We start from the raw sequence: 114,855 nt of genomic DNA, 5'->3' as shown, positions 1-114,855 counted from the left end.
GCGAGCAGTGCTGCCGGAACGACGACGCACGCCCCGAGCCGAAAACTCCACACAGAGGTCACGGCGTACTCCGTTCTGCGGTGCCCGCGACGACACCGGCGATGTGGTGGGAACTCGACGTTCCGGGGGTGAGATACGAGCTGTGGCCGGTGATGCCCGCGAGCGGGACTCCGGCGGTGGTGGTGCCCGGACCGGCGGGAAGATGCGTCAGGCCGTCGAGGAAGCTCGGGTCGCCGCCGAAGGTTCCGACGTCGGCGACGATGTCGCGCTCGGCTTCGACGAGATAGGCGGAGCCGGGCGGGATCCGTAGGTCGGTCACGTCGCCGGTCCCGATCCCCGGAGCCCCGACGAACACCGCGGCATCGACCGCACCGGTCTCCCTCAGCGCCAGACCAGAGACGACGGCCCCGTAGGAATGCCCGACCGTGGTGATACGCGGGTCGTCGGGACGCGAGGCCGCGATGCCGTCGAGGAAGTCGACCAGGCGAGGCGCGGCGATCCGGGCGGCGAGGTCGGAGACCGGACTGCGCTCGGTGAACGCGAGACCCCATCCCCATTGGGGCGCCTGGTAATTCAGCCAGGTGACCGCCGCGACGGAGGGATCGCCGCCGGTGAGGTGGAGCCGAGCGGCGTCGCGCAGCGCCGCGACCTGCGTGTCGTAGCCCTGCAGATTGCCCTGCACGGTCGAGCCGGCGCCGGGGACGAAGACGGCCAGGTGCTCGGCGGTGTCGACGTCCCCGACGGCCACCGCCGCCATCGCTTCGCGTCCGGACAGGTCGAGGGCGAGCAATTGCCGGTCGCCGTGGGCGAGGGTCGCGTCGATCGCGGCGAGGGCCTCGATCTTCCGCACCGTCTGTTCGAGCCCGGCATCGGCGTCGGTGAACAGTCCGGTGACGCCGAGACTGTCGATCACGGTGCCACCGAGGAACATCGCGTCGAGTTCGGCCCGCAGTTGTGTCGCGACGGATTCGAGGCGGCGACGTTCGTCGTCGAGCAGGGCACGATTGGCGAGATCGCGAACCGCAGCGGGTAGTCCGTCGAGGGCGCCGATCCGTTCGGGATGTTCGGCGACCAGCGCGGTGCGTGCCGTGTCGTCGAGACCGTTCCACCACTGCGCGACCTGCACGGGATCGGTGGCCGGATCCGGCAGGACCGGCAGCGTCGTCGATCCGGACCGCGCGATCGCGGTATGTAGTCGACCCTGTTCGCCGAGAACCGTTCCCGGCGGCTCGGATTCGACACTCAGGCGAGCGGCGGCCTCGCGGTCGAGCCCATCGGCACGGACGAGCAGCGATCGCAGCGACGCCGCGAGCAATTCGTCGGCGTCGAGAGGGAAACCCCGCGCAGCGGCCCTGGTCTGCAGCTCGCCCAGTTCGGAGTGCAGTGCCCGCAGTCGCGGCACGACGAACCGCGCACATGCGGACACGCGCCGATACGACTCGGCCTGTGCCGCGAGATCCCGCCCGTACGAGGCGAATGCGGACGTCGCTCCGTCATGCGCCGCACCGCTCCAGGCGTCGCCGAAGGACGCCGACCGCGCGACGTCGCCGGCCACGGCGTCGACGGCATCGGCACATGCCGCGAGCTCGGTCGCCGTGCGCTCGAGCGCATCCGGATCCCACCCCGCCAGATCGTCCACCTGCACACCACCACCCCCTGCCGCGGAAGCATAAGGGGCACCGACGACGGCCGGCCCGCGGAATGCTCCGCGGGCCGGCCGCTGTGGACAACTCCACTGCCTGTGGACAACTCGTGTCCACCTGCACTTTCTGCCTACATGTCGCTGATCGCTTCGAGCGGCGGCGTCTTCGCCGCACGCTGGCCGGGCCACAGCGCCGCGAGGACACCGATGATGCCGGACGCGACGAGCATGCCGACGACCTGCGACCACGGCACCGAGATGATGTCGAGTCCCTGATCGGCGAGGGTGCGTACGAACGCCCAGCCGAACGCGAGACCGAGCACGACACCCACGACCGCGCCGAAGACCGCGATGAGCAGCGACTCCAGGTAGATCGTGCGACGCACCTGGGCGCGTTGCATACCGACGGCGCGGAGCATGCCGATTTCCCGCCGCCGTTCCACCACCGACAGCGCGAGGGTGTTGACGATGCCGAGGATGGCGATGACTACGGCGAGGGCGAGCAGGCCGTAGAGGATCGCGAGGAGCATGTCGATCTGCTGCGCCTGCTGACCCTTGAACTGCTCACGGTCGAGGACCTGCACGATCACGTAGTCCTTGACGGCCTCCTCGATCGACGCGCGCACGGTCTCCGGATCGGCCCCGTCGACGGTGTTCATGAGGACGACGAGCGCCGACCGGTTGTTCGGCGGCGTGAACTGCTCGAACAGCTCCTGCGAGACGACCCACGGACCGATCAGCTGGTTGTCGGCGAAGATGCCGGCGACCGTGGTGTCGACGGTGTCGCCGTCGCGACTGGTGAGCGGAACGGTGGAGCCCACTTCCCAGCCGTGGTCGTCCGCCGAGGCCTGCGAGACGAGAATCTCGTTCCCGGTCACCTCGAAGGCTCCCGCGACCATGTCCAGGTCGAGAACGTCCTGGAGGGGCCCGCCCGCTCCGGTGCCGAACTCGAAGTCCTCGTCGATCTTGGCCTGCACGCCGTAGGCGGGCACGACCTCCTCGATGCCGTCCACTCCGCGGACCGCCTCGGCGGCGGGGGCCGGGACACCGAACATCTGCGGCCCGGTGAGCATGAAGTCCGCCTCGACCCCGTTGTCGACGAGCGCGTCGACACTGGCCTTCGCCGACGACCCGAACACCCCGATGACGGAGACGAGCATCAGCCCCAGGGTGAGGGCGAACGCGGTCGCGGCGGTGCGACGCGGATTGCGGGTCGCATTGGTGCGCGCGAGCCGGCCGATCGCCCCGAACGGCCGAGCGAAGACCGCACCGAGCGCGTTCACGACGGGCCGGGACAACGCCGGCGCCGCGAACAGCACCGACAGGATCAGCAGGAAGGCGCCGATACCGACGGTCGCGGCCGCGCCGCCACCGACCTGCTGTGCGCCCACCACGACGAGTGCCGCACCGACGATCGCGCAGAGCACACCGATGATCGTGCGGATGCGCAGCGACTCGACGGTCGCTGTGGATTCCTCGCGCATCGCGGCGACGGGCGGAACGTGGGTCGCGCGCCGCGCCGGGGCGTAGGCGCTGACCATCGTCACGACCACGCCGACGAGCAGCGCGACGATCACGGTGCGCGGGGACAACTGCAGCGGGCCCGACGGCAGTCCGAGATCCGCGGCGTTCAGTGCCGCGCGCAGACCGTAGGCGAGCGCGACGCCCGCGGCGATACCGATGATGCTGCCGATCAGACCGACGACGAAGGCCTCGAGGGTGACCGACCGGCCGACCTGCTTGCGGCTCGCGCCGATCGCGCGGAGCAGGGCGAGTTCGCGTAGTCGCTGGGCGACGATCATCGAGAAGGTGTTGTAGATGATGAACGTGCCGACGAGCAGTGCGATCGCGCCGAACGCGAGCAGGAAGTAGTTGAGGAAGTTCAGGGCCTCGGCGACCTGCGACTTGGTCTCCTCGGTGACCTCGGCTCCGGTCTGCACCTTCAGCTCGGGCAGCGCTGCCGCAATCTCGTCGCGCAGCTGCTCGGGCGAGAGCGAACCGTCGCCTGCGACGTCGAGGAAGCCGATGTGCCGGCCGTCGGTGAACAGCTGGGATGCCTGTTCCTCGGTGAACAACGCACCGATGTAGCCGCCGGTGTCGGTCTCGAGTTCGTAGATGCCGCTGACGGTCACCGGCACCATGCCCTGCGAGATGGTGAGCACGGTCGTGCTGTCGCCGATCGAGAGATCACCGCGTTCGGCCGCGCTCTCGTTGAGCGCGATCTGCCCGCTCTCCGCGGGTGGTCCACCGGCCACGAAGGTCTCCGGTTCGCCGACGAGACGGTCGGGCGGGATGTAGGCGTAACCCTCGGCGGGTGCGCCGCCGGTCTGGATCGCGGCGCCTTCGGAGTCGAGGACGATGATGCCGCCACCGATCGACGGGGACGTGCGCTCGACGCCGGGGAGGGCGACGACCTGGTCGACGGCCTCGATCGGGACACCGCTGGTGCCGTACTGCTCGGTGCTGACGCGGACGTCGACGCCCTGGGCGACGTCGCCGAAGATGCCGTCGAAGGTGCGCTGCAGTGTGTCGGTGAAGACGAACGAACCGGTGATGAAGGCCGTGCCGAGCACCACGGAGAGCACGGTCAGGGCGAGCCGCACCTTGTGTGCGGCGAGGTTGCGCAGGGCAACCCTGCGGATGGGATTCCCACTCATCGCGGTGTCTCCTATTCCGCCACGGGAGCCGCGGAGGCGGGATCGAACTGTTTCATCCTGTCGAGCACTCGTTCGGCCGTCGGTTCGCGCATCTCGTCGACGATGCGTCCGTCGGCGAGGAACACCACGCGGTCGGCGTAGCCGGCGGCGCGCGGGTCGTGGGTGACGATCACGACGGTCTGGTCGAACTCGTCGACGGCCGCCCGCAGGATGGACAGCACCTCACCGGACGAGCGGGAGTCGAGGTTGCCGGTCGGCTCGTCGCCGAAGATGATCTCCGGCCGGCCCGCGAGGGCACGCGCGCACGCGACACGCTGCTGCTGGCCACCGGACAGTTCGCCGGGGCGGTGTCCGAGACGGTCGGTGAGACCGAGACGGGTGACGACGGTGTCGAGCCATTCCTGATCGATCTTGCGGCCCGCGATGTCCACCGGCAGGGTGATGTTCTCGAGCGCGGTGAGGGTGGGGACGAGGTTGAACGCCTGGAAGACGAAGCCGATGCGGTCGCGCCGCAGCTGGGTCATCCCCTTGTCGGACAGGGTCGTCAGATCGGTGTCGCCGATGAAGACCGCTCCGGAGGTCGCGCTGTCGAGACCTGCGAGGCAGTGCATGAGGGTCGACTTGCCCGATCCGGAGGGGCCCATGATCGCGGTGAACTCACCGGCGGCGAAATCCGCGGTCACACCGTCGAGGGCGTGTACCGCGGTTTCTCCGGTTCCGTAGATCTTCTTCAGGTCCTGGGCGCGGGCTGCTGGGGCCGAGTGCAGTGGCATGCACCCATCTTCCCGGTGCCGGGACCACCGCACCATCGGGGATGACCCCGATCTTCGATTCGGGGATACGGGTGTATGCCGGGGCGGTGGCTCAGGCCCAGCGTGCCTGACCCCCGTCCAGCGGGATCGTCGCGCCGGTGAGATAGCGTGCGTCGTCGCTCACAATCCACGCCACGGCGCGCCCGATGTCCTCTTCGGGGTCGCCGATGCGGCGGAGCGGGATGGTTTGCACGAACTCGGCGGCCTCCTCCGGGTTCTTCTCCGTCCACCATTTCAGGCCCGGCGAAAGGGCGTGCGGGGCGATGGCATTGACTCGGATGCCGTCGACTCCCCATTCGGATGCCGCGGTGCGGGTCAGCGACCGCAGTGCCTCCTTGGTCGAGGCGTAGCCGCCGTAACCACTCGCGTCCCAGCGCACCGCGGCGGAGGTGACCATGTTGACGATCGACCCGCCACCGCGTTCCTTCATGATCGGGTGGACGAGTTGCATGGCGTGCAGCGCGGCGAGCGGACCCGAGCGGTACGCCTTCTCCAGCACGGCCGGCTTCAGGTCGAGCAGCGGCCCGAGCGGATTGAAGCTCGCGTTGTTGACGAGGATGTCGACACCTCCGAAGGCTCTGACCGTGCGGTCCACCGCGGCGGCGATCGCATCCGGATCGGCGATGTCGCACACGACCGGCTCGGCGGTGCCACCGAAGGCGCGGATCTGCTCGGCGGTGTCGATCAGCTTCGACTCGGTCCGGCCGGCGACCGCGATGGCCACACCTTGGCGGGCCAGCGCGAACGCAACCCCCTGACCGACCCCCTGACCTGCGCCGGTGATCAGCGCGACCCTGCCGTCGAGTTTGCCGCCTTCGAGTGTGCCCATGCGAGGAGTCGAGCAGATTCCGGGCACGTCCGGGTATTGCGGTCCCGGTCGGCGGGACACTGCCCTAACCTGTGGCACATGCGGATAGGTGCGCACGTCCGGCAGGACGACGATCCCATCGGTCAGGGCGAACATCTCGGTGCCGATCTGGTGCAGGTGTTCCTGTCGGACCCGCAGAAATGGACGAAGCCCGGTGAGCATCCGCGCACCGAGGAGATCCTCGCATCGGACGTCGACGTGGTGGTGCACTCGCCGTACGTCATCAACGTAGCGAGCCTGAACAACAGGGTGCGGATGCCGTCGCGCAAGGCCGTCGCCGACCACGCCGAGGCGGCCGCGCGTATCGGTGCGCTCGGGCTGGTGGTCCACGGCGGGCACGTGCGCGCGGGTGAGGACGTCGCCGCCGGGGTGGAGAACTGGCGCAAGCTGTTCGAACGGCAGGAGGACAAGGGCGGGTTCGGGGTGCCGATCCTCGTCGAGAACACGGCGGGCGGCGACTTCGCGATGGCCCGCTACATCGACGCGATCGGACGTCTGTGGGACGCCATCGGCGACTACGGTCCCGGCTTCTGCCTCGACACCTGCCACGCCTGGGCGGGCGGTGAGGATCTCGTCGGTGTCGTCGAACGGGTGCGTGCGGTCACCGGCCGGATCGATCTGGTGCACCTGAACAATTCGCGTGACGAGTTCGATTCGGCCCGCGACCGGCACGCCAATCTCGCCGACGGGCAGATCGATCCGCAGTTGCTCGCGGAGATCGCGGTGCAGGCCGACGCACCGATCGTGCTCGAGACCCCGGCGGAGGGACTCGCCGAGGACATCGCCTTCCTGCGGGAGCACTCGACCTGACGACACACTCCGTTCTACGTTTGCGTCGTGCGCGGACCGATGCACCGTGTCGACGGCGCGCCTCTGTCTCCGACCGAAGCGCACGCCTCCGAAGCTGCGGTCACATGCCGGGCAGGTCGCCGGTCAGATAGCGCTGCACAGTGGGGGCGACGATCTCGACGAGCTGCTCCGACGACATCGACGCGAGCGGTTCGAGTCCGATGATGTAGCGCACCAGCATGATCCCGGTCATCTGGGTGGCCACCAGTTCGGCCCGCAGCCGGCCGGTGCCGACGGGACGGTCGATACGCTCGAACAGCGGTGCGAGCGCGACTTCCAGCAGGAACGAGCGGATCAGACCACTGTCGCCCCCGGCGATCTGCGCACGGAACATCGCCACGGCCGCGTCGCGGTGCGGGGAGTCCCACACACCGAGAAGGGCGGTCGTGAGGGCACGGCCGAGATCCTCGGGTTCGGCCGCGTAGACGGGGGCGAGGACGTCGCGCGGATCGACCGGCAGCGCGATGGACGCGGTGAACAGCTGCAGCTTGGTGCCGAAGTAGTGGTGCACGAGCGCCGGGTCCACCCCTGCACGGGCCGCTACCGCACGCACCGTCGTCTTGTCGAAACCGTTGGCGGCAAACAGTTCCCGGGCGCTCGCGAGGATGTCACCGCGCGCGCCCGAGTTCCCGGGACGGCGGCCGGGGCGCCGCGTCCCGGCCTCGCTCGTCACGGGGTGCGACGGCGCAGCGTCGCCGCACCGAGTGTGAGGGCCGCGGCGGCGAACGCCGCGACGACGATCAGATCCCGCACCATGACGGCGGTGACCCCCGGATTCACGGTGATCTCCTGCAGCGCCTCCACCGCGTAGCTCAACGGCAGTGCGTTGCTGATCCAGCGCAGCCAGTCGGGCAGATCGTCCCGGGCGACGAGCAACCCGCACAGCAGGAACTGCGGAATGACGATCACCGGCATGAACTGCACGGCCTGGAACTCGGTGCGGGCGAAGGCGCTGCACAGCAGCCCCAGGGAGACCCCGAGGACGGCGACGAGAACCGCGACGACCAGCACCCACAGCACGGATCCGGCGCTGGTGACGTCGAGCAGCCAGAAGGCCACCACGCATGCGAGACCGGCTTGGACGGCCGCCGCGAGAGAGAAGGCGCTGCCGTAACCGGCGAGCAGGTCGAGTTTCGTCAGCGGTGTGGTGAGAAGCCGTTCGAGGGTGCCCGAACTGCGTTCGCGTTGCATCGCGATGGAGGTGACCAGGAACATCACGACGAACGGGAGGATCCCGAGCATCGTGACGGCGATCCGGTCGAACAGCGAGACTCCGCCCGGGCCGGTGGGCGCGTTCTGGTACATGAAGTACAGCAGCGTCATCAACAGGCTCGGGACGAGCACGATCATCGCGACGGTGCGATGGTCGGCTCGCAACTGACGCAGGATGCGGGTGGTCGTGGTGGCATAGATGACGGCGCTCACGGTCGTGCTCCCGTCCGGTTCCGGATGAGTCGGAGGAAGGCGTTCTCGAGGCCCGTTTCCCCTGTCTGTTCGCGCAGCTCGGCCGGGGTCAGTTGGGCCACCAGCCGGCCTTCGCGCAGGAGGACGAGCTCGTCGCAGTGGCCGGCCTCGTCCATGACGTGGCTCGACACGAGCAGGGTGGTGCCGCGGTCGGCGAGTGCGCGGAAGTGTTCCCACAGTTCGGCGCGCAGCAGTGGATCGAGTCCGACGGTGGGTTCGTCGAGCACGAGCAGTTCGGGATCGCCCACCAGCGCACACGCGAGCGACACCCGGCCCATTTGACCGCCGGAGAGGGCCGCCGTCCGGTTGCCGGCGTGGTCGGTGAGCCCGACCGCCGCGAGGGTGTCGGCGACCGCGGCGCCCTTCCGCCCGTAGAGGGAGGCGAAATAGGAGACGTTCTCGGTGACGGTCAGGTCGGGGTAGACGCTCGGCGACTGGGTGACGTAACCGATGCGGCTGCGCAGTTCGGCGCTGCCCGCGCGCAGGCCCAGCACCGTGACCGTGCCGGATTCGACGATCTGGGTGCCGACGATCGTGCGCATCAGGGTGGTCTTCCCGCAGCCCGAGGGGCCGAGCAGTCCGGTGATCGCCCCGCGCGGGACGCGCACGCTCACGTCCTCGAGAGCTCGATGGGTGCCACGCCGAACGTGCAGATCGCGGATGTCGACAGCGTCGGAGATGTGGTCGATGGCCATGATCCACTCAATTCATCGAGTGTTGAAATCATCCTCGGATGAATTGTGCGCCTCACGTCTCGATCCGGTCAACCCCCGCGAGCGTCGCCAGTGGCCGACGGGAGCTCCGACGTACCATGAGTCCCATGAAGCACACGCGTCTCGCCCTGGCCGTCACCGCAACAGCACTGGTCCTGGCGGGATGCTCCGCCGGTGCCGACGAGCCCGCACCCTCCCCCGCCGTCTCGGTCGACACGCCGACGTCCTCGGCTCCCGAGACCACCACCTCCGACGAGGTCCCGCGCGACGCGCGCGAGAAGGTCTCCCCGGCCGGACAGGGCGCAAAACTCACGGTCGTCGACATCCGCACCGGACGTCACGAGGGCTTCGACCGCGTGGTCTACGAACTCGGCGGCGAGGGCACACCGGGGTGGCGGGTCGGCTACGTCGACGAGGCACTCCAGCAGGGCAGCGGCAACGAGGTCCCCGTCGCCGGCGACGCCGTGCTGCAGGTGCTCATCGACGGCTCGGCCTATCCGTTCGACAGCGGTGTCGAGCAGTACGACGGCCCGGATCCCGTGCTCGCCGATGCCGGCGGATCCGTGGTGGAGGTCAGCGGGTCCGGTGTCTTCGAAGGTGTCACCCAGTCGTTTATCGGCGTCGCCGCGCACGGCACGCCGTTCTCGGTGTACTCCCTCACCGGACCGACCCGCGTGGTGATCGACGTGGCCCGCTGACGTCTCGTCCTGTCGTGGTGCGAGCCTAGGCTTGACCTCGAGCGCACTCGAGGTCCTAGCCTCGGCTGCGACCCGAGGAGGCCGACACCATGAGCATGGAAGTCACCGCGTGGAACGCGATGTACAACGCGATGCACGCCGAGAGCGACCGCAGGCCATTCTCCCGAGCGAGCCTGCGGCGGATCGCCGAGTTCGCCCGGCCGCACCGCCGTAACATCACCTTCTATCTCGTCCTGAGCGTGACCATCGCGGCGCTCGGCGTCGCGACACCGGTACTCGCGGGGCGGGTGATCGACGCGATCGTCGACGGCGCTGCGGTCTCGGTCGTGGTGCTGCTCGCGGTGATCATCGCCGCGATCGCACTGATCGAGGCCGGCCTCGGGATCGCGAACCGCTGGTTGTCGGCGAGCATCGGCGAGGATCTCATCCTCGATCTGCGCACCACGGTCTTCGACCACGTGCAGCGCATGCCGGTCGCCTTCTTCACGAGAACCCGTACGGGCGCGCTCGTCTCGCGCCTGAACAACGACGTCATCGGTGCGCAGCGTGCCTTCAGCGACACCCTGTCCGGCGTGGTCGGCAACATCGTCACCCTCGCGATCACCCTGGTGGTGATGATCGGGATATCCTGGCAGATCACCCTTCTCGCACTGCTGCTGCTCCCGATCTTCGTGATTCCCGCCCGGCACATGGGCGCCCGGCTCGCGCAGCTCAGCCGGGAGGCCGCCAACCACAACTCGGTGATGAACACGCAGATGACCGAACGGTTCTCGGCTCCGGGCGCCACCCTGGTCAAGCTGTTCGGCCGTCCGGCGCAGGAGTCGAGGGAGTTCGCCGTCCGGGCGAAGCGGGTCCGCGACATCGGCGTGCGCACCGCGATGCTGCAGAGCGTGTTCGTCACGGCCCTGACGCTGGTGTCCGCACTCGCGCTCGCACTCGTCTACGGCCTCGGCGGTTTCTATGCCCTGCGCGATCAGCTCGATCCCGGTTCGGTGGTCGCGATGGCGATGCTCCTCACGCGCCTGTACTCGCCGCTGACGGCGCTGGCCAGTGCTCGCATGGACGTCATGAGTGCGATGGTGAGCTTCGAGCGGGTCTTCGAGATCCTCGATCTGAAGCCGCTGATCGAGCAGTCGCCCGACGCCCGGCCGGTGCCCGACGGTCCGGTCTCGGTGGAACTCCGGGATGTCACCTTCGCGTATCCGTCCGCCGACAAGGTCTCGCTCGCCTCCCTCGAGGAGGTGGCGGTGCTCGATTCGCGGGGCGGCGAAGAGGTGCTGCGCGACGTGTCGTTCCGCGTGGAACCGGGCCGGATGGTCGCACTGGTCGGATCGTCCGGCGCGGGCAAATCGACCATCGCACAACTGATCCCGCGATTGTACGATGTCGATTCCGGCGCCGTGCTGCTCGGCGGAGCGGACGTCCGCGAACTGACCGCCGACTCGATCCGCGCGACAGTCGGGCTGGTCACCCAGGACGGTCACCTGTTCCACGACACGGTCCGCAACAACCTGCTGCTCGCCCGCCCCGAAGCCGGCGAGGACGAACTGTGGGACGCCCTACGTCGCGCACGCCTCGAGCCCCTGATCGCGTCGTTACCGAACGGACTCGACACGGTCGTCGGCGAACGCGGCTACCGGCTCTCGGGTGGTGAGCGTCAGCGGTTGACGATCGCGCGACTGCTGCTCGCCCATCCGCGGGTGGTGATCCTGGACGAGGCCACCGCCCATCTCGATTCGACCTCGGAGGCCGCTGTGCAGGAGGCGTTGACCGAGGCGCTCGAGGGTCGCACGTCGGTGGTCATCGCGCACCGCCTGTCGACCATCCGCGCCGCCGACGAGATCCTGGTCGTCGAGGCCGGGCGCATCGTCGAACGCGGCAACCACGACGATCTCCTGGCGGCGGGCGGCCGCTACGCGGAGCTGTACCGCACGCAGTTCGCCGATTCGGGACCGAAGGTATCGGTGGGAGCCCCCATACTCGACGCATGAGCGCCGGGACGTCGACGGTGCCACCGCCGACGTCCCGGCCGAGTGGATCGGCCGGCGGTCTCAGTCGCGGTATCCGCCGCGACCACCACGATCGTTGCGGTCGCTGCGGTGCGTGAAGTCGCCGGAGCGGCCGCCACGGCTGTCGCCGTACTCGCGCTTGCCGCCACGATCGCGCTTGCCGTGATCGCGACGGTCTCCCCCGCGTCGATCGTCGCCGCGACGGTCGTCGCGTCCGCGATACGAGCTGGGACGTCCGGACGGTGCGCCGGAGTCGGGCTGCAGCTGGATGAGCACGCCCGAGATGCGGGTGGAGCGCAGCGCGTCGAGGGTCTGCGGCGACAGATCCTTCGGCAGCTCGACGAGGCTGTGATCGGCACGGATGCTGATGTGCCCGAAATCGCCGCGGCGCAGTCCGCCCTCGTTGGCGATGGCACCGACGATCGCACCGGGCTGCACGCGGTGACGCTTGCCTACGGCGATGCGGTAGGTGGTCATCTCCTGGCCGTCGCGACCGACCTTCGGCCCGTCGTCGAAGCGACGCGGCGGACGCTCGCGCGGTTCGCGCTCGCGGCGCGGCGGTGCGACCGGCTCGGGTTCGGCCTCCATGAGGAACGACTCGCCGTCGCGAGACAGCACCGCCAGCGCGGCCGCGATGTCGGCGAGCGGCACGTCGTGCTCACGCTCGTAGTCCTCGATGAAGGTGCGGAACAGCTGCAGGTGATCGGAGGCGAGCGCCTCGGTGATCGAGTCGTTGAACTTCGATACGCGCTGGGCGTTGACGTCCTCGACGGTGGGCAGCTGCATCTCGGCGAGCGGCTGGCGGGTGGCCCGCTCGATCGCCTTGAGCAGGTGACGCTCGCGCGGAGCGACGAACAGCAGCGCGTCGCCGGTGCGGCCGGCGCGGCCTGTGCGGCCGATGCGGTGCACGTACGACTCGGTGTCGTGAGGGATGTCGTAGTTGACGACATGGCTGATGCGCTCGACGTCGAGACCACGCGCGGCGACGTCGGTGGCGACGAGGATGTCGAGCGTGCCGTTCTTGAGCTGGTTGATCGTGCGCTCGCGCTGGGCCTGCACGATGTCGCCGTTGATGGCGGCGGCGGAGAAACCGCGGGCGCGCAGGCGCTCGGCCAGGTCCTCGGTGGCCTGCTTCGTGCGCACGAAGATGATCATGGCCTCGAAGGTCTCGACCTCGAGGATTCGGGTCAGCGCGTCGAGCTTGCGCTGATGGGAGACGAGAACCCAGCGCTGGGAGATGTTCGCCGACGTCGTCGTCTTCGACTTGACGGTGATCTCCTGCGGATCCTTCAGGTACTGCTTCGACAGCCGGCGGATCGCGCCCGGCATGGTCGCGGAGAACAGCGCGACCTGCTTGGTGTCGGGGGTGTCGGCGAGGATGCGCTCGACGTCCTCCTGGAAGCCCATGGTGAGCATCTCGTCGGCCTCGTCGAGGACGAGGAACTCGAGTTCGGAGATGTCGAGGGTGCCCTTGGCGAGGTGATCGATCACACGTCCGGGGGTGCCGACGATGACCTGGGCGCCGCGGCGGAGACCGGACAGCTGTACACCGTATGCCTGACCGCCGTAGATGGGCAGGACGGACAGGCCCGGGATATGGACGGAATACTTACCGAAAGCCTCCGCGACCTGCAGCGCGAGCTCGCGGGTGGGCGCCAGCACCAGCGCCTGGGGCCGCTTCACGGAGGTGTCGATACGCGAGAGGATCGGCACCGCGAAGGCGGCGGTCTTGCCGGTGCCGGTCTGAGCGAGACCGACGACGTCCCGTCCCTCCAGCAGCGGTGGGATGGTCGCCGCCTGGATCGGCGACGGGGACTCGTAACCCACATCCGAAAGAGCTTGCAGCACACGTGCATCGATGTCGAGATCGGCAAACGTGAGAGCTGCGGTCTCCTGGTCGGGGGCGTCTTGAATATCACTCATTTGACCAGCAGTTTATCGGATGAACCCACCTCTTCGCGCCCGGACCCGGCCGCGACCTGGGCTCGAGCGCGCGAACAATGACCCACCCCACCCCGTCGCCGGCACCCGGGGCGCGTCACACTGGGCAGGTTCACCGTCCCCGACCGAAGGATTCCACAGTGACGGCTTCCCCCTCCGCGCACGCGTCCGCGACACCCCCGTCCGTCGCCGATTCGGGTATTCCGACGCACTGGTACAACATCGTCGGCGACCTCGCGGTGGCCCCGCCGCCGCACCTGCACCCCGGCACCCGCGAACCGATCACCGCCGACGATCTCGCACCTCTGTTCGCCTCGGGACTGATCGAGCAGGAACTGTCGACCGAGACCGACATCGAGATCCCGGAGGCCGTGCGCGAGGTCTACGCCGGTTACCGCTCCACGCCCCTTTTCCGCGCCCGCTCGTTCGAGAAGGCACTCGGCACCCCGGCCCGCATCTACGTCAAGTACGAGGGCGTGAGCCCGGTGGGCAGCCACAAGGTGAACTCGGCGGTCGCACAGGCCTACTACAACTCGCTCGACGGCGTCACCCGGCTCACGACGGAGACCGGTGCCGGACAGTGGGGTTCGGCCCTGTCGTTCGCGTGCGCGAAGTTCGGTATCGATCTCGAGGTGTGGCAGGTCCGCGCCTCCTACGACTCGAAGCCCTACCGCCGCTTCCTCATCGAGACCTACGGCGGCACAGTACATCCCAGCCCGTCCGACCTGACGGAGGCCGGTCGCGCCGTCCTTGCCGAGCACCCGGACACACCCGGCTCGCTCGGCATCGCGGTCTCGGAGGCCGTGGAGGTCGCAGTGAAGGACGCCGCCGCCCGCTACACCCTCGGCAGCGTGCTCAACCACGTGGTGCTGCACCAGACCGTCATCGGCCTCGAGGCCGTGGAGCAACTGCGGGCCGCGGGTGAGGACCAGGCCGACGTCGTCTTCGGTTGCGCGGGCGGCGGTTCGAACCTCGCCGGCCTGTCGTTCCCGTTCCTGCGCGAGGTCATCCACGAGCGGGCGACCACGCGTGTCGTCGCCGTCGAGCCCGCGGCGTGCCCGTCGATCACCCGCGGCGAGTACCGCTACGACCACGGTGACATCGCGGGTCTGACCCCGCTGCTGAAGATGCACACCCTCGGCCAGGACTTCATCCCGGATCCGATCCACGCCGGCGGGCTGCGATATCACGGCATGGCGCCGTTGCTCAGCCACACCGTCGAGCTCGGCTACGTGCAGGGACAGTCCGTGGCACAGACCGATGCCTTCTCCGCGGCGGTGCTCTTCGCCCGGAACGAGGGCATCGTGCCGGCGCCGGAGTCGTCGCACGCGATCGCCGCGGCCGCGGAGTACGCGCGGGGCCTCACCGAACCCGAGGTCATCGTGATCGGCCTGTCCGGCCACGGCCAGCTCGATCTGCCCGCCTACCACTCGTACCTGTCGGGCGAGCTCGACCGAGATCCCCTCGGTCCGTCCGGGCGGTGAATGCTCGCCCGCCCGGGCGGACCGTCCCATACTGGAGGTGTGGGGTACGCCACACGCGAGGAGGCAGGCCGGCGACTCGCTCGGTCGGCCGGGCACCTGCGCGACGCCGACCCGGTGGTCCTCGCACTACCTCGCGGCGGCATTCCCGTCGCCCGTGAACTCGCCGCAGCCCTCGATGCGCCCCTGGACGTCCTCGTGGTGCGCAAACTGGGCGTGCCCTGGCATCCCGAACTCGCGATGGGCGCGATCGCCGAAGGACCGGGTCCCGGAACCGCCGGGGAATCGACCACGCAGGACGCCGTCTTCCGGGTCCTCAACGACGACGTGATCCGGCGCGGGCGGATCGCCCCCGAATCCGTGGCGGCCGTCGAGCGACGCGAGCTGGCCGAACTGGCTCGACGTGCCGATTGCCTGCGTGCCGGTCGCACCCGGGTGCCGCTGGAGGGCCGCACGGCGATCGTCGTCGACGACGGCATCGCCACAGGTGCGACGGCCGCGGTGGCATGCCTCGCCGCGCGCGCCTCCGGAGCGACCCGGGTCGTCCTCGCGGTGCCGGTGGCCTCCCCCGACGCACTGCGCCGGGCCGGCCGGACGGCCGACGAGGTGATCTGCCCGTGGACGCCGGTGGACACCGACAGCGTCGGCGCCGCCTACGACGACTTTCATCAGCTCGGCGACGACGAAGCGATTCTCCTTCTCCGAAATACTGGTACTTCCGGTACCGGGAAATCCGACGAGACGATCCGATAGTGGCAATCCTCGTTACCGGCGGGTAGCATTGTTACCTGGATCACTGCCTATCGGACTGTAAAAAGGGGGCAAAGCGGTCCGAGGGTAATGCATTTCCCAACGACGTGTGATGCAATGCACACCGACAGCACCTAACGATGGAGGGGTCACAGTGAGTGAGATTGCCGTACCACAGTCGTTCTCGATTCCCGAGAACACGTCGATGGCCGACAGCGTCTTCCGGCACGAGAAGGAGTCGCCGGAGTTCGTGCCGTTCGAGCGACTGGTCGACGGCAAGTGGGTTCCCGTCACCGCCCGCCAGTTCGCATCCGAGGTGCGCGCCGTGGCGAAGGGCCTGATCGCGTCGGGTATCGAGCTCGGCGACCGCGTCGCGGTCCTGTCGGCGACGCGCTACGAATGGGTCCTGCTCGACTATGCCATCTGGGCCGCGGGCGGTGCCACCGTGGCGATCTACGAGACGTCGTCGGCCGACCAGGCCCAGTGGATCCTCGAGGACTCCGGGACCAAGCTGCTCATCGTCGAGAACTCCGGTCACGTCGACACCGTCCGCGAGGTCGCCGAGAACGCCCCGACCGTGCGCGAGGTCCTGCAGATCGAGCCGGCGCCGGGCGGCAAGAGCGCGGTCGACGAGCTCATCGCACGCGGCGCAGCGGTCACCGACGAGCAGGTCGAGGAACGGCGCAACTCGGTCACGGCCGAATCCGCGGCGACCCTCATCTACACCTCCGGCACCACGGGCCGGCCGAAGGGCGTCCAGCTCAAGCACCGCCACTTCGCCTCGGAGTCCGCGGCCTGCGGCCTGGCCCTGCCCGACTCGATGCACGAGGGCCAGCGCACCCTGCTGTTCATCCCGATGGCACACGTCTTCGCGCGCCTGATCTCGTTCGCGGCATTCGACAGCAAGGTCACCGTCGGTCATACCTCCGACCTGACGACGCTGCTCGACCAGTTCGCGGTCTTCAAGCCGAACTTCATCCTCTCGGTGCCCCGCGTGTTCGAGAAGGTCTACAACTCGGCGAAACAGAAGGCCTACGACGGCGGCAAGGGCAAGATCTTCGAGAAGGCCTCGGAGGTCGCGATCGAGTACAGCAAGGCCCTCGAGAACGGCGGCCCCGGCCTCGGCCTGAAGATCCAGCACTTCGTCTTCGACAAGCTGGTCTACGGCAAGCTCAAGGCCGCGCTCGGCGGCAACGTCACCCGGGCCGTCTCGGGCGGCGCCGCACTCGGCGCACGTCTCGGCCACTTCTTCCGCGGTGTCGGCGTCACCATCTACGAGGGTTACGGCCTGACGGAGACCACCGGCGGCATCATCATGAACACCCCGGCCGCCCAGAAGATCGGCACCGTCGGCACGCCGTTCAACGGCTGCGCCGCGAAGATCGCCGAGGACGGCGAGCTCCTCCTCAAGGGCCCCCAGGTGTTCGACGGCTACTGGCAGAACGACAAGGCCACCGACGAAGCCATCCGCGACGGCTGGTTCCACACCGGCGACATCGGTGCGATCGACGAGGACGGCTTCATCTCGATCACCGGCCGCAAGAAGGAACTCATCGTCACCGCGGGCGGCAAGAACGTCGCCCCGGCCGTCCTCGAGGATTCGCTGCGCGCCCACCCGCTGATCAGCCAGGTCATCGTGGTCGGTGATTCCAAGCCATTCGTCGGCGCGCTGATCACCCTCGATCCGGAGGCGCTGCCGGGCTGGCTCGAGCGACACGGTCTGCCGGCGGAAACCACGGTCGCCGATCTGATCAAGAACCCCGACCTGATCGCCGAGATCGACGAGGCGGTTGCCGAGACCAACAAGAAGGTCTCGAAGGCCGAGGCGATCCGCAAGTACCGCCTCCTCGAGACCGATTTCAGCGTCGAGAGCGGCGAGCTGACCCCGACGCTCAAGCTCAAGAGGAACATCATCCACGACAAGCACGGCGCCGAGATCGCAGCGATCTACAACTGAGGTTCCACACCGTCGACCGGGCCCCTCGTCACCGCGAGGGGCCCGGTCGTTTCTCGGGGAATCTGGGAATCCGGCCGGCCACGTCGCCCACGAACGCGGCAATATCCGAAGTCACCCTGCGATGTACGGGTTCGTGCAACAGGTCGTGCCCGGCATCGGAATACTCGCACCACTGTGCCCCGGGCAGCGACGACGCCCACTCGCGTACCGGGTCGATGGGGGCCAGTCGGTCGTCGACGCCGTGGACCAGCAGGACCGGCAGGTCGCTCGCGCCGAGCGCTTCGGCCGTCTCCGGCAGGGCCGCGGTGCGCGGCGTACCGCACAGCACGACGCCCGCGAGGCGGCTACCACCGGAGGGATCGGCATCCAGCGCCGTCAGGACCGTCGCCGCCCCCAGCGAATGGCCCATCACCACCAGCGGCAGACCGGACTCGGCGGCGAGGCCGGTGAGCACGCCGAAGTCCTCGGCGTGGAACTCGACGTTGCCCGGTGAGCCGGGTTCTCCTTCGGAGAGCCCGTGTCCGGCGAGGTCGAGTCCCCACCACGCGATGCCGTGGGCGGCGAGGCCGGAGGCGAAACGGTGGTAGTGCCCGGTGTGCTGCCCGAAACCGTGCGCGAACACCACACCGGCTCTCGCGTCGTCGACGGTCCGGCACCGCCAGTGGACCCGGCCGACCGACCCGGGGAAGAACGTCAACGGCATGGCCTCATTGTGGCCGGAGCCGGAAGGTCACCAGCAGCCGCCCTCACCGCGATAGGTGGGAACCTCGGTGCGTCCGTTCTCGTCGACGAGGTACACCCGGTCGAACCTCTCGCACAGTTCGCCGGCCTTCGCGTGGCGGAACCACACCCGTCCCCCGACGGGGATCGACGCGGCAGCGCGACCGCGCACCGGGGTCTGCACCTCGCCGGCACCTTCCGTCCCCAGCAACTTCAATCCCGCAGGACGGACCGGGCGCGGCACCCGCGAGGCGCCGGTCGGGCCGGACGCGATGTACCCGCCGCCGAACAACGTCGTGACCGACGGTGACGGTTTGCGTACGGCAGGCAGCGCGAAGAACATCGACGGGTTCGGGGTGAACGCCCGGTAGCCGTCGAACAGGGTGGGCACGTACAGCCCCGATCCCGCGGTGGCCTCGGTGACGACACGATCGGCGGTGGTCACCTCGAGCGAGCCGGTTCCGCCACCGTTGACCAGTTCGAGGTCACCCACGACCGCACGCACGGCCTCCACCACGGCGCGGCGGCGCGAGGAGAGATCCCGCGCCGACAGTCCCTTGACGAGCCGTACCGGCAGCGACGAGTCGGGCAGGCCCGCGATCTGGGCCTCGTAGAACATCACTCCGACGACGTCGAATCCGGCGGCGTCGGCGCGACGGGCCAGGCCGGAGGCTGCCTCCGGGTCGCGCAGCGGAGAACGGCGCACACCGAGATGGAGCGGACCCACCCGCAACGACGCATCGATGTCCAGGCAGACCTTCGTCCGGAAAGTGTTCTTCCCCAAAGCCGTACGGATGATGTCGAGGTGCTCGGCCGAATCGACCATGAGCGTGATCGCCTGCACCGCGTCCGGCGACACCGCGAGCTTCCCGAGCGCCGCCCGGTCGACCGTGGGGTAGCCCATCAGGATGTCGCGCGCTCCGTGCTCGACGAGCCACAGCGCCTCCCGTAGCGAGTACGCCATGATGCCGCGAAAACCGCCGCGGGTGGTCAGTTCCGGGCCGAGGACCTCGGCGAGGACGGCACGACAGCGCACCGATTTGCTCGCGACCCGCACGGGCACACCGTTCGCGCGGCGGATCAGGTCGTCGGCGTTGCGCCGCAGGGTGGGCAGATCGACGGCGGCGAACGGCGGGTCGAGGTCGGCCGTCGCCGCGTGCACCCGGTCGAGGGCGTCGTCGTGAACGGAAGCAGCACGGAGCACGGGCGATCCCTTCGAAAAGGTCGGGTCGGGTCAGGAACGTTCTACGGCACGGGTCGCGATGATGTCGGCGACGACTCCCAGTTCGGCCGTGGCCGCCTCGCCGTCGCGATCGACGAGCCACCGGAGCACGACGCCGTCGAGCACGGACAACGACAGTCGTGCGAGCGTCGAAGTGGGCAGCGACCATTCGACGTCGCACCGCTCGGCGCAGGTGTCGAGGAACAACTGGGCCTGCTTGTCCATCAGGCGGTACTGCTCCACGGCGATGTCGCCGCCGGCGGGACTGCCATCGGTGCGCTGCCGGAGCGAGTAGGCGGTGATCTCGTAGGTGAGGGTCTGCAGCCCCGGCGTGGATTCGATCGTCGACCACATGGAGCGAAGGCCGGTGTGGAGCATCGAGCGGAGACAGTCGACGCCGCCGGTCTGCTGCGCGTCCTCGGGCACATCGAAGGCCGCGTGCATGGCTCCGGCGAGTTCGCCGACGACGGCGTTCGCCATGGCGACGACGAGGGCTTCCTTGCTGTCGAAACAGTAGTGGACAACGCCCAGTGACACTCCGGCCTTCTCGGCGACGGCGCGGACCGTGACGGCTCCGACTCCCCCGCCCTCCGCCAGTTCCAGTGCTGCTGCCACGAGTTGGGCGCGGCGCTCGTCAGCAGGCAACCGATTCGGCATGACCCTGATGGTAGAGGTCGGGAAAGGTTCACGAGCAGGTGTTGACTTGGACGCTTGTCCAGGTCGAAGATGAGGCATGGCCACCTGGCACAATTGGGCTCGCACCGAGAGTGCGGCACCTCGCCGTTTCGAGACCCCCGGCAGCACCGACGACCTCGCGCGCGTCGTCGTCCGCGCCTCCGAGCAGGGCGAACATGTCAAGGCCGTGGGCGCCGGGCACTCGTTCACCGGCGCGGCCGTCACCGACGGCACGCTCATCTCGCTCGACCGGATGTCAGGTCTCGTCGCGGTGGAACCGTCGGCCACCGGCGCGCGCGTCACCGTGCGGGCGGGGACGCGACTGCGCGATCTGAGCGACCTGCTGTGGGCACAGGGCCTCGCCGTACCGAATCTCGGCGACATCGACGTGCAGTCCGTCGCCGGCGCGATCTCGACCGGCACCCACGGCACCGGCGCGACATTCCGCGGATTGGCGGCAGCCGTGTGCGGCGCGACGATCGTGCTCGCCGACGGCCGGATCGTCGACTGCTCCCCCGAGCACGAGCCCGACCTGTTCGAGGCCGCCCGGCTCGGCCTCGGCGCCCTCGGCGTGCTCGCGACCGTGACGCTCGATTGTGTCCCCGCATTCCGCCTGCGCGCGGAGGAAGCCCCCTCGTCGCTCCGCACGACACTCGATGCCCTCGACGAACTGCGAAGCGGTGGCGACCATTTCGAGTTCTACTGGTTCCCGCACACCGACGGCGTGCTCGTCAAACGCAACACCCGCCTCCCCGGTGAGGCACCGGTGCAGCCGGTCGGGCGGGTGCGCACCCTCCTCGACGACGAACTGCTCTCCAACGGCGCCTTCGCACTCCTCCAGCAGGTCGGGACGCGGGTTCCCGCCACCATCCCGGCGCTGAACCGGGTCGCGTCACGGGCGTTGTCTCCGCGCACCTTCGTCGACCGCAGTTACCGGGTGTTCGCCTCCACCCGCCGGGTGCGGTTCCGGGAGATGGAGTACGCGCTCCCCGCCGAGCACCTTCCAGCGGTTCTGCGCGAGATCGATGCGTGGCTGCAGCGCACGGACGTTCGTGTCGGTTTTCCGGTGGAGGTGCGGTTCGCGCAGGGCGACGATGTCTGGTTGTCCACGGCGCAGGGCCGCGATACCGCCTATGTGGCCGTGCACCAGTACCATCGGCGCGACCACACGACCTACTTCGACGGTGTCGAGCCGATCCTGCGCGCCGCGCAGGGACGCCCGCACTGGGGCAAGCTCCATTCCCTGACCGCGGACGCTCTACGCGAGCTCTACCCTCGGTTCGACGACTTCCTCGCCGTGCGCGACCGCGTGGATCCGCACCGCACCTTCACGAACCCGTATCTGCGCCGCGTCCTGGGCGAATGACGCCCGAGCCGACTCACCCGGACGGACTCAGAGGAAGGCGGCGTCCCACGAATTGCGCCGGAGCACATCCCGTTCGGCATCGGTCAGACCGAGCTGATCCTTCAGCCCTGCAAGGTTGTCGTCGACGTAACCACCGAAATAGGCGGGATCGTCCGAGTGCACGCTCACCGACAGGCCCGCCTCGAGCATGCGGCGCAGCGGATGGTCGGCGAGCGTATCCACCACGCGGAGGCGGACATTCGAGAACGGGCAGACGGTGAGGGGAATGCTCTCGTCGACCAGGCGCGCGACGAGTTCGGGATCCTCGAGCGAGCGGATGCCGTGGTCGATGCGCTCGGCGCCGAGCAGATCGAGCGCCTGCCAAACATATTCCGGAGGTCCCTCCTCCCCCGCGTGCGCGGTGATGTGCAGCCCTTCGGCCCACGCCCGCGCGAAGACGTCCTCGAACAGTGACGGCGGGTGACCGACCTCCGCCGAGTCCAGGCCGAGAGCGATGATCGGCGCACCGAGGCGCAGCAGTTCGCCGAACACCTCATGCGCTTCGGGCACGGGGCGATCGCGCACGATCGACGCGATCATCGCCGCATCGACCCCGAACTCCCGGTGTGCCCCGGCGACCGCGTCGGAGAGCCCGGCTACGACCTCTGGCAGCGGGACACCGCGCGAGGTGTGGGCCTGCGGATCGAAGAAGAACTCCGCGTGGGTGACACCCGCCCGCGCCGCACGAGCGAAATAGGCGCGGGCGAGGTCGGCGAAGTCCTGCGCGGTGCGCAGGACCTCCATGTTCGCGTAGTACAGGTCGAGGAACGACTGCAGATCGGTGAACTCGTAGCGGCTGCGCAGATCGTCGAGATCGCGATAGGGCAACTCGATGCGGTTCCGCTCGGCGAGGGCGAGGATCAGCTCGGGTTCGAGCGTGCCCTCGATGTGCACGTGCAGTTCTGCGAATCCGTCGGTCACCTGATCCTCGCCATCTCTCGTTCGGTCTTTCAGCGACCCTTCCACACCGGAGCTCAGCGACCTTTCCACACCGGAGCTCAGCGACCTTTCCACACCGGAGCTCAGCGACCCTTCCACACAGGGGGTCGCTTCTCGGCGAAGGCGGTGGCGCCTTCACGCGCGTCCTCCGAGGTGAACACGGGCGCCATGATCTCCATCTGCTTCGCGAATGCTTCGTCGCTCGACCAATCGGCCGAGCGGACGATGATCTCCTTGGTCGCCGCCACGGCGAGCGGTCCGTTCGCTGTGATGCGCTCGGCCAGTTCGAATGCACCCCCGAGTGCCCCACCGGGTTCGGTGAGACGATTGACGAAACCGTATCCGTAGCCTTCCTCGGCGGTGAACGCGTCCCCGGTGAGGGCGAGTTCGAGGGCCTTCTGGTAGGGGATGCGCGACGGCAGGCGCAGCAGGCCACCGCCACCGGCGACGAGGCCGCGCTTGACCTCCGGGATGCCGAACTTCGCGTCCTTCGCGGCGACGACGAGGTCGGTGGCCAGGACGAGTTCGGTTCCGCCGGCGAGGGCGAATCCTTCGACGGCGGAGATGAGCGGCTTGCGCGGCGGCGCCTCCGTGAAGCCGAGACCCTTACCGGGCACGACCACGTTCTCGCCGGCGACGAACGCCTTGAGGTCCATGCCCGCGCAGAAGTTGCCGCCGGCGCCGGTGAGCACACCGACCGACAGGGAGTCGTCGCTGTCGAGCTGGTCGACCGCCTCGGCGAGCGCGTGGCTCACGGCGGCGTTGACGGCGTTGCGCGCCTCGGGCCGGTTGATGGTGATGACGAGAACGCGATCGCGTCGTTCGAGCAGGACTACGTCGGACATGGACACACCTCTCCACTACGGAAAATGCCGGTTCATCCGGTTACAGGCTGTATACCCGACGAGAACCTGTTGCAGGGTTCACGACACCCGGACGGCGATCTGATCGACGAAGCCCTCGTCGTCGATGCGCACCTGATCGCCCGTGCGGAACCAGCCGTCGTCCGTGAACGTCTCGTCCGTGGCGCACGGATCGCGCCAGTAGCGGCGGGCCACGCTCGGTCCGCGACAGAGCAGTTCGCCGACACCGTGTTCGGCATCGGGCCCGAGCAGCGCGATCTCGATCCCTCCGAACGGCACTCCGACACTGCGGGGATGGCGGGAGCGGTGTTCCGAGGGCAGCAGCAGACCGATCCCTCCCGTCTCGGCGACTCCCCAGCCCCGCACACACCGCGAGGTGGGGAAGGCTGCGCGGAGGTGCCGCCACGGTGCGCGGATCACGCGGGATCCCGAGACCACGACGGTTCCCCCGGAGGCGAGGGTGGGCAGCAACTGGACGCTGCATCCGACCGCCGTGGACAGCGGCGCCGTCAGCACGGTCCGTACGCCGTCGCCGACGAGATCCATTGCGTGGGCGACGGCCTCGATCGTCGACAGCACGTTGGTGTTGGTCAGTTCGACGCCGCGCAGTCCACCACCGGCGACGCGCACGTAGTAGAGCACCGCGAGCTCGTCCGGTGACGCACCTCCGTCGAGGAAGGCGACACCGTCGGGCAGATCGGAGTCCAGGGTGAGGACCGCACCGCTGTGGACCTCGATCTCCGACGTTTCCTCGGGGCTGCAGCTCGGGTCGGGGAGCACCGGAACACCTCCGGCAAGGACCACGCCCAGGAACCCGATCAGCCAACGGACCCCGTTCGGCTGACAGACGACCACCCGGTCGGTGGGGCCGACCCCCTGATCGAGGAGACCACCGGCGACGCGGGCGGCGGCGGCCCACAGTTCGCGGTAGGTGAGTGCGCGGCCGCATCGGTCGACCACCGCGACGCGGTTCGCGAAACGCAACGCACTCCGATCGAGCAGCTCGGCGATGCACGGCTCCAGGCAGTCGTACTGGAGGATGCCGCTGTCGCGGCGAGTGACCCGATCGTCCCGGAGCCAACGACTCCCTGCAGGAATTTCCACTACGGCCACCGACATGCCACCTCCCACCCGGCGTGCGTGCCTGCACTATATGGCGCGGATCACAGCCATGTGAGGAAACGGCGGGTCACGGAAAACCGGGGAAGGTGCCGCAGGGTGGTCGCTGGAACGTCCGTCAGGCGCTCGCTGCCGCCGAACGCTCCTCGGCGGCACGCTGTTCCTTCTGGCTCGCGGGACGGTCGAAGGCGAGCGCGGCCACGAGCCCGATGAGCAGGATGCCGGCGGGAAGCCACAACGATTCGGCCATCGCCGCGGCGAACGGTTCGTGCAGGGGCTCCGGCAGGACGGAGCCGGACGTCTCCATCTCCGGCGCCCCTCCTCCCCCGCCGACACCGTTGGCGCTCAACCGCGCCGCCATGATCGCACCGAGAGCGGCACTCCCCATCACCGCGCCCACCTGACGCGTCGTGTTGTACACACCGGAACCCGCCCCGGCCCGGCTCGGTGCGAGTCCGTTCGTCGCGGTGGCCGAGAGCGGCGACCAGATGCCCGCGTTCGCCACCCCGATCAGGGCGATCGGCAGCAGCAACTGCCAGATCTCCGCGTCGGGGGTCATCACCAGCGCGAGCCAACCCAGCCCGATCGTGAGCAGCGAGAAGCCGGTACCGGCGATCAGCCGCGGATGGACCCGGTCGACGAGCCTGCCCACGAGCGGCGCGAGCACACCACTGAAGACCGCCATCGGCACCATGAGCATCGCGGCGCCGGTCGGGCTCAGACCGCGCACCGACTGGGCGTAGAACATGATCGGCAGCATGACGCCGGTGATGGCGAAACCCATCGTCGCGATACCGATGTTCGCCAACCCGAAGTTGCGGTCCCGGAACAGCGACAGCGGTACGAGCGGTTCACCGCGGTTGCGAGACTGCTGGACGACGAACACGACGAGCAACACGATGCCCAGCCCGATCAGCACCCACACGCGGGCGGTCCACTCGAACGAGTTGCCCTCCTGGATCCCGAACACGAGGCAGAACAGGCCGGCGCCGCTGAGCAGCATGCCGAGCACGTCGAACCGGTGCGGGCTCGTGGGCAGCACCGGCACGTACCGCACTGCGAGCGCGAACCCGACGATCCCGACGGGCACGTTCACGAAGAAGATCCATTCCCAGCCCAGCCCGTCGACCAGGACACCGCCGGCCAGCGGCCCGACGAGCGTCGCGACCCCGGCCACGGCGCCCCACAGGCCCATCGCGGTCCCGCGCCGCTCACGCGGGAAGATCCGGGTCACCACGGCCATGGTCTGCGGCGACATGAGCGCCGCGCCGAATCCCTGGAACACGCGGGCGACGATGAGCATCTCGATCGTCGACGAGAAACCGCACCACAACGACGCAATCGTGAACAGCACCAGCCCGCAGAGGTAGACCCGGCGCTGACCGAAGCGGTCGCCGAGGCGGCCCGTCACGAGCAGCGGCACCGCGTAGGCGAGCAGATAGGCGCTCGTGACCCACACGACGGCGGCGATGTCGGCCCCGAAGGTCCGCATGATCGCCGGGTTGGCGACGGCGACGATCGTGCTGTCCACCAGGATCATGAAGAAGCCCAGGCACAGAGCGCCCAACGCCGCCCAGCGGGCACCGTCGGACATCTCCACCGCCACATCGGACCCGCGTTCGCGCGTGTCCACCCCGCTGTCGTCGCTCACCGGACCTCTCCCCTCGTCGGCGGTCTACGGTAGCGGGGTGGACCCGCACATCTCGAGCATCGCCGCCCTCGCGTGGTGTCGTGCACTGGGCCTACCCGACGGCGCCCTCGTCGAACCCGGGTGCGTGACGCGTGTCGACGACTCGTTCCGCGACGTCCGGCTGCTCGCCGTGGGGCGCGCCACCGCGATCGTCGGACCCGACGCCGCGGTCTCCCGCCTCGCGGCCGAACCCGACCCGGCCGAGATCGATGCCCCGAACGCCGAGCTCGTCGTCGCAGGCCACGCGGGTCGCACGGAGATCCTCGCCCTGTGCACCGACTGGATCGACGCGACACGCGTCGAGAACCCGCTCATCTCCGACGACCCCGAGGACCTCGCCGAACTGCTGCGGTGCTGCCCGCCCGACGACGTCACCGAGGCCGAACTGTCGCCGACCGGGCCGTCGCGCGTGTTCGTATTGCTCGACGACGATCACCGTCCCCTCGCCGGCGCGGCCTACAGCGAACTCGGGTCGTTGCTGGCCGATGTGCGGGTGCTGACGACACCGCCGGCGCGCCGGCTCGGGCTCGCCTCGACGGTCGCGACGCTGGCGACCCACGACGCGCTCGACGCCGGACTCGTCCCGCTGGCCCGCATGCGCCGCGACAACCGCGGTGCCCGGACGGTCGCGGCGGTGTCGGGATACGACATCTGGGGAACCCTCGTGACGGTTCGGGTTCCACCCGGGAAGTGACGAGTGTGCACGGAAGGATGCGTAGGTGACCGAGAACAAGTACGTCGAGCCGGGTGCGGAGTTCGCCCGCGACACCAACTACATCCGAACCCGCATCACCGCGGACGGGCGCGACGGCTATCCCGTCGAGTCGGGGCGGTACCGGCTCGTCGCCGCCCGGGCGTGCCCGTGGGCCAACCGCACCCTCATCGTGCGGCGGCTGCTCGGTCTCGAGGACGCTCTGTCGCTGGGACTGTGCGGCCCGACGCACGACGAGCGCAGCTGGACGTTCGATCTCGACCCGGGCGGGGTCGACCCCGTCCTCGGCATCCCGCGACTGCAGGACGCGTACTTCGCGCGATTCCCCGGATACGACCGCGGCATCACCGTCCCGGCCGTCGTCGACGTGCCCACCGGGCAGGTCGTGACGAACGACTATCCGCAGATCACCCTCGACTTCTCCACCGAGTGGACGCAGTTCCACCGCGAGGGCGCCCCGGATCTGTATCCCGAGGAGCTACGAGGCGAGATCGACGAGGTGGCCGAGCTCGTCTACCAGGACGTCAACAACGGCGTGTACCGGTGCGGTTTCGCCGGTTCGCAGGAGTCCTACGACAAGGCCTTCGACCGTCTCTTCGCCCGCCTCGACTGGCTCGAGGAACGCCTCGGGGCGCAGCGCTATCTCGTGGGCGAGACCATCACCGAGGCCGACGTGCGCCTGTTCACCACGCTCGTCCGGTTCGATCCCGTCTACCACGGGCACTTCAAGTGCAACCGGAACCGGCTGGCGGACTTTCCGGCGCTGTGGGCCTACGCGCGCGATCTGTTCCAGACACCCGGCTTCGGCGACACCATCGACTTCGTTCAGATCAAGCAGCACTACTACCTCGTGCACACCGACGTCAATCCCACGGGCATCGTGCCGAAGGGACCGGACCTGTCGAACTGGCTCGATCCGCACGGCCGTGAGGCGCTCGGCGGGCGGCCGTTCGGGGACGGCACACCGCCGCCCCCGCCGCGTCCGAGCGAGGTGGTCCCCGAAGGGCACGGCACGGTCGCCCGCTGATCCCCTGCGACGCTGACCCCCCTGCGACGGTTCCTACGGCCGGCGGGGCCGGTAGGTGCCGATCGTCCAGTACACACCGTGCGGGTCCCGGCAGGTGAACCCGTGCGATCCGTAGTCCTCGTCGCGGAGTTCGACGGTCACGGTCGCGCGGACCGCCGGGTCCTCCGCCTGCGCCGAGGCGAGCACCCTCTCGTACAGGGCATCGACGGTGACGTCGTCGGGAAGCACGAGATAGGCGGCGCCCCTGTCGGCGTGCTGGTCGAGCGGCGACCCGCGACCGGTCGAGCCGAGCATGACCCCTCCGCCGTGCGGCCAGAGCAGGGCTGCGTGGTCGACGCGATCCCCTTCCCCGTAGACCTCCGCTTCGGCGAACCCGAGGGTGTCCACGAGGAAACGGATCGCGCCCCGGGCGTCGGTGTAGGCGAAGCACGGCCACACCGTGTCGACGGTGGGTGTGAGGGTGGTCGACTGCTGCGTGGAATTCGTTGTGTTCGTCATGTCTCCGAGTGTCGGCCCGGAACCTCCCGGTCGTCTTGGACGAATGGGAACACCTCGTCCTCGAGCCACCGCGACGGCGGGACGCCCGCCAGATCGCGCCAGTCGCGGGCGAGATGCGCCTGGTCGTAGAAGCCGCACTCGGCGGCGACATCGGCGAGGCGGCGGCCGGGGTCGGCCCGCAGCATCCGTCGCGACCGGTCGAAGCGCGCCACCCGGGCCACGTCCTTCGGGGACAGTCCGAACTCGGCGGCGCACCGGTTCGCGAGGTGTCGCCTGCTCCATCCGAGTTCGTCCGCAACAGCGCGGACCGGGCGAGCCGGGTCCGTCACGAGCAGGTGCCAGGCGTGGACGAGGTGCCCGTCCGGACTCGTCGACCGTGCGGCGACCAGGCGGCGGGTGAGAATCCGGTCGAGGACGGCGAACCGCTCGTCCCACGATTCGACCGCGGAGATCCGGTCGAACAACTCCCGGCCGTCGGCGCCGATGACGTCCTCGAGATCGACGGCCCACGGCCCGAGCGCGGCGGCGGGCACACCCAGCAGGGCGCGCGCACCCGCGGGGGTGAGCGCGAGTTGGATCCCGTGCTGCCGGCCGTGGTGGACGATGGGCACCGGTTGCGTCGACAACCCTCCGGCGAGCGCGTCGAAACGTTCCGGGCACCGTCCGTCGCCCCGCGAGAGTTCGACGGGTTCGGAGATCGTGAGGATTACGGTGACCTCCGGAGAGGGCATACCCAGATGGGTCCCCGACGGGAAACCGTCGAGCCGATACCCCTCGTACGACCGTACGTAGGGTGTCAGCAGGGGTGTCGGACGCCGCCTGGCGCCGTCAGACTCACCGACTGCGGACCCGGTCATGGCACCAGCGTAGTGAGAGCAGTCCGGAAGACAAGAGCACCGGAGAACAGGGGCACGATGAGCAACAAGGCAGGCGTCGCAGAGGCCTTTATCGTCAAGATGCTGGACAACGGCGCGAGGCTGCAGGGCCCTGCGGTGGCCAAGTACGTCGATCTCATGCGGCGCTCGCACCCCGACGAGTCCCCGGCGCAGATCATCGAGCGGCTCGAGAACCAGTTCCTGCTGACCGTCACCGGCAGCGGGTCCGCGGCGGGCGCAACCGCAGCCTTCCCCGGCATCGGGACACTCGCGGCCATCGGCGCGGTCGGCGCCGAGACGGCCTTCTTCTTCGAGGCGTCCGCGCTGCTCACCCTGGCCATCGCATCGGTGCACGGGATCGAACCCCACAACCACGAGCAGCGCCGCGCGCTGGTGCTCGCCGTCTCCCTCGGTGACGCCGGCCGGGAGATCGTCGCGACCGCGACCGGCGCGTCGCTGCGCAACTGGCCCAAGGCGCTGACCACCGGCGCGGGCGGCACCCAGCTGAAGACGCTGAACAATTCCCTGGTCAAGAAATTCATCCGCCGGTACTTCGCCAAGCGCAGTCCGCTGCTGATCGGCAAGCTCGTCCCCGCTGGTATCGGCGCCGCGATCGGTGGCGTCGGCAACCGTGCGCTGGGCAAGCGCACGATCCAGAACGCCCGCGACGCCTTCGGTCCACCGCCGGCCGCGTGGCCCGTCGCACGTCCCGTCCTCCCGGCGAGCGGAGAGGCACCGGCGCTCGACACCGGTGTTCCGGTCCCGAAGGACTGACCGTGCCGGCCGACGGGAAGGTGTTCGTACGGGAGTCCGGTGCGGGACCACGCACCGTCGTTCTGCTGCACGGCTTCTCCGATCACGGCGGTACGTGGTGCAAGGTCGCGCCGGCGATCGCCGAACGGCACCGGGTGCTCGCGGTCGACCTGCCCGGTTTCGGACGTAGCGCGCAGCACTGGGAGACCCCCGTGCTCGACCACTATGTCGACGTCCTGGCCGACCTCGTCGACGACGTTCCCGAACCGGTGTCGCTGGTCGGGAACTCGCTCGGTGCGGTCACCGCACTGGTGTTCGCGTCGGTCCACCCGTCCCGGGTCGACCGCGTGGTGCTCGCCGACATGCCGGGTCTCGCCGGGATCCCCCGGTGGTGGACGCAGGGTGCACGCATGCCGGTCGAACTGTCGCGCCTGCTGCCCGCTCCGGTGATGCAGCAGGCCATGGGTGCCCTGTACGCGCGGGCCGCCGTGCACCGGCGCGGCACCTTCGACCGGGCGGCGCGCACGGCGTTCGCGGCGAACTACGCGACCCGCGAGCAGGTCGACACGCTGCTGACCGTGGGCCGGCACGCGATCGGTGAGCTCGGCCGACTGCCGATCCCGGAGATGGTGCACGCCCTCGACATGCCGGCCCTGCTGGTGTGGGGTGCACAAGACCGGTTGACGCCCGCTCACGCCGCACGACGGGTGCAGGCCGGCGGCCGGAGACGGGTGGTGATCATCCCCGATGCCGGGCACTGTCCTCAGCTCGACGCGCCCCGCGAATTCCTCGACGCCGTCCTGCCCTTCCTCGACTGACCCGTAAGCTCACGGCGACCGCGGCACCAGCCGCACCCATATCTCGACGACGCGGGGGTCCGAATCCGTGACAGCACCGTCAACGCAACCGCCGTACGGCACACCCGATCCCCGGGTGCCCTCGGGGGCACCGGGGGCACCGGGGGCACCGGGCGCAGGGATCGCCGTCCACGGCCTGAACAGGACGTTCGGTGACCACACGGCCGTATCGAATCTGTGGTTCACGGTGCCGCCGGGCTCGATCACCGGCTTCCTCGGACCCAACGGATCGGGCAAGACCACCACCCTCGGCATGATGCTCGGCCTCGTCCGGCCGAGCGCCGGGAACGCCTTCGTCGACGGCGTGCCGTTCACCTCCCTGCAGCAGCCTGCACAGGTCGTCGGAGCGGTGCTCGACGCGCGCAGCGCCCACCCCAAACACCGGGCGCTGACACACCTGCAGATCTACTGTGCCGCGATCGGCGTGCCCGACGAACGGGCGAGGCAGATGCTCGACCTCGTCGGCCTGGGGTCGGTCGCGCGGCGTCGCATCGGCGAGTTCTCCCTCGGCATGCGGCAGCGACTCGCCCTGGCGACGGCCCTGCTCGGACAACCGCGTTATCTCGTGCTCGACGAACCGGCGAACGGACTCGACCCCGAGGGCATGGCCTGGCTGCGCGACTTCCTCCGCGCATTCGCCGCCAACGGCGGGACCGTGCTGATCTCGAGCCACATCCTGCGGGAGATCGAGCAGATGGCCGACCGCCTCGTGATCATCGCGAACGGTCACCTGGTCGCGGAGACCTCGATGACCGATCTGCGCGACGCCTACCGCTCGCGGGTGTTCGCCGCGGCCTCCGACCCGGCCCGCCTCGCGACCGCACTCGCCGCGGCCGGGCACACCGACGCGCAGGTGCAGCAGGACGGACGGCTCGCGGTCGTCGGCGTGACTTCCGACCGCATCGCCGAGATCGCCGCGACCGCGGAGGTGACGCTGTTCGGGACGAGTGTCGAGCACGTCGATCTCGAGCAGGTCTACCTGGCGATGACGGCCGGTCGCTACGCGGCCGCGCCGGTCGCGCAGTATCCGGGGCACGGAGCCCACCATCCGCCGGGCGGGCAGTATCCGCAGGGCCCGCAGTACCCGAGTGCCCAGCAGCACCCGCAGGCCCAGCCGTATCCGAACGGCCAGCAGTATCAGCAGTACCCGACCGCACAGCAGTACCCGCAGTCGCAGTGGGGACAGCCGAACCGACCGCCGACCGGGCAAGGAGGTCCCACCGCATGACCGCGCTTCTCACCGCCGAGTTCCGCAAGGTCCTGAGCCTGCGCTACTGGTGGATCCTCGGCATCGCACCGCTGCTGGTGGGACTGTTCTGCGGGGCGCTGACGCTGCCGGTCGCGCGGCAACTCGAACTCGGCTTCGGTGACGGTTTCGCCGAGGCCGTCGCCGCCGCGGTCGGCATCTCCCTCTCGTTGTCGCTGGTGTTCCTGTTCGCCGCGATCTTCGGCGCGGTGGCGACGGGCAGCGAGTTCGCGCACCGAACGATCGTGACGACCTTCCTCACCGCGCGGGGACGCGACCGGGTCGTCGGCGTGAAGTTCGCGACCGTCGCCGTGATCGGGCTGCTGTACTGCATCGTCACGGAAGTCGCGGCGGCCGCGACGCTCGTGTTGTTCGGTGGGGGCTTCGACGGTGCCGACCTCGGATCGGTCGCAAAGGTGATGGGCATCGGTCTGTTCTGCGCGCTGATGTGGTCGCTCATCGGAGCGGGGCTGGGTCTGCTCACACGGTCGACGACGGGCAGTGTGCTCGCGATCTGCGCGTGGGTGCCGTTCGGGGAGCTGATGGTCTCGGTCGTCCTGCACGGTCTCGGTCTCGGCGCGATCGCGTCGTACCTGCCGGCGCAGGTGACCTGGTACGTGCTGTTCTCCGCGGTGTCGATGCCCGAGGACGTGACACTCGAGATGACGTGGCCGGCGGCCCCGCTGCTCCTGCTCCTCTGGACCGTGGTGCTGGGCGGCCTCGGCTGGTGGCGCGCCCGCACCGCCGACGTCGTCTGACACGTTCGATCACCTGCGCCTCCGGCCCTCCCCGAGCGGCTTCGACGTGCCCTGTCGTCGCTCGGCGCTAATGTCGGTTCGATGGCACACGACCCGATTCCGCGCTCGCCGGGATGGATTTCCCGGCTCGTCGCCGAATGCCTGAAACACCGCAGAACAGCCGTCGGGGCGCTGGCCGTCACCGTCGTCGCCGCCCTGATCGACATCACCTTCCCACTGCTGACGAAGGTCGCGGTCGACAGCGCGACCGGGCAGGGCGACGTGCCCGCCGACGACCTGCGCCTGATCGGGCTGGCCGCGGCTGCGATCGCGGCAGGTGCGGTGATCCGGTTCGGCTGCCAGTACGGGCGCCGCATGCTCGCCGGACGCCTGTCGCTCGACGTGCAGCACGACCTGCGGTTGCGCCTGCTCGGCTCACTCCAACGTCTCGACGGCCACGGTCAGGACCGCATCCGCACGGGTCAGGTGGTCTCGCGGTCCATCACCGACCTGCAGCTCGTGCAAGGGCTGCTCGCGATGGTGCCGATGTCGGCGGGTGCGCTGCTGCAATTCGTGCTCGCGCTGGTGATCATGACGACCCTCTCGCCGCTGCTCACGCTGGTCGCGGTGGTCATCGTCCCGATCATCGCGGGTCTCGTGCGGGTCGTGCGCCCGAGGCTGTTCGCCGCGACCTGGTCGGCGCAGCAGCGCGCGGCCGATCTCGCCCAGCACGTCGAGGAGACGGTCACGGGCGTGCGGGTCGTGAAGGGATTCGGGCAGGAATCGCACGCGGTCGACCAACTCGAGGAGCACGGTCGCAGGCTGTACGCGGAGCGTCTGCGTGCCGCCCGGATCAACGCGTGGTTCTCGGCGCCGATGGGTGCGATCCCGCAGTTCGGGCTCGTCGCCACCATCGCTCTCGGCGGCTGGCTCGCCCTCGAGGGCGGAATCACCGTGGGCACCTTCGTGGCGTTCACCGCCTATGTGGCGACGATGACGGGGACGACCCGCACCCTCTCGCAGGTCGTGATCATGGCGCAGCTGTCCCGCGCCGCCGTCGAGCGGGTGTACGAGGTGATCGACACCGAACCCGACGTCGCCGATCCCCCACATCCCGTCGAACTGCCCGACGGTCCGCTCGGGGTGCACCTGGAGGACGTGACGTTCGGCTTCGACGACGACCGGGACGTACTGCGCGGCCTCGACCTGGAGATCGCGCCCGGCGAGACCGTCGCGATCGTCGGCCCGGCCGGGTCGGGCAAGACCGTGCTGTCGCTGCTGCTCCCCCGCTTCTACGCGCCACACCGCGGGTCGGTGTGCCTGACCGCGGACGGCCGCGACATCGACGTCGCCACGCTCCGCGCCGACGATCTGCGCGGGGCGGTCGGCCTCGTCTTCGACGAGCCGTTCCTGTTCTCCGACACGGTCGCGTCCAACATCGCGCTCGGCCGGCCCGACGCGTCGGACGACGAGATCCGCACCGCGGCCGCGGCGGCACGCGCCGACGACTTCGTCGAGGCCCTCCCCGAGGGTTACGACACGGTCGTCGGTGAACGCGGCCTGACACTGTCCGGTGGGCAGCGGCAGCGGGTCGCGCTGGCGCGGGCACTGCTCGTCGATCCGCGGGTGCTGATCCTCGACGACGCGACCTCTGCGGTCGACGCCGAGACCGAGGCTGCGATCTACGGCGCGTTGCGGGCGGGTCGGCGCCGCACGACCCTCGTGCTCGCCCATCGGCGGTCGACGCTCGCACTCGCCGACCGGGTCGCCGTGCTCGACGAGGGACGCATCGTCGACATCGGGACGGTCGACGAACTCGAGGAGCGAAGTCCCGTCTTCCGGCGTCTGCTCTCGACCGACGACGACGCCGCACCGGCACCGGAACGCCCGGTTCCCGCCGGTGAGTTGTGGCCCGAGGAACCGGACGACGATGAGCCGTCCGGTACCGTTCGGAATCCTCCGGCGGTCGGTGGAGGTCGCGGCGGACCGGCGGGCAGTGGTGGCCGCGGCGGGCCGGCGGGCAGTGGTGGCCGCGGCGGGCCGGTGTCCGGGGCGCTCGGCGCGGTGGCCCCGACCCCGGAACTGCGCGCGGCCGTCGACGCGCTTCCCCCGGCCACCGAGACCCCCGGACGCGATCCGGCCCTGCGGTCCGAGGCCCTGCGCCTGCCCGACCCGCAGTTCCGATTGTGGACGACGCTGCGCCCGGTGCGCGCACTGCTGGCGGTCGTCGTGCTGTGCCTGGCGGTGGAGTCGCTGACGAGCATCGCGTTCCCGTCGCTGGTGCGGTACGCCGTCGACCGCGGGGTGACCCCGGGCGATCCGTCCCGGCTGTGGCAGGCGACCGCCGCGGGTGTGGTGCTCGCGCTGCTCGGCTGGTTCGTGGTCGCGATCCTCACGGTGCTCACCGCGCGGGCGGGCGAACGGGTGTTGTTCGGGCTGCGCGTGCGCTCGTACGCGCACCTGCAACGGCTCGGGCTCGACTACTACGAACGCGAACTGTCGGGCCGGATCATGACGCGGATGACGACCGATGTGGACGCGCTGTCGCAGTTCATCCAGACCGGCCTGTCCACCGCGGTCGTGGCGGTGCTGACGCTCACCGGTATCTCGATCGCGCTGATCGCCACCGATCTGTCGCTGGCCCTGGTAGTGCTGGCGGTGCTGCCCGTGCTGGTCGGCGCGACCCTGTGGTTCCGGAAGGTCTCCGGGACGGCGTACGCGCAGTCCCGCGAACGCATCTCCCTGGTGAACGCGGATTTCCAGGAGAACGTCACGGGTCTGCGCGCCGCCCAGGCCTACCGCAGGGAGGAGACCGCGGCGCGGCGGTTCGCCGAGCGCGCGGAGGCCTATCGGCGCAGTCGCCTGCGGTCGCAGCGGGCCATCTCGCTGTACTTCCCGTTCATCACTTTCCTGTCCGATCTGGCGCTCGCGGCGGTCGTCTTCGTCGGCGCCCGCGAGGTGGCGTCGGGCGCGGTCGGCCCCGGTGTGCTGATCGCGTTCGTGCTGTATCTGAACCTGTTGTTCGCACCCATCCAGCAGTTGTCGCAGGTCTTCGACGGTTACCAGCAGGCGCGGGTCGGTCTGCGCCGGATCGGCGACCTGCTGCGGACCGAGAGCTCGCTCGAGTCTGCCGAGGAGGGCACGGTCGCCATCACCGGGCACCTCCGCGGCGACGTCGACCTGCGGCAGGTGGGCTTCCGGTACAGCGAGGCCGACCGTGACGCGTTGAGCGATGTGGACCTGTCGATCCCGGCCGGGTCGACGGTCGCCCTGGTGGGCCGCACCGGTGCCGGGAAGTCGACGGTCGTCAAACTGCTCGCCCGGTTCTACGACCCGACCTCCGGTTCGGTGCGGGTGGACGACACCGATCTGCGCCGTTACCGTCTGCGCGACTATCGGGGCCGGCTCGGGGTGGTGCCGCAGGAGGCGCACCTGTTCACGGGCACGGTGGCGACCAACATCGCCTACGGCCGGCCCGAGGCGACGCGCGAGGAGATCGAATCGTCCGCGCGCGCCGTGGGGGCGCTGGACATGATCGCGGGACTCGCCGGCGGCATGAACCATCCGGTGGGTGAGCGCGGTCAGGGTCTGTCGGCAGGGCAGCGTCAGCTCATCGCACTCGCGCGCGCCGAACTGGTGGACCCCGATCTTCTGTTGCTCGACGAGGCCACCGCGACCCTCGATCCCGCCACCGAGAAGGCGGTGCTCGAGGCGGGTGCGCGGGTGGCCCGCTCGCGGACGGCCGTGGTGGTGGCGCACCGTCTCGCGACCGCCGCACGCGCCGATCTCGTGGTGGTCGTCGACGACGGCCGTATCGTCGAGTGCGGGCCCCACGACGAGCTCCGCCGAGCGGGAGGTCTGTACACCACTTTGTGGCAACTCGCTACCGGTGGTCTCGTTCCGGAGGAGCCCGAGGTCCTGCTCACTTCGACGACGGAAGGATCGAACATGAGATCGTCCTCACGTTTGTAACGGGGTGCGCGCTGCGCCGATGCACCTTAGAGGGAATAATCGGCTCTCGAGAACCGTCATCGATGGAGACCCCATCGCACCAGATTGTGAGGTAGCCCACCGACATGCGCGGTCAGTTCGGATCGTCACATGCCACGGGCTAGCCTCATATTCACAGGCGCTCCGATCGGGTACCGAAGAAAGAAACGAGGCGAACAACTGCCGTGAGCAGCAGCTCTACATCACAGTTCGGACAGAACCAGTGGTTGGTTGACGAGATGTACCAGCGCTTCCAGGACGACCCTTCGTCCGTGGACGCGAGTTGGCACGAATTCCTCACCGACTATTCGCCGGAAGCCGCGGTGGCCGGAGGCACCAACGGCTCCGACACCGCCACGACCGAGAAGCCCGCGCCGAGCACAGCATCTGCGCCGAGTTCCTCCGCTTCGGCCCCCACCAAGCCTGCACCGAAAACCGAGACCGCGTCGGCGAAGCCCGCACCGCAGGCCGAGGCCGCGCCGGCCAAGCCTGCACCGAAGGCGGAGACCAAGCCTGCGACGCAGCCGAAGGCCCAGGCCGCGCCCGCGAAGCCGGCTCCCAAGCCCGCCGCGGCCCCGTCGGGCCAGGCCACCGAGGAGAAGAAGGTTCTGCGCGGCGCCGCTGCTGCCGTTGCGAAGAACATGAACGCCTCGCTGTCGATCCCGACCGCCACCAGTGTTCGCGCGGTGCCCGCGAAGTTGATGTTCGACAACCGCATCGTCATCAACAACCACCTCGCCCGCACCCGGGGCGGCAAGGTCTCGTTCACCCACATCCTCGGTTACGCGATCGTCCAGGCGGTCAAGGCGTTCCCGAACATGAACAACCACTTCGCCGAGGTCGACGGCAAGCCGAACCTCGTCGTGCCCGCGCACACGAACCTCGGTCTCGCGATCGATCTGCCCGGCAAGAACGGCCAGCGTTCGCTGGTCGTGGCGGCCATCAAGAACTGCGAGACGATGAACTTCGCGCAGTTCTACTCGGCCTACGAGGACATCGTGCGCCGCGCCCGCGACGGCAAGCTCACCGGCGACGACTTCTCCGGCGTCACGATCTCGCTGACCAACCCGGGCGGTATCGGCACCGTGCACTCGGTCCCGCGTCTGATGCAGGGCCAGGGCGCGATCATCGGCGCCGGCGCCATGGAGTACCCGGCCGAGTTCCAGGGTGCGTCCGACGCGCGGCTCGCCGAGATCGGCATCGGCAAGCTGCTGACGCTCACCTCCACCTACGACCACCGCGTGATCCAGGGCGCGGAGTCGGGTGAGTTCCTGAAGAAGATCCACGAGCTGCTCATCAGCGACGACTTCTACGACGGCATCTTCCACACCCTGCACATCCCCTACGAGCCGGTCCGCTGGCGCAAGGACGTGCCGGAAGGTCTCGTCGACAAGCACACCCGTGTGCTCGAGCTCATCGCCGCCTACCGCAGCCGCGGCCACCTCATGGCCGACACCGATCCGCTGCAGTTCGTGCGCGACAAGTTCCGGTCGCATCCCGACCTCGACGTCACGACCCACGACCTGACGCTGTGGGATCTCGATCGCGAGTTCAATGTCGGTGGCTTCCACGGCCGCCAGAAGATGAAGCTGCGCGACGTGCTGTCGGTGCTGCGCGACGCGTACTGCCGCCACGTCGGTGTCGAGTACACCCACATCCTCGAGCCCGAGCAGCAGCAGTGGCTGCAGGAGCGGGTCGAGGCGCACCACGTCAAGCCGACGGTCGCCCAGCAGAAGTACATCCTGAGCCGCCTCAACGCCGCCGAGGCGTTCGAGACGTTCCTGCAGACCAAGTACGTCGGTCAGAAGCGCTTCTCGCTCGAGGGCGCCGAGTCCGTCATCCCGATGATGGACGCGATCATCGACCAGGCCGCCGAGCACACGCTCGACGAGGTCGCCATCGCGATGCCGCACCGCGGTCGCCTGAACGTGCTCGCGAACATCGTCGGCAAGCCGTACTCGCAGATCTTCTCGGAGTTCGAGGGCAACCTGAACCCGGCCGCTGCGCACGGTTCCGGCGACGTGAAGTACCACCTCGGCGCCGAGGGCACCTACATCCAGATGTTCGGCGACAACGACATCAAGGTCTCGCTCACCGCGAACCCCTCGCACCTCGAGGCGGTCAACCCGGTGCTCGAGGGCCTCGTCCGCGCCAAGCAGGACATCCTCGACAAGGGCGAGGACGGCTTCACCGTCCTGCCCTTGCTCCTGCACGGCGACGCTGCGTTCGCCGGTCAGGGCGTCGTCGCGGAGACCCTCAACCTCGCGCTGCTGCGCGGCTACCGCACCGGCGGCACCGTGCACATCGTCGTCAACAACCAGGTCGGCTTCACCACCGCGCCGGAGCACTCGCGTTCGTCCGAGTACTGCACCGACGTGGCGAAGATGATCGGCGCGCCGATCTTCCACGTCAACGGCGACGACCCCGAGGCCTGCGTGTGGGTCGCGAAGCTCGCCGTGGACTTCCGCGAGAAGTTCCACAAGGACGTCGTCATCGACATGATCTGCTACCGCCGCCGCGGTCACAACGAGGGCGACGACCCGTCGATGACCCAGCCGGCGATGTACGACGTGATCGACACCAAGCGCAGCGTCCGCAAGAGCTACACCGAGGCCCTGATCGGCCGCGGCGACATCTCGCTCAAGGAAGCGGAAGACGCCCTGCGCGACTACCAGGGGCAGCTCGAACGGGTCTTCAACGAGGTCCGCGAACTCGAGAAGTACCCGCCGGAGCCGTCGGAGTCGGTCGAGCTCGACCAGACCCCGCCGAAGCGTCTCGACACCTCCGTCGACCGGCCGGTGCTCGAGCGGATCGGCGACGCCTTCGCCGAGGCGCCCGAGGGCTTCACCGTCCACCCGCGCGTCAAGCCGGTGCTCGAGAAGCGTCGTGAGATGTCACGCAACGGCAAGATCGACTGGGCGTTCGCCGAGCTGCTCGCGTTCGGTTCGCTGGCCGAGGAAGGTGCCCTGGTGCGCCTGGCCGGTCAGGACTCGCGTCGCGGCACGTTCACGCAGCGCCACTCGGTCATCATCGACCGCAAGACGGGCGACGAGTACAACCCGCTCGCCTCGCTGGCCAACCAGGCCGGCAACGGCGGCCGCTTCATGGTCTACGACTCGGCGCTGACCGAGTTCGCGGGTCTGGGCTTCGAGTACGGCTACTCGGTGGGCAACCCCGACGCGCTCGTGCTGTGGGAGGCGCAGTTCGGCGACTTCGTCAACGGCGCGCAGCCCATCATCGACGAGTTCATCTCGTCCGGTGAGGCCAAGTGGGGCCAGCTCTCCGACGTCGTGCTGCTGCTGCCGCACGGCCACGAGGGCCAGGGTCCCGACCACACCTCGGGCCGCATCGAGCGCTGGCTGCAGCTGTGCGCCGAGGGTTCGATGACGGTCGCGGTTCCGTCGACCCCGGCGAGCTACTTCCACCTGCTGCGCCGCCATCACCTCGACGGCATCCGCCGCCCGCTGGTGGTGTTCACGCCCAAGTCGATGCTGCGCAACAAGGCCGCGGTCAGCAACATCGAGGACTTCACGCAGGGCAAGTTCCGCTCGCTGCTCGAAGAGGTTCCTTACGAGGAGGGCACGGCCGACCGGTCGAAGGCCACTCGTGTGCTGCTCACCTCCGGCAAGATCTACTGGGAACTGCTGGCGAAGAAGCAGAAGGAAGGTCGTGACGACGTCGCGATCGTGCGCATCGAGCAGCTGTACCCGGTGCCGCGTCGCCGCATCGCCGAGACGCTCGAGCAGTACCCGAACGCCACCGAGTTCTTCTGGGTCCAGGAGGAGCCGGCGAACCAGGGTGCCTGGCCGTTCCTCGGCCTCGCGCTGCCGGAACTGCTGCCCGACAAGCTCAGCGGTATCAAGCGCGTGTCGCGTCGCGCGATGTCGGCACCGTCGTCCGGCTCGAGCAAGGTCCACGCTGTCGAGCAGCAGGAGATCATCGAGAAGGCCTTCGGTCGCTAGAAGCTCCGTTTCGGATCCTTCGGGTCCTTGACGGTTCTCATGTGAGCCGGGTCGGTTCGTCCCCGCGAGGGGCGATCGACCCGGCTCACGCCTTTTTCCGGTGTGTTTCGGACCGGGCACGACGGGCACCCTCCGGAGGACCCCCGATCGTGTCCTGCGAGGAGCTACCGATGGCAAATCCGACCGTGGCCGACTACCTGTTGCACCGCCTGCGCGCGTGGGGGGTGGACCACGTCTTCGGATATCCCGGCGACGGCATCAACGGGATCCTCGCCGCCTGGACGCGCACCGGCAACGATCCGGTCTTCGTGCAGTCCCGGCACGAGGAGATGAGCGCCTTCGAAGCCGTGGGCTATGCGAAGTTCACGGGCCGGCCCGGGGTGTGCATGGCGACCTCCGGCCCGGGCGCGATCCATCTGCTCAACGGCCTGTACGACGCGAAACTCGACCACGTTCCGGTGGTGGCGATCGTGGGCCAGACCGACCGTTCAGCGATGGGCGGGTCGTACCAGCAGGAAGTGGACCTGCACACGCTGTACAAGGATGTGGCGTCGGCGTTCGTGGAGACGGTGACGGTGCCCGAGCAGTTGCCGAACGTCCTCGACCGGGCGATGCGCACCGCCATCGCGTACCGCACTCCCACGGCAGTCATCATCCACGGCGACGTGCAGGAACTCGAGTACTCCCCGCCCGGCCACGAGTTCAAGATGGTGCCGTCGAGCGTCGGCTTCGACCGTCCCCGGATCACACCGGACGACGACGCGATCCGGCGGGCCGCGGAGATCCTCAACGCCGGGGACAAGGTGGCGATGCTCGTCGGCAGCGGCGCCCGCGGTGCGCGGGCGCAACTCGAGCAGGTCGCGGATCTGCTCGGCGCCGGGGTGGCCAAAGCCCTGCTGGGCAAGGACGTGCTGTCGGACGAGTTGCCGTGGGTCACCGGATCGATCGGGTTGCTGGGCACGCGGCCCACCCACGAGATGATGACCGGCTGCGACACGCTGCTCATCGTCGGTTCGTCCCTCCCCTACAGCCAGTTCCTGCCCGAATACGGCCAGGCCCGCTGCGTGCAGATCGACATCGACCCGAACATGATCGGGATGCGCTATCCGAACGAGGTCAACCTCGTCGCGGATGCCGCCGCCGCGCTCGACGCGCTCGTCCCGCTGCTGCAGCGCAAGGAGGACCGGTCGTGGCGTGAGGGCATCGAGCAGAACGTGCAGCGCTGGTGGCAGACCATGGGACAGCAAGCGGAGGTCGAGACGGAGTTCGTCAATCCGCTGCGGATGTTCGCCGAGGCGTCACCGCGACTGCCGGACGATGCGATCGTCACCGCCGACTCGGGTTCGGCCGCCAATTGGTATGCGCGCCAATTGCAGTTCCGCGGTGACATGCGCGGTTCGCTGTCGGGCACCCTCGCGACGATGGGTCCGGCGGTGCCGTACGGGATCGGCGCGAAGTTCGCGCATCCGGGGCGTCCGGTGGTCGCGTTCGCCGGCGACGGGGCGATGCAGATGAACGGCATGGCCGAGCTGATCACCATCCAGCGGTACTGGCAGCAGTGGACCGATCCGCGGCTCGTCGTCGCGATCATCCACAACAACGATCTCAACCAGGTCACCTGGGAAATGCGTGCGATGGGTGGGGCACCGAAATTCGCGGAGTCCCAGTCGCTTCCGGACGTCGACTACGCTGCCTTCGCGCGCAGTCTCGGGCTGGGCGGCGAAACCGTGAAGTCCTCGGACGAGATGGGCTCGGCCTGGGATCGCGCGCTGGCCGCGGACCGTCCGACGGTGCTCGACGTGTACACCGATCCGGACATGCCGCCGATCCCGCCGCACGCGACGTGGGAGCAGTTCACCGATGTCACCAAGGCCGTGCTCGCCGGTGACGAGAACCGTTGGGGCTTCGTGAAACAGGGCGTCAAGACGAAGCTGCAGGAGTACCTTCCCGGAAACGATCGCTGAGAAACCCACCGGCCGGAGCAGCGTCACCGGCCGATGAGTGGAGCGAATGTGCCGCCAGCGCAACGCCGGACAGCGCCGCGATGGCCAGTTCGACGAACTCGTCGCGGGTGAGTTCGGGATCGCGTAGCCACGCGATGGTCGTGTCCTCGACGAAGGCCACCCAGCCGCGCACGGCGAGCCGCACGGCGGGCGTCGGCTCGATCCCGATGGCGGGCAGGTGCGCGACGGTCCGGTCGACGAGCGCTGTGCGGGTGTCCTCGAAGGCCGCCCGCATGTCGGGGTCGCCGCTGGTGGCGCCGCGCAGGATCGAGACGTACATGTCGCGGCGCCGGGTGACGTAGTCGACGTACGCGACGAGCGTGCCGCGCAGCATCTCGATCGGTTCGAGACCTTCGTCCGGTGCGGTGTACTCGACGAGATCCCGGCCGACGCATCGCACGAGTTCGACGTGGTAGTCGTGCTTCGAGGCGAAGTAGTGGAACAGCAGCCCCTTCGAGACCCCGGCCCGGTCGGCGACCTCGTCGACAGAGATCTGTTCGAGGGGCCGGTCGGCGAGCAGCTCGAGACCCTGTTCGATCAGCTGGGCCCGGCGTTGGGCGGGACCGAGGCGGGTCCGGCGGGGTCCGGGACTGTCGTCTGTCACGTCCACCATGCAAACACCGTTATTGAATTATGGTCAACAAGTGTTGACCAGGTCACTGGAACGCTCTAACCTCGAGTACATGAGTCTTCCGGTTACAGATACCGTCGCCGACGCGGAGATCCGTCAGGTCGACACGCTCATCATCGGCAGCGGGTTCGCCGGGCTCGGTGCGGCCATCCGACTGTCGCAGGCGGGCAAGGACTTCCTCGTGCTCGAACGCGCCTCCGAGGTGGGCGGCACCTGGCGCGACAACACCTACCCCGGCGCAGCGTGCGACGTGCCGTCGAACCTGTACTCCTACTCGTTCGCCCTCAACCCCGGCTGGACGCGCTCGTTCTCGCCGCAGCCGGAGATCCAGGAGTACATCCGCTCGGTCGCCGACCGGTACGACGTGCGGCGACGCACCGTCTTCGAGTGCGACGTGCAGACGGCCCGCTGGAACACCGCGACGCACCGCTGGGACGTGGCCACCACGCGCGGGAAGTACAGCGCCAAGGTCGTGATCTCCGCGGTGGGCGCCCTGTGCGAGCCGTCGCTGCCCGACATCGAGGGCATCTCCGGTTTCGAGGGCGAGATCTTCCACTCGGCACGGTGGAACCACGACGCCGACCTCGCCGGCAAGCGCGTCGCGGTCATCGGCACCGGCGCCTCCGCCATCCAGATCGTGCCGGCCATCGCCGGCACCGTGGGCCATCTCGACGTCTACCAGCGCACGGCACCGTGGATCCTCCCCCGCTTCGACCGCGAGTACACCGCTCCCGAGCGGTTCGCCTTCCGGTTCATCCCCGGCTTCCAGCGCCTTTCACGCGCCCTGCAGTACACCGCCCGCGAGACGCAGGTCGTGGGTCTGGCCAAGGCGCAGGCCTTCATGAAGCCGCTCGAGCTCGCCGCGCGCATCCAGGTCCGGCGGCAGATCCGCGACAAGGAACTGCGCCGGAAGGTCACGCCGAACTACGGTATCGGCTGCAAGCGCATGCTGATCTCGAACAACTACTACCCCGCGCTCGACCGGCCGAACGTCGACCTCGTCACCGACGGCATCGCCCGCGTCACCCCGCGCGGCATCGTCACGAAGGACGGCACCGAACGCGAGGTCGACGCGATCGTCGTCGCGACGGGCTTCCACGTCACCGACTCGCCGACCTTCGCCGGCATCTTCGGCAAGGAAGGCCGTTCGCTCGCCGAGGTCTTCGACGAGACCGGCATGCGGGGGTACAAGGGCAGCTCGGTCGCCGGCTTCCCGAACCTGTTCTTCCTCGTCGGACCGAACACCGGACTCGGCCACACCTCGATGGTGTACATGATCGAGTCACAGCTCGAATACGTCGTCGACGCCATTCGCACGATCGATCGCAACCGCATCGGCACGGTCGAGGTCCGCGAGGACGTGCAGGACGAGTACAACCGCGACCTGCAGCGCGCGATGCGGTCGAGCGTGTGGAACAACGGCGGGTGCGCGAGCTGGTATCTCGACAAGCACGGCAACAACACCACGCTGTGGCCGGGATTCACCTTCGAATTCCGCCGTATCACCCGCAGATTCGACCTCGAGGCGTACCGTAGCGTCGCCGAATCGGATCTCCCCGTCGCCACCGACCGTCCCGCGCAGGAGCGCACGTCCCGAGAGGCAGCAGTTCGATGAGTGATGTCGCAGGCCGGGTCGTCGTCGTCACGGGCGCGGGTTCCGGGATCGGCCGGGCCCTCGTCCTCGCCCTCGCGGCTCGAGGCGCCCGCCTGGCGATCTCGGATGTCGACACCACAGGGCTCGAGGAGACCGCGCGTCGCGCACGGGAACTCGGCGCCGAGGTGAAGGCCGACCATCTCGACGTCACCCAGCGCGAGAAGGTCCTCGAGTACGCTGAGCAGGTCGCCGCCCACTTCGGCGCGGTCCACCAGGTGTACAACAACGCGGGCATCGCCTATCACGGCGACCTCGAGCGCACCGAGTTCAAGGACATCGAGCGCGTGATGGACGTCGACTTCTGGGGAGTCGTCAACGGCACCAAGGCTTTCCTGCCGTATCTCATCGCGTCGGGCGACGGCCACCTGATCAATGTCTCTAGTTTGTTCGGTCTGCTGAGCATCCCGGGTCAGGCGGCGTACAACTCGGCGAAGTTCGCCGTGCGCGGCTTCACCGAGGCGGTGCGGCAGGAGATGCTCGTCGCGCGGCATCCCGTACAGGTCACGTGCGTGCATCCCGGTGGTATCAAGACCGCGATCGCGCGCAACGCCGCCGTCCCCGACGGCGACGACCAGGCGACCTTCGCGGAGTTCTTCGACCGCAAGCTCGCACGCACGACCCCCGAGGACGCGGCGAAGACCATCCTCACCGGTGTGCGGAAGAACAAGGCGCGTGTACTGATCGGCGCCGATGCGAAGCTGCTCGACGCCTTCGTCCGCGTTGCCGGACCGGCCTATCAGCGTGTCGTCGCCACCGTGACCTCCCGGGTCGTGCCGAGGGGATAGGCTGCGGCATGCCTCCGACACCGCAGTTGTCACCGCGGGTGGCGCGTACCGCCCTGCGTCCTCTCTTCCGTGCCCTGCTGTCGCCGCGCTGGTCGTTCGCCACGCAGCGCCGGTTGCTCGACCTCGCGGCGCCGTTGCAGTTCCTCCCGAAGGACACCGTGGTGCGCCCGATCCGTCTGGCGGGACGCCCCGCCGAGCGGATCACGGTGGGCGCCACCGAGCGGACCACGGCGATCCTGTACCTGCACGGCGGGGCGTACACCGGCGGGTCGCTCGCCACGCACCGCTCGCTCGCGGCGCATCTCGCCGCCGCGTCCGGAGCGGCCGTGTACGTCCTCGACTACCGGCTCGCGCCCGAGCATCCCTATCCGGCGGCGTTGAACGACGCCGAGGCGGCCTATCTCGAACTCGTCAGCGAGCACGGCTTCGAGGTGTCGAGCATCGCGATCGCCGGCGACTCGGCCGGCGGTGGCCTCGCCGCGGCCACCACACACCGGCTCGTCGACCGTCACGGGATGACCCCGCCGGCGCTCGGATTGTTGTCGCCGTGGACCGATCCGGCCGCCCGCGACCTGCCCGACGTGAACGACGTCGTTCTGAACAAGGGCTGGGTGTATTCCTCGGCCGAGGCGTATCTCGCCGGAGGCGATCCCACCGATCCCGGTTACGCGCCCATCCACGCCGATCCCACGGGTCTGCCGCCGACGCTCATCCAGGTGGGCACCGCGGAGATGTTCCACCCACAGGTGCGGCAGTACGCCGAGAAGCTCCGGGCGGCGGGCGTCGAGGTCACCCTCGTCGAACAACCCGAGCTGTGGCACGTCGCGCCGTTGCAGGCGTCGCTCGTTCCCGAGGCCGCCGCGGCGATCTCCGACTTCGGTGTGTTCCTCCGCGACCGGATGGGCACCCGCGCGGGCTGAGTACTCGCGGGGTGCCGTTCACGCTCCGGCGTGTTCGTCGATCCATTCGCGGGCCACGGTCTCGGGATCGTCTCCCTCCTCGACACGCGCACGCAGTTCGGTGAGATCGCTCGTGGTCAGTTCACCCGCGATGGTCCGCAACGCGTCGAGTTGTGCCTCGTCGAGGGTGCCCTTGCGGAAGACCGGCACGACGTTCTGGGCCGGCAGGACCGGGGCGGGCGCATCGTCGGCGTTCGTGTCGTCCTGCGGGCTGCGGTCGGGTGCGTCGGGCACGGTGCTCACGGGCGAATCCGCGTCGATCTCCGCGAGGGCGGACGACGTCGTGGTGGTTCCGACGACCGTGTCGGGTTCCGACGCGACGGCGACGGACTGTGCATCCTCGATCCGTCGCACCTCGCGCGGGCGGCAGTCGGCGCGTTCGAGGGCGGTGAGTCCACCGGCGGTGTCGAAGTCCTCGGTCACCGCGAAGGTCAGGTCGGCGCAGCGGCCGGCGAGGTCGGCCACGCGGCTCACCGACCATTGCGTGAGCCGTTCGCGGTCGGCGAGCAGCACCGCGCGGTCCTGCGCCGAGGCGTAATCGGAGATGGTCAGTTCGTCGGGCAGTGCGCGCGCCAGCGCTTCGAAGACGTCCTCGGCGTCGGTCGCGTCGGCACCGGGATCGTAGGACGCGAGCAGCCGTCCCGTGTAGCCGGGGATCAGTGTGAGATCGGCGGCGTCGAGCGCTGGGGCCGGATCGGCGACGCCGGAGCGGACCTTCACGTCGATCCCGCTACTGCGCAGCGCTCCCGCGTACAGCTGCGCGAGCAGTTCCTCGTCGGGCCGCTCCCCCGCCCCGACGATCACTGTCGCCGACGGTGCCGCCTCGTCGAGAACGGGCGACGCACACCCCTGGAGCACGGCCGCCGCCGCGCATGCGGTGAGCACCGTCGCCGCGACCGGCCGGATCCGTCTCGCTTCGTTCGCCACGGCGGTCATTGTCGCCCACCGGTGCGCCACGGTCCGCACGTGCCCGACCGTCCGGCCCGCCGAGGCGCCGAACGCCCCGGTCCGGAACCCTTGTGCGGTTCGGATCGGGGCGTTCGGTGCGATCTCGCCGGGAGCGAATCCCTAGTCGGTGACGCCTTCGGCCTTCGCCGCGGCCGCGACGGCCTCGGCGACGGCGGGCGCCACGCGCGGATCGAGCGGGCTCGGGACGATCTTGTCCGCGGCCAGTTCGTCACCGACGACCGAGAGGATGGCCTCGGCGGCGGCGAGCTTCATGCCCTCGGTGATGCGGCGGGCACCTGCGTCGAGAGCGCCCTTGAACACACCGGGGAAGGCCAGCACGTTGTTGATCTGGTTCGGGAAGTCGCTGCGACCGGTCGCCACGATCGCGGCGTGCTTGTGGGCGATGTCGGGGTGGATCTCCGGATCCGGGTTCGACATCGCGAAGATGATGGCGTCGTCGGCCATCGTCGCGACGATCTCCTCGGGCACGGTGCCCGACGACACGCCGAGGTAGACGTCGGCGCCGTCGAGCGCCTCGGCGATGCCGCCCTTGCGGCCCTCCGGGTTGGTGCGGGAGGCCAGATCGGCCTTGATCTCACCGAGATCGGTGCGGTCGGAGGAGATGATGCCCTTCGAATCGAGCACCACCACATCGCGCGCACCGGCGGCGAGCAGGATGTTCGTGCACGCCACGCCGGCAGCTCCGGCGCCGGAGATCACGATGCGCAGGTCGGCGATGTCGCGGCCCTGCACCTTCACCGCACCCTTGAGGGCGGCCAGGGCGACGATGGCGGTGCCGTGCTGGTCGTCGTGCATGACCGGGCAGTCGAGCGCCTCGATGACGCGCTTCTCGATCTCGAAGCAGCGCGGAGCCGAGATGTCCTCGAGGTTGACGGCGCCGAAGGACGGACGCAGCCGGATGAGGGTCTCGACGATCGCGTCGGGATCGGTGGTGTCGAGCACCAGCGGGATGGAGTTCAGGCCCGCGAACTTCTTGAACAGCGCGGACTTGCCCTCCATCACCGGCAGCGAGGCACGTGCGCCGATGTTGCCGAGACCGAGGACCGCGGTGCCGTCGGAGACGACGACGACCAGGCGGTTGGTCCAGGTGTAACGGTCGACGAGGGTCTCGTCGGCGGCGATGGCCCGGCAGACCTGGGCGACACCGGGGGTGTATGCAATGGACAGATCGCGCTGGTTCTCGAGCGGCGCGGTCAGTTCGACCGACAGCTTGCCGTCGACGTGACTCGAGAAGATCTCCTCGTCCGTCAACTCGAGCTTCTGAGGGGTAGGTGCATCAGACACAATTGACACGATGACACTCCTGCGTGTTCCGAGTCGACCTCTGGACTCGGTTGCTGCGAAAACACCGCAGTTCAATGCATCTCACACACGTGCATGCATCGAGTTGCAGCGCTTCGCCAAGGACATTGGATTGAAGCTTCCGGGCGCGATCACGACTGCCGCTGTACAACGCTGTACGGCTTCCGGAACGTGATGGAGCCGGGGCGGGTGGCCCTGGCATCGAGCCCTGGGTGATCTAGCCCTGGGTGGGTCTGCCATCCTTCGTCCGATTCCGGGGTATTCCGGCTTTCGGATTGCCGCAAGTTTGCCACCTTCGCAGACGAACAATCAAATCGGCATCGATTGCGAAGGTCTCACGGTTTTGTCGCCTCACCTGTGAGTTTACGTGCCGTGAACACCGCGCCGCGGGCGCACCGCGATGAATTTCCGCAGTTACACGATGGCTACCGACGGGTAGCCGAGACGCCACTCGGGGCCGTCATCCCCACCACTGAGTGATCATCAGAATCGATGCAGTGAAGATCACCACAAGGCTCGACAGGAGTGCTGTGCCACCCGAGCGTCGATCCGCCGTCACCTGGGCGATCACGGCCACCAGCGCGACGACGACGTGCGCGGCGACCGAGGTGGCGCCCGGGCCGGGGAAACCGCGGTCGCCGGCGAGGTACTGGGCCCCGCACACCACGAACGTCAGGACCAGCACCGCCCCGCACACCACACCGGAGAGAGCGCGGAGGGCGCGGACGGGCAGACTCGCGCGGCGCGATGCGGGTTCGTACGGATCGGCGTAGTACCCCTCGTCCGGGTAATACGGTTCGTTGTAGTACTCACTGTCGTAGTAGTTTTCGTCGTTCGGCGACCCGTACTCCTCGTCCGGATACCGCGCACCCCGTCGCCTCATCCCTCGAGCACCTCCACACCGGTCGCGCAGTCGAGCAACGCCTCGTACGCCGCCGGAGCCGTGGTGAAGCTGCCGAGCCTGATGGTCTTGTTGTCGCCGTGATAGTCGGACGATCCCGTGACGACGACCCCGAGCGACCGCGCGAGATCGCGCATCGTCCGCACATCCTGCTCGTCGTGATCGGGATGATCGGCCTCGACACCGCCGAGTCCGAGTTCGGCGAGTTCCTCGATGTGGTCGAGGGCGAGGAGCCGCCCACGCGCACGTGCCCGGGCGTGCGCCACCACCGGCACACCGCCCGCGGCCGTCACCATCTTCACGGCGTCGGCGAGCGGGGTATCAGCCTTCGGTACGTAGTAACGGCCGCGCGGCGACAGCAGCTCGGTGAAGGCGTCGGCCACCGTGGGCACCACACCGGCGGCGACGAGCGCCCGCGCCAGATGGGGCCGGCCCGCGGCGGGGCCCGCCTCGGCGAGCACTGCGTCGATGTCGATCGGCAGACCGTCGTCCGCCATCCGCACACCCATCGCCCGGATCCGCGACACCCGTTCGCCACGGAGCCGCTCGAGTTCGGCGACGAAAACCGGATCGTGCGGGTCGAACAGATAGGCCAGCAGGTGCACGGCGACCGGGGCGCCGTCCTCCCCGCGTCCCGTGCAGGACATCTCCATTCCCCGGACGAGACGCAGGCCCGTCGGCAGGGCCGCTGCGGCCTCGTCCCATCCCGCGGTCGTGTCGTGGTCGGTCAGGGCCACGACGTCGAGACCCGCCCGGGCAGCGGCACGGACCAGTTCCGCGGGACGGTCGGTGCCGTCCGATGCGGACGAGTGGGTGTGGAGATCGATACGCACGCCACCAGTCTGTCAGGTCGGCGGGTTAGCATGATTGGAGCTGCCCCGCCCGGTCCCCGTCGACGGGCGATCCCCGCGCCGCGGGCCTGCGACCGGGCCGCGTCCCAGCGGCATGCCGTGAGGAAGGACAACATGCCGCACCAGCCTTCTCGTGCCACCCGTCGCGGCCCCACTCCCCCGGTCCCCACCGAGCAAGCGGTGGTCGACTGCGCGGTCTACGTCGACGGGCACCGCCTGCCCGGCCGCTACAGCCACACCGAGGCGGTGGCAGAGGTCCGTCGGCGCGGTGCGGGATTCGTGTGGCTCGGGCTGCACCACCCCGACGAGAAGCAGATGACGAACGTCTCGCACACCTTCGGACTCCATGAGCTGATGGTCGAGGACGCCGTCCACGCCCACCAGCGCCCGAAGCTCGAGCGCTACGACGACGTGCTGTTCCTGGTGCTGCGCACCGTCAGTTACATCGAGCACGAGTCGGTGACGACCACCAAGGACATCGTCGAGACCGGCGAGATCATGTTGTTCACCGGCCCCGACTTCATAGTGAGCGTGCGGCACGGCGACCACTCCGAGCTCTCGCACGTGCGCAAGCGCCTCGAACGCGACCCCGATCATCTGTCCCGCGGTCCGGCGGCCGTGCTCCACGCGATCGCCGACCACGTGGTCGACTCCTATCTCGCCGTCACCACGGCCGTGCAACCCGACGTCGACGACATCGAGGAACTCGTGTTCACCCCCGACACGCGGATCGCGGTCGACCAGATCTACATGCTCAAGCGCGAGATCGTGCAGTTGCGCCGCGCCGTCGTGCCGCTCGCCGAACCACTGCAGCAACTCATCCGGGCGCCGGGCAACCCGATCCCGAAGGACGTCCGGCGCTACTTCCGCGACGTCGCCGACCACCACACCACGGTGTCCGACCGCATCGCGGCCTTCGACGAGACGCTCGGCACGCTGCTCGACGCGGCGATCGCGAAGGTCACCGTGCAGCAGAACACCGACATGCGCAAGATCTCCGCGTGGGTCGCGATCGCCGCCGTGCCGACGATGATCGCCGGGATCTACGGCATGAACTTCGATCGCATGCCCGAACTGCATTGGCAATACGGCTATTACGTCGTGCTCTCCGCGATCGTCGCGATCACCGTGGGATTGTTCGTCACCTTCAGGCGCAACAACTGGTTGTGACCACCGAACTCGACCGCCCCTCGACACGCGCTGCGCAGGCTGCGCGATCTCCTCGGCGCCACGTGCTCGCCGTCGCCCTCGCGCTGATCCTGCTGCAGACGATCCTCCGGACCGTGGTGGCCGCGACCGGCGAGTTCTACTGGGACGACCTGATCCTCGTCGGGCGCGCGGGGTCGTATCCGCTGCTGTCCGACGCCTTCCTGCGGTACGACCACGACGGTCACCTGATGCCCGCCGCCTTCCTCGTGGCGGGGATCGCCACGGCGATCGCGCCGCTGGAATGGTGGCCGGCGGCGGCCTCGCTCGTGATCGGTCAGTTGCTCGCCTCGCTGGCGGTGCTGCGGGTGCTCTGGTTGCTGCTCGGCCCGCGACGCGCTCTGTGGGGACCGTTGCTGTTCTATCTCCTCACGCCGCTGACGCTTCCGGCCTTCGCGTGGTGGTCGGCCGCGCTCAACGCGTTGCCGCTGCAGGCCGCACTGGCCTGGGTGGCGGGAGATGCGCTGCAGTACAGCAGGACCGGTCGGCGCCGTCATATCGTGAGCGCCCTCGTCGTCACCGCTGTGGCGCTGGTGTTCTTCGAGAAGTCGGTCCTCGTTCCGTTCGCCGCGTTCGCGACGGTCGCCCTCGCACACCACGTCGACGGACTCACGCGGCCGATCCGCAGCACGTGGGCGCAGGCCCGGCCGTTGTGGCTCGGCTCGGCGGCCGTGCTGGTCGTGTGGGCGGTCTGTTACTCGACGATCGTCGAATCCCGGTTCGGGATCCCGCCGTGGTCGATGGTGGCCGGGTTGACCCATCACGGCATCTCCTACGGGCTGTTGCCGTCGCTGCTCGGGGGTCCCTGGGAATGGGAGCGGTGGAATCCGAGCCCGCCCTGGGCCGATCCCCCGCTCGTGCTCGTCGTGGTCGCGTGGCTCGCTGTCGCGGGCGCCGCAGCGTGGACGGTGCGCCGGCGACGGCGGACCGGGCCCGTGTGGCTCGCTGTGATCGCCTACATCCTGGCCTCGCTCGCGGCGATGATCAGCACCCGCTTCGGCCCGGAGACCACCTACGAACTCGCGCGCACTCTGCGCTACTTCGCCGACTCCGCCGTGGTCGTCGCGATCGCCGCGGCGCTGATCCTGCGCGCCCCGCGACGAGGCACGACGTCCCGTCCTCGTGCCGTGCGTGCGGCCGCCTGGACCTGCGCGGCCGTGTTCACCGTCGGCTCCCTGTGGTCGACCGTGACGTTCGCGCGCAGCTGGTCGGACAATCCGACGGGCGATTATCTCGGGGCGGCGAAGGCGGCGCTCACGGCCCGGCCCGACGAGCCCGTGCTCGATCACCCGGTGTCGGTATGGATCCTGCTGCCCGTCACCTACCCGCACAACCTGGTGGGGTCCGTCTTCTCCGCGCTGCCCGTCCGGTCCGACATCCGCGACCACGCGACCGACCTGTGGGTCCTCGACGATCTCGGTCACCGCACTCCTGCCGACCTGCTGCCGCTGCGCCTCGTCCCGCCCGGCCCCGAGCCCGACTGCGGCCATCGCGTCACCACCGACGCCGTCACGGCCGTGCCGCTCGATTCCCCCGCGGGCGACTGGGAGTGGACCGTGCAGGTGAACTACCGGGCCTCCGCCGACGGCACGATCGACCTCGGCTTCCCCGGCCGCGCATCCGTTCCGGTCCCCGTCACCGAAGGACTCGGGACGGTGTACGTCCGCGTCTCCGGGGACGGGTCGGCGCTGCAGGCGCGCTCGTCCACCCCCGGCACGACCGTGTGCCTCGGTGCCGGATCGCTCGGAGTGGTCGTGCCGCGGGGGTGACGGCGGGCCAGCGTGGCGCGTCCGAGCGCGCGGTCCGTGAGAACCGGGACGGTCACAGACGTGCTTGCGCCCGGCGCGGGTCGCTCAGGTCGATGCCCGCTTCCTCCCACGCCTCGCGCAGCGCCTCGGTTCCCTTCAGCCGCTTCCAGGCCGCCTCGGTACCGGTGATCGGGCGGGCCTCGAAGAAGTGGACCGGATCGGAGGGCTCGGGCAACTCCAGCGACGGCACGTCGGCCGTCTCGAGCAACACCGCGGTGAACGGAGCGCCCGGCCACAGCGGCTCCCCGAGATCGAGCAGGGCGTCGTCGGTGAGGACCACGCCCTCCACGGCGGGCAGCGCAGCGAGCACCGCGAGGGTGCGGTGGACACCGGCGGTGACGCCCTCGTTGTCGCGCAGGCTGAGCACCAGTTCGGCCCGCGGCCCGCGAGTCGGGTCGGCCACCATGTCGGTCGGATCGCCCATCGGATGCCGTGAGCACCCCAGAGTGGCGTACCGCAGGAGCTCTGCACCACGGAAGCGGAGGACCTCGATCGGTTCGAGACCGAGGAAGGTCACCGACGCCGATTCCGGCTCCGGATCCCCCGGCACGGTCAGATGCTCGGTGAGGTGGCTGCGGACGGTGGCGAGAACTGCGTCGGTCACCCCTGCAATGTAGTCCCCGTCCCCGCACATGCGGTTCACACCCGGACCTGTGCACCGCGCGGTACCGTCGAAGCGTGGCTCGCGACACCGGTTTTCCGGTCTCCGATGCCGGCGACGATTTCGCCCGGCAACGCCGGCGCGCCGAGTACGCCCGGCTGATCGCATGGCTGCGCCGCGAACCGGCCGACGTCAACACGGTGCTGCCCTTCGACGACGTCGTCGCAGCCCTCGGACGCCTCGGTGAACGGCGACTCGGGTTGCAGATCATCGAGGTCGCCTCGATCGTCGGCAGCGTCGACCGTGCCGACGACTTCGACCGCCGTTTCCGCCCCACCTCGGCACGCCTGCGCGCCAGGTGGGAACGCATCGCGGCCGCGCGGCGGCGCGGCGAGGCCATGCCCCCGATCTCCGTGTACCGGGTGGGACCGATGCATTTCGTGCAGGACGGGCACCACCGTGTGTCCATCGCCTACGCGCAGGGCGACCGCACCATCGACGCCTACGTCACCGAGATCACCACGAAGGTGCCCGCGGAGGGAATCAGGGCCCGTCCCGATCTCGTGCGCAAGGACCACTTCAGGATGTTTCTCGGCCGCGTTCCCCTGCACGGCGCGGCCCAGGACACGATCCGCGTGTCCGACCCGTGGGGATACGCCGAACTGGCCGAGGCCGTCGAGGCGTGGGGTTTCCGCTTGATGCAGGATCTCGGCGAGTACCTCACCCGCGAGGAGGTCGCGCGGCGCTGGTACGAGGAGGAATTCGTCCCCGTCGTCGCGATGGCCCGGGAAGCGGGGATGTTGCGCTCACGCACCGACGCCGAGGTGTATCTGTGGATCGCGAGCGAGCGGTACCGGCTCGTGCGGCGGCACGTGTGGAGCGAGGAGATCGTCGACGAGCTCCGTAGCCGCGCACCCCGCTGACGGCTTCGGTGGATCCGACCCCGTTTTCCGGGGTCGGATCCACCGAAGCCGGTTTGTCAGAGGGTGACGTTCGCGCCGGTCTCCTGATCGAACAAGGCGATCTTCGCCCTGTCGAACCACAACTGCACGGTCCCGCCCTTGGTGGCCTGCGATTCCACCGACAATCGCGCGACCAGCGATTCGGCCGACATGTCGGCACCGGCGTCGGCGGCGAGTTCGTCGAGGTCCTTCGAGTGCACGCCCGGCCCCTCGGCCGTGAAGTACGCGAACTTGTCGGAGCCCATCGACTCGAGCACGTCGACCTCGGCGGAGAAGGTCACGCCCGTCTCCCGTTGGGTCGGGTCGAGCAGGTCGGTGTCCTCGAAGTGCTCCGGACGGATACCGACGACCACCTCGCGCGACGGATTGTTGCGACGCACGGTCTCCCACCGCTCGTCGGGCAACCGGAACTCGCCGAACGAGGTGCGGATCGAACCGTTCTCGATCTGCCCCGGAACGAAGTTCATCGACGGCGATCCGATGAAGCCGGCGACGAACAGGTTCCGCGGATGGTCGTACAACTCCTGCGGCGCCCCGACCTGCTGCACGATCCCACCGCGCATCACGACGACGCGGTCGCCGAGCGTCATCGCCTCGGTCTGGTCGTGCGTGACGTACACCGTCGTGGTCCCGAGACGCTTCTGCAGGCGCGCGATCTCGGTGCGCATCTGCACGCGCAGCTTCGCGTCGAGATTCGACAGCGGCTCGTCCATGAGGAACGCCTTGGGGCTGCGCACGATCGCACGACCCATGGCCACGCGTTGCCGCTGACCGCCCGACAGGTTGGCGGGCTTGCGGTCGAGATGCTGTGTGAGATCGAGGATCCGGGCCGCCTCGTCGACCTTGCGGGCGATCTCGTCCTTGGACACCTTCGCGAGGGTGAGCGGGAACGCGATGTTGTCGCGCACCGACATGTGCGGGTACAGCGCGTAGGACTGGAAGACCATCGCGATGTCGCGGTCCTTCGGTGCCCGCTCGTTGACACGCTCACCCGCGATGCGCAGCTCGCCGTCGGAGATGTCCTCGAGACCGGCGATCATGTTGAGCGTCGTGGATTTTCCGCACCCGGACGGACCGACGAGAATGATGAACTCGCCGTCGGCGATCTCGAGATCCACGTCGCTGACGGCCTTCGCTCCGTCCGGATATTCCTTCGTCACCTTGTCGAGCACGATCTCGGCCACGATAGTTATCCCTTCACTGCGCCGGAGGTCAGTCCGGCGACGATTCGACGTTGGAAGATCAGGACGAACACGATGATCGGGATCGTGATGACGACGGCCGCCGCCGCGATCGAGCCGGTCGGTTCCTCGAACTGCGATGCACCCGTGAAGTTCGCGATCGCGGCGGGCGCGGTGATGGACCGCTCGGTGGAGGTCAGCGAGATCGCGAACAGCAGGTCGTTCCAGCAGAAGATGAACACCAGGATCGCCGCCGTGATGATGCCGGGAGCGGCGAGTGGGGCCACGACCTTCCGGAACGCCTGACCCGGTGTCGCGCCGTCCATCTTCGCGGCCTTCTCGAGTTCCCACGGGATCTCCTTGAAGAAGGCCGACAGGGTGTAGATCGCGAGCGGTAGCGAGAAGGTGATGTACGGCAGGATCAACGCCGCCCACGTGTCGAACAGTCCGAGGCCGCGCATGATCTCGAACAGCGGGCTGACGAGGGAGATCTGGGGGAACATCGCGATGAGCAGCGCCACGCCCACCAGAATCTTCTTACCGGGGAAGTCGAGCCGGGCGATCGCGTAGGCGGCCATCGTCCCGAGGATCACCGCGATGACCGTGGCGATCAGGCCGATGCCGATGGAGTTGATCAGCGCGCTCGTGAACGCGTCGGTGCGGAAGATGCCGCGGTAGTTGTCGAGCGTCCACTGCTGCGGGATGAACCGGCCGTCCTGGATGGTGCCGGGCGGCTTGAACGACAGGCTCGCGATCCACAGCACCGGGACGAGTGCGTAGAGCAGGACGATCAGGTTCACCGCCGACCACGACAGGGTCCGTTTCCTGGTCTCGGCCATCATCGGCCCCCTTCGTCCGAGCCGGGCGCGGATGCACCGAACAACTTGATGAACACGAACGCGATGATCGCGACGCACAGGAAGATCAGGACGCTGATCGCCGACCCGATGCCGAGGTTGAAGGCCCGGAACAGATTGTCGTAACCGAGGATCGACACCGATCCGGTGCCGTTGGCACCGCGGGTGAGGACGTAGATGTTGTCGAAGATGCGGAAGGCGTCGAGCGTGCGGAAGAGCAGGGCGACGAGGATCGCCGGTTTCATCAGCGGCACGATGATCCGCACCAGACGTGTCCACGCTCCGGCGCCGTCGACCTGCGCCGCCTTGAGCAGATCGTCGGGGACGAGTGCGAGGCCGGCGAGGAGCAGCAGTGCCATGAACGGCGTGGTCTTCCACACCTCGGCGAGCACGATGATCGCCAGGGACGGGATCTGGTCGGTGAGCGGGGCGCTGCCGTCGGGCAGCAGGTTCGCGAGATAGCCCGTGCCCGGGGTCCACGCGTAGTACCAGCTGTAGGCGGCGGCGACGGTGACGATGCCGTACGGGATCAGCACCACCGTGCGCACGATGCCCTTGCCGACGATGGTGCGGTGCATGACGAGTGCGATCGCAAGGCCGAGCACGAACTCGATCGCGACGGAGACCAGGGTGACGAGCGAGGTGACGATGAAGGCCTGCCACCAGAATCCGTCGCTGAGCACCGCGACATAGTTCGACAGTCCGACGAAGCGCCGTTCGTCGGGGAAGCGCAGATCGTAACGCTGCAGACTGAGCCAGACGGCGTATCCCACCGGATAGGCCGTGACGGCGAGCATCACGATCGCGGCGGGTGCGACGAGCAGCAGACCGAGTCGCCGTTCGGCCTTCTTCCCCTCGGACAGCGCTGCTTTCGTCTTCGTGGACGGTTCCTTCGGGGTCTCGTCGGTCGGTGTCGATTCGACGGCGGTCACGGGATCAGTCCTTCCGAATTGACCGCCTTTCGCACCTGCTCGGCGAGTTCCTCGACGGTGCGGGGCGGATCGATCTGGTCGACCGGGTTGAGGGTGGCCGTCACCAGTGTCGAAATGCTCTGGTAGGCCGGTGAAGCGGGACGCACCGCGGCGTTCTCGAGACCGGCGCGGACCTCACGCCAGGCCGGATAGGCCTCCTGGAAATCGGGGTCGTCGTACAGCGCCGCGCGCGTCGGCGGCACGCCGCCACCGATGGCGTTGTTGCGCTGGTTCTCCTCGTTGCGCAGGCACTGCATCGCTTCGAACGCGAGATCCGGGTGGGTGCTCGTGCGGGCGACGGCGATGTTGAACCCGCCGATGGTGACCTGGGCGGGCTCGCCGGGGATCACCGAGGGGTACGGCGCGGGAAGGAAATTCTGCTCACCGTCGACGGTGAGGACCGTGTTGCCGGTGTTCTCCGAGGTGACATTGCCGTTCTCGTCGATGAAGGGCAGGGCCCCCTCGTTCTCCATGATGCCCGGCAGGACGAACGGCCAGTTGACCTGGAACGCGGTGCGCCCGCTCTCCATACCGAGACGGACGGCCGCCTCGTCGGCCTGGTTCAGGGAGGGATCGGCGCCGGGCGCGGTCGCAACGCGCTTCATGATGTCGAGCGCGGTCACCGCCGCGTCGTTGTCGGTGAGGGTGACGGTGACACCGTCCTCCCCCACCACCGAGCCTCCGGCGCTCGAGAGCAAGGTGTTGAACCACACCATCAGCCCCTCGTACTGCCGGCCCTGCACACCGATCCACGACGGCCGGCCCTCCTCGGCGAGGCCGCTCGCAATCTCGATCATCTCGTCCCAGGTCTCCGGAGGTTGCCCGTCCGGCATGAGATCCTTTCGGTACCAGAGCAACTGGGTGTTGGTGTTGAGCGGTGCGGCGTACAGCCGGTCCTGCCAGGTCGCCGATTCGAGGGGACCTTCGAGGGTGCCCTCGGAGACCGCGGCTGCAACATCGTCGGGCAGCGGCAGCGCCCACCCGGCCTCGGCGAACTCGGCCGTCCACACGACGTCGAGGGTCATGAGGTCGAGCCCCGGGTCGTTACCCGTCAGCCGCCGCGCCAACTGCAGTCGCTGGTCGTCGGCGTTCTTCGGAAGTGTCCTCTGCTGCACGCGATATCGGCCGCCCGCCTCCGCGGTGCACACCTCCGCGGCCTGCGCGTACTGCTCGGCACCGTCGGCGGCCGTGTAGAAGGACAGGACGACACCCTCGTCGTCGCTGCCGCACGCGGCCAGCCCCGACGCCAAGAGCACAGCAGCCGCGGAAGCTGTGACCGCTCGGCTCGTCCGCCGGCTCTTGCCCGACCGTCTCATGCGTGACTCCGCTCGCATCGGGGACCTCGTGATCCGACGATAACGCCCGTACCGGCCAGCCGTAGCAAAACGAGCAGGGCGTACATCCGGAACGGAATCGGCACGACGACGAGGTCAGAAGGAGGTCCCCGAGAAGGGCGCCTGGGTCCAGGAGAACAGCAGGTCAGCGGTGTCGACGGCCTCGGGCCGGTGCACCCGGGCGCGCCCCGCGTCGACCATCCGGTGCCAGCCCTGCCGGCCGAGCAGGAGCGCACCGAGGTCGGCGATGTCGATCGTCAGGTCGGCCGGTCCCGCGGTGCGCGCCACGCCGTCGGCGGAGATCTCGAAGACACCGGCGTTGTCGGTCAGCACCGGATCGGTCACCTCCACGGTCACCGAGCCGAAGCCTCGGTAACTCCGCGCCGACAGCGCCCTATCGAGGTCGAGGATGCGCAACCACGTCTCGTCCGAGACCGAGCGGAAGTGCACGGCACGCGCGTCGCCGAGCATGAGCGGGAGTTGGTCGTCCTGCGGAAGTGCCGCGAACCGCAAGGTGTCGACCAGGTCGAGGTCGAGCAGGAACCGGATCAGGCCGGCGTACGCCGCGGGCGAGGGGGCGAAGAAGTCGTCGACCACGACGGTGCGGTTGCGACTGGTGAACCACCCCTGCGTGTCGACGGGGTGGTACCGGACGAAACCGTCCTCCTGTCCCGGTTCGCCGTGCACCGCCACGTACATCGGATCGGTGAGCGAGTCGGCCCGCCACCGGCGTGAGTTCCACCAGTACTCCGACCGATCGATCATGCCGGGGCGCGGCGGCAGATGACGGGAATGGATCTGCGCCAGCACGTCCCACGCATCCGGATAGGTCAGCAGACGCAGCGCTCCGGACTCGGGCACGTCGGGACGCAGTGCGGCACCACGCACGTCGACGTCGACGGACACCGAAGTCGAGGCGACGCCGTAGCCGAACCGGCCGTAGATGGTCGCTTCGGAGGCACGCAGCGTCGCGAGGATCTCACCGCGGTCGCGCGCGTCGCTCAACTGCCGGTGCACGAGTCCGGAGATCACGCCGCGACGCGTGTGGGTGGGCAGCACACCGATGTGGGTGACCGCCGCGTGCGGCACCCGGGCGCCGCCGGGCAGGGTGAGATTTCCGCTCGTGGCGTCGACTGTCCCGACGAGCATGCCGTCGAGGAAAGCACCCCACGTGCGGCCGGCCTCGAGGTAGCGGCTCACCGTCCCGTCGGGAACCTCGGGCCACGAGGGCAGACCCACCATCGCCGTGCGGAACAGCGCGGACGCCTCCCGCAGTTCGGCTTCCGACTCCAGAACTCTGATCTCCGGTTCCGTTCGCTCACCCATGGAACGACACTATCGACCGCGAACTTGCACCGCGGGTGAACGGCCGTGACGTTCGGTACACCGGCTCCGGGCGGGTAGGTTCCCAGCGTGCGACGCGAGTGGGATCCAGCAGACACCGGGGTGCTGCAGCTGCCCTCCGGCCGACTCGTGCGGGGACGCGGGATGCGCAGACCGGTGTTCGACGAGCCGTTTCCCGACTTCGGGGTGTATCTCCTCGGCCGCCCCCCGGCAGCACCGTTCGAGTGGGAGTCGCGGTGGATCCACTGGCCCGACTTCCGCACGCCACGCGACCCGGAGGACGCTCTCGCCATCCTGTACGAGGCGTGGATCCGCGCGGGAAGACAGCGGGTGGAGATCGCGTGCGGGCGTGGACGCGGCCGCACCGGCACCGCACTGGCGTGCCTCGCCGTCCTCGACGGGCTCTCCCCGGAGGAGGCGGTCGACTTCGTTCGGCGGCACTACCATCCGCGCGCGGTCGAGACGCCCTGGCAGCGCAAATTCGTCGCGCACGCGAAGGCGCATACCTGACAGCTCAGTTCTTCGTCCGGGCGAGGTCGACCTCGGCGGCCGAGACGGCACGTTCGGCGGCGACCACCCGCTTCTTCGCCTCGGCGGCGGCGCGGCGCGCGAAGGTGCGTTGCTGCTCTGCGTGTTCGAGCTTCGCCCGCAGCTCGGCGACCTCCTCCTCGTGACGGGCCAGCTCTTGCTCTGCCGCCGACGCGGCTTCGCGCGCTTCCTCGGCCGCGCTGTGCGCCGAGTCGAGAGCGGCAGCGGCCTCGTCGATCTCCGCCTCGCGAGCCGCCTGGTCCGCCTTCTCGCGCTCCGTGGGTTCGCGCTCGCCCTTGCTCTTGCGTGCAGACTTGTCCGCTGCCGTCCGGTCGTCCTCGTCGTCCTCCTCCGACCCTCCGCGGACGACGGTGAGCGGCATGGCCGACAGGTCGCCGAAACCGTCGGACTCGACGATCGCGTCGAGCCGGCCCTGCCGGACCTGCTCCCCGATGTCGGGATCCGACAACGCGGCGTTGAGGGTGCGCCCCACCTCTCGCAGTGCGCTCTCCGAGACGGTGCGGCCGCGGTCGGCGGCGAGCCGACCCGCGTCGCGCTCGAGCGCGGCGACCACCCGGCGACGCTGCTCCGACAGTTTCCGCATCTCGCTGCCGGACAGTCGTCGTTGCGCGGTGCGCAGGGCGGATCCGATGTCGAGCAACGCCGCGAGTTCGTCGGCCCGTTCGCGGGCGAGCAGGTTGACCATCCAGGCCGCGACCGTCGGTTTGCGCAGTCTGCCGATGGCCGCCGTCAGCTCGCGGTCGCCCGCTTCGCGTGCCTGCGCCGCGAATTCGGAGCGGGCCGCCACGAAGTCTCCTGGGTCGAGGCCGTAGAGGGCATCGGCCACCGAATCGAGGTCGGGCATGGGATCGACAGTAGTGGCGCGAGGCCGATCACGACGAGTGCCGTTCTCGGCGAACGCGCGACGGCGAGACGATCAGATGGCGAGCTTGGCGAGGATGTCGCGCGCCTTCTCGGCGGTGGGCGGCTGGCACAGCACGTCGTAGCGGCCGGCGACGAGCTGCATGGTGGACGAGAAGTCGCGCTGACCGCGGGTCGCGGCGTACGGGATGCTCGCCGAGATGAGGCCGAAGATGATGCCGCCGACGAGGCCGACGAGCAGCGGGCCGAGGAAGTCGGTGGAGAAGATGCCGAGCAGGAGACCGAAGAACACGCCGAGCCATGCGCCCGAGACGATGCCGCCGCCGATCACCTTCGGCCACGTGAGCCGACCGGTGACCCGTTCGACCTGCATGAGATCGACACCGACGATGGTGACGTCCTCGACGGAGAAGTTCTGATCGGCCAGGTGGTCGACCGCCCGTTGCGCCTCGGCGTAGGTCGGGTACGAACCGACGGGCCAGCCCGTGGGAGGTGTCGGCAGACCGGGTACCTGGCGACCGGGTCCGAGGGGATTCGTCATGTCGTTTCGGCTCCTTCGCGATGCGCGCCGACGGTCGCGGCGCCGGTCTCCATTCTGCCTCGACGGGGACCGGCACGCCGCGACGGTTCGCCCGATATGTTCTTTTTCCTGGTCGTTCCCGTCAGGAGGCCGGCGGCTCGAACTTCTGGGTGCGCTGCAACCCCGCGGCCCGGCCCTTCGCGGAGATCACGAGGGCCATCTTCCGGCTCGCCTCGTCGATCATCTCGTCGCCGAGCATCGCGGCACCGCGGGCGCCGCCCTCGGCCGAGGTGTGCCACTCGTAGGCGTCGAGGATCATCTCGGCCTTGTCGTAGTCCTCCTGCCGGGGGCTGAAGACCTCGTTGGCCGCGTCGATCTGGCTCGGGTGCAGCACCCACTTGCCGTCGAAGCCCAGGGCGGCGGTGCGCTGCGCCGACCGGCGGAAGGCGTCGACGTCGCGGATCTGGAGGTAGGGACCGTCGATGGCCTGCAGCCCGTGCGCACGCGCGGCCATGAGGATCGTCATGAGGATGTGGTGGTAGGCGTCGCCGACGTCGTAACCCTCGGGCTGCTCACCGACGACGAGGGTGCGCATGTTGATGCTCGCCATGAAGTCTGCCGGACCGAACACGAGTGTCTGCACGCGCGGGCTCGCCGTCGCGATCTCGTTGATGTTCGTCAACCCGATGGCGTTCTCGATCTGCGGTTCGATACCGATCCGTCCCGCCTCGAGACCGTGGGCCTTCTCGACCTGCGTGAGGAGCAGGTCGAGCGCCTTCACGTGGCTCGCGTCGGGCACCTTCGGCAGCAGGATCGCGTCGAGATTGGCGCCGGCACCACCGACGACCGTGGCGACGTCGAGATAGGTCGCGTCCGTGGTCCAGTCGTTGACGCGCACGACCTTGATCTGGTCGCCCCAGCCGTCCTCGTTCAGAGCTTCGACGATGGTGCTGCGGGCCTGCTCCTTGGCCAGCGGCGACACCGCGTCCTCGAGATCGAGGAAGATCTCGTCGGCGGGAAGGCCCTTGGCCTTGTCGATCATCTTCCGGCTGCTGCCGGGAACCGCGAGTACCGATCTTCGGGGCCTGAACGAAAACGACATGACCTGACCAGACCTCCGAGTTCCGGGAACAGCGTGGGCACGCTCTAGCCTGGCAATCATGGCAGCAGTGAGCAAGGTCTTCGTCGCGCGGCTGGCCGGACTGGTCGTTCTCGGCCCCGACGGCGAGTCCATCGGCCGCGTCCGCGATGTCGTGCTGACCATACGAGTGGGGCGTCAGCCTCCTCGTGCGCTGGGGCTCGTCGTCGAACTGCCCACCCGCAAGCGGATCTTCGTCCCGATGCTGCGCGTGACAGCGATCGAACCCGGTGCGGTCACCCTCGTCACCGGCAACGTCAGTCTGCGCCGGTTCACCCAACGGCCCTCGGAAGTGCTCGCCCTCGGTCAGGTCCTCGATTCGCGTGTGCGCGTCGACGACCCGGAGCTGCCGGACCTGATGGGTGTCGACGCCGTCGTGGTGGATCTGGGGCTCGAGCTCATGCGCACCCGCGACTGGGTCGTCGCCCGCGTGGCGGTGCGTCGCCATCGCGGCCGGCTCGCGCGCCGCTCCCCCATCCACATCGTGGAATGGCCGCACGTGCACGGACTCACCCAGCAGGCACTGTCGATGCCCGGACAGGGTGTCGCGCAGTTGCTCCTGCAGTTCGAGGACATGCGCCCGCCGGACGTCGCGAACGCCCTGCGCGACCTGCCGATCAAGAGACGCACCGAGGTCGCCGCGGCGCTCGACGACGAACGCCTCGCCGACATCGTGCAGGAGCTACCCTCCGACGACCAGACCGACCTGCTCACCCAGCTCGGCCTCGACCGGGCGGTCGCGGTGCTCGAGGCGATGGATCCCGACGACGTCGCCGACCTCCTCGGTGAGCTGCCCGCAACGGACGCCGAGTCGTTCCTGCAACGCATGGACCCCGAGGACTCCGAGCCGGTGCGCCGCCTGCTCGAGCACTCCCCCGACACCGCCGGCGGTCTGATGACCCCCGAGCCGGTCGTGCTGACGCCGGCGACCACGGTGGCCGAAGCGCTCGCCCGCGCCCGCAATCCGGATCTGAGTCCGGCCCTGGCGTCGATGGTCTTCGTCGTGCGGCCGCCCACCGCGACACCCACCGGCAAGTACCTCGGCTGTGTCCATCTGCAACGATTGCTCCGGGAACCGCCTGCGAGCCTGGTGGGAGGGGTCGTCGACGACGACCTGCCGCGCCTGGCCCCCGACGACGCCCTGACCACCGTCACCCGGTACTTCGCGACGTACAACCTGGTCTGCGGTCCGGTGGTGGACGACGAGGGGCACCTGCTCGGCGCGGTGAGCGTCGACGACGTGCTCGACCATCTGCTGCCGGAGGACTGGCGCGAGGAGGACATCGAGGATGAGTGACCGCAGCACGCAGGGCCGCTCGCGCCTCGAGACCCCACAGGCGTCGAGGTTCCGCTTCAACTTCGACGCCGAGGCGGTGGGCCGGGTCAGCGAGTCGATCGCCCGGTTCCTCGGAACGGGCCGTTATCTCGCCATCCAGACGATCGTCGTCATCGTGTGGATCGCCCTCAACATCGCCGCGGTCGGACTGCAGTGGGATCCCTATCCCTTCATCCTTCTCAACCTGGCCTTCTCGACGCAGGCCGCCTATGCGGCGCCGTTGATCCTGCTGGCGCAGAACCGGCAGGAGAACCGCGACCGCGTGTCGCTCGAGGAGGATCGCGCCCGCGCCGAGCAGACCAAGGCCGACACCGAGTTCCTGGCACGCGAACTCGCGGCTCTGCGACTCGCGGTGGGTGAGGTCGCGACCCGCGACTATCTGCGTCGCGAACTCGACGATCTGCGCGCCCTGCTGATCGACGACGAGAACGAGGACGACGCCGGCGCTCCACGCACCCGCGGGCCCCGTCGCTGAGGGACCCCGTCCTGTTGTCCGGCACGCCCGGTTGCACACAACCCGACATCCTTCTGTAACCTTCGTCACATCAGTCGGACGGACGATCGGAGGAGGGTGATCGCGTGCGGTGGAAGGTCGCGCTGGCGATGCCGGTGATCGTCGCTGCCGGACTCGCGGCGACAGCGTCGTCGGCGACGGTGGTGGCGGAGACGACGTCCGCCGAGACCGAGCCGAGCGCCGCTCCGGCGGTGGGCGTGCTCCCCGGCGAGGTGCGCGAGGCGCAACCGCTGCGCAGCCCGAGCGACCCGCTCACCCAGCTTCCGCCCGACGCCGTGGCCGCGGCAGGGGGTGCGGCGGCCCTCGGCGACGGGCCGCTCGCGATCCCCGAACTCGTCTTCTACGCCTATCGCGCGGCCGAGATGCAGCTGGCCATCGACTCTCCCGAGTGCGGCCTGCCGTGGAATCTGCTCGCCGCCGTCGGGCGCCTGAACTCCGGACACGCGGACGGGGGACGCACCGACATCCTGGGCACGCTGACCGCGCCGGTCGTCACCCCGGAGGGGCTGCTCGGGCCGATGCGCCTGGCCCCCGCGGTGTGGGAGCAGTACTCGGCGGACGGCAACGCGGACGGCACCGCCGATCCACAGAACATCTTCGACGCGACCCTGGCCGCCGGCGCCCGGATGTGCGCGGAGGGCGGAAACCTGCGCGAGCCGGACGGGGAGGCGCGGGCGGTGGCGTCGGTCGATCCGTCACCGGACTATCTGGCGAATGTCCGGCACTGGTCCGGTGCGTATTCGAAGGCCGCCGAGGTGGCTCCCGCCGATCTCGCTCCGATCCCGGCGCGGCCCGTTCCGAACGCCGCGGATGTCGCGGCCCCCGCGCCGGCTCCGGCGGTCACCGCGCCCGCTCCGGAGGCGACACCTCAGCCGGCCCAGCAAGCGCCCGCCGACACTCCGGCTCAGCAGGCACCCGAACAGACCATCCCGGCTCCGCCGCCGATGCCGGAGTTGCCCGAACTCCCCTGCCTGGTGCCCGCCTTCTGCGAATAACTCCCGGCACACACGTGAGGTGACGCCACGCGCGACACGCGTGTCGTCATCTTTTTCTTTCACCCCACCCGACCCACCGGACCAGCACGGACGGGCCACAGCAGTACGCATACACCCCCGTTACATCACGTTTGAGTAACGGAAAGGCATCGAATGCTGTAGCCTCGGCCCGGCACGTAACGAAGGTGTCTCGTTCCGAGGCACCCGAGGGAGGGTTATCCATTGGGCCGCCACGCCAAACCGTCGGATTCGAAGCTTCGGCGAAATTCCGTCATCGCGATGACCGGACTCGTTCCGGTCGGACTGGTCGCCGCAGCCGCGACCACCGCGGGTGCGTCGCCGCGAGCGCTGATGGGTGCAGCTCACCACGAGACCGAGCCGACGGCGTCGTCGACCGACTCGGCCGACCTCGCGAACGCGATTCCCGAAGCGGTCGCCGCCGTGCAGACGATCATGCTCGAGCCCGAACCGGCACCCGTGCGCACCTTCAAGGCCGCCCCCCAGCCGGAACCCGAGCCCGAGGTCCTCCACGAGGGCCCCCTCGGCATCCCCGGCATCAACTACGCCGCCTACCGCAACGCCGAGCGCATCCTCGCCGAGGAGAATCCCGCCTGCGGCATGCACTGGACGCTCCTCGCCGGCATCGGCCGCGTCGAGTCCGGACACGCCAACGGTGGTCATGCCGACGCCAAGGGCAACCTGCTCGAGCCCGTCATCGGACTGCCGCTCAACGGCAGCCTGCCCGGCCAGGCCGTCATCCACGACACCGACGGCGGCGCCCTCGACGGCGACACCGTCTACGACCGTGCGGTCGGGCCGATGCAATTCATCCCCACCACGTGGAACCAGTACGCGGGCGACGGCAACGGCGACGGGGTCTCCGATCCCCAGAACCTGTACGATTCGACGCTCACCACCGCGAAGTACCTGTGCGACGGTGGCCTCGACATGCGCAACCTCGCGCACTCGACGAAGGCGATCCACCGCTACAACAACTCGATGGCCTACGTGGCGAACGTGCTCGCCTGGTCGACGGCCTACTCCACCGGCATCGACCCGAGCCCCGCGGATCTCCCCCGCATCCACTGAGGTCCGGAGAGGGTCGTCGGGTCACCCCGGACCGAAGGCCGTCGTCGGGTCACCCCGGACCGGAGGCCGTCGTCGGGTCACCCCGGACCGGAGGCCGTCGTCGGGTCACCGTCGACCCGTATCCCGTCGCGAGCGGCGTGCCGCCTACCATGGGCGTCATGGCAGTCAGTGAGTCCGACGTCCGCAGTGCGCTCGCACGGGTCCAGGACCCGGAGATCCGCAAGCCCATCACCGATCTCGGAATGGTCAAGAGCATCGAGATCGGCGCCGACAGCAGCGTCGATGTGGCGATCTATCTGACCACCGCCGGGTGCCCCATGCGCACCGAGATCTCGGAGCGCGTCACCAAGGCCGTCGCCGACGTCGCCGGCGTGGGCGAGGTCCGGGTGACCCTCGACGTGATGAGCGACGAGCAGCGCACCGAGCTCCGCAAGTCGCTGCGCGGCGACTCCACCGAGCCCGTCATCCCGTTCGCCCAGCCCGGTTCGCTCACGCGCGTCTACGCGGTGGCCTCCGGCAAGGGTGGTGTCGGCAAGTCGTCGGTCACCGTCAATCTCGCCGCGGCGATGGCCGCGCGCGGACTGTCGGTGGGTGTGCTCGACGCCGACATCTACGGTCACTCGATCCCCCGCATGCTCGGCACGTCCGCCAAGCCCACGCAGGTCGAGCGGATGATCATGCCGCCGATCGCGCACGACGTGAAGACGATCTCCATCGCCCAGTTCACCGAGGGCAACACCCCGGTGGTGTGGCGTGGCCCGATGCTGCACCGCGCGCTGCAGCAGTTCCTCGCCGACGTCTTCTGGGGCGACCTCGACGTCCTGCTCCTCGACCTGCCGCCCGGCACGGGTGACGTCGCCATCTCCGTCGCGCAGCTGATCCCCAACGCCGAGATCCTCGTCGTGACGACGCCGCAGCAGGCAGCCGCCGAGGTCGCCGAGCGCGCCGGTTCCATCGCGCTGCAGACGCGTCAGCGCATCGCCGGCGTGGTGGAGAACATGTCGTGGCTCGAGCTGCCCGACGGCACCCGAATGGACGTCTTCGGCAGCGGCGGCGGTCAGGCCGTCGCCGAGCGGCTCACCCGCGCGGTGGGCGCGACGGTGCCGCTGCTCGGCCAGATCCCGCTCGACCCGGCAGTGCGCGAGGCCGGCGACTCCGGTACCCCGATCGTCCTCGCGGCGCCCGACTCGGCGCCCGCGGTGGCGCTCGAGGAGATCTCCGACAAGCTCGCCGTGCGCAGGCGCGGACTGGCCGGCATGTCGCTGGGAATCGACACCACGCGTCACCTGTAAGAACCCGATATCGATCGAGCCCCCGCCGTGCTTCACGGCGGGGGCTCGATCGTAGGAAAGCTGTCAGGTGGCGTCGGGATCGATCGGCGGCTTCTCGTCCGGAGCGAGCGGCTTCGACAGGTTCGGCCGGGCCGCGCCGTTGGTGGGCGTTCCCGGAGCCGCCGAGGACGGCTTGTCGAAATTGCCGGTGAGAATCGAGTCGTCGCCGTCGAGCAGATGCTTCGTGATCACGGCCCGCGGTGTCATGCCGCGCAGCTGGTTCAGCTCGGACAGCGGTTGCCGCAGGTCGTCGAACTCCGGTCCGAATTCCTGCTCGAGCTGGTCGCGCGCACCCGTGGCGTAGTCACGTACCTGACGCAGCGACTTGGCCACCCACGAGACGGCGCCGGGGAGGCGCTCCGGGCCGAGGACCACGAGGGCCGCCACGATGAGTACCAGGAACTCGCCCCAACCGATGTTGCCGAACACGCATCCAGGGTACGTGGTCTCGTCCGGATCGCAGCACCTACGTGGAAGGTCACATCACACGGCTGGGACGTTCTGTCCGAGACAGGGGCCGCTCAGTCGGAGACTGGGGTGACCTCGACGTCGACGAGGCGGCCGTTGCGCACGAGCTGGACGGTGATCGGTTCGTCGATCTCCTGCTGCTGGACCGCCACGACGAGCTCGTCGGCGCTGGTGACTTCGCGGGCGCCGACCTTGACGATGACGTCGCCCTCGACGATGCCGGCGCGCTGGGCCGGGCTGTCCTGACGAACGTTGGCGACCTCCGCGCCGCTCGCGACGTCGTTGACCACCGAGCGTGCGTTCACGCCGATGTCGGGGTGCCGCATCTCGCCGGTGCGGATCAGCTCCTGCGCCACCTCGGTGACGTCGTCGATGGGGATCGCGAAGCCCAGGCCCACCGAACCGCCGGTCTCCGACTTGATCGCGGAATTGATACCGATCACGCGACCCTCCATGTCGATGAGGGGGCCGCCGGAGTTGCCGGGGTTGATCGAGGCGTCGGTCTGGACGGCGTCGATCACCGCGTCGGTGTCGGTGCCCTGCCCGCTGAGCCGCATGGGCCGGTGCAGCGCGCTGACGATGCCGCGGGTGACGGTCTTGCTCAGGCCGAGCGGCGAACCGACCGCGACGACGTCCTCGCCCACCTCGACGTCCTCGGAGCGGCCCAGCTCGGCGACGACCAGGTTGTCGACGTTCTCGACGGCGAGCACGGCCAAGTCGGTCTTGATGTCGCGTCCGACGATCGAGGCGGGCACCTTCGTGCCGTCATCGAAGGTGACCTGTACCTTCGCATCGGGATTGCCGGCGGCCATCGAAACGACGTGGTTGTTGGTGACGATGTAACCGGCACCGTCGATCACCACGCCCGAGCCGGTGCCGGCGTCGCCGCCGACGGTGGTCTGGATGGAGACGACCGCGGGCAGCACGGTGTCGGCGACACGCGCGACCGCGCCGGTGGGCAGTTCCTCGTCGGGACCCGACTGGCTCAGCGTCACTCCGCGACTGGTCAGCGAACCGTTGTCGGCGGTCGCGAGCGCGACGACGAGTCCGCCGACCATGCCGATCACGACAGCCACAGCGGCCAGGGTCGCGAGTGCGCGGGGTTGGACGCGGCGGTCGAACAACACCTCACGCAGGGTCAGTCCGGGAGCCGGAGGAAGTTCCTTCTCCTCGGTCTGCCCGGCCAGGGGCGGACCGAGCCGCACCGCTGAGTCGGGGTCGCGCCAGGGATCGGGTTCGGTGTCGTCCTCGGTCTCGGCCGCGGGCTGCGAAGGGGGACGCTGGAGCGTCTCGTCGACGTCGGACGGCCGTCCGTAGGCCTCGGCCAGGATCGCATCGGTCGGAGGTGCCTGCTGGACGCGCGGGTCGACGACGCGGGGATGGGCCGAGGAGTCGAACGATCCCTCGGCGCCGGCCGGGCGCCCGAAGACACGGGCCGATGCCGGGTCGACGGTGGGCCGGTAGACGGGCCGCGGTTCGAGACGGGGAGCGTCGTCGGGGCGCGCGATCGCTCCGTCGGGGAGACCCGACGAGGCGTTGCCGGACGAGCCTCTGCCGGACGAGTCTCCGCCCGAGGAGTCCTTACCCGACGAGGCATGGGGCAGCTCGTCGTCGCGACGACGATCGTCGCCGCCCCGCCGTCCGGTGTGCTGCGCAGATTCGGCCGTCACGCGTGCCCGTCTCCCCCGTCTAGGTCCGTCACGCAGCCCAGTATCACCGATGGCATCGGATCACCTGTTACCGCCCGTCCGGTCACCGGCGCCGGAGAATCGACCAGCGGCGCGCGGCGAAGCCTTCCTCCGCCTGAGGGCGCGGGGTCGGGTCGCACAGGTGGGACGGGATGTTGCTGAGCGTACCGCGCAATGAACTCGGCATACGCGGTATGTGATCGGCAGCGGACCGCAGTGCGTGGCGGGCCTGCTGCTGGGCTTCGACCTCGGCGGCACACTCCGGACACATCGACAGATGCTGGGCGGCCCGCATGTAGGCCGCCATGCGCAGTTCGCCGTCGACGAATGCGGCAATTGCCTCGCTGGCGAGGTGTTCCGTGGAGCCGAACCTGCGAGGTGGTTGCACCATCGTCATCACTACCTCCCGGCGGCTACCCCGCATCGACGCGACCGTTTTCGACCTTTCCATGCTCGCGCAGGTACTCGCGGAGTGCCTGGCGGCCTCGGTGGATACGACTACGCACCGTACCGAGTTTCACCCCCAGTGTGGCACCGATCTCCTCGTAGGACAGACCTTCGATGTCACAGAGCACCACCGCGGCACGGTACTCGGGTCCGAGCGAGTCCAGAGCGGACTGCAGGTCGGCGCCGAGACGCGCGTCGTGGTAGATCTCCTCGGGGTTCGGCCCTGCGGCCGGTACACGATCGTAGTCCTCCGGGAGCGCTTCCATCCGGATGCGGTTCCGGCGGCGCACCATGTCCAGGAAGAGGTTCGTGGTGATGCGATGCAACCAACCCTCGAAAGTGCCGGGCTGGTAGTTCTGCAACGACCGGAAGACGCGGATGAAGGTCTCCTGCGTGAGATCCTCGGCGTCCTGGGCGTTGCCGGAAAGACGGTAGGCGAGGCGGTAGACGCGGTCGCCGTGCTCACGAACGAGTTCGTCCCACGACGGCATGGCCGCGTGGTCCCCGGTGGCGTCGAACGCCGCGGTGCCGCTCAGGTCCGCCTCGAGCGCCGCGGTGCCGCTCAGGTCCGCCTCGAGCGCCGCGGTGCCGCTCAGGTCCGCCTCGAGCGCCGCGGTGCCGCTCAGGTCCGCCTCGAGCGCCGAGGCGTCGTTCTCGGGAACAGTGTGGGCTCGGGTCATGTGGATCGGTGGATCCTCCTCGTCGGGACCGCAGTGGTACTGGCTTCGGGGCCTACAACACTCGATCTGCAGGGAATATTCCTTCACAGGAGCGTTCCCCGAGAGCGGTGCGTCCTCGAAGTCGTGAACCGGTGCGATCGTCCGGTTCGCCGATTGTCAGTTTTCCTCGCGGCGATGTGGCCGCCGTATGAGTAACCTGAAACGTCCCTGAGAAAATCGGTTCGGGCGTGGTCATCCGCCTGAATCACACAACTGGCGGCATCACTCCGTGCGCGCCTGCCTGCGCGAACGAATCGCCGAGGATAGCCTCAGTGAGGTGCAGACCAACGCCGATCGCATCCTGACCCACGCCGAGAACATCGTCGTCGAGGACGACGAGCTCGCTGCGGCGCGTGACCGTGCCGAAGATCTGGGCGCCGACCCGGTGTCCCCCTCCGTCGGAGCCGCCCTCGCGATGTTCGCCCGCATGCTCGACGCCAGGACGGTAGTGGAGATCGGGACCGGTGCGGGTGTGAGCGGACTGTGGTTGCTGCACGGCCTCCGCGAGGACGGCGTGCTCACCACCATCGACAGCGAGCCGGAGCATCAGCGGGCCGCGAAGATCGCCTTCCGCGAGGCGGGTGTCGTGGCGTCGCGCACCCGGCTCATCAACGGCCGCGCGCTGGACGTGCTGCCGCGACTCGCCGACTCCGGCTACGACATGGTCTTCGTCGATGCGACCCCGGCCGACCATCCGCACTTCGTGCGCGAAGGGGTGCGTCTGCTCCGGCCGGGTGGGGTGATCGTGCTGCACAACGCCCTGCTCGACGGACGCGTCGCCGACCCCGCTGCCCGCGACGCAACGGTGCTCGCGGTGCGCGAGGCGACCCGCGCGGTGTCCGACGACGAGCGTCTCGCTCCGGTGGTCCTGCCGCTCGGCGACGGCCTGCTCTGCGCGGTGCGCCTCAGCTGATCCGCGCAGCACGCCTCCGGGGCGGGCAGCACGCTCTCAGATCCAGATGCCCTTGCCGATGGCGACGACACCGCCGTTGCTCACCGCGAACCGCTGACGGTCGCGCTCGAGGTCGACGCCGATGATCTCGCCGTCGCCGACGACGACGTTCTTGTCGAGGATCGCTCGTCGCACGACCGCACCCTTGCCGATGCGCACACCGGGCATGAGCACGCTGCCCTCGACGGTCGCGCCGTCGTCGACCATGACGTTCGAGCTGAGCACCGAGTTGCGGACCGTGGCGGCCGACAGGATGCTGCCGGCGCCGACGATCGACTCCTGCGCCAGACCGCCCTGCACGAACTTCGCGGGCGGCAGGTTCTCGGCGGCACCGCGGATGGGCCAGCGCCGGTTGTAGAGATTGAAGATCGGGTGGACCGACACGAGGTCCATGTGAGCGTCGTAGAAGGCGTCGAGCGTACCGACGTCGCGCCAGTAGGCACGATCGCGTTCGGTCGCGCCCGGGACGACGTTGTCGTTGAAGTCGTAGACGTGAGCCTCGCCCCGCTCGACGAGCGCGGGGATGATGTCGCCCCCCATGTCGTGGTCGGAGTCGGGATTCTCCGAGTCGGCCCGCAGCGCCTCGACGAGGACCTTCGTGGTGAAGACGTAGTTACCCATGGACGCGAACGTGACGTTGGGGTCGTCGGGTGTCCCGGGCGGATGAGCGGGCTTCTCGAGGAACTGGGTGATCCTGCCGCTCTCGTCGCTGTCGATGCAGCCGAACGCGAATGCCTCGCTGCGCGGGACGCGGATACCGGCGACGGTGACACCGGCGCCCGACTCGATGTGCTGGCGCACCATCTGCTCGGGGTCCATCCGGTACACGTGGTCGGCGCCGAAGACCACGATGTACTCGGGATCCTCGTCGTAGACCAGGTTGAGCGACTGCAGGATCGCGTCGGCGCTGCCGGTGTACCAGCGTGGACCGAGCCGCTGCTGGGCCGGCACCGGGGTGATGTACTCACCGGTGAAGCCGGAGAGGCGCCAGGTCTGCGAGATGTGCCGGTCGAGGGAGTGCGACTTGTACTGCGTGAGAACGCAGATGCGCAGGTAGCCGGCATTCACGAGATTGCTGAGCACGAAATCGATGAGGCGGTATGCGCCCCCGAACGGCACTGCCGGCTTGGCTCTGTCCGCGGTCAGCGGATACAGACGTTTGCCCTCGCCGCCGGCGAGAACGATTCCAAGCACATGGGGCTGGCTCCTCACACGCTTCAACCTATCCCCCGACCCAGGCCGCCGCCAGCGAAGCGCGATCTCGACGCCCTTCGGAGTGTCGGGGCCGGGTGGCCGGAACCTGCGCGGCCCGCTACTTTGAGGCGGTGAGGGTGGCAATGATGACGCGGGAGTATCCGCCTGAGGTGTACGGCGGGGCCGGGGTCCACGTCACCGAACTCGTCGAACAACTGCGTCGACTGGTCGAGGTCGACGTGCACTGCACGGGCGCACCGCGCGATACCGCGTTCGTGCACTCCCCCGACCCGGCACTGCGCGATGCCAATCCTGCCCTGACGACCCTGTCGGCCGGGTTGCGCATGGCGCACGCCGCGGCCGGAGTCGACGTGGTGCACTCGCACACCTGGTACACCGGGCTGGCCGGTCATCTGGCCGCCGAACTCCACGACGTCCCGCACATCCTCACCGCGCACTCCCTCGAGCCCCGACGGCCGTGGAAGGCCGAGCAACTCGGGGGCGGTTATCGCATCTCCTCCTGGTCCGAGCGCAACGCCGTCCGGTACGCCGACGCGATCATCGCGGTCAGCGACGGGATGCGCCTCGACGTGCTCGACGCCTATCCGTTCGTCGATCCCGCTCGGGTCCATGTGGTGCGCAACGGGATCGACACCACCGTCTGGCATCCGGGCCCGGCCGAGCCCGGCCACGAGTCCGTCGTCACCCGCATCGGTCTCGATCCGGATCGTCCGATCGTCGTGTTCGTCGGCCGCATCACCCGGCAGAAGGGCGTCGGGCACCTGATCGCCGCGGCGCACCATCTCGACCCCGACATCCAGCTCGTCCTGTGTGCCGGCGCGCCCGACACCCCCGAGATCGCCGCGGAGACCGAACGGGCGGTGACCGCCCTGCAGGACGCCCGTGACGGGGTGCACTGGGTACGCGAGATGCTGCCCACCGAATCGGTCCGCGAACTACTCTCGACTGCAACGGTTTTCGTCTGTCCGTCGGTGTACGAGCCGCTGGGGATCGTCAACCTCGAGGCGATGGCCTGCGAGACCGCCGTGGTGGCGTCCGACGTCGGAGGCATCCCGGAGGTCGTGCAGGACGGGGTCACCGGGCGACTGGTGCACTACGACGCCTTCGACACCGAGACCTACGAGCGTGCGCTCGCCGATGCGATCGACGACGTCGCGCGCGACCGCGACCGTGCCGCCCGGTGGGGCCGGGCCGGACGCGACCGCGCTGTCAACGAGTTCTCGTGGGCGCAGATCGCCCGCCAGACCGTCGCCGTCTACCAGCAGGTGCTCACGACGCGCTAGGTTCGTCGGCCGTCTCGACCCGTCGCCACGAGGTGACGGTGACCGAGACCGTCACGTCGAACGGATCGGGCAGGGAGGCCAGCAACTCCGCACGCCGGTCGGACGTCACATGATGGGCGGACGGTCCCATCCCCGCGACGAGACCGAGCGCCTCGCACGGGAGTGCGGCCGTGAAGCGCACGTCCGTCCGTCCCGTTCGCTCGAAACGTCCCGACAGCGCGGACGAGAGTCGCTCCGTCTTCCGGTCGTCCACACTCACCATGCCGGGCAACGCGACCAGTTCGCGCAGATGCTCCGAGGTGGGTGTAGCAACCACGAGCGTTCCTCCGGGGACGAGCACCCGATGACTCTCGGCGGCGTTGCGGGGCGCGAACACCGACAGCACGTGGGTGAGCGATGCCGACTTCACAGGCAGTCGTTGCCACGCATCGGCGAGGATCGCTCCGGTCCGGGGATGACTGCGGGCGATGCGCCGCACCGCGGGCTTGGAGACGTCGAGCCCGATGCCGCGCGCCGCCGGCAGGGCGTCGAGCACGGACGCGAGGTACTGCCCCGTACCGGCCCCGACCTCGAGGATCGCAGCGTCGGCGGCTGCGACTACCGCATCGGTGTCCACCGTATCGGCGGTGTCGAGGCATGCGTCGGCCACCGCGCGCCGGATCGGGTCGTAGTGCCCGGCACCGAGGAAATCGGCGCGGGCCGCGATCATGTCGGCGGTGTCGCCGGTGAACGGCGTCGAACCGCCGGCGAGCAGCGACACGTAGCCCTGGCGTGCGACGTCGAAGCTGTGCCCGCGATCGCACACCACGACGTTGTCGTCGAGGTCGAGCGCGGACTCGCAGTGAGGGCACGCGAGAAGATCGATCACGTCGGCGAGCATCGCGCCTCCGATCCTGCTCTCAGGACGACACCGGGCCCCGCGCGCCGAGGAGCGCGGGGCCCGGAGTGCCCTGAGAGGGGCCGATCAGCTGGTGACACTCTTGAGTTCGTCGCCGAGTGCCGCAGCCTCTTCCGGCGTGAGCTCGACGACCAGACGTCCGCCGCCCTCGAGTGGAACCCTCATGACGATTCCTCGTCCCTCTTTGGTTGCTTCGAGGGGACCGTCCCCGGTCCGGGGCTTCATGGCCGCCATCCTCTGCTCCCTCCAAATCTGCACCCGACCGCCGGGCGCGTGGGTTACCGTGTGGTTGCATCGCCGGTCGCGGCGACGCGCACCTTCTCATTCTTCCCTATCCGGAATACGTGCGCGTAGCTGACTCCTGGGTAAGACACTCCTCCGGGTTCTACGAGTCGAGTGACACCCAGCACGATTCGAGGTGATCGTCGACCATTCCGGTAGCTTGCATCAGCGCATACGCAGTGGTAGGGCCCACAAAACGGAAGCCGTGACGCTTCAGCTCACGGGCCATCGCCGTGGACTCCGGCGTCACCGCCGGAATCTCCTCGACCGTCACCGAACGTCGCGCGCGTCGCGGCGGTGCGAACGACCACAGCAGCTCGTCGAGATCGGTGGACAGTTCGAGCACGGCCCGCGCGTTGGCGATCACCGCCTCGATCTTGCGGCGGTTGCGCACGATGCCGGAGTCGGCAAGCAACCTCTCGACGTCGGCCTCCGTGAAGTGGGCGACCGCCTCGACGTCGAAGCCGTGGAAAGCCGCGCGGAAGGCCTCCCGCTTGCGCAGGATCGTCAGCCACGACAGTCCCGACTGGAATGCCTCGAGGGAGAGCCGCTCGAACATCTCGTCGCGGCCGTGGAGCGGCCGACCCCACTCGTAGTCGTGATAGTCGCGGTAGAGCGACGAACCGGGACCGTCGACGGCCCACGGGCACCGCACGCGGTCGTCGGTATCGGTTACGGGCCCCTGCCCGTCGGTATCGACCACGGGACCCTGCCCGTCGGTATCGACCACGGGACCCTGCCCGTCTGCCGTCATCGTGACTCCCCCGTCGACTCCGACGAAGCCCGCTCGGCGACGTTCTCCCCATCGACGTCGGCTGCTCCGACGTCCTCTGCTCCGACGTCCTCTGCTCCGACGTCTTCTGCCCCGCCGCCCTTTCCGGTGCCGTCGACCTTTCCGGTGCCGTCGACCGGCGGCTCCTCTGCGCGGGCCTCGGCGTCGGCGAGGCGGACCCGCAGATCGTCGACCTCGCGGGCGAGACGATCGAGCGCCCAGTCGACCTCGCTCATCTTGTAACCCCGCACGGTCTGTTGGAACCGCAGGTCGCGGATGTCGGTGCCGGTGACGTCGGTGGCCGGCAACACCGTGACGGTGGTGCCCGGAGGCAGCGGCGCCAACGTCTCGCCCCGGCCGAAGACGGCGCTCGCGACGAAGAACAGCACCGCGGCGACGCCCGCCATCACGAGCACGTACAGCAGAACCGTGAGCATGCTCCGATCTTGGCACGAGCGGCCGACACCGGCCGGGACCGGTGCCGGACGGTCGGGTCAGCCGGTGACCGTCACCATCGGGGGGCGGTCGGTGAGATCGACGGAGGTGTCGAACGGCACGAACGCATCGCCCTCCACCAGGAACTGGGTGAGCGGCGCACCCGAATCGGGGATCCCGCAGCGCGCGAGCATCGTGCCCACGATCTGCCGGCTCATCGCCCCGAGTTCGGACAGCGGCCGGTTGCGGTGCTTGCGGACCCCGAGGTTGACCTGCGCGATCGCGTGGAGACCGAACCGGTCGTAGGTGTCGAGCAGCAACCCGATCTCCACCCCGTAACCCGGTGCGAACGGGACCGACTCGAGCAGTTCCCGCGTCCCCGCGTACTCACCGCCGAGCGGTTGCAGCACGCAGGTCAGCTCCGGTCGCAGTGCCGCGAGCAGCGGCCGTGCGACAAGCTCGGTGACGCGGCCACCGCCGTGGGCGTCCTCGCCCCCGCCGGTGCGCAGCGGGCGCCGGTAGTACCCCTTGACGAGGTGCACACCGTCGCCGAGCAGCAGGGGTCCGAGCAGTTTCGGCACGAAGGCCGGATCGGGATCGATCAGATCGGAGTCGACGAAGGCGATGATGTCGCCGGAGGTCGCCGCGAGCGACCGCCACAGCACCTCCCCCTTGCCGGGGACCGGTTCGATGCCCGGCACCGCTTCCTCCCTGGACATGACACGGGCACCCGCCGCCCGCGCCCGGGTGGCGGTCTCGTCGGTGGAACCCGAATCGAGGACCACCAGTTCGTCCACGAGACCACCTAGCAGCGGGTGGATCGTGTCGATCACACTCGCGACGGTCTCCTCCTCGTTGAGGGCGGGCAGCACCACGGTCACTGTGCGGCCGGCCTTGGCCGCGATCAGCTCGTCGATCGCCCAGGCGGGCCGATCCCAGCTGTTGGCTTCGTTCCACGTGCGTGCAGGTGCACTCATGCCAACCCCCTCACCGTGCGCGCCGGCGGGCGTGTGCCCGCGATCGCCGCGACCATGTCGACCACCCGACGTGTGGCTGCCACCTCGTGTACCCGGAACATTCGTGCGCCGGCCGCTGCCGCCAGAGCTGTCGCTGCCAATGTGCCCTCCAACCGGTCGGCGAGTTCGACTCCCAGAGTCTCCCCCACGAAGTCCTTGTTGCTCAGCGCCATAAGCACAGGCCACCCGGTTTTTACAAGAACGTCCACGTGCCGCAACAGAGCGAGTCCGTGATGGGTGTTCTTTCCGAAATCGTGGGTCGGGTCGATGAGGATCGAGTCGCTCGCGACGCCGGCGCGGGCGGCGGCATCCGCGGCCGCGACGACCTCCCGCACCACCTCCCCGACGACGTCGGTGTACCGCACACGGTGCGGGCGGGTGCGCGGGACGGCGCCGCCCGTGTGGGAGCAGACGATGCCGGCCCCGAGTTCCGCGGCGACCGCGACGAGCTCGGGATCGGCACCGGCCCACGTGTCGTTGATCAGATCGGCGCCTTCGCCCACAGCGCGACGCGCGACCTCGCTGCGCCAGGTGTCGACGCTGATGAGCACATCCGGATAGCGCTCGCGGATCGCGGCGACGAACGGCACGACGCGCCGGATCTCCTCGTCGCTGTCGACGACCTCACCCGGCCCGGCCTTCACCCCGCCGATGTCGACGAGGTCGGCACCCTCGGCCACTGCGCGGTCGACGGCCGCGAGCGCCATGTCGTCCTCGAAGGTCGCTCCCCGGTCGTAGAACGAGTCCGGGGTGCGGTTGACGATCGCCATGACGAGCGCCCTGTCGGTGGCGACGGGGCGCCCGCACAGGGTGGACGGTGCCGGACCGGGACGGGTCACGGGGGTCTGCTCGTCGACATCGGTCGCGGGGCCGCTCATGATCCCATCCTGACATGCTCAGCGACCGGGCAATTCTCCTCGCGCGACGCCGTCGACGAAGCCGTCGAAGATCGGCCGGTAACCCTCGCTGCGACTCGCGAGGACGTACACCTCGTCCTCACCGGTCTCGCTGTAGCCCTGCTTGCGCAGATCGACCTTCCTGCTCTTGAAGGTCGTCGTGTACTCGAGCTCGTCGACGATGCGGACGAACAGCGGAACCGCGTAGTCCGGCAACGCGTCGTGCAGCGACTTCGCGAGCGCCGCTCCGTCGAGCTCGGCGCCCTCCTTCAAGGTGATCGCGGCCATCCCGGTGCGGCCGTCGGCCCCGTCGACCTCGACGCCGTAGACGACGGCCTCGGCGATCGTCTCGTGCGACGACACCGCGGCTTCGACCTGCGTGGTCGCGACGTTCTCGCCCTTCCACCGGAAGGTGTCGCCGAGCCGGTCGACGAACGCGACGTGCATCCATCCCTGGTTGCGGACGAGGTCGCCGGTGTCGAACCAGACGTCGCCGTCGGAGAACGCGTCGCGGAGCAGCTTCTTCTCGGTGGCCTCGGGATCGGTGTACCCGTCGAAGGGTGCGCGGGAGGTGACCTTCGCGAGGAGCAGTCCGACCTCGCCCTTGCCGACCTTCTTCAACCGGCCGTCGTCGCCGCGACGTGCCTGGCCCGAATCGGGGTCGTACTCGACGACGGCGTAGGGCAGCGGGCAGATGCCGGCGGTGCGCTTCTGGTCGAGCGCGTTGATGAAGGCGATGTTGCATTCGCTCGCACCGTAGAACTCCGCGACGCGGTCGATACCGAAGCGTTCGGTGAACTCGTCCCACAGTTCTGCGCGCAGACCGTTGCCGACGGCGAGGCGGATCCCGTGGTCGGCGTCGTCCTCCCGCGGCGGCTGGTTGAGCAGGTAGCGGCAGATCTCGCCGATGTAGATGAAGGCCGTGGCGCCGTGGCGCTCCGCGTCGTTCCAGAAGTTGGACGCCGAGAACTTCCGGCCGAGCCCGAGCGTGGCGCCGGCGGCGAGCACCGAGGACAACGCGACCGTGAGGGCGTTGTTGTGATAGAGCGGCAGGCAGGAGTACAGGACGTCGGTCCGGCGCAGGCGCACGCCGAGGCTGCCCAGGCCCGACATCGACTTCAGCCACCGGAAGTGCGTCATGCGGCTGGCCTTCGGCAGTCCTGTCGTGCCGGAGGTGAAGATGTAGTAGGCCGTCTCGGACGCTTGCAGCTCCTCGGTGACTGCGGGATTCGACGCGTCGGCGTCGCGGGCGGCGGTGTCGAGATCGTCGAAGCGCAGCACGGTGCGGGCCTGCGGCTCGCCACCGAGAGAGTCGACGGCCTCCTCGCACTCCTCCCCGATCACGAGGGCGGCGCTGTCGAGCAGCGACAGGCTGTGCTCGAGCACCTCACCACGCTGGTTGATGTTGAGCATGCCGGCGGCCGCACCGAGCTTGACCGCGGCCAGCGCGACCAGCAGGGTCTCGGGCCGGTTGCCCATGAGGATGCCCACGACGTCGCCCATGCCGACACCGCGATCGGCGAGCACCGCTGCGTACCGGTTGACCTGCGCGTTGGCCTCGCCGTACCCGATGGAGGCTCCCTCGAACCGGATGAAGGGCCGCTCCGGGTGACGCTCGGCGAGCTTCTGGAAGACCGACCCGATCGTCTCGCGGGCGGTCGGCTTCCGGGTCATCCCGGCTGCTCCGCGCAGCACGATGGGGAGATCGGTAGCCATCCGGGGCAGTTTCGAGACGAGTCCGGGCAGGGACACGACGGGGACATTGCCTCGATCGGATCGAGTGGTCACGACAGATTTCCTCACGGCGACGTTGGGGACGGGCGGGCTCGCTCGGGCGACACCCACGGCGTTCCCCCGAACTTACCGAAGAGTAGATAAGCGCGCGGCGAAGTGGAACACCTCAGACCGTCGCGTACGGCGCAGCGCAACGGTCGAGCGCGTCGGCGAGGTCGGTGGTGACCGCGAGACCGTCGAGTGCGCGTTGCGCGACGAAGCCGGTGTCGACCATCGACCCGAGCCAGCCGAGCAGGCCGTCGAAGTGGCCCGTGGGATCGAGCAGGACGACCGGCTTGTCATGCATACCGAGATACCCCGCGGTCCACGTCTCGAACAGTTCCTCGAGGGTTCCGATGCCGCCGGGCAGGGTCAGGAAGGCGTTGGCGCGGTCCTCCATGATGCGTTTGCGCTCGCGCATCGTCTCGGTGACGATCAACTCGTCGGCGTCGACGTCCGCGACCTCGCGGTGCACGAGTGCCTTCGGAATGACCCCGATCGTGTGCGCGCCGGCCGCGCGGGCCGCGTCGGCGACCGCGCCCATCATCGATACGTTGCCGCCGCCGGAGACCAGCTGCCAGCCCCGTCGGCCTATCTCGGTGCCGACAGCGGCGGCGAGTTCGAGGAACTTCTGGTCGACAGGGCCCGACGCGCAGTACACACAGACCGACAGAGCTTCGGTTACCATCCACTCCCGTTTCCGTACAGTTCGTTCTCGTCCTCGCCGCGATGCGCCTCGAGGATGATGTCCACCGTCTCCTCGACGCTGTCGGTGACGAAGAGGAGGTCGAGGTCGGCGGGCGAGATCTTGCCGCCGCGGACCAGGGTCTCGCGCAGCCAGCCCACCAGACCGTTCCAGTACTCCGAACCGAACAGCACGATCGGGAACTGCGTGATCTTGCGGGTCTGCACGAGGGTCAGTGCCTCGAACAGCTCGTCGAGCGTCCCGAAGCCCCCGGGCAGGCACACGAACGCCTGCGAGTACTTCACGAACATCGTCTTGCGCGCGAAGAAGTACCGGAAGTTCAGGCCGAGATCGACCCACTCGTTGAGGCCCTGCTCGAAGGGCAGCTCGATCCCCAGTCCGATCGACAGTCCCCCGGCCTCGCTGGCACCGCGGTTGGCCGCCTCCATCGCGCCCGGACCGCCACCGGTGACGACGGCGTATCCGGCGTGGACGAGTGCGGCGCCGAGCTCGCGGCCGATCTCGTACTCCTCGTGACCGGCCGGGGTGCGCGCCGATCCGAAGACGGTGACGGCGCGGGGCACCTCGGCGAGCGCACCGAAGCCTTCGACGAACTCGCTCTGGATCCGCAGCACACGCCACGGATCGGTGTGCACCCAGTCGGACGGGCCGCGGCGATCGAGCAGCCGCTGGTCCATCGTCGTCGCCTCGCGGGCGAGAGAGCCGCGCAGTTGCACCGGGCCCTGGTGCACGACCTCGCGCCGGGAGCCGCGTTCGGAGGAGGAGTTGTCGCCGGACATGGCGGCCACGTTATCGGGTGAGATAGGAGCGCAGAACGGAGGTCACCTCGGTGATCCGCTCGACCTCGACGTGCTCGTCGCGCTTGTGCGCGAGGTTCGGGTCGCCCGGCCCGTAGTTGACGGCCGGAATCCCCAGCGCGGCGAACCGCGAGACGTCGGTCCAGCCGTACTTGGCCCGGAACTTCCCGCCCGCGGCCTCGACGAGCGCCGCCGCGGCCGGGTTCGACAGTCCGGGCAGCGCGCCGGGTGACATGTCGGTGAGTTCCATCGAGATCGCGAGACCGTCGAAGACCTCCCGGACGTGCGCGAGTGCGCTGTCGGGGCTGCGATCCGGGGCGAACCGGAAGTTCACGTCGAGCGCAGCGGCGTCGGGCACCACGTTGCCGGCGACACCGCCCTCGATGTGCACGGCCGACAGTCCTTCCCGGTACACACAACCGTCGATGTCGACCGACCGTGCCTCGTAGCGGGCCAGACGGTCGAGCACGGGAGCGAGCTTGTGGATCGCGTTGTCGCCGAGCCAGGAGCGCGCCGAATGCGCCCGCACACCGTCGGTCGTGATGCGCACCCGCAGGGTGCCCTGGCAACCGGCCTCGATCTCACCCGAGGTGGGTTCGCCGAGGATCGCGACGTCCGCGTCGAGCCAGTCGCGCAGTTCGGTCTCGATCCGTCCGAGCCCGTTGTACGCGGCCGCGATCTCCTCGCAGTCGTACATCACGATCGTCAGGTCGTGAGCGAGATCGGTGACGGTCGCGGCGAGGTGCAGGAAGACGGCGTCGCCGGCCTTCATGTCGGAGGTGCCGCAGCCCCACATCAGGTCGCCGTCGCGCCGCGACGGCACGTTGTCGGCGATCGGGACGGTGTCGAGGTGGCCGGCGAGCATCACACGGCTGCCGAGTCCGCGGTTCGTCCGCGCCAGGACACAGTTGCCGTTGCGCACGACCTCGAAGCCGTCGGTCTGCTCGCGCAGGGCCGTCTCCACGGCGTCGGCGATGAGCGTCTCGTTCTGCGACACGCTCGGGATGTCGACGAGCGCGGCGGTCAGTTCGACGGGGTCGGCGTGCAGGTCCAGCTGCGGTACGGGCATACCTGCACGATACGAAACGCGCCTGTTCCTCAGACCCCGCACACGATTTTCTCAGGGGGGACACAGGCGCAGGACCGCCTCGCGTACGCTTCTCACCCGTGAGTGCACACGGAGCATCAGCAGTAGGCATCGCGAACATCACGGAGGACGGGACCGTCCTCGACACGTGGTACCCGGCACCCGCCCTCGGCGAGCCGAGCGAAACCGGAACGACGCGACTCGAGGGCACGGACATCCCGTCCGATCTCGCCCTGGTCGCCGGTCACGACGAGGCGCGCGAGGTCCAGCAGGTCGTGGTGCGCACCGACATCGCGGACCTGTCGAAGCCGCCCGTCGACACTCACGACGTCTACCTGCGCCTGCACCTGCTGTCGCACCGTCTCGTCCAGCCGCACGGGCTCAGCCTCGACGGCATCTTCGGCATGCTCGCGAACGTCGTGTGGACCAACTACGGCCCGTGCTCGCTCGAGAACTTCGAGACCGTGCGCTCCCGTCTGCGCATCCGCGGACCGGTGACAGTCTTCGGTGTCGACAAGTTCCCCCGCATGGTCGACTACGTCGTTCCGGCCGGTGTCCGCATCGCCGACGCCGACCGCGTCCGCCTCGGTGCGCACCTCGCGTCCGGCACCACCGTGATGCACGAGGGCTTCGTCAACTTCAACGCCGGCACGCTCGGCAACTCGATGGTCGAGGGCCGCATCTCCGCGGGTGTCGTCGTCGACGACGGTTCCGACGTCGGTGGAGGCGCCTCGATCATGGGCACCCTCTCCGGTGGCGGCAAGGAGGTCATCTCCGTCGGCAAGCGCTGCCTGCTCGGTGCGAACGCGGGCGTGGGCATCTCGCTCGGCGACGACTGCATCGTCGAGGCCGGCCTGTACGTCACCGCCGGTACCAAGGTCACCGGCCCTGACGGCACCGTCGTCAAGGCCGCGACCCTCAGCGGCGCGTCCAACCTCCTGCTGCGACGCAACTCGGTGAGCGGCGCGGTCGAGGTCGTGCCGAACAAGGGCAGCGGAGTCGAACTGAACGCGGCTCTGCACGCCAACGACTGACTCTGCACCCACAACAGATTCGGAACCGAGAAACTGTGAGTGAAACCCAGCGGCCCGCGTCCGAGGCCGAACATCTCGGGAGCGGCCTGAAGGTCCGCCATCTGACCATGATGGGACTCGGCTCCGCCATCGGCGCGGGCCTGTTCCTCGGTTCCGGAGTGGGTATCGCCGCAGCCGGTCCGGCCATCATCGTCTCGTACCTGCTCGCCGGCGTGATGATCATCTTCGTGATGCGCATGCTCGGCGAGATGGGTGCCGCGCTGCCGGTGAGCGGTTCGTTCTCGCACTACGCGCGCATCGGAATCGGCCGCTGGGCCGGATTCAGCATGGGGTGGCTGTACTGGTTCATGCTGATCATGGTGCTCGGTGTCGAGATCACCGGTGCCTCCGCGATCGTGCAGTCGTGGCTGCCGGGCGTACCCCAATGGGTGGTCGCGCTGGTGTTCGTCACCTTCTTCGCGGTGGTCAATCTGGCGAGGGTCGCCAACTTCGGTGAGTTCGAGTTCTGGTTCGCGGCACTGAAGGTCGCGGTCATCCTCGGGTTCCTGGTGATCGGCATCCTGCTCGTGTTCGGTCTGCTTCCGGGCACCGAACCCGTCGGCACCACGCACCTGCTCGGCGACGGCGACGGTTTCGCGCCCAACGGGATCGCCGGTGTTGCGGCCGGTCTGCTCGCGGTGGCCTTCGCGTTCGGCGGCATCGAGATCGTCACGATCGCCGCGGCCGAATCGAAGGATCCGGAACGGTCCATCGCGACGGCCGTGCGCAGTGTCGTCTGGCGGATCTCGGTCTTCTACCTCGGGTCGATCTCGATCATGGTGCTCGTGCTGCCGTGGACCGCGGCGAGCGGTGAGACCTCCCCGTTCGTCTCGGTGCTCGACATCGCCGGCATCCCCTACGTGTCCGGCTTCATGGAACTCGTCGTGGTGATCGCGCTGCTGTCGGCGTTCAACGCCAACGTCTACGGCACCTCCCGCATGGCCTACTCGCTGGCACGCGGCGGCGACGGACCGGCCTGGCTCAGTAAGCTCACCCACCACGGAGTGCCCCGCAACGCGGTGCTCGTCTCGGTGTTCTTCGGCTTCGTCAGCGTGTGGCTCAACTGGCTGCTGCCCGACACCATCCTCGGGATCCTGCTCAACGCGGTCGGATCGGCGCTCATCGCGATCTGGTTGTTCATCGTCGTCTCGCATCTGCGGCTGCGCCGCAAGTTCGAGCGCGAAGGCACCATCCGCCTGCGCATGTGGCTGTTCCCCTATCTCAGCTGGTTCACGCTCGCGATGCTCATCGGCTTCATCGTGCTGATGCTGTCCGACAGCGCGGCCCGGGTCCAGCTCGCGTCGACCTTCGTGCTGTTCCTGATCATCACGGCGCTCGGCTTGCTCTGGCACCGCACCCACGACGACAAGACGGTCAGCCACCCGTCCGATCGGCCAGCGCAGTGAGCACGAGCTCGGTGATGTCGAGCGGATCGCTCGTCCGGTAGCTCACCCCTCCGGTCGCCGCGGCGATCTGCTCGAGGGTTGCGGTGTCCACGTCCTCACCGAGTCCGATCGTCACGATCCGTACCGGCCTGGACGGATCGTTCTCGTTCGAGAGGACCGCGAGCAGTTCGTCCTTCGACATCGCGGAACCGTTGTCGGCGCCGTCGGTCACCACGACGACACTGTTGGCCGCGCGCGGATCGTAGCTGTCCTGCACGTACCGGAAGGCCGCGAGGATCGTGTCGTAGAGCGCGGTGGTCTCGTCGGCCGTACCGGCCATCTGCGCGACGAGCGAGGTGAGCAGGTCGCGTTGGGTACCGTCGTCCACCACCGCATCGAAGCGCCGGATCGGTGCCGCCACGATGTAGTCCCCCGTTGCCTCGGCGCGGTCGTTCGGCAATGTGGCGTAGTCGCTCACTCCCCCACCGAAGAGCCACAGGCCCGCTGAGACGTTCCCGGGCAGGACCTCGTTGGCGGCGGTCGCGGCGCGCCGGACCAGTTCGATCCGACTCTCGTCGCCGAGATTACGGTTCATCGACGCGGAGACGTCCACCGCGAACACGGTGCGCACGGGAAGCGCCTGCAACGCCCACACGTTCATCGCCTCCTCGGCGACGGTCTCGTCGTCGAGTTCGAGCACCGGCACCGCTCCCGCACCGCGGCCGTCGGGCAGGGGTCGTCCGCCTCCGTCCCGGAAGCCGTGACGGGTCAGCCTGTCGAGTCCTTCGGACGTGTGCAGCGCGTCGGTCAGCGCCGTGGCGGCCGCCGCCGCGGCGTCGTGCCGTTCTCCGCGCGCCGTCACGACCACCGGATAGTCCACGAGCAGCGTCCCGGTGACGGGTACCTCGATGCCCAGTTCGCGCTTGTGGACGCTGCGATAGGTCTCGACCTGCTGTTCGGTGCTCACCACCGTCCCACCATCGGCGACGGTCTCCTCGAGCAAGGTCGATCCGGTAGGTACCTCCTCGTCGCGAACCCCCTCCCGCTCGGCGAGCGGCGCCATGACGGGACGGACCGTGCCCATCGCGACGGGATCGTCGGCGGCCTCGGCCAGCACGGCGCGGATGGCACCTGCCGCGGGACCGGAGCGCAATGGATTGCCGAAGACGAGACCGGGATCGGACAGGGCCTCCTGCCAGTCGGCCGCCGGTTCGACGGTGCCCGGCGCACCCGCGATCACGAGCGGCGTGGTGGCCAGCGGTGTCGACACCGTGCGCACCGGGCCCGTGGCGGTCTCACCCGCCCACGACGCCCACCAACCGCCCGCCGGGAGCCACAGGTCGGGGACGTCGTCGGTCGCCAGTCGCGCCGACACCTCCCCCGGTTCCTGTTCGACGACCTCGAACTCCGTACATCCGGATACCGAGGTCCCCTCGATCACCGGTGCGAGGTCGGCGGTGACCGCCACGGTGTAGCGCTCGGAGTCGTCGCACCCACTCCGCCGCTCCACGAACAGGAAGGCGACGGATCCGGCCGCGAGGACGAGGATCACGGCGACGACGAACCAGCGCGCCCGACCCCCGCCCGGCCGTGCATCCCCACTCACGCCGCCACGACGGCTCGGCGGATCCGACTCGGACGGTCCGGACTCCCCCGCCATGCGTCGGCCCCCTCGTGCTCACTCCGGGTGACGACCCTCGGTCGCCCGAGACCGATGATATAGACCGGCACGCCTCGGGAAGCCGAATCCGACGCGATATCAGCCCTGTTCGGAGCTCTCCAGTTCGAGTCGTCGAGCGATCAGCGCCGCCTGCAGCTGGCGCAGTCCGGAGGGCCGGGTGGGATCGAATCCGGTGAGTTGCGCGACCCGCTTGAGGCGGTAGTCGACAGTGTTCGCGTGGACGTGCAGGGTCTTGGCCGTGAGCTGGCGGCTCAGGTCGTGGGCGATGTGCGTTTCCAGCGTCTCGACGAGTTCGGGTGATTCGTCGAGCGGGTCGAGGACGCGTGCGAGGTGACGGCGCGCCGGTCCGGGCCGCGTGAGCTGGTATTCGAGGGCCAGATCCTGCATACCGTAGGCCCCGACCGCACGGCCGAGCCGTCGCACCAGATCGAGCAGTTCGTGGGCCTGCTTCGCCGCGGTGGGCACCTCCCGGACGGGGGCGTGGACGAGAGCGATCGTGACGGACACGCCCGCGACGGTCTCGATGCGCTGCCGGAATTCCTCGATCGCCTCGGTCGAGGGCGATTCGGGGAGCAGGACGGTGCCGCCCTCGGGGCCGAGCATCGCGAGGTGGCGGCCCTCGCAGATCGCCTCGAGTTCGGTCTCGACCCGGCGCAGGGTGCGCCGCGCGACGACCTCCGGCCGCACGTGCGGATTGCGTTCGTCGGGATGTCGGGTGAGCGAGACCGCGAGCACGGTGTAGGTGTCGGCGAGCACCAGCCCGGAGCGTTGCGCCACGGCCGCGGCGTCCTGCCCGCTCAGCAGCGCGGCGACCAGTTCCTGCGCGGCGACGTCGCGTTCACGGCGGATGGCGTCGAGTTCGGCGACGAAACCGGTGGTCGCGGCGACGGTGACCTTCTCGAGCAGCGCCATCCACAGGCGGGACGCGTCGGCGACGGAGGAGACATCGCCCTCCCGGGCCCGATCGGTGACCAGCTCCCACCCGAGACGGATGCCTTCGTGATAGATCCGGAGCATGTATTCGAGCCGGAAGCCGGCGCGGGCCCACTGGGCTGCGCTGCTGCGCAGGTCGGCGAGTTCCGCGTCGGAGGGTAGTTCTCCGGAGTCGAGGAGATGGATCGCGATGCGCAGGCAGCGCACGGTGACCTCGGTGACGTCACCGCGCAGCGATTCGCCCGGTCGCAGCGAACACGGCGCCACGTTGTCGGCGAAGTGCGCCACGAGTTTGCGAGCCACGGCGGGCAGATCGCGCAGCGGAACGGACGCGGGCTTCCCGTCCACCAGGAAGAGCGGAGCGTTGTCACCGTCCCCCCGACGATCGTGCCCGGTCACCCGGACCTGATCCGTTACAGACATCCCTCGAACCCCCATCGAAGTGAGTAGATCTACATACGGTGCAGTAGAGAATCCGCCTCGCAGTGTGACACATGCAACCCCTGTGACCGATTTTCCACGAAGTTCCGGTGATAGGAACCTGCCCGCGGGCGCCCCCACCGACCCTGTCAGCCCAGTTTCTTCTTCTGCACCTTGCCCATCGCATTGCGTGGAAGGTCACCCACCACACGCACCTCCCGGGGCCGCTTGTGCACGGAAAGCTGTTGTGCGACAAGGTCGATCAGTTCCGACCCGTCGACTTGGGGGCCGTCGGCGGCGGGCACCACGAACGCGACGATCCGCTGACCGAGGTCGTCGTCGGGCAGGCCCACCACGGCCACCTCCCGCACCGCGGGATGACCGAGCAGAACGGTCTCGATCTCCCCCGCACCCACCCGGAACCCCCCGGTCTTGATCAGATCGGTCGACTCGCGACCCACGATGCGGTGGAATCCGCCCTCGTCGACGGCCGCCACGTCGCCGGTGACGAACCATCCGTCCTCGGTCCACGCGGCCGCGGTGGCCTCCGGCCTGTTCAGGTAGCCGTCGAAGAGCATCGGTCCACGCACCTGCAAGACGCCGATGCTCTCCCCGTCGTGGGGCACGTCGCGGCCCTGCTCGTCGCGCAGGCGCGTCTCGACCCGGGCCACCGGCGTGCCGACCCAGCCGGGACGGCGCTCGCCGTCGACGCGCGTGCTGAGCGTCAGCATCGTCTCGCTCATGCCGTAGCGCTCGATCGGAACCAGTCCCGTGAGCTCACGCAGTCGTTCGAAGACCGGCACCGGCAGCGGCGCGCTGCCGGAGACGAGCAGTCGCGCGCCGCTGAGCGCGCGGGCGGAGTCCTCGTCCTCGACGACGCGTGTCCACACCGTCGGCACCCCGAAGTAGAGGGATCCCTGCGCTTCGGCGTAGGCCTGCGGAGTGGGCTTCCCGGTGTGGATCAGCCGGCTGCCCACCCGCAGGGCTCCGACCACACCGAGCACGAGTCCGTGCACGTGGAACAGCGGCAGCCCGTGGACGAGCGTGTCGCGCTCGGTCCAGGCCCACGCCTCGGCGAGCGCGTCGATGCCCGCGGCGATCGCCCGGCGGCTCAGCAGCACACCCTTCGGAGCGCCGGTGGTCCCGGAGGTGTAGAGCACGAACGCGATTCGCGCCGGGTTCGGCTCGGGCAGGTGGTGCCAGTCGCGGGCGTGCAGGCGGACCGGCAGGCTCGGCAACTGCGGAACGTCGGGATGCTGCACCTCCGGCGCCGGACCGAGCCAGGCCTGCGCGCCCGAGTCCGTCAGGATGTGGGCGAGTTCGGCGGGCCCCGAGTCCGGTGGCACCGGCACCACGGTCGTCCCGGCGAGCAGGGCACCGGTCACGGCGACGACGGTGGTCGCGCTCGGAGTCGCGAGCACGGCCACCCGATCGGCGCGCGCCACCCGCGCCGCGACCGCGGTGGCCGCGCCGAGCAGATCGCTGCGGGAGAAGGTGTGGCCGTCGATACGGACGACGTCCGGGAGATCGTCGCCGCGCGCGACGGCCAGCGGATTCAGCGAACGAAGCAGTGCAGACACGACAGCCACGATTCCATATCGATGCCGCAGCCTCGCGGGGGCGGTCGGGTGTGGCGGTCAGGTGTGGATGTCGCCGCGCGCCGCGGACATCGATGTCCGCGCCAGATGTGCCGGGGGAAGCACGGTGGCCAGGACCGCGCCCAGCAGCATTCCGATGAGGACGGCCACGCCGTGCGCATCGCCCGCGATCACGAGGACCACACCGAGAAGGAAGGTCGCCGCGGAGGCGACGAGCAGCGAGCGTGTCGCTCCGACGACCGGCCACAGTCCCGCGAGAGTCGCGGCCGCCGCGAGCGTCGCGCCGGTTGTTCCCGCGCCGTCGGACGGGAAGACGAAGGTGGTGAACAACCCCCACAGCACCTGGCCGACCAGGAACAACCCGAGTGCGCGGTACCACCCCCACACCCGCACGATCGCGATGGCGACCACCGCGAGCAACAGCAGGTTCACGACGGTGAGGAGCACGCCGCCGTCCTCGATCAGACCTGCGGTGAGGACGCGCCACCACTCCCCCGAGTCCCGGGTGCGGACCGGCTGCCGCCGGAAGGCGTCGAGCAGTCCCGGGAAGACCAGTCGCGCGAGCGAGGCCACCGCGACCACCGACCACAGGATCGTCGCCGCGACCGGCGGAGGCCACCAGAACGATCGCGTCGTCGCGTGCGCGGAACTTCCCGCATGGGAGCGTGACGCGCTCACCGCAGCGATGGCCACCACGGCGACGTAGAGCACCCATAGCAGCGGATCCTCACCGGACGAACTCACAGGGCCAATCTACTGGCGAGCTGCTCGCTGAGCGGTGCGTCGGCGCGCTCTATCGGCGCAGTCGGGCAGCGGCGGCGTCGATGGCGTCGTCGGTCGCGGTGAGCGCGATCCGGACGTGCAGGACACCTCCGGGACCGTAGAACTCGCCGGGTGCGACGAGGATGCCGCGGTCGGCGAACCAGTCGACGGTCGCGCGGCATCCCTCACCGCGCGTCGCCCACAGGTACAGGCCCGCCTCCGAATGGTCGACGGTGAAGCCGGCGCCGCGCACGGCCTCGAGGAGCACCTCGCGACGCTTGCGGTACTTCTCGCGCTGCGCGTTCTCGTGCTCGTCGTCGTTCAGTGCCGCGGTCATCGCGGCCTGGATCGGCAGCGGCAGCATCATGCCGGAGTGCTTGCGGACCTCGAGCAGGTCGGCGACGAGGTCGGCGTCGCCGGTGACGAAACCGGCCCGGTAGCTCGCGAGATTGGAGGTCTTCGACAGCGAGTGCACCGCGAGGAGGTTGGTGTGGTCGCCCCCGCACACGTTCGGGTGCAGGATCGACAGGGCCTCACACTCCCAGGTGAGCCCGAGATAACACTCGTCGGAGACGACGATCGCGTTGCGGCTGCGCGCCCAGTCGACGACCTTGCGCAGGTGGTCGGGTCCGAGCACCTTGCCGGTGGGGTTCGACGGCGAGTTCACGAAGACCAGCGACGCGACCTCGGGGCCGAGGCGGGTCAGCCCGTCGGCGCGGATGATGCGGGCACCGGCGAGCAGCCCGCCCACCTCGTAGGTCGGGTACGCCAGTTCGGGGATCACGACGAGATCGTCGGCACCGAGGCCGAGCAGCGACGGCAGCCAGGCGATCATCTCCTTGGTGCCGATCGCCGGCAGGATCGCCGAGTCGTCGAGACCGGTGATGCCGTAGCGACGTTCGAGCGCACCCACGGCCGCCCGCCGCAGTTCGGCGGTGCCGTGCGTGGTCGGGTAGCCCGGCTCCTCCGCGACGGAGACGAGCGCCTCCCGGATCACGGGGGCGACCGGGTCGACCGGTGTGCCCACCGACAGGTTGACGATGCCGTCGGGATGCGCCGCTGCCTTCGCCTTCGCGTCGGTCAGGGAATCCCAGGGGAAGTCCGGCAGGCTCTTCGCCACCGAACGGCGGACACGCGTGCTCACGAAAGTTCCACCGGTCCGTTCGTCACTCTTCGCCCATGGGAGGGAGATTCTTGACGAACGGCGGGTCGTAGTCGACCTTGCCGAGCTTCGCGGCGCCACCGGGCGAGCCGAGATCGTTGAAGAAGTCGACGTTGGCCTTGACGTACTCGGACCACTCGTCCGGGACGTCGTCCTCGTAGAAGATCGCTTCGACGGGGCACACGGGCTCGCACGCACCGCAGTCGACGCACTCGTCGGGGTGGATGTACAGCATGCGACCGCCCTCGTAGATGCAGTCGACGGGGCACTCCTCGATGCATGCCTTGTCCAACACGTCCACGCACGGTTCCGCAATCGTGTACGTCACTGCTGTTCTCCCTGCCTCTCTGTAAGCCCGCCGACCTGCGCGGTCTCGCCCGAGCGGGCACCCTCGGCGCCCACGGTCCTCCAGTATCCCCCGTGCCCGTGCCACACACCGGAGTAAGGGTCCCCTACTTCAGAGTGCAGACCGTCGAGGCGGGTCAGCCCGCGGTGACCGGGAGCTCGATCGGCGTGTACGCGGTGGTCCGTTGGCGCGCCGGCCGCCCGATGCCCTCGGCGATCGCGACCAGTTCGGCGACGGTCTTCTCCGAACCGTGCTGCGAGCCCGCCATGCGCGAGATCGTCTCCTCCATGAGCGTGCCGCCGAGATCGTTCGCCCCGCCCTCGAGCATGGCCTGCGTCCCGGCGACACCCAGCTTGACCCAGCTGGTCTGGATGTTGTCGATCCGGCCGTGCAGCATGACCCGGGCGAGGGCGTGCGCGGCACGGTTGTCGCGCATGGTCGGGCCGGGACGCGACGCGCCGGCCAGATACAGCGGCGACGACTGGTGCACGAAGGGCAACAGCACGAACTCGGTGAATCCGCCCGTGCGGTCCTGGATCCCGCGGATCACCTCGAGGTGGCCGACCCAGTGGTGCGGCTGGTCGACGTGCCCGTACATCATCGTCGAGCTCGATCGCAGGCCCACCTCGTGCGCGGTGGTCACCACCTCGATCCACTCGGCGGTCGGGAGCTTGCCCTTCGTGAGCACCCACCGCACCTCGTCGTCGAGGATCTCCGCGGCGGTGCCCGGGATGGTGTCGAGCCCGGCCTCACGCAGTTCGGTGAGCCAGTCCCGGATCGACGTGCCGCTGCGCGCGACACCGTTGACGATCTCCATCGGCGAGAACGCGTGGACGTGCATCGACGGCACCCGCGCCTTGACGGCGCGGACGAGATCGGCGTAGCCGGTCACCGGCAGTTCCGGATCGATACCGCCCTGCATGCACACCTCGGTGGCGCCGGCGACGTGCGCCTCCCACGCCCGGTCGGCGACCTCGCTCGCCGAGAGGGTGAACGCGTCGGCGTCGCCCTTGCGCTGCGCGAAGGCGCAGAACCGGCAGCCGGTGTAGCAGATGTTGGTGAAGTTGATGTTCCGGTTGACGACATAGGTGACGTCGTCGCCGACGGTGTCGCGGCGCAGCTGGTCGGCGAGCGCCACGAGTGCTTCGAGACCGGCGCCGTCGGCGTTGGCGAGGGCGATGTACTCCGCTTCGGTGCAACCGCCCGGATCCCGTTCGGCGGAGCGCAGCGCCGAGAGCACGTCGCTGTCGAGCCGCACCGGTGCGGAGGCGCCCAGCTCGAGCACCTGTTCGCGGACGGTCTCCCAGTCGCCGAAAGCGCTCCCGAGATCGGACCGGTGCTCGGTGTTGCGTCCGGTCACGTCGATCTCGGAGTTCAGATCGACGCGACCCGACGACTCCCAGTCGATGTCGGGTTCCTGCCAGGGCAGTCCGGACGGGATCACCTCGCGCGCGAGGCCCGTGGCCGGATCGGCGAGGGCGTGCACGTGCGCGGTGATGCGCGGATCGATCCACGGCTGCCCGGCGAGCACGTACTTCGGCTGCGCGGCGATCCGCTCGGTGAGCTCGAAGCCGGCCTCGGAGCTCAGGCGCGCCAGGGTGTCGAGATTCGGCCAGGGCCGTTCGGGGTTGACGTGATCGGGCGTCAACGGCGAGACACCACCCCAGTCGTCGACACCCGCCCCGAGCAGCGCGCGGCACTCGTCGAGCGAGACGAGATTCGGCGGGGCCTGGATGCGCATTCCCGGCCCGAGGACGAGCCGCGCGACGGCGATCGCGGCGAGGAACTCGTCGAGATCGGCGTCGTCGTGCTCGCGCATCGCGGTGTCGTCCTTGGCGCGGAAGTTCTGGACGATTACTTCCTGGATATGACCGAATGCCTTGTGCGACTTACGGATCGCGTGGATCGATTCGGCACGCTCGGTGAAGTCCTCACCGATGCCGACGAGGATGCCGGTGGTGAACGGCACCGCGAGTCGGCCCGCATCGGTGAGCACCCGCAGCCGCACCGCCGGATCCTTGTCGGGGCTGCCGTAGTGGCACTGCCCCTTCTCGGTGAACAACCGTTCGGAGGTGGTCTCGAGCATCATGCCCATCGACGGGGCGACCGGCTTCAGCCGCGAGATCTCGGCCCAGCTCATCACCCCGGGATTGAGGTGCGGCAGCAGACCGGTCTCCTCGAGGACGCGGATCGCCATCGCTCGCACGTAGTCGAGGGTGGAATCGTAGCCGCGCTCGTCGAGCCACTGCTTCGCTTCGGGCCACCGGTCCTCGGGCCGGTCGCCGAGTGTGAACAAGGCTTCCTTGCAACCCAGTTCGGCTCCCTGACGGGCGATCTCGAGGATCTCGTCGGGTTCGAGATACATGCCGTGACCCTCGGCGCGGAGCTTGCCGGGGACGGTGACGAAGGTGCAGTAGTGGCATCGGTCCCGGCACAGCCGGGTGATGGGGACGAAGACCTTGCGCGAATAGGTGACCGTGCCGGGTCGACCCTCCGCGAGAAGGCCGGCATCGCGCACCCGCGCCGCCGACGCACAGAGATCCTCGAGATCGGCACCCCGGGCCTGCAGCAGGACCGCCGCTTCGTCGACGTTCAGTGCGACCCCGTCGCGAGCCCGACGCAACGCTCGACGCATTCCCGAGGGAGTCGCCGTGGATCGGTGCGCAGCGCCGGGACGCACGGTGGGGGTCGGGAGCATCGCGGACTGCGGGGTGTCGTCTGCGGAATCGGTCATGGGCCCGATCATGCGCCTACGAGCACCCCCCATGCCACTTCGGGGTCTATCCGCGCGGGTAGTCGTCGTCCGCCGGGACTTCGCGGGACTGCTCGTAGGTGTCTGCCGGGTCGGCTTCGAGGGGCACGTCCGAAGGCAGGTCGTCGGCAGGATCGTCGTAGACGGGAATGGCCTGCTCGAGCCGGTCGGCCTCGGAATCGTTGTCGGACTGGATCTCGATGCCGAGCGCATTCGACTCCGTCATTGCGATCTCCTCCTGATAGGGCCCGATCGTGAGATCGGATCGGGCGAGTCCGGCCGGGTTCTACGGATCCCAGCCTAGCGTGGAACCGGACACGGGGCCCGATGGAGCAGGAGGTGCGGGTGGAGGACGACGAGAGTTCGCCGGCGGGGTCGGCCGACAACACGGCAGCGACGAGCGTGGTGATGAGGGAACCGTCGTGGCGGCCGAGCCCGAAGGCGCGTGTGCTGTGGGCCGTGAGCGCAGCGCTGATGTGGTTGCCGCTGGTCGTCGCGCAGGTCGTGTGGGTGCTCGTCACGCCGGTGGGCGCCGGGTGGCACGTCGCCGCCGCGGCCGCGACCGTCGTCCTCGGTGGACTGCACGTCGCGGTGGTGCCGGTCTGGCGATACCGCGTCCATCGCTGGGAGATGGACGAGACCGCGGTCTACACGCGTTCGGGTTGGTGGACGCAGGAGCACCGCATCGCACCGATCTCCCGGATCCAGACCGTCGACACCGAGCGGGGACCGCTCGACCGGTGGCTCGGCCTGACCACCGTCACCGTCACCACCGCCTCGGCGGCGGGTGCGGTGGAGATCGTCGGGCTCGACAGCCGGGTCGCCGACGAGACCGTCGCTCGCCTGACCGCACTCGCGGCGAGCTCGGAGACGGACGCGACATGAACGACGCCCTCGTGGCCGGGACGGACGAGGAGGTGCCGTGGTCGCGTCTCGATCGCCGGATGCTGCTGATCCACCCGATCGAGGAGATCCTGCGCCTGCTGCCCGTCCTCGCAGGCTCGTTCGTCATCGGGTCCACCAGCGGCAATCCCGTGTGGGGCCTCGCGGCGACGGGCGTGCTCGTGCTGGTCGGTCTGCTGCGCTGGTTCACCACCACCTACCGCGTAGGACCAGAGCACGTCGAACTCCGCCGCGGCCTGCTGCAACGACGCGAGTTGTCGATCCCCCGCAGCCGCATCCGGTCGGTGGACGTCGAGCAACGCCTCCTGCATCGCGTGCTGGGCCTCGCGGTCGTGAAGATCGGCACGGGTCAGAGCGGGGGCGCCGATCGCAACCGGTTCGAACTCAACGGCCTTCCGATCGCAGCAGTCCCCGAGCTCCGTGCCGTTCTCCTGAGGGGTGGGCAGCAGGACGACGTGCCGGCCGAGACGACCTCGACCGCTGCCGTCACCGAGCGTCAGCTGGCGCGATTCGACCCGGCCTGGGTGCGCTACGCGCCGTTCTCCACGACGGGACTGCTCGCCGTCGCGGCCGTCGCCGGTGCCGCCTTCCAGTTCGGGCTCGGCCGGTCGATCGCCGAATCGCAGGTCGTCCGCCGCGCGGTGGAGACCGCGGAAGACCTCGGCCTGGTGGTCGCGCTCGTGATCCTCGTGCTGGTCGTCGTGCTCGTCGCCAGCCCGGCCGCGTGCGTGCGGTACCTGCTGCTCTACGGCGATCTGCGGGTGACCGACGACCAACGGGTCCTGCGCATCGCGCACGGCCTGCTCACGACCCGCCACACCACCCTCGACCGGGCGCGGCTGCGCGGGATCGCGCTGCACGAACCGCTGGCGCTGCGGCTCGTCGGCGCCGCACGGCTCGACGCCGTCATGACGGGCAGAACCGCGCAACAGGGCGGTTCGTCACTGGTCCTGCCGTCGGCGCCCGACGGGGAGGTCCGGCGGGTCGCGGCCGAGGTGCTCACCGGGGGGCTGCCGCTCGACGTTCCGCTGCGCAGTCACGGTCCCCGTGCCCGTCGTCGCCGCTACACGCGGACGCTGTGGCCGGTGGCCGTCGTGGTCGCCGCCGGGCTCGTCGCCCTGACCGTCACCGACCGGCACGTGCCGTTCGCCGTGATCGCCACGGTGGTCGTGGTGCTGGTCGCGGGGGCGTGCGCGCTGGCGCAGGACCGCTACCGGGGTCTCGGCCACGCCGTCGTCGACGGACATCTCGTCGCCCGCAGCGGTTCGATCGACCGGCAGCGCATCTGTCTCGATGCGGACGGTGTGATCGGCTGGACGGTGCGGCAGACCTTCTTCCAGCGCCGTGCCGGTCTCGCGACCGTCGTCGCGGCGACGCCGGCGGGTGCGGGACGCTACGAGGTGATCGACATCCCCGTGGACGAGGCGTGGGCGCTTGTCCAGGAGGTCACACCGGGTATGGGAGAAGCATGGATCGACCGATGAAGCCGACATCCGGCAAAGGCCCCCTGCACGGCACTCCCCCGGCGACGCTGGCCGAGCTCGACGACGCGCTCGTCGACTGCCACGCGTGTCCGCGGCTGGTCGCATGGCGTGAGCAGGTCGCGCGGGAGAAACGGGCGGCCTTCCGCGACGAGGAGTACTGGGGCCGGCCCGTCCCGGGCTTCGGCCCGGCCGATGCGTCCCTGCTGATCGTCGGGCTGGCGCCCGCCGCGCACGGCGGGAACCGCACAGGACGGATGTTCACGGGCGACCGGTCGGGCGACGTGCTGTACGCGGCCCTGTACGACGCGGGACTGGCGTCGCAACCGACCGCGACGCACATCGGCGACGGCCTCGAACTGTTCGGCACGCGCATCACGTCGCCGGTGCACTGCGCGCCCCCGGCCAATCGCCCCACGGTCGTCGAACGCGACACCTGCCGGCACTGGCTCGAACAGGAACTCGACCTGCTCTCCCCCACGCTGAGGTCGGTCGTCGTGCTCGGCGGGTTCGGGTGGCAGGCACTACTGCCGGTCCTGTCGGCGGCGGGGTGGACGATTCCGGTTCCCCGCCCCAAGTTCGGGCACGGCGCACATGTGCTGCTCGCTGCCACCGAGGCGCGGGAGCACCCGTTGCACCTGTTCGGTTGCTATCACGTAAGCCAGCAGAACACCTTCACCGGCCGGTTGACGAAGGAGATGGTGACCGAGGTGCTCAGGGACGCGGCGCGGGCTGCGTCCCTCCCACTGCCTGGGTGATCTCCCTGATGCGGGCCGAGAACAGGTAGCCGCCGGCGGGGGCGAGCGCGGCCACGGGCAGCAGCAGGGTCCGCCAGTCGCCGAGCGCTAGCTGGTCGCCGCCCGGACCGCCCACGAGGCAGACGAGGAAGACGACGGCCCAGGCCAGCAGCGGCAGGGTCGCGCTGCGCAGGGATCCGGTCTCGGCGCGGAGGGCCATCACCAGCAGCAGGTTGACGAGGCCGGCCAGCAGGATGGTGATCGGGAAGGGCACTCCGGCGATGTACACGCCGAGATAGAAGACCGACAACAGGGCGCACAGCGCACCGTCGAGCACGAGCAGCGCGACGAGCCCCCGGCGGGGTTGGACGTCCACCGGTGACGCGAGGGGTGCAGCGGTTGCTGGATCGACCGTCATGCTTCGATGGTGCGCTACCGGACTCGCCCGAGCGCAACCGGGGTCCGCGGAACCATCCGCGACCCACGCACGGGACGTCAGGGAACCGGCGGGTATCCGAGCATGGTGAGCAGCGCGCTCTGCTGGTCGGCGAAGGAGTACAGAGCGTGCCAGTAGTCGGCCCGGATCTCGTCGGCGTACGGCCTCAACGACTCCACGAACGCGACGATCTGGTTCTGGACGGACCAGTTGTACATCGACAACCCCCTGACGGTGTGCCTGCGTGGTACGCGAGGCCGGGTGACGCGAACCACCCACAGCCTCGTTGATGACTCGGGTCACACTAGCCGATGCCGGAGAAGAGGTCGTCCTCTCGTCCCGTGGAGTCGGTCAGGCCGAGCTGCCCGCGCACGAGCACGAAGTGCTCCTGGTCGAAGACGGGCTGGGCGACGAAGTTGGAGAGCACGAACTGCTCGCCGTCCTCCGCGACCAGCACCTGGGTCGTGTGCGCGGCCATCGCGGTCCGCTTCGCGTCGAGAACCGAGCGGACGTCGACGACGGTGGTGACCTCGTCGTCGGGCACGCTCGGCAGTTCGCCGGCCTCCGGTCGGCGCCAGCCGTCGGGCAGCGTGCCCATGGCGGCGATGCCGCGTTCGAGCGCGGACCGTTCGGCGACGGTCCAGTACACCTTCGCGGGGGTCCACGCCGCCCCGGCGGACGGATAGTCCTCGGTGCCGGCCGCTTCGACGGCCGCGGTCACCCGTTCGTGCACCGCGATGTGGTCGGGATGCCCGTAGCCACCGAACGGGTCGTAGGTGACGACCACGTGCGGACGCGTCTCGCGGATCACGGCGACGAGCGCCTCGATCGCCTCGTCGCGGTCGGCGTTGACCCAGGCGCGAGGATTGTCGGCGGACGGGGTGCCCGCCATCCCGGAGTCGCGCCAGTGCCCGGCACCGCCGAGAAAACGCGGTCGCTCGACGCCGAGCGCGTCGAGCGCCCGGGTGAGTTCGAGGATGCGGTATCCGCCGAGCTGATCGGCGCGGTCGGCGGTGAGCTGGGCCCACTCGTCGCCGATCACTTCGCCCTCCTCACCGAGCGTGCAGGTCACGACGGTGACCTCGGCGCCCTCGGCGACGTACCGGGCGATGGTGCCGCCGGTGGTGAGGGTTTCGTCGTCGGGATGGGCGTGGACGAGCAGAAGTCGTCGATCCGCAACGTCGGGGAGAGCTCCCGGAGCATCGGTCACGGTGTGGTCCTTCCCCACAGATGGGCGTCGCCGAGAATACCGGTGGCGACGGCGGCTGTCAGCGAGACGTTCTCGACGCCCGGACCGGCGGCGACAACGGCCCGGTCCTGCAGGATCGGCAGATTCACCGCGAGATCCCACAGCCTGGCCTGCGCGTCGGCGACGACCTTCGCCGGGTCGGTGGTGCCGTTCAGTGCAGCGAGCAGATCGGGTTCGAGACCGGGATCGCACGCACCCGAGAGGTTGCTCGGAGCCTCGAGCTGCGCTGCGAGCGCATCCTCACGTTCCTCGACGTCGTCCTCGTCGAGCGTGGTGGTCGCGGGGTCCGACGACTGTGCCGCCTCCGCCGTCCCGGGGGCGTCGGGCTGCGCCGGGAGGTCGGACTCGGGCACGGTCGGCAGGTCCTCCCCCGCCACGGTGGGTGCTGCGGCCACCGGGACGCATCCGAATCGGGACAGCGCGGCGGTGGCAGGGTCTCCACCGGCACGCATCCAGCCGACGACCGCGTGCACGGTGCCCTCGACGAGGGCTTCGCCGTACAGCTCGTCGGGGGGAAGTTCGTCGACCGATGCGTCGATCCCGGCGCCACGCCACAGGTCGACGGCGGTGCGTGCGACGGCGCGGGCGGTCTCGTCACCCTCCGGCACGCCCACGACCAGCGTCAACGGCACGCCGGCCCGGGCCAGGGTGCCCTCGGGCAGGGCCGGCCCGTCGGGGGTTCTCGGTCCGGGAGTCGCGCTCGTCGGCGCCGCCGTCTCGGATGCCGCCGTCTCGGATGCCGCCGTCTCGGATGCCGCCGTCTCGGATGCCCCCGTCTCCGGTGCAGCGGCCTCCGGCGCTTCGGGGCCGGGTGCGTCGGGGTCCGTCGGCACCGGGGGCACGGCAGGCGGGACGGGTAGATATCCGGCCTCGGCGAGACGTCCGAGGGCCTGCTCCCGGGACAGACGCGCCGGCATCGTGTCGGTGTATCCCGGATCGGACGGCGCGAGCACCTGGGCCCGCGCCCGCACGACCCCGGTGCTGTTGGCCGTGGCGACAAGTCCGAGCAGCTCGGGGTCGAGCAGGTCGAGCATGCCTCGCCGGACGACCGGGTCGGCGAGTTCGGCGGTGCGCGTGTTGAGGGTCAGATCGAGGGTGCGCGGCTGGAGCTGGACGCCGGTCCGCACACCCGGCACGGCGGCGAGCTGCGCCTCGAGAGCGACACCGCCCGCGCTCTGGACCACTTGGGCGTCGTCGCTGCGCACCGATTCGGTCACCTGGGCGTCGGTGCCGGCGCGGCGCATGATCAGTTCGTCGGGTCCGGCCGGGGTGCCCCAGAACCGGTCGTTGCGTTCGAGCAGCACCTCGGCGCGCCCCCGATCGACGTTGTCGACGTGGAATCGCGCGCCGGACACGGGAATCGTCTCGGACAGGCCGGTGGAAAAGCCACCCGGAGTGTCCTTGACCAGGTGGGCGGGCAAGAGATTCGTGAACAGTTCGCGCCAGGCCGGATACGGCTCGCGCAGGGTGACGGTGACAATCTTGCCTCCGCCCGACGATCGGATGTCGTCGATGAGGCGGTAGCCGGCAGGATCGACGACGCCGGGCTGGGTGATCATCTGCCGCCACAGATACCGGAAGTCCTCGGCAACGATCGGCGCTCCGTCCGACCACTGGGCCTCGTCGCGCAGGCGGTAGGTGATGGTGAACGGCGCCTCGTCGGTGACCTCCGCGGACAGCAGCAGCGAGTCGTCCGGAACCCACAGTGCTGCAGCGGGATTCTCCGGATCGGGCACGGCCCGGAAGGCACTCGGGAGCACGAGTTCGGCAACGGCGTTCGCGACGGGCGACTGGTCTGCGAGCAGGTGGGGGTTGAAGCCCGAACCGACCTCGTCGATCGCGACCACCACCGTGCTGCGCTTCGGAGCGGGAGCCGGGGTCGTGGTCGGCTCCGTCTGCTCGATGGGCGGCGGCGGGTCGGCGGTGCAACCGGTGAGGACCAGCGCAGCCACGGCCAGGCCGGCCGTCGCCCCGATCAGTCGGCGACGAGCGCGCGTACGCGACACTCGGGCTCCTTCCGTGAGGCAGGTGGTACGTGGGTGGCCCCGGCCAGCATGCGCTCGCCGGGGCCACCCCACACCTGGACTACTTGTTACGGGCCTTCTCCCGCGACCGCGCACGCGCACGGTCGGTCTGCGAGAGGTGCAGCTTGCGCACGCGCACGTCCTCCGGCGTGACCTCGACGCACTCGTCCGCAGCACAGAACTCGAGCGCTGCCTCGAGGGTCAGCTCGATCGGCTTGGCGAGGGTCTCCATCACGTCGGCGGTCGAAGAGCGCATGTTGGTGAGCTTCTTCTCGCGGGTGACGTTGATGTCGAGGTCCTCGGCGCGCGGGTTGATGCCCACGACGTGGCCCTCGTAGGTGTCGCTGCCCGGTTCGACGAAGAAGGTGCCGCGGTCGGCGAGCTGGATCATCGCGAACGGGGTGACCGAGCCTGCACGGTCGGAGACGAGCGAACCCGTGTGGCGGGCGCGGATCTCGCCGGCCCACGGCGCGTAACCGTGGAAGATGGCGTTGGAAATGCCGGTGCCGCGGGTCTCCGTGAGGAAGTCGGTACGGAAACCGATCAGACCGCGCGACGGGATGATGAACTCCATACGAACCCAGCCGGTGCCCTGGTTGGTCATCTGGACCATCTTGCCCTTGCGGTTCGCGAGCAGCTGGGTGATGGCGCCGAGGTGCTCCTCGGGGCTGTCGATGGTCAGCTCCTCGTAGGGCTCGTGGAGCTTGCCGTCGATGGTGCGGGTGACCACCTGCGGCTTGCCGACGGTCAGCTCGAAGCCTTCACGGCGCATCTGCTCGACGAGGATGGCGAGGGCGAGTTCGCCTCGGCCCTGCACCTCCCACGCGTCGGGGCGTCCGATGTCGAGGACGCGCAGCGAGACGTTGCCGACGAGCTCGGAGTCGAGCCGCGTCTTCACCATGCGAGCGGTGAGCTTGTGGCCCTTGACCCGGCCGACGAGCGGCGAGGTGTTGGTGCCGATGACCATCGAGATGGCCGGCTCGTCGACGGTGATGCGCGGCAGCGCCACCGGGTTCTCCGGATCGGCGAGCGTGTCGCCGATCATGATCTCCGGGATGCCGGCCACGGCGACGATATCGCCGGCGACCGCGACCTCGCCCGGCTGCCGCTCGACACCGACGGTCTTGAGCAGCTCGGTGATCTTGACGTTCTTGACGCCGTCGGCGTGCATCCACGCGACGGTCTGGCCCTTGCGCAGCTCACCCTGGTGGATGCGCAGCAGCGCGAGACGACCGAGGAACTCGGAGGCGTCGAGGTTGGTGACGTGGGCCTGCAGCGGCGCCGACGGATCACCCTTGGGTGCGGGGATGCACTCCATGAGGACCTCGAAGAGCTCGTCGAGGTTCTCGGCGTCGGGGACCTGGCCGTTCTCGGGCTGCTTCTTCGAGGCCTTGCCCTCACGACCGGAGGCGTAGAGGACGGGCAGCTCGAGGGCGAGCTCGGCGGCTTCGGCGGCCTCGTCGTCGAGGTCGGACGCGAGGTCGAGCAGCAGGGTCTGGCTCTCCTCGACGACCTCGGCGATGCGGGCGTCCGGGCGGTCGGTCTTGTTGACCACGAGGATCACCGGCAGCGACGCGGCGAGCGCCTTGCGGAGCACGAAGCGGGTCTGCGGCAGCGGGCCCTCGGAGGAGTCGACCAGCAGGACGACGCCGTCGACCATGGACAGGCCGCGCTCGACCTCACCGCCGAAGTCGGCGTGGCCGGGGGTGTCGATGACGTTGATGACAGTGACGGTGCCGTCCGGGTGGTGACGGTGCACCGCGGTGTTCTTCGCGAGAATGGTGATGCCCTTCTCGCGCTCGAGGTCGCCCGAGTCCATGACCCGGTCGACGAGTTCCGCACGTTCGGCGAACGCGCCCGACTGGCGCAACATGGCGTCGACGAGAGTGGTCTTTCCATGGTCGACGTGCGCCACGATGGCGACGTTCCGAAAATCAGCGGTGCTCACGCGATAGCTCTCCTGGCTGTAGTCCGGCCACACGGCACTGGACCCGGTCGGCACCTCGCCCGTACGGCGTTCGTCTCGATGGCCGCGACGCGAGATTGCGAGCTACCTGCCCCGTCCGATTCTCGGCGTGCAGGCACTGCGGCCGTCAATACACTTTACAGGCCGTTCGTCGGTCGCCGCTTCTACCTCATCAGATACCCGCAGGTCGGCGACGATCGGGGTGACGCTCGACACTCCCCCAGGAGACGTAACCGCCGAATCCGGCACCACATGCACCCCTGGGTCCACGAGTAAGGGGATGCTAACCTTCGCCCGCCGGTGATTCGCCGCGCGCAGGACCGTGGAAGGCAGGCGGGACGTATGGGGAAGGTGAAGGCGAGCAAGGTCGCAGGCCTGAAGCCGAAGAAGAAGTGCTGCCGCAAGAAGACGCGGTGCCTCAAATGCCCCGTCGTCGTCATGCGCATGAAGAAGGTCGAGAACGACGGGCTCAGCAAGAAGGAACTGCGCAAGTATCTCGACAAGGCCCGCGCCGCCTGACCACCAGGCGTGCGCCGTATGACCTCAGCGCCGCAGATGTTCGCGTAGATCGGGAATCCACGCACGATCGGCCGGGACGAGATCGACCTCCCCGAGTTCGTCCGCGTCGACCCACCGCAACGCCGCGTGGTCCAGCGGCTCGGGATCACCCGAGACGAGTTCGACCCTGTAGGCACACAACTCGCGACCTCCGGCCAACGGCACCGCGACCCCCAGTCGCTCCGCACCGCGCACCTCGACACCGAGCTCTTCCCTCAGCTCCCGCACGAGCGCCGCCTCCACGCTCTCCCCCGGTTCCGCCTTGCCTCCGGGCAACTCCCACAGGCCCGCGAGGTCGACGGGCCGCGTGCGCTGGGCGAGCAGCACGCGTCCGTCCCGGATGACGGCGCCGGCCACGACGTGCCCGTCGGGCGCCGGTGTACTCGCGGACGATGTGCTTGCAGACATGACGTGCATCGTCCCAGAATGAGTCATGTCCCAGCTGCTGACGGACGGAGAGATCGACGCCGCGCTGGCCGAGTTGCCGCACTGGCACCGCGCGGGACAGTCGCTGGTCCGCACCATCGAGGCGCCCACCTTCCCCGACGCGATCGCACTCGTCGACCGGGTGGCCGTCGTCGCCGAGGAGGCGAATCACCATCCGGACATCGACATCAGGTGGCGGAAGGTGACCTTCGCGTTGAGCACGCATTCCGCCGGTGGCATCACGGAGTCGGATCCGGCTCTTGCGCGTCGGATCGACGAGGAGGCACGGCGCTCGGGTCTGTAGTCACCCGTTCGTCCTGCCCCTCACGTCCCCGGGCTGCGAGGATCACGACGACGTAGACGGCGAGGACACCGACCACGTTGACGGCGCCGAGCCAGGCGAGCGGAGCGGGACGTTCGACATCCCAGATCGAGTTCTGCGCCGTACTCAGTACCCACGGAACGCCGATCAGCGTGACCGCGGCCCAGCACGCGGCGACGATGCGGGCTCCGAGCGACCGCGCCAAGGGTCCGTAGAGAAGCCACAGCAGCAACGGGACCACCCACACCCAGTGGTGGACCCACGAGATGGGCGAGACGAGCAGACCGAACAGCTGCACGATCAGCAGCGTGCCGAGACGGTCGCGCGTTCCGTCGGGCAGCGGTTCCAGCGACCGCCACGCCGCGAACGCGAGGACCGCGCAGACCACGACGCCGACCAGCCACACCGGCCCGAGTCCGACGTCCTCACCCGCGATACGACCCAGCGCTCCGCGCAGCGACTGGTTCCACACCGACACGACCGGCCCGATCCGATCCGCGTCGCCGAAGAGGGACCCGAAATAGGTGGCGGCTTGGGAGCCGAGCACGAGCAGGCTCACCAGGACGGTCCCCAGGAAGACGACCGCGGAGAACACCGCCTCGCGCCAGCGTCGCTGCGCGAGGAAGTACAGGCCGGTGATGGCAGGCGTGAGCTTGATCCCGGCGAGCACGCCGACGAGCCCACCCGACAGCCACCACCGGGAACTGCGGGCCGCGAGCATCACGCCGAGGACGAGAAAGACGTTGATCTGGCCGTAGTCGAGGGTCGTGCGTACCGGCTCGGTCCATATGCCCGCAGCCGTCCACAGCATCGCGACACCGACCCACGACCGGCTCCGTGCCCGCGCGTCCACGACGAGTTCGAGCGAGATCCACACGACGGCGAACAGCGCCGCGACCGTCAGCAGCTGCCAGGCCACGCCCAGGATCCCGAACGGGATCAGGTGCAGGGGCAGGAAGACGAGCGCGGCGAAGGGCGGATAGGTGAACGGCAGGGGGAAGTCGGGGGTGTCCTCCGAATAGGTGAACCCGTAGAGGTCGCCCTGCAGCAGAGCGGCCGATCCGTCGACGTAGACGTGCAGGTCGACGAGGTTCATGCCGTTGGGAGTGATGAATCCCCAGGCGATCCGGACGACGACGGACAGCGCCAGTAACGCCGCGCACCACCACATCCGGTGCGAAGGAAACCCTCGTGGCACTGCGGTGCGGCCTCTCCCGTCGAACGTCCGTCCGGTGAACCGGACCCGGCGAAGGAGATTACCGTTCCGATAGGCATGCAAACGAACCGGAGTTCACTCCCGTAACGATTTCATCTACAGTCACAATCTTCTCAGGTCGAACGCGTTATGTTCGACAGGATCCGAGGGACGGAACACCCCGTGGTTAGAATCCCGAACCAGCGATAGGCGCGCCGTTCCGAAACGGCAGGCTTGTCCCGTGTGCGGGGGGTCCATAGAGTGTCTCCTCGAGCCGTCAGCATCCGGTCGTTCGTCCCGAACAACCGGATGCTTCAACGACAAGGATGGGGAACAGTGCTTCGTACTCGAGGAATGCGACGGGCGCTCACGCTGTGCGCACTCGCCGCCACCGCGGGATTGGCCGTGCCTACGCAGGCCGTCGCGCAACCGGCGCCACCCGTACTGCCGGACCTGGCAGGGCTCGTCGAACTGCCCCAGTTCGAGATTCCCGCTGATCTTTCCGTAGAGTCGTTGACCGACCTGCTCGCCGGGGTCCGGGCGAACCCCGAAGAGGCCGAGGCCCTGGCTTCCCTCGCGCCCGCGATCATCGGTGCGGCCGCGGGCCCCGCCGATGTCGCCGACGCGACCGACGGCAAGAACGACCTGCTGGCGCAGGCCAAGGAACTGCTCGCGAACTCCGAGCTCCCCGAATCGGTGAAGAGCACGCTCCAGCGCGTCATCACCTTCCTCGATGGCAGCGGCGGCGGCGGACCCGAGATCCCCGAGCCCGGCGCCGTGGTGATCTCGCAGTTCCTCTACCCGACTATCGGCAAGGGCTGCATCGGCGACAGCCAGGACTCCGTGGGCACCGCCCTCGCGGTCGCGGGCCCGTCGCACCTTCCCCCTCCCGGACCGGGCGCAGGCCAGACCGGCTTCGTCTTCACCGCGCTGGGCACCGCACCCGCCGCCGGCGAACAGCAACAGCCGCTCACCCTGAGCTGGGTCAACGTCTCCAACGGACGCACGGGCACGCAACCGCTCACCAACGACGCGAAGATCAACCCCGACGGCCCGACCACGCTGAGCGCGATCGCCGACACCGGTTCGGGTCAGGTCCTTGCCGTGATCTCCGGTGGAATCACCACGCAGGACGAGGGCGCCGATCCGCGTTCGTGCACCTTCCTGCCCACCGTGGGTCTCGTCGCCGTTCCCTGATTCACGTACTCACCGAAGGCCGCCGGGAGTTTCTCCCGGCGGCCTTCGTGTCTTCCCCCGTCGACGCCGGGCGTGATAGACCGGAGCATGACCTTCACCGCGTCGCGCATCCCGTCGAAGCAGCGTCGTCTGCGGCACCCTGCCGGCGCCGCGTCCGTGAATTCCCGCCGCTCACTCCTCTCTCACCGCTCGATCCTGTCGATCGCCTCGGAACGGTCGATCCTGTCGATCGGTTCCTCGTACTCGATCCTGTCGATCGGTAGCTGCGGGTCGGTTCTGTCCATCGGCTCCGTCGGGTCGTTCGGTTCGGCGTTGTCCTCACTGTCGTTCGCGAGTCTCGGCTCGGCACTGTCCGGCCTGTCGCGCTGGTCGCTGCTGGCGTGGCGCGGCGATCATTCCGCGCCCGACGAGCATCCGCCGCTCTCGATCACCGTCGACGAATCCGAGCCCGACAAGCACTGTCAGTCCTGACACCGGACGCCGGTCGAACGGCCACGCAGGACCGGACGGCGGGAGGGTACTAGGGATCGACGGCCCTGCCGTGTTAGACACGATGGCAGCGTCGTTCGTATTGCGCACAAATTGTCGTTGTAGGCCGCGTCACCCCGGCCCCGACCGAGGAGCCGCATGGCCGTAGAGACACCGCTCTCCACCCGGGAGATTCCTGCCCCGCGCGGCATCGTGCCGGTCCTCGCGACCGTCGGGATCAGCGTCGCGCTCATGCAGACCCTCATCGTCCCGATCCTGCCGCGGCTGCCGGTGCTCGTCGGCGCGTCACCCGAGAACACGTCCTGGGCTGTGACGGTGACTCTGCTCGCCGGCGCGGTGGTCACCCCCATCAGCGGTCGCCTCGGCGACATGTTCGGCAAACGCCGGATGCTGCTGACCTCGCTCTCGCTCATGGTGCTCGGTTCGGCGGTCTGCGCGCTCGCGACGAGCCTCGTCCCGCTCGTGGTCGGCCGGGCTCTCCAGGGCGCCGCGATGGGCGCGATCCCGCTCGGTATCGCGATCCTGCGCGACGAGCTGCCTTCCCGGCGACTCCCGGGCGCCATGGCCACCATCAGCGCCACGATGGGTGTCGGCGGCGCGATCGGCCTTCCCTCCGCGGCCTTCGTCGCCCAGGCGACCGACTGGCACATGCTGTTCGTCGCGTCGCTGGTCCTCGGGCTCATCGGGATCGCCGCGATCCTGTTCGTCGTGCCCGAGTCGTCGCAACGCAATCCGGGACGCTTCGACGTCGCCGGGGCACTGTTGCTCTCCGTCGCCCTCGTGTTGTTGCTGCTGCCGGTCACCAAGGGCAACGACTGGGGTTGGACCGCCCCGGCCACCTTCGGGATGCTCGCCGGGGCAGTCGTGGTGTTCGTCGGTTGGGGCCTGTACGAGCTGCGGGTACCGCGACCTCTCGTGGACCTTCGATTGTCGGCCCGCCGACCGATCCTCATGACGAATCTCGCGTCGGTCGCGATCGGCTTCTCGATGTACTCGAACATCCTGGCGTTCCCGCAGCTGCTGATGGCACCGACGGAGACCGGCTACGGCTTCGGGCAGACGATGGTCACCGCCGGTATCGCGCTCGCCCCCGCGGGGCTCGTCATGATGGCGCTGTCCCCCGTCTCGGCGCGCATCACGACGCGGTTCGGCGCGCGCGTGACCCTCGGTTGCGGCACGGTGCTCGTAGGCCTCGGATACCTGATGGCGTACGTGCTGTACCAGGAGGTCTGGCACATCGTCGGCGCGTCGATGCTCATCGGCGCCGGCATAGGCCTCGCCTACGCCGCGATGCCCGCACTCATCATGGGTGCCGTGCCGCTACGCGAGTCCGCCGCGGCCAACAGCCTCAACACCCTGATGCGGTCCATCGGCACGACGAGTGCCGCAGCGGTGGTGGGCGTGATGCTGGCGGCGATGACCCAGCGCATCGGCGACTCCGTGGTGCCCGCACTCGAAGGGTTCCGCGCCACCTTCCTGGTGGCGATGGGGGCGGCGGTGGTGGGACTGGTCTTCACGATCCTCATCCCGCCGCCGGGCCGCTCCGTGCGACCCGTCGACGACACCCGACCGGATCGCTAACTGCCCGGCAGTCCTGGGTCGGAACTCGGTGCGCTGCCGGCGAGCGACCACTGGCCGTAGTCGGGCGTGAGCACGTGGTTGATGTCGACGCCGATGCCGTCGATCCGGACCTCGCCCGGAATCTGGTGCAGGTTCGCCCGCGGATGCACGTAGCCCTTGGGCGTGCCCCAGTCGTGCTGCCAGTAGAAGGACCCGAGGGAGACCGCCGACGCCCAGTCGATCGTCGGCGAGTTGGCGTACACACCGAGATTTCCGGCGCCGACCACTTCCTGCCAGCCCAGCAGATACGGCACGACCTGGAGCGTGAACTGCTCGAAGGTCGGGTTGTCGTCGATCGAGGCGTAGATCGGCCGGTTCTCCGGGCCACCGGCCGCGTAGTGGAGGTCGAGGCCGCGCCGGGCGTGCTTCAGCCCCGCCTCGTAACCACCGAGCCAGTCGGCGGTCGCGGCCTTGCCGTACTGGTAGCACGAGACCACTTCGAGTCCGCTGTCGAGCAGCGCATCCGCTTCCCGTCCGGTGAGCGGCTTGGCGCGCATCCAGGCGGCATCGGGTCGCGCATCGGACACGTACCGGATGGCGCCGATATGGCCGGCGGCGCGGATCGACGACGGCGACGGTACGGCGGCCGAGTAGTCGATGATGGTCCCGAGCACCGGGCGTCCCTGAGCCAGACCCGGTGCGCCGAGCGCAGAGATCAACGCGACGCCCGATCCGAGCGTCGCGTACCGCAACATGTCCCGCCGCGAAAGGCTCATCGCAACCTGTCCTTCGTATTGCCGTCTGTACGTCCGCCGTATTGCATCACAATCACAGGCGTCCCACCGGCCACACCGAGAATTCGACAGGTCGCGGCAGGCGATATCCGCAACGGCGCTACGAGGTCAGCGGCCGGACAGTTCGGCGAAGAAGGCCGGCACCAGGGAAACGTCCTCGACCGTCCGCACCGTGGAACGGACACCGAGACCGTGCTCCTTGAGCAGATCGCACAACCCGTCGCCGTCGACGAGATCGATCGGCGGGGCGCCGTGCCGGTGGGCTTCGGCGCGCGCGTCCTCGGTGAACGATCCGGTGGCGACGAGCAGACCCTTCTCGCCCCGCCCGACCATCGCGGCGCGGAACTCGCGGACCACGTCGGCACCCGCCTTCTCCGGTGCCCGCAGGAAACGGAAGAACACCGAGAAGCTCAGCAGCGATACGCGCAGGACACCGGTGCCCTCGACGTGACCGGCGCCCTCGGGAGCGTGGGATCCGCCCGGGGCCGGAATCGTCAGGGTGGTGAATCCGGCCGCGCGCAGTACCGCGGTGGCGAGCCGTTCGAAACCGTCCTCCGACAGGTCGGCGACGGCACCGAGGACGGGTTCGCGCCACAGTTCGGGATCCTCGGGGGCGGCTGCGAGCGGCACGACCTGGGCACCCTGCGAGACGTTCCGCACCATGCGCTTGCGACGCTTCTCGGCCGTGTACGCGACCTGCATGGGCTTGATCTCCGACTCGCGCACGGCGCGGCCACGGTCGGTCACGCTCCACACACCGCGGCGGGTATTCGACAGCAGACCCATGCCCTTGAGGTAAGTCCGGGCCCAGGCCAGCCGGTATTCGATCTCCGTTCCGGGGCCGTCACCGTGGAGTACCGCCTGTGCGGCCTCGGACAGTCCCGTCCGGGAGATCACGGCGGAATCGATCTCCTCGATGACACCGGATCCGCCGAGTTCGATCACCGCCTGCACGGTCGGCCAGAGAAGATCCGTGTACGGCGGCAACGTGGCCTCGTCACCTCCGGTGTTCCGGACGGAGTTTCCGATCGCGTTCCGGCGCTGCACACCTTCCCCTAACGTCGCGGCCGTGCGGCCGCACTATCAGTCCTGCACGTAGGCAACAACCCTATCCGATGCACGGTCCCCGTCCGTGGGTGTGGGATCGGGCGCGCCGAATCACGAACCGATCGCCCTTCCCGGTCCTACGATTGCCCCACAGAAGAATCGCCTCCACCGAAGCGAGTCGTCATGCAACGTCCGGCGCCTGTCGACCTGGCACACCATCCGCATCTCAGTGGCCTGTTCGCGCCTCAACGCGAGGAAGTGGACGTCCGCGAGCTGGAGGTCCACGGGGAACTGCCCGCAGATCTGCACGGAAGCTATCTCCGCAACGGACCCAATCCGCGCTTCGACCCGATCGGTCACTACGTCTACCCGATCGACGGCGACGGCATGGTCCACCGCGTGCAGATCGCCGGGGGCACCGCGCGCTACACGAACAGGTTCGTGCGGACCCCGCAGGTCGTCGCGGAGGAGAAGGCCGGTCGCGCGCTGTGGGCCGGCATCACCGATCCGTACTTCCCTCCCGAGGAGGAGGTCGGGCCCGACCTGGCGAACACCATGCGCGAGCTGCCGGACATCAACATCGTCCGGCACGGCGGGCGGCTCATGGCGATGGCCGAAGCGGCGCCACCGTACACCTTGGGTTCCGACCTCGAGACGCTCGGACGCGAGACCTTCGACGGAACCCTGCCGGTCGGGCTGACGGCGCACCCGAAGATCGATCCGCACACCGGCGAGATGGTCGCCTTCTGCTACATGCTCGACCCGCCGTATCTGACCTGGTCGGTGGTCGCACCGGACGGGACGGTGACGCGCGCGCCCACCCCGATCGACGGCATGGACCGGCCGTTGATGATCCACGACATGGCACTGACGCCGACCTATGTCGTCCTGGTCCTGGCCCCGCTCGTGTTCGATCTCTCGCAGATCTTCTCCGGCGGGTCGCCGCTCGACTGGAAGCCGGATCTCGGAACGCGTGTCGCGCTCGTCCCCCGCGACGGCGGCGCGGTGCGGTGGTTCTCGACCGACACGTTCTGGATGTGGCACACCGCCAACGCCTTCGACCTGCCCGACGGCGACGTCGCGCTCGACTACGTCGAATGGTGTTATCCCGGCGGATTGACTCGGCAGAGCGAACCGAACCG

At 69.2% G+C, this 114,855-nt stretch carries 105 protein-coding genes (2 of these 105 running past the window's edge); 41 read left to right on the top strand and 64 right to left on the bottom strand.

What is annotated here, in order from left to right; genetic code table 11:
* From RBB84_RS03090 to RBB84_RS03070, 5 genes are all read right to left on the bottom strand, one after another.
* Positions 1 to 62, bottom strand: partial view of an LppA family lipoprotein gene (locus RBB84_RS03090; RefSeq protein ID WP_019288108.1) — the start only. The gene continues 433 nt to the left of window position 1, outside the view; the window shows 62 of its 495 coding nt (coding positions 1–62); the start codon lies at positions 60 to 62; the stop codon falls past the left edge of the window.
* Positions 59 to 1,639, bottom strand: a complete 1,581-nt coding sequence (locus RBB84_RS03085) for an alpha/beta hydrolase (protein WP_231911965.1) — start codon at positions 1,637 to 1,639, stop codon at positions 59 to 61. Before RBB84_RS03085 ends, RBB84_RS03090 begins: the two co-directional genes overlap by 4 nt.
* Positions 1,640 to 1,773: 134 nt before the next feature.
* Positions 1,774 to 4,299: an FtsX-like permease family protein gene (locus RBB84_RS03080; protein ID WP_033097327.1), complete on the bottom strand. Its 2,526-nt coding sequence runs from the start codon at positions 4,297 to 4,299 to the stop codon at positions 1,774 to 1,776.
* Positions 4,300 to 4,310: 11 nt separating this feature from the next.
* Positions 4,311 to 5,072, bottom strand: a complete 762-nt coding sequence (locus RBB84_RS03075; RefSeq protein ID WP_006553930.1) for an ABC transporter ATP-binding protein — start codon at positions 5,070 to 5,072, stop codon at positions 4,311 to 4,313.
* Between the two features lie 91 nt (positions 5,073 to 5,163).
* On the bottom strand, positions 5,164 to 5,940 hold the full coding sequence (locus RBB84_RS03070; protein ID WP_006553929.1) for an SDR family oxidoreductase: 777 nt from the start codon (positions 5,938 to 5,940) through the stop codon (positions 5,164 to 5,166).
* A 78-nt stretch (positions 5,941 to 6,018) separates the two neighbouring features.
* On the opposite strand from RBB84_RS03070, the gene RBB84_RS03065 reads away from it, so the two are divergent.
* Positions 6,019 to 6,789, top strand: a complete 771-nt coding sequence (locus RBB84_RS03065; RefSeq protein ID WP_006553928.1) for a deoxyribonuclease IV — start codon at positions 6,019 to 6,021, stop codon at positions 6,787 to 6,789.
* Positions 6,790 to 6,889: 100 nt separating this feature from the next.
* On the opposite strand, the gene RBB84_RS03060 is transcribed toward RBB84_RS03065, so the two are convergent.
* Genes RBB84_RS03060 through RBB84_RS03050 form a run of 3 tightly spaced genes read right to left on the bottom strand, consistent with a single transcriptional unit; the run spans position 6,890 to position 8,987 of the window.
* Complete coding sequence (locus RBB84_RS03060; RefSeq protein WP_019288104.1) at positions 6,890 to 7,501, bottom strand: TetR family transcriptional regulator; 612 nt, start codon at positions 7,499 to 7,501, stop codon at positions 6,890 to 6,892.
* The gene (locus tag RBB84_RS03055) at positions 7,498 to 8,253 is read right to left on the bottom strand and encodes an ABC transporter permease (RefSeq protein WP_033097325.1); all 756 of its coding nucleotides are present in this window, start codon (positions 8,251 to 8,253) and stop codon (positions 7,498 to 7,500) included. The genes RBB84_RS03060 and RBB84_RS03055 overlap by 4 nt, the downstream gene beginning before the upstream one ends.
* Complete coding sequence (locus tag RBB84_RS03050; RefSeq protein ID WP_064255823.1) at positions 8,250 to 8,987, bottom strand: ABC transporter ATP-binding protein; 738 nt, start codon at positions 8,985 to 8,987, stop codon at positions 8,250 to 8,252. The genes RBB84_RS03055 and RBB84_RS03050 overlap by 4 nt, the downstream gene beginning before the upstream one ends.
* A 125-nt stretch (positions 8,988 to 9,112) precedes the next feature.
* Between RBB84_RS03050 and RBB84_RS03045 the strand changes: the two genes are divergently transcribed.
* On the top strand, positions 9,113 to 9,703 hold the full coding sequence (locus RBB84_RS03045) for a hypothetical protein (protein ID WP_064255824.1): 591 nt from the start codon (positions 9,113 to 9,115) through the stop codon (positions 9,701 to 9,703).
* A gap of 89 nt (positions 9,704 to 9,792) precedes the next feature.
* On the top strand, positions 9,793 to 11,694 hold the full coding sequence (locus tag RBB84_RS03040; protein WP_064255825.1) for an ABC transporter ATP-binding protein: 1,902 nt from the start codon (positions 9,793 to 9,795) through the stop codon (positions 11,692 to 11,694).
* A 60-nt stretch (positions 11,695 to 11,754) separates the two neighbouring features.
* Here RBB84_RS03040 and RBB84_RS03035 read toward each other — a convergent pair whose 3' ends face one another.
* A complete protein-coding gene (locus RBB84_RS03035) occupies positions 11,755 to 13,635 on the bottom strand; it encodes a DEAD/DEAH box helicase (protein WP_006553923.1) in 1,881 nt (626 codons plus the stop codon).
* A 158-nt stretch (positions 13,636 to 13,793) separates the two neighbouring features.
* Between RBB84_RS03035 and RBB84_RS03030 the strand changes: the two genes are divergently transcribed.
* From RBB84_RS03030 to RBB84_RS03020, 3 genes are all read left to right on the top strand, one after another.
* Entirely contained in the window at positions 13,794 to 15,137 is a 1,344-nt protein-coding gene (locus RBB84_RS03030; protein WP_064255826.1) for a TrpB-like pyridoxal phosphate-dependent enzyme, read from the top strand.
* 39 nt (positions 15,138 to 15,176) lie between these two features.
* On the top strand, positions 15,177 to 15,887 hold the full coding sequence (locus tag RBB84_RS03025; protein ID WP_024103477.1) for a phosphoribosyltransferase family protein: 711 nt from the start codon (positions 15,177 to 15,179) through the stop codon (positions 15,885 to 15,887).
* A gap of 151 nt (positions 15,888 to 16,038) precedes the next feature.
* Positions 16,039 to 17,841 (top strand): long-chain fatty acid--CoA ligase, encoded by a 1,803-nt coding sequence (locus RBB84_RS03020; RefSeq protein WP_039586272.1) that lies wholly within the window; start codon positions 16,039 to 16,041, stop codon positions 17,839 to 17,841.
* 28 nt (positions 17,842 to 17,869) lie between these two features.
* Here the strand turns inward: RBB84_RS03020 and RBB84_RS03015 are convergent, their stop codons facing one another.
* From RBB84_RS03015 to RBB84_RS03005, 3 genes are read right to left on the bottom strand one after another with little or no spacing between them, the layout of a single operon-like run.
* Positions 17,870 to 18,544 carry an alpha/beta fold hydrolase gene (locus tag RBB84_RS03015; RefSeq protein ID WP_019288094.1) on the bottom strand — a complete coding sequence of 225 codons (675 nt, stop codon included), beginning with the start codon at positions 18,542 to 18,544 and terminating at the stop codon, positions 17,870 to 17,872.
* Between the two features lie 27 nt (positions 18,545 to 18,571).
* Positions 18,572 to 19,765 (bottom strand): alanine racemase, encoded by a 1,194-nt coding sequence (locus RBB84_RS03010; protein WP_024103474.1) that lies wholly within the window; start codon positions 19,763 to 19,765, stop codon positions 18,572 to 18,574.
* A gap of 30 nt (positions 19,766 to 19,795) precedes the next feature.
* On the bottom strand, positions 19,796 to 20,440 hold the full coding sequence (locus tag RBB84_RS03005) for a TetR/AcrR family transcriptional regulator (protein WP_064255827.1): 645 nt from the start codon (positions 20,438 to 20,440) through the stop codon (positions 19,796 to 19,798).
* A gap of 76 nt (positions 20,441 to 20,516) precedes the next feature.
* Between RBB84_RS03005 and RBB84_RS03000 the strand changes: the two genes are divergently transcribed.
* Positions 20,517 to 21,824 carry a D-arabinono-1,4-lactone oxidase gene (locus RBB84_RS03000; protein WP_064255828.1) on the top strand — a complete coding sequence of 436 codons (1,308 nt, stop codon included), beginning with the start codon at positions 20,517 to 20,519 and terminating at the stop codon, positions 21,822 to 21,824.
* A 27-nt stretch (positions 21,825 to 21,851) separates the two neighbouring features.
* Here RBB84_RS03000 and RBB84_RS02995 read toward each other — a convergent pair whose 3' ends face one another.
* The 4 genes from RBB84_RS02995 to RBB84_RS02980 form a co-directional block, all read right to left on the bottom strand.
* Positions 21,852 to 22,784, bottom strand: coding sequence for an adenosine deaminase (locus RBB84_RS02995; protein WP_064255829.1), 933 nt, complete (start codon positions 22,782 to 22,784; stop codon positions 21,852 to 21,854).
* Positions 22,785 to 22,885: 101 nt separating this feature from the next.
* Complete coding sequence (locus RBB84_RS02990) at positions 22,886 to 23,647, bottom strand: crotonase/enoyl-CoA hydratase family protein (RefSeq protein WP_064255830.1); 762 nt, start codon at positions 23,645 to 23,647, stop codon at positions 22,886 to 22,888.
* A 78-nt stretch (positions 23,648 to 23,725) separates the two neighbouring features.
* Positions 23,726 to 24,769, bottom strand: coding sequence for an AMP-binding protein (locus RBB84_RS02985; RefSeq protein ID WP_082920986.1), 1,044 nt, complete (start codon positions 24,767 to 24,769; stop codon positions 23,726 to 23,728).
* A 133-nt stretch (positions 24,770 to 24,902) separates the two neighbouring features.
* A complete protein-coding gene (locus RBB84_RS02980) occupies positions 24,903 to 26,378 on the bottom strand; it encodes an MFS transporter (RefSeq protein ID WP_024103468.1) in 1,476 nt (491 codons plus the stop codon).
* 94 nt (positions 26,379 to 26,472) lie between these two features.
* On the opposite strand from RBB84_RS02980, the gene RBB84_RS02975 reads away from it, so the two are divergent.
* Positions 26,473 to 27,168 (top strand): hypothetical protein, encoded by a 696-nt coding sequence (locus tag RBB84_RS02975; protein ID WP_024103467.1) that lies wholly within the window; start codon positions 26,473 to 26,475, stop codon positions 27,166 to 27,168.
* A 25-nt stretch (positions 27,169 to 27,193) separates the two neighbouring features.
* The gene (locus RBB84_RS02970; protein ID WP_006554330.1) at positions 27,194 to 28,213 is read left to right on the top strand and encodes a glutathione S-transferase C-terminal domain-containing protein; all 1,020 of its coding nucleotides are present in this window, start codon (positions 27,194 to 27,196) and stop codon (positions 28,211 to 28,213) included.
* A gap of 33 nt (positions 28,214 to 28,246) precedes the next feature.
* Here the strand turns inward: RBB84_RS02970 and RBB84_RS02965 are convergent, their stop codons facing one another.
* Positions 28,247 to 28,711: a VOC family protein gene (locus RBB84_RS02965; protein ID WP_006554329.1), complete on the bottom strand. Its 465-nt coding sequence runs from the start codon at positions 28,709 to 28,711 to the stop codon at positions 28,247 to 28,249.
* Positions 28,708 to 29,568, bottom strand: a complete 861-nt coding sequence (locus RBB84_RS02960) for a helix-turn-helix domain-containing protein (RefSeq protein ID WP_064255832.1) — start codon at positions 29,566 to 29,568, stop codon at positions 28,708 to 28,710. The genes RBB84_RS02965 and RBB84_RS02960 overlap by 4 nt, the downstream gene beginning before the upstream one ends.
* A 57-nt stretch (positions 29,569 to 29,625) precedes the next feature.
* Between RBB84_RS02960 and RBB84_RS02955 the strand changes: the two genes are divergently transcribed.
* From RBB84_RS02955 to RBB84_RS02925, 7 genes are all read left to right on the top strand, one after another.
* Positions 29,626 to 30,360 carry a hypothetical protein gene (locus tag RBB84_RS02955; protein ID WP_064255833.1) on the top strand — a complete coding sequence of 245 codons (735 nt, stop codon included), beginning with the start codon at positions 29,626 to 29,628 and terminating at the stop codon, positions 30,358 to 30,360.
* Positions 30,361 to 30,362: 2 nt separating this feature from the next.
* Positions 30,363 to 31,157, top strand: a complete 795-nt coding sequence (locus RBB84_RS02950) for an alpha/beta hydrolase (RefSeq protein WP_024103464.1) — start codon at positions 30,363 to 30,365, stop codon at positions 31,155 to 31,157.
* A gap of 115 nt (positions 31,158 to 31,272) precedes the next feature.
* Positions 31,273 to 32,424 (top strand): ATP-binding cassette domain-containing protein, encoded by a 1,152-nt coding sequence (locus tag RBB84_RS02945; RefSeq protein WP_064255835.1) that lies wholly within the window; start codon positions 31,273 to 31,275, stop codon positions 32,422 to 32,424.
* The gene (locus tag RBB84_RS02940; RefSeq protein WP_024103462.1) at positions 32,421 to 33,200 is read left to right on the top strand and encodes an ABC transporter permease; all 780 of its coding nucleotides are present in this window, start codon (positions 32,421 to 32,423) and stop codon (positions 33,198 to 33,200) included. Before RBB84_RS02945 ends, RBB84_RS02940 begins: the two co-directional genes overlap by 4 nt.
* An 81-nt stretch (positions 33,201 to 33,281) precedes the next feature.
* A complete protein-coding gene (locus RBB84_RS02935) occupies positions 33,282 to 37,151 on the top strand; it encodes an ABC transporter ATP-binding protein (protein WP_064255836.1) in 3,870 nt (1,289 codons plus the stop codon).
* Between the two features lie 203 nt (positions 37,152 to 37,354).
* Complete coding sequence (locus tag RBB84_RS02930) at positions 37,355 to 41,131, top strand: multifunctional oxoglutarate decarboxylase/oxoglutarate dehydrogenase thiamine pyrophosphate-binding subunit/dihydrolipoyllysine-residue succinyltransferase subunit (protein ID WP_082920988.1); 3,777 nt, start codon at positions 37,355 to 37,357, stop codon at positions 41,129 to 41,131.
* Positions 41,132 to 41,301: 170 nt separating this feature from the next.
* Positions 41,302 to 43,095 carry a thiamine pyrophosphate-requiring protein gene (locus tag RBB84_RS02925; protein WP_064255838.1) on the top strand — a complete coding sequence of 598 codons (1,794 nt, stop codon included), beginning with the start codon at positions 41,302 to 41,304 and terminating at the stop codon, positions 43,093 to 43,095.
* Here RBB84_RS02925 and RBB84_RS02920 read toward each other — a convergent pair.
* Positions 43,052 to 43,747 carry a TetR/AcrR family transcriptional regulator gene (locus RBB84_RS02920; RefSeq protein WP_064255839.1) on the bottom strand — a complete coding sequence of 232 codons (696 nt, stop codon included), beginning with the start codon at positions 43,745 to 43,747 and terminating at the stop codon, positions 43,052 to 43,054. The two genes, RBB84_RS02925 and RBB84_RS02920, sit on opposite strands and share 44 nt — an antisense overlap.
* A 70-nt stretch (positions 43,748 to 43,817) precedes the next feature.
* On the opposite strand from RBB84_RS02920, the gene RBB84_RS02915 reads away from it, so the two are divergent.
* From RBB84_RS02915 to RBB84_RS02905, 3 genes are read left to right on the top strand one after another with little or no spacing between them, the layout of a single operon-like run.
* Entirely contained in the window at positions 43,818 to 45,380 is a 1,563-nt protein-coding gene (locus RBB84_RS02915) for an NAD(P)/FAD-dependent oxidoreductase (RefSeq protein ID WP_024103458.1), read from the top strand.
* Positions 45,377 to 46,204 (top strand): SDR family NAD(P)-dependent oxidoreductase, encoded by an 828-nt coding sequence (locus RBB84_RS02910; RefSeq protein WP_019288078.1) that lies wholly within the window; start codon positions 45,377 to 45,379, stop codon positions 46,202 to 46,204. The genes RBB84_RS02915 and RBB84_RS02910 overlap by 4 nt, the downstream gene beginning before the upstream one ends.
* A gap of 8 nt (positions 46,205 to 46,212) precedes the next feature.
* Positions 46,213 to 47,124 carry an alpha/beta hydrolase gene (locus tag RBB84_RS02905; protein ID WP_064255840.1) on the top strand — a complete coding sequence of 304 codons (912 nt, stop codon included), beginning with the start codon at positions 46,213 to 46,215 and terminating at the stop codon, positions 47,122 to 47,124.
* 18 nt (positions 47,125 to 47,142) lie between these two features.
* On the opposite strand, the gene RBB84_RS02900 is transcribed toward RBB84_RS02905, so the two are convergent.
* The 4 genes from RBB84_RS02900 to RBB84_RS02885 form a co-directional block, all read right to left on the bottom strand.
* A complete protein-coding gene (locus RBB84_RS02900) occupies positions 47,143 to 48,099 on the bottom strand; it encodes a glycine betaine ABC transporter substrate-binding protein (RefSeq protein ID WP_064255841.1) in 957 nt (318 codons plus the stop codon).
* A gap of 132 nt (positions 48,100 to 48,231) precedes the next feature.
* Positions 48,232 to 49,425, bottom strand: coding sequence for a malic enzyme-like NAD(P)-binding protein (locus RBB84_RS02895; RefSeq protein ID WP_033097302.1), 1,194 nt, complete (start codon positions 49,423 to 49,425; stop codon positions 48,232 to 48,234).
* A 469-nt stretch (positions 49,426 to 49,894) separates the two neighbouring features.
* Entirely contained in the window at positions 49,895 to 50,317 is a 423-nt protein-coding gene (locus tag RBB84_RS02890; RefSeq protein ID WP_064255842.1) for a hypothetical protein, read from the bottom strand.
* A complete protein-coding gene (locus RBB84_RS02885) occupies positions 50,314 to 51,168 on the bottom strand; it encodes a PHP domain-containing protein (protein WP_006554311.1) in 855 nt (284 codons plus the stop codon). The genes RBB84_RS02890 and RBB84_RS02885 overlap by 4 nt, the downstream gene beginning before the upstream one ends.
* Positions 51,169 to 51,300: 132 nt before the next feature.
* Between RBB84_RS02885 and RBB84_RS02880 the strand changes: the two genes are divergently transcribed.
* Both RBB84_RS02880 and RBB84_RS02875 read left to right on the top strand, forming a co-directional pair.
* A complete protein-coding gene (locus RBB84_RS02880) occupies positions 51,301 to 52,356 on the top strand; it encodes a magnesium and cobalt transport protein CorA (protein WP_064255899.1) in 1,056 nt (351 codons plus the stop codon).
* On the top strand, positions 52,353 to 54,161 hold the full coding sequence (locus RBB84_RS02875; RefSeq protein WP_064255843.1) for a hypothetical protein: 1,809 nt from the start codon (positions 52,353 to 52,355) through the stop codon (positions 54,159 to 54,161). The genes RBB84_RS02880 and RBB84_RS02875 overlap by 4 nt, the downstream gene beginning before the upstream one ends.
* 52 nt (positions 54,162 to 54,213) lie before the next feature.
* Here the strand turns inward: RBB84_RS02875 and RBB84_RS02870 are convergent, their stop codons facing one another.
* Positions 54,214 to 54,804, bottom strand: coding sequence for a suppressor of fused domain protein (locus RBB84_RS02870; protein WP_024103453.1), 591 nt, complete (start codon positions 54,802 to 54,804; stop codon positions 54,214 to 54,216).
* Positions 54,805 to 54,878: 74 nt separating this feature from the next.
* Between RBB84_RS02870 and RBB84_RS02865 the strand changes: the two genes are divergently transcribed.
* A complete protein-coding gene (locus RBB84_RS02865) occupies positions 54,879 to 55,724 on the top strand; it encodes a hypothetical protein (protein WP_024103452.1) in 846 nt (281 codons plus the stop codon).
* Positions 55,725 to 55,780: 56 nt separating this feature from the next.
* On the opposite strand, the gene ugpC is transcribed toward RBB84_RS02865, so the two are convergent.
* The 5 genes from ugpC to RBB84_RS02840 form a co-directional block, all read right to left on the bottom strand.
* Positions 55,781 to 56,947, bottom strand: a complete 1,167-nt coding sequence (ugpC, locus tag RBB84_RS02860) for a sn-glycerol-3-phosphate ABC transporter ATP-binding protein UgpC (RefSeq protein WP_024103451.1) — start codon at positions 56,945 to 56,947, stop codon at positions 55,781 to 55,783.
* 5 nt (positions 56,948 to 56,952) lie between these two features.
* Entirely contained in the window at positions 56,953 to 57,783 is an 831-nt protein-coding gene (locus RBB84_RS02855; protein ID WP_006554305.1) for a carbohydrate ABC transporter permease, read from the bottom strand.
* Positions 57,783 to 58,664: a sugar ABC transporter permease gene (locus tag RBB84_RS02850; RefSeq protein WP_095092079.1), complete on the bottom strand. Its 882-nt coding sequence runs from the start codon at positions 58,662 to 58,664 to the stop codon at positions 57,783 to 57,785. Before RBB84_RS02850 ends, RBB84_RS02855 begins: the two co-directional genes overlap by 1 nt.
* A gap of 65 nt (positions 58,665 to 58,729) precedes the next feature.
* Positions 58,730 to 60,088, bottom strand: coding sequence for an ABC transporter substrate-binding protein (locus RBB84_RS02845; protein WP_064255844.1), 1,359 nt, complete (start codon positions 60,086 to 60,088; stop codon positions 58,730 to 58,732).
* 114 nt (positions 60,089 to 60,202) lie between these two features.
* The gene (locus RBB84_RS02840; RefSeq protein WP_064255845.1) at positions 60,203 to 61,432 is read right to left on the bottom strand and encodes a GNAT family N-acetyltransferase; all 1,230 of its coding nucleotides are present in this window, start codon (positions 61,430 to 61,432) and stop codon (positions 60,203 to 60,205) included.
* Positions 61,433 to 61,519: 87 nt separating this feature from the next.
* Here RBB84_RS02840 and RBB84_RS02835 point away from each other — a divergent pair, with 87 nt between their 5' ends.
* Positions 61,520 to 61,960: a protein-tyrosine phosphatase family protein gene (locus tag RBB84_RS02835; protein ID WP_024103447.1), complete on the top strand. Its 441-nt coding sequence runs from the start codon at positions 61,520 to 61,522 to the stop codon at positions 61,958 to 61,960.
* 4 nt (positions 61,961 to 61,964) lie between these two features.
* Here RBB84_RS02835 and RBB84_RS02830 read toward each other — a convergent pair whose 3' ends face one another.
* From RBB84_RS02830 to RBB84_RS02820, 3 genes are all read right to left on the bottom strand, one after another.
* Positions 61,965 to 62,843, bottom strand: a complete 879-nt coding sequence (locus RBB84_RS02830; protein WP_064255846.1) for a hypothetical protein — start codon at positions 62,841 to 62,843, stop codon at positions 61,965 to 61,967.
* A gap of 72 nt (positions 62,844 to 62,915) precedes the next feature.
* Positions 62,916 to 63,401, bottom strand: coding sequence for a general stress protein (locus RBB84_RS02825; RefSeq protein WP_006554299.1), 486 nt, complete (start codon positions 63,399 to 63,401; stop codon positions 62,916 to 62,918).
* 121 nt (positions 63,402 to 63,522) lie between these two features.
* Entirely contained in the window at positions 63,523 to 64,482 is a 960-nt protein-coding gene (locus RBB84_RS02820) for a CoA ester lyase (protein ID WP_006554298.1), read from the bottom strand.
* Between the two features lie 58 nt (positions 64,483 to 64,540).
* Here RBB84_RS02820 and RBB84_RS02815 point away from each other — a divergent pair, with 58 nt between their 5' ends.
* The 5 genes from RBB84_RS02815 to RBB84_RS02795 all read left to right on the top strand — a co-directional run bounded on the left by RBB84_RS02815 (position 64,541) and on the right by RBB84_RS02795 (position 69,744).
* Positions 64,541 to 65,815 carry a CBS domain-containing protein gene (locus RBB84_RS02815; protein ID WP_006554297.1) on the top strand — a complete coding sequence of 425 codons (1,275 nt, stop codon included), beginning with the start codon at positions 64,541 to 64,543 and terminating at the stop codon, positions 65,813 to 65,815.
* Positions 65,808 to 66,329, top strand: coding sequence for a DUF1003 domain-containing protein (locus tag RBB84_RS02810; protein ID WP_064255847.1), 522 nt, complete (start codon positions 65,808 to 65,810; stop codon positions 66,327 to 66,329). The genes RBB84_RS02815 and RBB84_RS02810 overlap by 8 nt, the downstream gene beginning before the upstream one ends.
* A 104-nt stretch (positions 66,330 to 66,433) precedes the next feature.
* A complete protein-coding gene (locus RBB84_RS02805) occupies positions 66,434 to 67,363 on the top strand; it encodes a hypothetical protein (protein ID WP_064255848.1) in 930 nt (309 codons plus the stop codon).
* Between the two features lie 222 nt (positions 67,364 to 67,585).
* Positions 67,586 to 68,452: a lytic murein transglycosylase gene (locus RBB84_RS02800; protein ID WP_006554294.1), complete on the top strand. Its 867-nt coding sequence runs from the start codon at positions 67,586 to 67,588 to the stop codon at positions 68,450 to 68,452.
* Between the two features lie 158 nt (positions 68,453 to 68,610).
* A complete protein-coding gene (locus RBB84_RS02795) occupies positions 68,611 to 69,744 on the top strand; it encodes an Mrp/NBP35 family ATP-binding protein (protein ID WP_024103442.1) in 1,134 nt (377 codons plus the stop codon).
* A 63-nt stretch (positions 69,745 to 69,807) separates the two neighbouring features.
* Here the strand turns inward: RBB84_RS02795 and tatB are convergent, their stop codons facing one another.
* The 4 genes from tatB to sigE all read right to left on the bottom strand — a co-directional run bounded on the left by tatB (position 69,808) and on the right by sigE (position 72,982).
* The gene (tatB, locus tag RBB84_RS02790; protein ID WP_006554292.1) at positions 69,808 to 70,212 is read right to left on the bottom strand and encodes a Sec-independent protein translocase protein TatB; all 405 of its coding nucleotides are present in this window, start codon (positions 70,210 to 70,212) and stop codon (positions 69,808 to 69,810) included.
* A 92-nt stretch (positions 70,213 to 70,304) separates the two neighbouring features.
* Positions 70,305 to 71,759: a trypsin-like peptidase domain-containing protein gene (locus RBB84_RS02785; protein ID WP_064255900.1), complete on the bottom strand. Its 1,455-nt coding sequence runs from the start codon at positions 71,757 to 71,759 to the stop codon at positions 70,305 to 70,307.
* A gap of 244 nt (positions 71,760 to 72,003) precedes the next feature.
* Positions 72,004 to 72,336 carry a zf-HC2 domain-containing protein gene (locus RBB84_RS02780; protein ID WP_019288062.1) on the bottom strand — a complete coding sequence of 111 codons (333 nt, stop codon included), beginning with the start codon at positions 72,334 to 72,336 and terminating at the stop codon, positions 72,004 to 72,006.
* 16 nt (positions 72,337 to 72,352) lie between these two features.
* Positions 72,353 to 72,982: an RNA polymerase sigma factor SigE gene (sigE, locus tag RBB84_RS02775; RefSeq protein ID WP_064255901.1), complete on the bottom strand. Its 630-nt coding sequence runs from the start codon at positions 72,980 to 72,982 to the stop codon at positions 72,353 to 72,355.
* Between the two features lie 400 nt (positions 72,983 to 73,382).
* Here sigE and RBB84_RS02770 point away from each other — a divergent pair, with 400 nt between their 5' ends.
* Positions 73,383 to 74,018 carry an O-methyltransferase gene (locus tag RBB84_RS02770; protein ID WP_006554288.1) on the top strand — a complete coding sequence of 212 codons (636 nt, stop codon included), beginning with the start codon at positions 73,383 to 73,385 and terminating at the stop codon, positions 74,016 to 74,018.
* A 36-nt stretch (positions 74,019 to 74,054) separates the two neighbouring features.
* Here RBB84_RS02770 and glgC read toward each other — a convergent pair whose 3' ends face one another.
* Complete coding sequence (gene glgC / locus RBB84_RS02765; protein WP_006554287.1) at positions 74,055 to 75,269, bottom strand: glucose-1-phosphate adenylyltransferase; 1,215 nt, start codon at positions 75,267 to 75,269, stop codon at positions 74,055 to 74,057.
* A gap of 113 nt (positions 75,270 to 75,382) precedes the next feature.
* Here glgC and glgA point away from each other — a divergent pair, with 113 nt between their 5' ends.
* Entirely contained in the window at positions 75,383 to 76,555 is a 1,173-nt protein-coding gene (gene glgA, locus RBB84_RS02760) for a glycogen synthase (protein WP_064255902.1), read from the top strand.
* Here glgA and RBB84_RS02755 read toward each other — a convergent pair.
* From RBB84_RS02755 to dapE, 10 genes are all read right to left on the bottom strand, one after another.
* Positions 76,542 to 77,435 carry a putative RNA methyltransferase gene (locus RBB84_RS02755; RefSeq protein ID WP_064255849.1) on the bottom strand — a complete coding sequence of 298 codons (894 nt, stop codon included), beginning with the start codon at positions 77,433 to 77,435 and terminating at the stop codon, positions 76,542 to 76,544. The genes glgA and RBB84_RS02755 overlap by 14 nt on opposite strands.
* A gap of 84 nt (positions 77,436 to 77,519) precedes the next feature.
* The gene (locus RBB84_RS02750) at positions 77,520 to 77,687 is read right to left on the bottom strand and encodes a DUF3117 domain-containing protein (RefSeq protein ID WP_006554284.1); all 168 of its coding nucleotides are present in this window, start codon (positions 77,685 to 77,687) and stop codon (positions 77,520 to 77,522) included.
* A gap of 151 nt (positions 77,688 to 77,838) precedes the next feature.
* Positions 77,839 to 78,489: a DNA-3-methyladenine glycosylase I gene (locus RBB84_RS02745; protein WP_230810087.1), complete on the bottom strand. Its 651-nt coding sequence runs from the start codon at positions 78,487 to 78,489 to the stop codon at positions 77,839 to 77,841.
* Positions 78,486 to 78,944, bottom strand: a complete 459-nt coding sequence (locus tag RBB84_RS02740; protein WP_064255850.1) for a DivIVA domain-containing protein — start codon at positions 78,942 to 78,944, stop codon at positions 78,486 to 78,488. The genes RBB84_RS02745 and RBB84_RS02740 overlap by 4 nt, the downstream gene beginning before the upstream one ends.
* A 57-nt stretch (positions 78,945 to 79,001) precedes the next feature.
* A complete protein-coding gene (locus RBB84_RS02735) occupies positions 79,002 to 79,919 on the bottom strand; it encodes a glucosyl-3-phosphoglycerate synthase (RefSeq protein WP_024103435.1) in 918 nt (305 codons plus the stop codon).
* Positions 79,916 to 80,836: a dihydropteroate synthase gene (gene folP / locus RBB84_RS02730; RefSeq protein WP_019288055.1), complete on the bottom strand. Its 921-nt coding sequence runs from the start codon at positions 80,834 to 80,836 to the stop codon at positions 79,916 to 79,918. The genes RBB84_RS02735 and folP overlap by 4 nt, the downstream gene beginning before the upstream one ends.
* An 18-nt stretch (positions 80,837 to 80,854) precedes the next feature.
* Positions 80,855 to 82,570 (bottom strand): long-chain-acyl-CoA synthetase, encoded by a 1,716-nt coding sequence (locus RBB84_RS02725; protein ID WP_231911974.1) that lies wholly within the window; start codon positions 82,568 to 82,570, stop codon positions 80,855 to 80,857.
* 184 nt (positions 82,571 to 82,754) lie between these two features.
* Positions 82,755 to 83,315: a TIGR00730 family Rossman fold protein gene (locus RBB84_RS02720; protein WP_019288053.1), complete on the bottom strand. Its 561-nt coding sequence runs from the start codon at positions 83,313 to 83,315 to the stop codon at positions 82,755 to 82,757.
* Entirely contained in the window at positions 83,309 to 84,112 is an 804-nt protein-coding gene (locus tag RBB84_RS02715) for a TIGR00730 family Rossman fold protein (RefSeq protein WP_006550564.1), read from the bottom strand. The genes RBB84_RS02720 and RBB84_RS02715 overlap by 7 nt, the downstream gene beginning before the upstream one ends.
* 10 nt (positions 84,113 to 84,122) lie before the next feature.
* Complete coding sequence (dapE, locus tag RBB84_RS02710; RefSeq protein WP_064255852.1) at positions 84,123 to 85,199, bottom strand: succinyl-diaminopimelate desuccinylase; 1,077 nt, start codon at positions 85,197 to 85,199, stop codon at positions 84,123 to 84,125.
* 98 nt (positions 85,200 to 85,297) lie between these two features.
* On the opposite strand from dapE, the gene dapD reads away from it, so the two are divergent.
* On the top strand, positions 85,298 to 86,251 hold the full coding sequence (dapD, locus tag RBB84_RS02705) for a 2,3,4,5-tetrahydropyridine-2,6-dicarboxylate N-succinyltransferase (protein WP_064255853.1): 954 nt from the start codon (positions 85,298 to 85,300) through the stop codon (positions 86,249 to 86,251).
* Between the two features lie 35 nt (positions 86,252 to 86,286).
* Positions 86,287 to 87,696: an amino acid permease gene (locus tag RBB84_RS02700; protein ID WP_006550567.1), complete on the top strand. Its 1,410-nt coding sequence runs from the start codon at positions 86,287 to 86,289 to the stop codon at positions 87,694 to 87,696.
* On the opposite strand, the gene RBB84_RS02695 is transcribed toward RBB84_RS02700, so the two are convergent.
* From RBB84_RS02695 to RBB84_RS02660, 8 genes are all read right to left on the bottom strand, one after another.
* Positions 87,665 to 89,281 (bottom strand): substrate-binding domain-containing protein, encoded by a 1,617-nt coding sequence (locus RBB84_RS02695; RefSeq protein WP_231911967.1) that lies wholly within the window; start codon positions 89,279 to 89,281, stop codon positions 87,665 to 87,667. The genes RBB84_RS02700 and RBB84_RS02695 overlap by 32 nt on opposite strands.
* Before the next feature lie 153 nt (positions 89,282 to 89,434).
* Positions 89,435 to 90,688, bottom strand: coding sequence for a helix-turn-helix domain-containing protein (locus RBB84_RS02690; protein ID WP_006550569.1), 1,254 nt, complete (start codon positions 90,686 to 90,688; stop codon positions 89,435 to 89,437).
* A 170-nt stretch (positions 90,689 to 90,858) separates the two neighbouring features.
* Positions 90,859 to 92,289, bottom strand: a complete 1,431-nt coding sequence (locus RBB84_RS02685) for an acyl-CoA synthetase (protein ID WP_064255903.1) — start codon at positions 92,287 to 92,289, stop codon at positions 90,859 to 90,861.
* 57 nt (positions 92,290 to 92,346) lie between these two features.
* Complete coding sequence (locus RBB84_RS02680; protein WP_064255855.1) at positions 92,347 to 93,051, bottom strand: hypothetical protein; 705 nt, start codon at positions 93,049 to 93,051, stop codon at positions 92,347 to 92,349.
* Between the two features lie 49 nt (positions 93,052 to 93,100).
* Positions 93,101 to 94,213: a succinyldiaminopimelate transaminase gene (gene dapC, locus RBB84_RS02675; RefSeq protein WP_217636625.1), complete on the bottom strand. Its 1,113-nt coding sequence runs from the start codon at positions 94,211 to 94,213 to the stop codon at positions 93,101 to 93,103.
* 22 nt (positions 94,214 to 94,235) lie between these two features.
* Positions 94,236 to 94,559 carry a ferredoxin gene (gene fdxA, locus RBB84_RS02670; RefSeq protein WP_006550573.1) on the bottom strand — a complete coding sequence of 108 codons (324 nt, stop codon included), beginning with the start codon at positions 94,557 to 94,559 and terminating at the stop codon, positions 94,236 to 94,238.
* Positions 94,560 to 94,713: 154 nt separating this feature from the next.
* The gene (locus RBB84_RS02665) at positions 94,714 to 97,311 is read right to left on the bottom strand and encodes a bifunctional FO biosynthesis protein CofGH (protein WP_024103426.1); all 2,598 of its coding nucleotides are present in this window, start codon (positions 97,309 to 97,311) and stop codon (positions 94,714 to 94,716) included.
* Between the two features lie 46 nt (positions 97,312 to 97,357).
* The gene (locus RBB84_RS02660) at positions 97,358 to 97,555 is read right to left on the bottom strand and encodes a hypothetical protein (RefSeq protein ID WP_006550575.1); all 198 of its coding nucleotides are present in this window, start codon (positions 97,553 to 97,555) and stop codon (positions 97,358 to 97,360) included.
* Positions 97,556 to 97,656: 101 nt separating this feature from the next.
* On the opposite strand from RBB84_RS02660, the gene RBB84_RS02655 reads away from it, so the two are divergent.
* From RBB84_RS02655 to RBB84_RS02645, 3 genes are read left to right on the top strand one after another with little or no spacing between them, the layout of a single operon-like run.
* A complete protein-coding gene (locus RBB84_RS02655; protein WP_006550576.1) occupies positions 97,657 to 98,214 on the top strand; it encodes a PH domain-containing protein in 558 nt (185 codons plus the stop codon).
* Positions 98,211 to 99,716 carry a PH domain-containing protein gene (locus RBB84_RS02650; RefSeq protein ID WP_064255856.1) on the top strand — a complete coding sequence of 502 codons (1,506 nt, stop codon included), beginning with the start codon at positions 98,211 to 98,213 and terminating at the stop codon, positions 99,714 to 99,716. Before RBB84_RS02655 ends, RBB84_RS02650 begins: the two co-directional genes overlap by 4 nt.
* A complete protein-coding gene (locus tag RBB84_RS02645; RefSeq protein WP_019288045.1) occupies positions 99,713 to 100,471 on the top strand; it encodes a uracil-DNA glycosylase in 759 nt (252 codons plus the stop codon). Before RBB84_RS02650 ends, RBB84_RS02645 begins: the two co-directional genes overlap by 4 nt.
* Here the strand turns inward: RBB84_RS02645 and RBB84_RS02640 are convergent.
* The 5 genes from RBB84_RS02640 to typA all read right to left on the bottom strand — a co-directional run bounded on the left by RBB84_RS02640 (position 100,428) and on the right by typA (position 106,107).
* The gene (locus tag RBB84_RS02640; RefSeq protein ID WP_006550579.1) at positions 100,428 to 100,868 is read right to left on the bottom strand and encodes a hypothetical protein; all 441 of its coding nucleotides are present in this window, start codon (positions 100,866 to 100,868) and stop codon (positions 100,428 to 100,430) included. The genes RBB84_RS02645 and RBB84_RS02640 overlap by 44 nt on opposite strands.
* Positions 100,869 to 100,945: 77 nt before the next feature.
* Positions 100,946 to 101,104, bottom strand: coding sequence for a hypothetical protein (locus tag RBB84_RS02635; RefSeq protein WP_006550580.1), 159 nt, complete (start codon positions 101,102 to 101,104; stop codon positions 100,946 to 100,948).
* An 86-nt stretch (positions 101,105 to 101,190) separates the two neighbouring features.
* Positions 101,191 to 102,114, bottom strand: coding sequence for an N-acetyl-1-D-myo-inositol-2-amino-2-deoxy-alpha-D-glucopyranoside deacetylase (mshB, locus tag RBB84_RS02630; protein ID WP_064255857.1), 924 nt, complete (start codon positions 102,112 to 102,114; stop codon positions 101,191 to 101,193).
* Positions 102,093 to 104,141 (bottom strand): ABC transporter family substrate-binding protein, encoded by a 2,049-nt coding sequence (locus tag RBB84_RS02625; RefSeq protein ID WP_197481807.1) that lies wholly within the window; start codon positions 104,139 to 104,141, stop codon positions 102,093 to 102,095. Before RBB84_RS02625 ends, mshB begins: the two co-directional genes overlap by 22 nt.
* Before the next feature lie 79 nt (positions 104,142 to 104,220).
* The gene (typA, locus tag RBB84_RS02620; protein WP_006550583.1) at positions 104,221 to 106,107 is read right to left on the bottom strand and encodes a translational GTPase TypA; all 1,887 of its coding nucleotides are present in this window, start codon (positions 106,105 to 106,107) and stop codon (positions 104,221 to 104,223) included.
* A 360-nt stretch (positions 106,108 to 106,467) separates the two neighbouring features.
* Here typA and RBB84_RS02615 point away from each other — a divergent pair, with 360 nt between their 5' ends.
* Entirely contained in the window at positions 106,468 to 106,644 is a 177-nt protein-coding gene (locus tag RBB84_RS02615) for a hypothetical protein (protein WP_006550584.1), read from the top strand.
* A 24-nt stretch (positions 106,645 to 106,668) separates the two neighbouring features.
* Here the strand turns inward: RBB84_RS02615 and RBB84_RS02610 are convergent, their stop codons facing one another.
* Positions 106,669 to 107,091, bottom strand: coding sequence for a (deoxy)nucleoside triphosphate pyrophosphohydrolase (locus RBB84_RS02610; RefSeq protein ID WP_024103420.1), 423 nt, complete (start codon positions 107,089 to 107,091; stop codon positions 106,669 to 106,671).
* A gap of 25 nt (positions 107,092 to 107,116) precedes the next feature.
* Between RBB84_RS02610 and RBB84_RS02605 the strand changes: the two genes are divergently transcribed.
* On the top strand, positions 107,117 to 107,413 hold the full coding sequence (locus RBB84_RS02605) for a 4a-hydroxytetrahydrobiopterin dehydratase (protein ID WP_006550586.1): 297 nt from the start codon (positions 107,117 to 107,119) through the stop codon (positions 107,411 to 107,413).
* Here RBB84_RS02605 and RBB84_RS02600 read toward each other — a convergent pair.
* A complete protein-coding gene (locus RBB84_RS02600; RefSeq protein ID WP_064255859.1) occupies positions 107,349 to 108,602 on the bottom strand; it encodes a mannosyltransferase in 1,254 nt (417 codons plus the stop codon). The two genes, RBB84_RS02605 and RBB84_RS02600, sit on opposite strands and share 65 nt — an antisense overlap.
* Positions 108,603 to 108,980: 378 nt before the next feature.
* On the opposite strand from RBB84_RS02600, the gene RBB84_RS02595 reads away from it, so the two are divergent.
* The 3 genes from RBB84_RS02595 to RBB84_RS02585 all read left to right on the top strand — a co-directional run bounded on the left by RBB84_RS02595 (position 108,981) and on the right by RBB84_RS02585 (position 111,893).
* Positions 108,981 to 109,823, top strand: coding sequence for a hypothetical protein (locus RBB84_RS02595; RefSeq protein ID WP_064255860.1), 843 nt, complete (start codon positions 108,981 to 108,983; stop codon positions 109,821 to 109,823).
* Between the two features lie 87 nt (positions 109,824 to 109,910).
* A complete protein-coding gene (locus RBB84_RS02590; RefSeq protein WP_231911969.1) occupies positions 109,911 to 110,294 on the top strand; it encodes a hypothetical protein in 384 nt (127 codons plus the stop codon).
* 156 nt (positions 110,295 to 110,450) lie between these two features.
* Positions 110,451 to 111,893, top strand: coding sequence for an MFS transporter (locus RBB84_RS02585; protein WP_064255861.1), 1,443 nt, complete (start codon positions 110,451 to 110,453; stop codon positions 111,891 to 111,893).
* Here the strand turns inward: RBB84_RS02585 and RBB84_RS02580 are convergent.
* On the bottom strand, positions 111,890 to 112,648 hold the full coding sequence (locus tag RBB84_RS02580; RefSeq protein ID WP_024103415.1) for a DUF1906 domain-containing protein: 759 nt from the start codon (positions 112,646 to 112,648) through the stop codon (positions 111,890 to 111,892). The two genes, RBB84_RS02585 and RBB84_RS02580, sit on opposite strands and share 4 nt — an antisense overlap.
* Before the next feature lie 126 nt (positions 112,649 to 112,774).
* Positions 112,775 to 113,713 carry a winged helix-turn-helix domain-containing protein gene (locus RBB84_RS02575; protein ID WP_006550592.1) on the bottom strand — a complete coding sequence of 313 codons (939 nt, stop codon included), beginning with the start codon at positions 113,711 to 113,713 and terminating at the stop codon, positions 112,775 to 112,777.
* 183 nt (positions 113,714 to 113,896) lie between these two features.
* Here RBB84_RS02575 and RBB84_RS02570 point away from each other — a divergent pair, with 183 nt between their 5' ends.
* Positions 113,897 to 114,855, top strand: the 5' portion of a protein-coding gene (locus RBB84_RS02570; protein WP_024103413.1) for a carotenoid oxygenase family protein. 427 nt of this gene lie beyond the right edge of the window; only the first 959 of its 1,386 coding nucleotides appear in the window; it begins with the start codon at positions 113,897 to 113,899; its stop codon lies off the right edge, out of view.

This window comes from Rhodococcus sp. D-6, assembly GCF_040256695.1.
In the GTDB taxonomy this organism is placed as follows: Bacteria; Actinomycetota; Actinomycetes; order Mycobacteriales; family Mycobacteriaceae; genus Rhodococcus; species Rhodococcus pyridinivorans.
Note: the sequence above shows the minus strand (reverse complement) of the source record. Positions and strands in the feature narration are given on the sequence as shown.

What these genes read in the sequence shown, in the direction of transcription:
- RBB84_RS02720 (WP_019288053.1), bottom strand. Translation starts at nt 83,315, where the DNA reads ATGGTAACCGAAGCTCTGTCGGTCTGTGTGTACTGCGCGTCGGGCCCT.
- RBB84_RS02725 (WP_231911974.1), bottom strand. Translation starts at nt 82,570, where the DNA reads ATGGCTACCGATCTCCCCATCGTGCTGCGCGGAGCAGCCGGGATGACC.
- RBB84_RS02845 (WP_064255844.1), bottom strand. Translation starts at nt 60,088, where the DNA reads ATGAGACGGTCGGGCAAGAGCCGGCGGACGAGCCGAGCGGTCACAGCT.
- RBB84_RS02960 (WP_064255832.1), bottom strand. Translation starts at nt 29,568, where the DNA reads ATGACCGGGTCCGCAGTCGGTGAGTCTGACGGCGCCAGGCGGCGTCCG.
- RBB84_RS03005 (WP_064255827.1), bottom strand. Translation starts at nt 20,440, where the DNA reads ATGCCGAATCGGTTGCCTGCTGACGAGCGCCGCGCCCAACTCGTGGCA.
- folP (WP_019288055.1), bottom strand. Translation starts at nt 80,836, where the DNA reads ATGAGCGGCCCCGCGACCGATGTCGACGAGCAGACCCCCGTGACCCGT.
- RBB84_RS02660 (WP_006550575.1), bottom strand. Translation starts at nt 97,555, where the DNA reads ATGACGGAGTCGAATGCGCTCGGCATCGAGATCCAGTCCGACAACGAT.
- RBB84_RS02780 (WP_019288062.1), bottom strand. Translation starts at nt 72,336, where the DNA reads ATGACGATGGTGCAACCACCTCGCAGGTTCGGCTCCACGGAACACCTC.
- RBB84_RS02890 (WP_064255842.1), bottom strand. Translation starts at nt 50,317, where the DNA reads ATGAGGCGACGGGGTGCGCGGTATCCGGACGAGGAGTACGGGTCGCCG.
- RBB84_RS02635 (WP_006550580.1), bottom strand. Translation starts at nt 101,104, where the DNA reads ATGTACAACTGGTCCGTCCAGAACCAGATCGTCGCGTTCGTGGAGTCG.
- RBB84_RS03015 (WP_019288094.1), bottom strand. Translation starts at nt 18,544, where the DNA reads ATGCCGTTGACGTTCTTCCCCGGGTCGGTCGGCCGGGTCCACTGGCGG.
- RBB84_RS02940 (WP_024103462.1), top strand. Translation starts at nt 32,421, where the DNA reads ATGACCGCGCTTCTCACCGCCGAGTTCCGCAAGGTCCTGAGCCTGCGC.
- RBB84_RS02935 (WP_064255836.1), top strand. Translation starts at nt 33,282, where the DNA reads ATGGCACACGACCCGATTCCGCGCTCGCCGGGATGGATTTCCCGGCTC.
- RBB84_RS02740 (WP_064255850.1), bottom strand. Translation starts at nt 78,944, where the DNA reads ATGCTCACGGTTCTGCTGTACGTGCTCGTGATGGCGGGCGTCGCCGCG.
- RBB84_RS02590 (WP_231911969.1), top strand. Translation starts at nt 109,911, where the DNA reads ATGACCTTCACCGCGTCGCGCATCCCGTCGAAGCAGCGTCGTCTGCGG.
- RBB84_RS02965 (WP_006554329.1), bottom strand. Translation starts at nt 28,711, where the DNA reads ATGACGAACACAACGAATTCCACGCAGCAGTCGACCACCCTCACACCC.
- RBB84_RS02900 (WP_064255841.1), bottom strand. Translation starts at nt 48,099, where the DNA reads ATGACCGCCGTGGCGAACGAAGCGAGACGGATCCGGCCGGTCGCGGCG.
- RBB84_RS02955 (WP_064255833.1), top strand. Translation starts at nt 29,626, where the DNA reads ATGAGCAACAAGGCAGGCGTCGCAGAGGCCTTTATCGTCAAGATGCTG.
- RBB84_RS03075 (WP_006553930.1), bottom strand. Translation starts at nt 5,072, where the DNA reads ATGCCACTGCACTCGGCCCCAGCAGCCCGCGCCCAGGACCTGAAGAAG.
- RBB84_RS02595 (WP_064255860.1), top strand. Translation starts at nt 108,981, where the DNA reads ATGCGACGGGCGCTCACGCTGTGCGCACTCGCCGCCACCGCGGGATTG.
- RBB84_RS03050 (WP_064255823.1), bottom strand. Translation starts at nt 8,987, where the DNA reads ATGGCCATCGACCACATCTCCGACGCTGTCGACATCCGCGATCTGCAC.
- RBB84_RS03080 (WP_033097327.1), bottom strand. Translation starts at nt 4,299, where the DNA reads ATGAGTGGGAATCCCATCCGCAGGGTTGCCCTGCGCAACCTCGCCGCA.
- RBB84_RS02990 (WP_064255830.1), bottom strand. Translation starts at nt 23,647, where the DNA reads ATGTCCGACGTAGTCCTGCTCGAACGACGCGATCGCGTTCTCGTCATC.
- RBB84_RS02880 (WP_064255899.1), top strand. Translation starts at nt 51,301, where the DNA reads ATGCCGCACCAGCCTTCTCGTGCCACCCGTCGCGGCCCCACTCCCCCG.
- RBB84_RS02815 (WP_006554297.1), top strand. Translation starts at nt 64,541, where the DNA reads ATGGCAGCAGTGAGCAAGGTCTTCGTCGCGCGGCTGGCCGGACTGGTC.
- RBB84_RS03040 (WP_064255825.1), top strand. Translation starts at nt 9,793, where the DNA reads ATGAGCATGGAAGTCACCGCGTGGAACGCGATGTACAACGCGATGCAC.
- RBB84_RS02830 (WP_064255846.1), bottom strand. Translation starts at nt 62,843, where the DNA reads ATGCCCGACCTCGATTCGGTGGCCGATGCCCTCTACGGCCTCGACCCA.
- RBB84_RS02645 (WP_019288045.1), top strand. Translation starts at nt 99,713, where the DNA reads ATGAAGCCGACATCCGGCAAAGGCCCCCTGCACGGCACTCCCCCGGCG.
- RBB84_RS02640 (WP_006550579.1), bottom strand. Translation starts at nt 100,868, where the DNA reads ATGACGGTCGATCCAGCAACCGCTGCACCCCTCGCGTCACCGGTGGAC.
- RBB84_RS02905 (WP_064255840.1), top strand. Translation starts at nt 46,213, where the DNA reads ATGCCTCCGACACCGCAGTTGTCACCGCGGGTGGCGCGTACCGCCCTG.
- RBB84_RS02825 (WP_006554299.1), bottom strand. Translation starts at nt 63,401, where the DNA reads ATGACGAATCCCCTCGGACCCGGTCGCCAGGTACCCGGTCTGCCGACA.
- RBB84_RS02615 (WP_006550584.1), top strand. Translation starts at nt 106,468, where the DNA reads ATGGGGAAGGTGAAGGCGAGCAAGGTCGCAGGCCTGAAGCCGAAGAAG.
- RBB84_RS02840 (WP_064255845.1), bottom strand. Translation starts at nt 61,432, where the DNA reads ATGGGTGAGCGAACGGAACCGGAGATCAGAGTTCTGGAGTCGGAAGCC.
- RBB84_RS02925 (WP_064255838.1), top strand. Translation starts at nt 41,302, where the DNA reads ATGGCAAATCCGACCGTGGCCGACTACCTGTTGCACCGCCTGCGCGCG.
- RBB84_RS02715 (WP_006550564.1), bottom strand. Translation starts at nt 84,112, where the DNA reads ATGTCCGGCGACAACTCCTCCTCCGAACGCGGCTCCCGGCGCGAGGTC.
- RBB84_RS02810 (WP_064255847.1), top strand. Translation starts at nt 65,808, where the DNA reads ATGAGTGACCGCAGCACGCAGGGCCGCTCGCGCCTCGAGACCCCACAG.
- RBB84_RS02665 (WP_024103426.1), bottom strand. Translation starts at nt 97,311, where the DNA reads ATGACCGATTCCGCAGACGACACCCCGCAGTCCGCGATGCTCCCGACC.
- RBB84_RS03070 (WP_006553929.1), bottom strand. Translation starts at nt 5,940, where the DNA reads ATGGGCACACTCGAAGGCGGCAAACTCGACGGCAGGGTCGCGCTGATC.
- RBB84_RS02585 (WP_064255861.1), top strand. Translation starts at nt 110,451, where the DNA reads ATGGCCGTAGAGACACCGCTCTCCACCCGGGAGATTCCTGCCCCGCGC.
- RBB84_RS02650 (WP_064255856.1), top strand. Translation starts at nt 98,211, where the DNA reads ATGAACGACGCCCTCGTGGCCGGGACGGACGAGGAGGTGCCGTGGTCG.
- RBB84_RS02980 (WP_024103468.1), bottom strand. Translation starts at nt 26,378, where the DNA reads ATGTCCGACGGTGCCCGCTGGGCGGCGTTGGGCGCTCTGTGCCTGGGC.
- RBB84_RS02910 (WP_019288078.1), top strand. Translation starts at nt 45,377, where the DNA reads ATGAGTGATGTCGCAGGCCGGGTCGTCGTCGTCACGGGCGCGGGTTCC.
- RBB84_RS02745 (WP_230810087.1), bottom strand. Translation starts at nt 78,489, where the DNA reads ATGACGGCAGACGGGCAGGGTCCCGTGGTCGATACCGACGGGCAGGGT.
- RBB84_RS03035 (WP_006553923.1), bottom strand. Translation starts at nt 13,635, where the DNA reads ATGAGTGATATTCAAGACGCCCCCGACCAGGAGACCGCAGCTCTCACG.
- RBB84_RS02735 (WP_024103435.1), bottom strand. Translation starts at nt 79,919, where the DNA reads ATGAGTGCACCTGCACGCACGTGGAACGAAGCCAACAGCTGGGATCGG.
- RBB84_RS02755 (WP_064255849.1), bottom strand. Translation starts at nt 77,435, where the DNA reads ATGCTCGCCGACGTGATCGATCTTCTCGCGTGCCCTCACTGCGAGTCC.
- RBB84_RS02915 (WP_024103458.1), top strand. Translation starts at nt 43,818, where the DNA reads ATGAGTCTTCCGGTTACAGATACCGTCGCCGACGCGGAGATCCGTCAG.
- RBB84_RS02795 (WP_024103442.1), top strand. Translation starts at nt 68,611, where the DNA reads ATGGCAGTCAGTGAGTCCGACGTCCGCAGTGCGCTCGCACGGGTCCAG.
- RBB84_RS02610 (WP_024103420.1), bottom strand. Translation starts at nt 107,091, where the DNA reads ATGTCTGCAAGCACATCGTCCGCGAGTACACCGGCGCCCGACGGGCAC.
- RBB84_RS02605 (WP_006550586.1), top strand. Translation starts at nt 107,117, where the DNA reads ATGTCCCAGCTGCTGACGGACGGAGAGATCGACGCCGCGCTGGCCGAG.
- RBB84_RS02655 (WP_006550576.1), top strand. Translation starts at nt 97,657, where the DNA reads ATGGAGCAGGAGGTGCGGGTGGAGGACGACGAGAGTTCGCCGGCGGGG.
- RBB84_RS03045 (WP_064255824.1), top strand. Translation starts at nt 9,113, where the DNA reads ATGAAGCACACGCGTCTCGCCCTGGCCGTCACCGCAACAGCACTGGTC.
- RBB84_RS03065 (WP_006553928.1), top strand. Translation starts at nt 6,019, where the DNA reads ATGCGGATAGGTGCGCACGTCCGGCAGGACGACGATCCCATCGGTCAG.
- RBB84_RS02600 (WP_064255859.1), bottom strand. Translation starts at nt 108,602, where the DNA reads ATGTGGTGGTGCGCGGCGTTACTGGCGCTGTCCGTCGTCGTCCGGATC.
- RBB84_RS02750 (WP_006554284.1), bottom strand. Translation starts at nt 77,687, where the DNA reads ATGGCGGCCATGAAGCCCCGGACCGGGGACGGTCCCCTCGAAGCAACC.
- dapE (WP_064255852.1), bottom strand. Translation starts at nt 85,199, where the DNA reads ATGCCCGTACCGCAGCTGGACCTGCACGCCGACCCCGTCGAACTGACC.
- RBB84_RS02855 (WP_006554305.1), bottom strand. Translation starts at nt 57,783, where the DNA reads ATGGCCGAGACCAGGAAACGGACCCTGTCGTGGTCGGCGGTGAACCTG.
- RBB84_RS02920 (WP_064255839.1), bottom strand. Translation starts at nt 43,747, where the DNA reads ATGGTGGACGTGACAGACGACAGTCCCGGACCCCGCCGGACCCGCCTC.
- RBB84_RS02580 (WP_024103415.1), bottom strand. Translation starts at nt 112,648, where the DNA reads ATGAGCCTTTCGCGGCGGGACATGTTGCGGTACGCGACGCTCGGATCG.
- RBB84_RS03000 (WP_064255828.1), top strand. Translation starts at nt 20,517, where the DNA reads ATGGCCACCTGGCACAATTGGGCTCGCACCGAGAGTGCGGCACCTCGC.
- RBB84_RS02820 (WP_006554298.1), bottom strand. Translation starts at nt 64,482, where the DNA reads ATGTCGTTTTCGTTCAGGCCCCGAAGATCGGTACTCGCGGTTCCCGGC.